Raw genomic sequence first — 115,343 nt, forward strand, 5'->3', positions numbered from 1 at the left:
ACGCTGTAATTCACGCGGCACGGCACAACGGGCGGAACGGGCTTGACGCCCGCTCCGCCCGTTGTTTTTGAGCCCGCTGCGTCGAGTTTGTCGCTGGCTTCGATGCCGCGTTCGTCGTGAATCGGTTCATGACGCGAGACCATCGCGCCAACGTATCGCTCACAGACCGCGGCGATCGCGATGCCGTCGTATCCAACGGATAACAAACACGGCTCGCGCGAACAAATTTTTGCATCCGTCATAGCGGAGCACACAACACCATGCCTAAGAAACGTACTAGTCCCAATCGTAACGTGCAGATCGCCGATCAGATCCAGCGCGACCTGGCCGAGCTGCTGCGTGAGGTCAAGGATCCGCGCATCGGCATCGTCACATTTCAGAGCGTCGAGCTGACGCCCGACTACGCTCACGCGAAGGTCTACTTCACGACGCTGACGGGCGACCCGCAGCAGACGCTCGAGGCGCTGACGCACGCGGCCGGCCATCTGCACAATCTGCTGTTCAAGCGCCTGCATATTCATACGGTGCCGACGCTGCATTTCCACTACGACAAGACGATCGAGCGCGCCGTCGAGATGTCGCGTCTGATCGACGAGGCAAATTCCACGCGCGCGAAAGACGACTGAGTGTCCACCATGCCGCGTCGTTCCATGTAGCGCGCGGCGCGGTTTTTCGCATTTCCCGAACGTTCTGCCTCACTCGACATGACCGTACCTCAACGCCCCCGCGTGCCACGTCGCGCGCTCGACGGCGTGCTGCTGCTCGACAAGCCACTCGGCCTGTCGAGCAACGACGCGCTGGTTCGCGCGAAACGTCTCTATCTGGCGAAAAAGGCGGGTCACACCGGCACGCTCGACCCGCTCGCAACCGGCCTGTTACCGCTGTGTTTCGGCGAGGCCACCAAATTTTCGCAGGACCTGCTCGAAGCCGACAAGACCTACGAGGCGACGATGCGCCTCGGCATCCGCACGACCACTGGCGATGCCGAGGGCGAGCCACTCGACATCCGCGCGGTCGATTGCGACGAAGCGGCGGTGCAGGCGGCCTTGCAGCGGTTCATCGGCGAGATCGTTCAGATTCCGCCGATGTACTCGGCGCTCAAGCGCGACGGCAAGCCACTGTACGAGTACGCGCGCGCCGGCCAGACGGTCGAACGGGAAGGGCGGCAGGTGACGATTCACGCGCTCGAGCTGATTGCGTGCGCGTTGCCGGATGTGACGTTTCAAGTGACGTGCAGCAAGGGCACCTATGTGCGTACACTTGCCGAGGATATCGGCGAGGCGCTCGGCTGCGGCGCGCATCTGATCGTACTGCGGCGCACGGGCGTCGGCGCGCTGACGCTCGAGCATTCGGTCACGCTCGACGCGTTGTCCGACGCGACCCAGCTCGAACGCGACGCATGGCTGCAACCGGTCGACGCGTTGCTGTCGACGTTCCCGCAGGTTTGTCTCAACGACGACGACACGCGCCGCTTCCTGCACGGCCAGCGGCTGAAGCTATCGTCGTTGGCGATCGCCGCCGAAGCGGTGACTGCGGCGCGCGTGAGGGTGTACTCGGCGCAGGGACGGCTTCTCGGTGTCGCGAAGCCGGGCGAAGGTGTGCTCGCACCAGAACGTCTGGTCGTAACGACTGAGAGCTAGGCTCGGCCGTTTTGCCAGTCCGGCGCGGACCATAAAAAAGCGGGATCTGCCATCGAGCGATCCCGCTTTTTTCATGCCGCGTCGTGCAGCGGTGCCGAACTAAAGCGACACCACAACCGACGTCCTCAATGCGCCGCAGCCGCTGCCGCTCCCGCGTCGCCGCCTGCCCGTTCCGGCCGCGTGATCCAGATCAGCGCGATCAGCGCGACAAAAATGCCGGCCGAAATGAAGAACAGGTCGTTCACGCCGAGCTGCGCGGACTGCTGCGTAACCATGGTATTGAAAAGGCCATAGGTCTGCTGCTGATCCAGGCCCGCTGCGCCCATCTGATGAATCGACTGACCAAACGCCGGGTTGTAAGCGTTCGCCTGCTCGGTCAGTTGCGCGTGATGCATGATCGTGCGGTGATCCCACGCGGTCTGGAAGATCGACGTACCGATACCGCCGCACATGATCCGCACGAAGTTCGACAGCCCCGAGGCCGCGGGAATCCGATGGCCCGGCAAGCCCGACAGCGTGATCGACACGAGCGGAATGAAGAAGCCGGCCATGCCGATGCCCTGAATCAGCGTGGGCAGCATCAGCGAGTATGTATCGACGCCCGTCGTATAACGCGAGCGCATCCAGAAACACAGCGCGAAAATCAGGAACGACAGCGTCGCGATATAACGTGGATCGGTGCGCGGCAGCACCTTACCGGTGAGCGGCGACAGCAGGATCGCGAACACACCGACGGGTGCCATCACGAGTCCGGCTTCGGTCGCCGTGTAGCCGATATCGGTCTGCAGCCACAGCGGCAGCAGCACGAGATTGCCGAAGTAAAGCCCATAGCCGATCGACAGCGCGATCGTGCCGCCGCTGAAATTTCGTCGGCTGAACAGCGACAGGTCGACCACCGGATGCTCGGCCGTCAGCTCCCACACGATGAAGAACGCGAGCGCGATGACTGCAACGAGCACAAGCACGACGATCGTCGTCGACGAGAACCAGTCGAGGTCTTTGCCCTTGTCGAGCATGACCTGAAGGGAGCCGACCCAGACGATCAGAAGTCCGAGGCCGACGCCGTCGATCGGCGCCTTCCTGATGACCGAATCGCGGTTACGAAAGATCGTCCACGTCGCGATGGCCGCGACCGCGCCGACCGGAATATTGACGTAGAAAATCCAGGGCCACGAAATATTGTCGGAAATCCAGCCGCCGAGAATCGGACCGGCAACCGGCGCGATCAGCGTGGTCATCGCCCACATCGATAGCGCCATCGGCGCCTTCGCGCGCGGATAGCTCGCGAGCAGCAGCGTCTGCGACAGCGGGATCATCGGGCCGGCCACCGCGCCTTGCAGCACACGCGACGCGAGCAGGAACGGCAGGTTGGGCGACAGCCCGCACAGCCACGACGACAGCACGAACAGCACGATCGACGCCATGAACAGCCGCACCTGGCCGACGCGGTCGGTGAGCCAGCCGGTCAGCGGCACTGAGATCGCATTGGCCACCGCGAACGACGTAATCACCCATGTGCCCTGGTCGGACGACACACCGAGGTCGCCGGAAATCGACGGGATCGACACGTTCGCGATCGACGTGTCGAGCACGTTCATGAACACCGCGAGCGACACCGCGATGGTGCCGATCACCAGTTGCGCGCCTTCGAGCGGCGGGTGCGCGACTTGCGCTTGAGCCTGAGCCATTAAAAGAGCCTTCTATGAATCGTCGGCCGGAGCCTTAGCTCTTATGGGTCGCCGGTTTCGCGGCCGCGCCGCTCGCCGCGGTCGATTTCTGCGAGCCGCCGTTCGCGTTCGGACCGGCGTTTTCCGAGATGATGCGCGCAATTTCCGCGTCGGCATCCGCGCCGTATTTGTCGAAGACGTTGGTCTGGTAAGCCGTGGTCGGCGCCTGGCCGAGCTGGCCGCCGGTGTCGTCCTTGATGTTGACGTCAGCCTGCATCGACAGACCGATACGCAGCGGGTGCTTCTCGAGCTCCTGCGGATCGAGCGAAATGCGCACCGGCAGACGCTGCACGACTTTGATCCAGTTGCCGGTCGCGTTCTGCGCGGGCAGCAGTGAGAACGCCGAACCCGTACCGGCCGAGAAGCCGATCACTTTGCCGTGATACGGTACCGACGAGCCGTACACGTCAGCCGACAGTTCAACCGGCTGGCCGATGCGCATGTGCTTCAGTTGCACTTCCTTGAAGTTCGCGTCAACCCACACGTCATGCAGCGGCACGATTGCCATCAGCGGCGTGCCCGGCGACACGCGCTGGCCAACCTGCACCGAGCGCTTCGCGACATAGCCGGTGACCGGCGCGGGCAGCGTGTTGCGAGCATGGTTCAGGTACGCGTCGCGCAGCTTTGCGGCGGCGGCCTGCACGTTCGGGTGATCGGCGATCGTGGTGTTCGCTGTCAGCGCGCGGTTTGCCGCGAGCTGCTGTTTGGCGGCGTCGAGCGCGGCTTGCGCGGACTTTACGGAATCGCGTGCGTGCGAAATTTCTTCCTGTGATACTGCGCCGGTCTGCGCGACCGTCAGACGACGCTTCAGGTCGTCATTGGCGCGCGAGAGATCGGCCTGGCGTGCCGCGACCTGCGCTTCGTACTGGCTGTCGTCGGCGAACAGGCCGCGCACCTGGCGCACCACCTGCGCGAGATTGGCCTCGGACTGTTCGAGCGCGACGCGTGCATCGGCCGGGTCGAGCACGACGAGCGGGTCGCCGGCCTTGACGACCTGGGTGTCGTCCGCGTTGACCGCGATCACCGTGCCCGTGACCTGCGGCGTGATCTGCACGACGTTGCCGCTCACGTAGGCGTCGTCGGTGTCTTCATGGAAGCGTGCGACGAGGAAGTAGTACAGGCCGTACGCGACCGCGGCTATCAGGATCACGATGACGAGCAGCGTCATCATGCGCTTGCGTTTGCCGTTGTTCGCCGCTTGCGGTGGAGTGGCGGGCTGCTGAGGGGTGCTCATTGATGTGCTCCGGGTTCTCTTAAACGTCGTCGTTTTTTCGGGTGTTCGTGTGGATGCGTGTGCGTCGGCGCGGGCAGGTTTTGCTCAGTTCGCTGCGGTGCTGGTAGCGTGGGTCGCGGCGTTGGCCGATGCGGGGGCATCGGTGGGCACCACGAGACCGGTCTGGGTCGCGTCGAAGCCACCGCCCAGCGCCTTGATCAGGCCGATCTGCAGACTGCGGCGTCGCATCTGCAGACCCGTAACCGTCTGCTCGGCGGCGAGCCGGTTTTCGTCGGCGGTGAGCACCTGCAGTTGCGGCGACAGGCCGGCCTTGTAGCGCACCACGGCGAGCTGGTAGGCCTTGCTCGACGCGTCGAGCGCGCGCTGGGCGTCGCCTTCCTGGCGGTCGATCGAACGGATCGACGAGACCTGCGTCGACACGTCCTGCAGCGCGTTGATCAGCGTCTGGTTGTAGTTGGCGACGTCGCCTTCGAAGTCGGCGTAGCGGCCTTTCAGTTGCGCGCGCAACGCGCCGGCGTCGAAGATCGGCAGATGGATCGCCGGGCCGAACTGGATCTGACGGCTCGACGCGGTCAGGAAATGACCCCAGCCGAACGCGTCGAAACCGAAGCCGGCCGCGAGGTTTACGTCGGGGTAGAACTCGGCCTTCGCTTCCTTCACGTCGTGCATCGCGGCTTCGACCTGCCAGCGCGCAGCGACGATATCCGCGCGGCGCGCGACGAGGTCGGCCGGGATATTGTCGGGCAGCGCGACCACGTCGCCGCCGGTGAGCACCGGCTTGTCGATCTGCAGGCCGCGGTCCGGGCCTTTGCCGAGCAGCGCGCCCAACTGGTAGCGCACGACGGTGATCTGGCCGTCGAGGTCGGTCAGGTTCGATTGGCTGGTCGCGACGTTGCCGGCGGCGGTCTGCTTCTCGACGTTGGTGTCGAGGCCGGCCGTCACGCGGTCATTGGTGATGCGGCCGACGTCCTGGCGGTTGGCGATTTCGCGCGCGGCGATGTCGCGGAACGCATACAGCTGCGCGAGCTGGTTATACGTGCTCGCGACCGACGCGGCGAGCGTCACGCGCGCCTGCTGCATGTCGGCTTCGGCGGCTTTCTGCTGCGATACGGCCTGGCCGAGGCGCTGACGGTTCTTGCCCCACAGGTCGAGATCCCACGACGCGCTCGCTAGCACGTTGTTTTCGCTAAACCAGCTGCCGCCGAACGGAGGCGGGTAGAGGCCGTTCGCCGAGAATAGCTCGCGGGTCCAGGAATAGCTCGCGTTGACCTTCGGGAACAGCGCCGAGCGGGAGCTTTCAATATATGACGAAGCCTTCGCGAGCCGCGCCTGCGCCTGAGCGATCGACGGGCTGCCCTCGAGCGCTTCAGCGATCAGCTTCGGCAGTTGCGGGTCGCCGAACTGGTTGGCCCAGTCGAGCGATGGCCACTGGCCGCCCTCGTTGGGCAGGCTCTGCGTCGACTCGTACTGCGTCGGCGACGCGATCTGTTTGTCGCTTTTGACGCCGAAGTAGTTCGCGCACCCCGTGAGGGCGAGCGCTGTCACCGCGGCGGTGACAGCGGCCCGGCTCGACAGCGCGGGCGCGGACAGGGAAAGGGATTTCATCGCTCGACTCTTTGAGTGGAATGTATTGGTGGACGCAGCAAGTAAGTTATTACGGCTTGCTATCCGGATGGCTTGCGGCATCGCGGGAAACTCCCGTCTGTTCGCCGGAATTGACGAGCACGCGGCGCAGCATGCTCTTCAGGAAGCCCACTTCCTCGGGGGTGAACCCGTTCAGCAGGCTATCGAGCACGCCATTGAAAATGCCCGGCATGCGGGCGGCAATCGCATGGCCTTCCGGCGTCAATGCGAGCCGTACGACGCGCCGGTCTTCGTTGCTGCGCACCCGCGTGAGCAGGCCGCGCTTTTCGAGTCGGTCGATCAGGCGCGTCACGGCGCTTGCGTCGATGCCGTATTCACGCGCCAATTCGGCCGCGAGCAGACATTTGCCGCTCGCCACCATGAACAGGATGCTGCCTTGCTGGCTGGTGATGCCGAGTTCGGCCATGCTGCGTTGCGTGATCAGGTTCGACAGCGTCGATTTCACCCGCGATATGAGATAGCCGACGCTTTCGCCGAGCTGGTACTCGCTGGGGTCCGGCGTGGGTTCGTTGGACGGCTCCGTCATGATTCTGGTGTGAATGCAATGGTTGACTAGGCATTAGTATAGTCGGCTGTTGATTGACGCGACAAGCGTAATTACAGCTTAGTCAAGGATTATTTCCCGCTCGAGCAGCAAACAGGACGGATTCGCGCGGAGCGCCGCGAAGCAGGCGTTCGCGTGCAACCCTCGGAGACGCGTGAAGTGGGCGGTCTATCGGGGAATACCAGAAAGGATCATCCGCGCATGCTATAATTTTCGGTTCCCAAAGTGCGCTTTGGGCTTGTTGTCGTGGTTTGGATCCTCAACCAGCAGCATAAGCAAGCGGCGCACTCAACCGTCTTCAGGTTTCCTATGACTCGCGCCCTACGCAACATCGCCATCATTGCTCACGTCGACCACGGCAAGACCACGCTCGTCGACCAACTCCTCCGTCAGACCGCCACGTTCCGCGAGAACCAGCAGATCGCCGAGCGCGTGATGGACTCGAACGACATCGAAAAAGAGCGCGGCATCACGATCCTGTCGAAGAACTGCGCGGTGGAGTACGAGGGCACGCACATCAACATCGTCGACACGCCGGGACACGCCGACTTCGGTGGTGAAGTGGAGCGCGTGCTGTCGATGGTCGACTCGGTGCTGCTGCTCGTCGATGCGGTGGAAGGCCCGATGCCGCAGACCCGCTTCGTCACGAAAAAAGCGCTCGCGCTGGGCCTGAAGCCGATCGTTGTGGTCAACAAGGTCGATCGTCCGGGCGCGCGGATCGACTGGGTGATTAACCAGACTTTCGACCTGTTCGACAAGCTCGGCGCAAGCGAAGAGCAGCTCGACTTCCCGATCGTCTACGCATCGGGCCTGAACGGCTACGCGGGTCTCACGCCGGAGGTGCGCGACGGCGACATGCGTCCGCTGTTCGAGGCGATCCTCCAGCACGTGCCGGTTCGCCCGGCCGATCCGGATGGTCCGCTGCAACTTCAGATCACCTCGCTCGACTACTCGTCGTACGTCGGCCGTATCGGCATTGGCCGTATCACGCGCGGCCGCATCAAGCCGGGCATGGCAGTCGCGGTGCGCCTGGGCCCGGAAGGCGATATCCTCAATCGCAAGATCAACCAGGTGCTGTCGTTCAAGGGCCTCGATCGCGTGCAGGTGGACTCGGCTGAAGCGGGGGACATCGTGCTGATCAACGGTATCGAGGAAGTCGGCATCGGCGTGACGATCTGCTCGCCGGACCAGCCGGAAGCGCTGCCGATGATTACAGTCGACGAACCTACGTTGACGATGAACTTCCTCGTCAACTCGTCGCCGCTCGCGGGCCGCGAAGGCAAGTTCGTCACAAGCCGTCAGATTCGCGACCGCCTGATGAAGGAACTGAATCACAACGTCGCGCTGCGCGTGCGCGATACCGGCGACGAAACCACGTTTGAAGTGGCAGGCCGCGGTGAGCTGCACTTGACCATTCTGGTCGAAAACATGCGTCGCGAAGGCTACGAGCTGGCGGTATCGCGTCCGCGCGTTGTGATCCAGGAAATCGACGGCGAGAAGCACGAGCCGTACGAAAACCTGACCGTCGACATGGAAGACACGCACCAGGGCGGCGTGATGGAAGAGCTCGGCCGCCGCAAGGGCGAAATGCTCGACATGGCGTCGGATGGCCGTGGCCGCACGCGTCTCGAGTACCGAATTTCGGCGCGTGGCCTGATCGGCTTCCAGTCGGAATTCCTCACGCTCACGCGCGGCACGGGTCTGATGAGCCACACGTTCGATTCATATCAGCCGGTCAAAGAAGGTGCGGTCGGCGAGCGTCGCAACGGCGTGCTGATCTCGCAGGACGACGGCGCGGCAGTCGCGTACGCACTGTGGAAGCTGCAGGATCGCGGCCGCATGTTCGTATCGCCGGGCGAGGCGCTGTATGAAGGCATGATCATCGGCATCCACAGCCGCGACAACGACCTCGTCGTGAACCCGATCAAGGGCAAGCAGCTCACGAACGTGCGCGCGTCGGGCACGGATGAAGCTGTGCGTCTGGTGCCGCCGGTTCAGCTGTCGCTCGAATACGCGGTCGAGTTCATCGACGACGACGAGCTGGTCGAAGTCACGCCGAAGTCGATCCGGCTGCGCAAGCGCTACCTGAAGGAACACGAGCGCCGCAGCGCGAGCCGCAACAAGGTTGCCGGCGAATAAGCGGAACTCAAACCCCGCTGGATAGCAGGAAACGGAAGCCACCTTCGGGTGGCTTCCTTGTTTTTGGCGTATCAAAACTTGTGAAGCTGCATCACGCCCAGCACTTTCCGAAGGCGGTCCGCGTAAGGGACGTATCGCACTCTTCAACTCCATTTCGCACAGAACACTGTTGCGCGCTGTGGAAAGGGGCCAGGCCACCCCCGAAACGCCCGCCGTCACGGGCTTTGCGCCTGTGCCGTTCGCTATCTGGGCTATTCGTTCTGTGCTATGCTCCCGGGTGCAAAGTTTTAGGTCCTTCCAAGCAAGACTTGATTCGCGCAATCCGCTAAACGGTCAGGCCGTGTCGCGGAAGGTTCGGTAACCCGCTATTTCTCGAGAAACTCGAAGAAAGGTGAGCGTAAAAATGATGAAGCAATTCCAGTCGAACTCTTATCTGTTCGGCGGCAATGCTCCGTACGTTGAAGAAATGTACGAAGCGTATCTCGATAATCCGGCGTCAGTGCCCGAGACCTGGCGCAGCTATTTCGATGCGTTGCAGAACGTGCCCGCATCGGACGGCAGCAACGCCAACGACGTGGCCCACGGCCCGATCGTCGAATCGTTTGCCCAGCGCGCCAAGGCCAATGCCTTCCTGCCGCGCGCAACGGCCGGAGGCGAAGATCTCGCAACTGCCCGCAAACAGGTTTACGTCCAGTCCCTCATCGGCGCATATCGCTTCCTCGGCTCGCAATGGGCCAATCTCGATCCTCTGAAGCGCCGCGAACGTCCTGCGATCCCCGAACTTGAACCCGCGTTCTACGACTTCACCGAAGCCGACATGGACCAGGAGTACAGCGCAACGAATCTGTACTTCGGGTTCGAGCGCGCGACGCTGCGCGAGATCGTCAAAGCCCTGCGCGACACGTACTGCGGCACGATCGGCGCCGAGTACATGTACATCAGCGATCCCGAGCAGAAGCGCTGGTGGAAGGAACGCCTCGAATCGATCCGGTCGACGCCGAACTTCAGCAACGACAAGAAGAAGCACATCCTGAATCGCCTGACGGCCGCCGAAGGCCTCGAGCGTTTCCTGCATACCAAGTACGTCGGCCAGAAGCGCTTCTCGCTCGAGGGCGGCGAGAGCTTCATCGCGGCGATGGACGAAGTCGTGCGTCACGGCGGTCTGCGCGGCGTACAGGAAATCGTCATCGCGATGGCGCACCGCGGCCGTCTGAACGTGCTGGTCAACACGCTCGGCAAGATGCCGGCTGACCTGTTCGCCGAATTCGAAGGCAAGCACGTCGACGATCTGCCGGCTGGCGACGTGAAGTACCACAAGGGCTTCTCGTCGGACATCGCGACGGAAGGCGGCCCGGTTCACCTGTCGCTCGCGTTCAACCCGTCGCACCTCGAAATCGTCAACCCGGTGGTCGAGGGCTCGGCGAAGGCGCGTATGGACCGCCGCGGCGACGAAGACGGCCTTCAGGTGCTGCCGGTGCAGATCCACGGCGACGCGGCTTTCGCGGGCCAGGGCGTCGTGATGGAAACGCTGAACCTCGCGCAAACGCGCGGTTACGGCACGCACGGCACGCTGCACATCGTCATCAACAACCAGATCGGCTTCACGACGTCGGACCCGCGCGACTCGCGCTCCACGTTGTACTGCTCGGACGTCGTCAAGATGATCGAAGCGCCGGTGCTGCACGTGAATGGTGACGATCCCGAAGCGGTCGTGATGGCCATCCAGATGGCGATCGACTTCCGCACGCAGTTCCACAAGGACGTCGTCGTCGACATCGTCTGCTTCCGCAAGCTGGGCCACAACGAGCAGGACACCCCGGCGGTCACGCAGCCGCTGATGTACAAGACGATCTCGAAGCACCCGGGCACGCGCGCGCTGTACGCCGAAAAGCTCGTGCAACAGGGCGTCATCACGGCCGAACAGGGCGAGGAATTCGTCAAGGCCTATCGCAAGGCGATGGACGAAGGCCACCATACGGTCGACCCGGTGCTGTCGAACTACAAGAGCAAGTACGCGGTGGACTGGGTGCCGTTCCTGAACCGCAAGTGGACCGATGCGGCCGACACGGCCGTGCCGCTCGCGGAACTGAAGCGCCTCGCCGAGCGCGTCACCACGATTCCGGAGAACTTCAAGGTTCACCCGCTCGTCGAGCGCGTGATCAACGACCGTCGCGCAATGGGCCGCGGCGAAGCGAAGCTGGACTGGGGCATGGGCGAGCACCTCGCGTTCGCATCGCTGGTCGCATCCGGTTATGCCGTGCGCCTGACCGGTCAGGATTCGGGCCGCGGCACGTTCACGCACCGTCACGCAGTGCTGCACGACCAGAACCGCGAGCGCTGGAACGACGGCACCTACGTGCCGCTGCAGAACATCGCCGAAGGTCAGGCGAAGTTCACGGTGATCGACTCGGTGCTGTCGGAAGAAGCGGTGCTCGGCTTCGAATACGGTTACTCGACCGCTGAACCGAACACGTTCGTCGCGTGGGAAGCGCAGTTCGGCGACTTCGTGAATGGCGCGCAAGTCGTGATCGACCAGTTCATCTCGTCGGGCGAAGTGAAGTGGGGCCGTGTGTCGGGCCTGACCATGCTGCTGCCGCACGGCTACGAAGGCCAGGGTCCGGAGCACTCGTCGGCGCGTATCGAGCGTTTCCTGCAACTGTGCGCAGACCACAACATGCAGGTCGTTCAGCCGACCACGCCGGCGCAGGTCTTCCACTTGCTGCGTCGCCAGATGATCCGCCTGTTCCGCAAGCCGCTGATCGTCGCGACGCCGAAGTCGTTGCTGCGTCACAAGGAAGCCGTGTCGGATCTGTCGGAACTCGCGAAGGGTTCGTTCCAGCCGGTCATCGGCGAAGTGGACGAAACCATCGACGTGAAGAAGGTCAAGCGCGTGGTGGCCTGCTCGGGCCGCGTGTACTACGACCTGGTCGCCCATCGCCGGGAAGCGAAGGCGAACGACGTCGCGATCATCCGTATCGAACAGCTCTATCCGTTCGCGCACAAGCAGTTCGAAGCGGAAATGAAGAAGTACGACAACGCAACCGAAGTGGTGTGGGTGCAGGACGAGCCGCAGAATCAGGGCCCCTGGTTCTACATCGAGCACCATCTGAAGGAAGGCATGAAGGAAGGGCAGAAGCTGGCGTACAGCGGCCGTCCGGCTTCGGCTTCGCCTGCAGTCGGCTACTACGCGAAGCACTACGAGCAGCAGAAGGCGCTGATCGAAGGCGCTTTTGGCCGCCTCAAGAGCGCGTCGATCGCTAAATAAAGAAACACACGAGCCGGGAGAGCGCAGCGCGCTCTCCCACGCCGCGCCGAACGTTTCCCATGTGGTTCAGGCGCGGCGCTCACGGTTCGCAGGCGGTGGTGAAGAAGCGCCGTCACCCGATACGTATTCAGGATACTCATAATGGCTATTGTTGAAGTCAAAGTTCCCCAGCTCTCCGAGTCGGTCTCGGAAGCGACCATGCTGCAGTGGAAGAAGAAGCCCGGCGAGGCTGTCGCTCAGGACGAAATCCTCATCGAAATCGAGACCGACAAGGTCGTGCTCGAAGTGCCGGCACCGGCTGCGGGCGTGCTGGCGCAAGTCATCTCGAACGACGGCGACACGGTCACGGCTGAGCAGGTGATCGCGAAGATCGACACCGAAGGCACCGCAAGCGCCGCCGCCGTCGAAGCCGAAGTCAAGCCGGCTCCGGTCGCCGCACCGGCTGCGGCTCCCGCGCCGGCTGCTCAGGCTGCTGCCGCAACGGGCTCGAGCGCCGCTGCTTCGCCGGCTGCCGGCAAGCTGATGGCCGAAAAGGGTCTGGCTGCTGGCGACGTCGCCGGCACGGGCCGCGACGGCCGTATCACGAAGGGCGACGTGCTCGTCGCCGGCGCTCCGGCTGCCAAGGCTGCACCGGCTCCGGCTGCCGCTCCGAAGGCTGCGAAGCCGTCGCTGCCGGACGTCAAGGCTCCGGCATCGGCCGACCAGTGGCTGAAAGACCGTCCGGAACAGCGCGTGCCGATGTCGCGTCTGCGCGCGCGTATCGCCGAGCGTCTGCTCGAGTCGCAGCAAACCAACGCCATCCTCACGACGTTCAACGAAGTGAACATGGCGCCGGTCATGGATCTGCGCAACAAGTACAAGGACAAGTTCGAGAAGGAACACGGCGTGAAGCTCGGCTTCATGTCGTTCTTCGTGAAGGCGGCTGTTCACGCGCTGAAGAAGTTCCCGCTCGTGAACGCGTCGATCGACGGTAACGACATCGTCTATCACGGCTACTTCGACATCGGTATCGCTGTCGGCTCGCCGCGCGGTCTGGTGGTGCCGATCTTGCGCAATGCAGATCAGCTGAGCCTCGCCGACATCGAGAAGAAGATCGCCGAATTCGGTCAGAAGGCGAAGGACGGCAAGCTGTCGATCGAAGAAATGACCGGCGGTACGTTCTCGATCTCGAACGGCGGTGTGTTCGGCTCGATGCTGTCGACCCCGATCATCAACCCGCCGCAGTCCGCGATTCTCGGCGTGCACGCCACGAAGGAACGCGCTGTGGTCGAAAACGGCCAGATCGTGATCCGCCCGATGAACTACCTCGCGCTGTCGTACGACCACCGTATCATCGACGGCCGCGAAGCAGTGCTGTCGCTGGTCGCAATGAAGGACGCGCTGGAAGATCCCGCTCGCCTGCTGCTCGACCTGTAAGCGCACGTTCCACCGACGCCCGCCTGCGCCTCGCGCGGGCCGGTGTCATCCGTAGCATGTCTTTAGCATTCCGCAGTACAGGAACGGCGCGCGCCACCTCGAGTGGCCCGGCGCCGTTCAGCCATCAAAGGGATTGTCATGTCCAAAGAATTTGACGTCGTCGTGATCGGCGCAGGCCCGGGCGGGTATATCGCCGCCATCCGCGCAGCGCAGCTCGGCAAGACCGTCGCATGTATCGAAAAGTGGAAGAACCCGGCCGGCACGCTGAAGCTCGGCGGCACCTGCCTGAACGTCGGCTGCATTCCGTCGAAGGCGCTGCTCGCGTCGTCGGAAGAGTTTGAAAACGCGTCGCATCACCTCGCCGACCACGGCATCTCGGTGGAAAACGTCTCGGTCGATATCTCAAAGATGATGGACCGCAAGGACGGCATCGTCGAGAAGATGACCAAGGGCATCGAATTCCTGTTCCGCAAGAACAAGATCACGTGGCTCAAGGGTCATGGCAAGTTTACCGGCAAGACGGACGCCGGCGTGCAGATCGAAGTGAGCGGCGAAGGCGAAACGGGAGTCGTCACGGCGAAGAACGTGATCATCGCGACGGGTTCGAAGGCGCGCCATCTGCCGGGCATTCCGGTCGACAACAAGCTGATCGCCGACAACGAAGGCGCACTGTCGTTCGACTCCGCACCGAAGAAGCTCACCGTCATCGGCGCAGGCGTGATCGGTCTGGAACTCGGCTCGGTATGGCGCCGCCTCGGCGCGGACGTGACCGTGCTCGAAGCGCTGCCGGAATTCCTCGGCGCGGCGGATCAGGCGCTGTCGAAGGAAGCGGCCAAGCAGTTCAAGAAGCAGGGTCTCGACATCCAGGTCGGCGTGAAGGTCGGCGAAGTGAAGACGAGCGCGAACGGCGTGACGATCGCCTACACGGACAAGGACGGCAACGCGCAGACGCTCGAAACGGACCGCCTGATCGTGTCGGTCGGCCGCGTGCCGAACACCGACAACCTCGGCCTCGAAGCGATCGGCCTGAAGGCCAACGAGCGCGGCTTCATCGACGTGGACGACCACTGCGCGACGGCTGTGCCGAACGTGTACGCGATCGGCGACGTGGTGCGCGGCCCGATGCTCGCGCACAAGGCTGAGGACGAAGGCGTGCTGGTCGCGGAAGTGATCGACGGCCAGAAGCCGCACATCGACTACAACTGCGTTCCGTGGGTGATCTACACCGAACCGGAAATCGCCTGGGTCGGCAAAACCGAGCAGCAGCTGAAGGCCGAAGGCCGCGAGATCAAGACGGGCCAATTCCCGTTCATGGCGAACGGCCGCGCGCTCGGTATCAACAAGGCGGACGGTTTCGTCAAGATGATCGCCGACGCGAAGACCGACGAACTGCTCGGCGTGCACATCATTTCGGCGAACGCATCGGACCTGATCGCGGAAGCCGTGGTGGCGATGGAGTTCAAGGCCGCGTCGGAGGACATCGGCCGAATTTGCCATCCGCACCCGTCGCTGTCGGAAGTCATGCGCGAAGCGGCTCTCGCCGTCGACAAGCGTGCGCTGAACATGTAAGCGCGCACGCCTGGCCGAAACGCAACCTTGGCATCACCGAAGGCGGGCGGGGTTCACTCCCTCCCGCCTTTCTTTTTGCAGCAACACGATGAACGTCACCGAATACTACGAAAAAGAACTGCAGACGCGCGGTTACCAATCCGATCCGGCGCAGCGCGCGGCGGTCGACCGCCTGCAGCGGTGCTATGAAGAGTGGGCCGCATACAAGTCGCGCCGCTCGAACGCGTTCAGGAAGCTGATCATTCACCCGGATCTGCCGCGCGGCGTGTACATGTGGGGCGGCGTGGGCCGCGGCAAGAGCTTCCTGATGGACAGCTTCTACATGATCGTGCCGTTGCATCGCAAAACGCGTCTGCATTTTCACGAGTTCATGCGCGAAGTGCATCGAGAACTCGAAGAACTCAAAGGCCGGGCCGATCCGCTCGACGAACTCGCGCGCCGCATTGCGAAGCGCTATCGGCTGATCTGCTTCGACGAATTCCACGTGTCGGATATTGCCGACGCGATGATTCTGTATCGACTGCTCGACAAGCTGTTCGAGAACGGCGTGCAGTTCGTGATGACGTCCAACTACGATCCCGACACGCTGTACCCGGACGGACTGCATCGCGACCGCATGCTGCCCGCGATCGAGCTGATCAAGCAGAAGCTCGATGTGATCAACGTCGACGCGGGGATCGACTACCGGCAGCGCACGCTCGCGCAGGTGGAGGTCTATCACACGCCGCTGGACGCCGCCGCCGGCAAGGCGCTGCGCGACGCCTTCGCTCGCCTCGCCGCGGTGCCCGACGAAAGCCCGCTGCTGCATATCGAGAAGCGCGAGCTGAAGGCGCTGCGCCGCGCGGACGGCGTCGTCTGGTTCGACTTCGCGACGCTGTGCGGCGGCCCGCGCTCGCAGAACGACTACCTCGAACTCGCGAGCCGCTTCCACGCGGTGATCCTGTCGGACGTGCCGCAAATGTCGGTGCGCATGGCGTCGGAAGCGCGTCGCTTCACCTGGCTGATCGACGTGTTCTACGACCACAAGGTCAAGCTGCTGATGTCGGCTGCGGTGCCGCCGGAGCAGTTGTACGTCGACGGTCCGATGGCCAACGAATTCACGCGTACGGTGTCGCGCATCGTCGAGATGCAGTCGAAGGAGTATCTCGACACGCCGCGCCGGATCGTCGATACGTCTCTGACCTGAGCCTCGGCGCACCACACATTTTCAGGATTCGGAGTGGTCTGATAGTTTGCACACGGATGACTAGCTATCTTTTGTCGTTGTTCTGACAAAGGAGGAAGCATGAACCCGTATCGCGAAATCACCGATGAAGAATGGCAGCGCGTTGCGCCACTGCTGCCCGAACTCCGGCCGCGTATCGAAATGCGTGGCCGTCCGCTTGCCGATACCCGCTCGGTGCTCAACGGCGTGCTGTGGGTCATGTATAGCGGGGCCACCTGGTCCGCAATCCCGCGCCGCTACCCGTCGTATCAGACCTGTCATCGCCGCTTCAAGTCGTGGTACGAATCGGGAGCGCTCAAGCCCGTCACGGAGCAACTGCTCGGCGCCGCGAGCGAAGATCTCTGCAGATTGATGGAAGCACGCATGCGCACGCACATCAGCGCACCGAAGAAACGCGCCGCGGCCCGGCGGCGCGCGCGCGCGGCGTTCCGTGTTCCTCCGGCCGTATACAACCCGGCACCGGCCACGCCGGTGCCGGCGCCGCCGTCCGCTTGCGCTGCATCGTTCAAGCAGGCCGCATGACCATCGCAAACAGCTTGCCACAATGAAAACGGCCGCGCGATTCGTGATCGCCGGCCGTTTTTTTACGTTCCACTCCTGGTGCCAGGCGCGCCATCTTCGCAGCGCGACGCGCTCATTCAGACGAGGTGCGAGGCGCCACGCACGCGCTGAACGTCGAACCTCACTGCTGTCGAATCCACGTCTGCGAGCGGCCGAGCAGCGCGACACCAATATAGCCACGCACCACGAGTTTGTTGCCGCCGTCTTCGAGATGCATCTTGCACTTGTAGAGCTTGCCGTTTTCAGGATCGAGGATCTGGCCGTGATCCCAGGCGTCGCCATCCTTCTTCATGCTGTTGATGATGGTCATGCCGAGAATCGGTTGATCCTTGCGCGCGTCGGTGCATTCGGTGCAGCGGCGATCTGGCTGCTCATTCGCGCCGATACCCCTGATAACCTTGCCGTTCAGTTCGCCATTGCCGTCCTGTGTGATCTGCACGAGCGCCTTCGGCTGGCCCGTGTGATCGTCGATGGTTTGCCACGTGCCGATCGGTGTACCGGTCTGCGCCATCGCGGTCACGGCACCGGCGAGCAGGGCGCCTGCTAGTGCGGCGTGACGAACGGTGCGCAGCGCGAGCGTGCGGGCACGTTGAGTGAATTGCGTCATTGTCTTCCTCCTTGACGTGAGACCGCGCGATCGTGGTCGCGCGGCGTTATGGGCATCGCGGTCGGATGTGCGACCGGACTTCGCGATGCAGGACGATGTCAGTGGCGTGCCATTTGCATCGTCAGCGCAGAATACGCGAAAGTGCACGCTCCGTTTGATAGTGGAGCTTCTAATCAGCGCGCAGCATTTCTGAAGCGTGTCAATTCAGCTGATAGGAGAACGTCGCGTTGATGCGCGGACTGCGCGACGCGAACGGTTCGGCGCCGGCAGGATACAGCGCTTTGTCTGGGATTAGCCGCAAGGTTCTATCGGAGAAAATGCGCAAGTACCAAATTTTCGATGAAGAGCCCGAAACCCGCGAAACTGAGTAATAATGCCCTGTTTCAACTAAAACAAAATCTGTTAACAGCAGGTACTACATGGACCGAAAGTCAAAGCTACGAGAGATTGCTCTGGCCGCATGCATCGTATTGGGGGCCCTTCAGGGCGCGAATGCACAGGCTCAGCAGAACAGTGGCGCAAGCAGCGCAGTCGTGGTCCCAGCCGGGCACGGCGACCGCGTTGCCCGACACGCAGCAGGCCGGCCAGGCGGAGACCACTGCACTGACGCCGGATGAAAACCGGCAATCCGCCACCGGCAACGTGGCGGAATTGCAGCAGATGATCCACGGCGCGGATCTCAGCGAATTGCGCACCACGTATAACGGCACCTACGGCGCGAGCCTGCTGTTCTACGGCAAGGAGATGACCTACTACGTCGCGCTGTTCCAACAGAAGAACTTCTGGCGCGTGATCAAGACGCAGGACGCCGCGCGCGCCGAGCTCATCTACAAGGATTTCGCGCGGCAGACGATGCAGCTGTCGGATGTCGAGATCCGTCGTACTCGACTCGAAGCGCAGAAGGCGTTCACGCAGCGCATGGTCGCGCTGTCGCAGGAACGCGCGAGCCGGCTGCAGGCCGACCTCGACGTCGCGCGTCAGCAGCAGAGCATCGTCGCGAGCCAGCAGGAGCAGAAGCGCGCCGAGGCGACCGAATTGGCGCAGCAGAAGGCGGCCGCGCAGGATCAGTTGCGCGTTGCGCAGCGTCAGGTGCGCGACTTGCAGCGTCAGCTCGACAGCGGCTTGCCGGTGCATTGAGCACGGCGGTGTGAGCCTTCGTGGAAGGGCGGGACGGCGCGCAAATCGATGCACCGTCCGGCTCGTGCGCGAGTAGGGTTGGCCGGTGCGTTGCGCGCGCCGTTAGCCGGCGCATCGCATTTCAGCGGCCGGGCTCTTCGGCATCTCCAGTCATCAGCGTTTCTTCGCTGGTCACGACGCGAGACGGCTCGACCTCAATGCCGTCTGTGCTTGTCCGCCTTCGTTTTGCGCATCCGCTCGCGAGACGGCTCCGTCACGTCGACGGCGATCGGATCGCTGGCGGGGAAGCTTTCCATCAGCGCTTCGTCGAGCCTGATGTCGGCGGACGTCGGCGGCGTCCGGCGCGTGCGCGCAGGCTGGGAAGCATGCTGGCTTTTGCTGGTCATGGCGCGCTCCATCGGTAGAATCAATCATTCAGCATAGCGCATCGCGGCCATTGGTGAGCGCCGGCCGAATCGCGCAGGCGCGTCGTTTGAAACCGGCCGGCATCGATTCGTTCTCCGAGTGTCGCGGCCACGCCTGCGCCGCGAATGACCGCTCCATCGATCCATCACACAGCCAACCACATGAACGGGGCAAAGCCGGCGGGTACGCGACGTGTGCTCGCAGCGCATGTCGTGGAAGCCGAACTGGAACACCTGGATTGGGCGACACGCCAACCGGCACTGCACGTGTTCGACACCGGCTACTGGCGGCGCCGCGTGCTGGCGGTCAAGGGGAGAGATTCGAGCTGACCGGGCGGCAGCTGATGCAACTGGAGAAAATTCTGCTGCGCCTCGGTCCGTCCACGGAGTAGCGAGGCGCGGCCGTTACCGCGGTTTCGTATTTATTCGTGATTGCCGCCGGGGCTGCCGCCGCCGTGGTTGCCGCCATGATTGCCGCCTTCGCCGCCGGTGCCGAACAGACGACGGCGCCGCGTGACGACCACCGGGCCTTCGGTGTTGCCGCTGCCGCGATCGCTCGGCGCACGTTCCGACGACGACCCGCCATACGATTCACGCGGCTCGCGATGTTCGCGCGAACCATGCGGACCGCGCGCGCCATGTTCGCCATGCGACGTTCGGCCCGTGCGCGGCGCCGGCCGCGTGCCGGTGTCGAGCTGGATCGTGGAAATCGCGCGCTTGTAGATGCCTTGCAGGCCAACCGGCGTGCGCAGCATCACCAGGTACTGATCGAACGACTCGATGCATCCGGTCAGGCGGATGCCGTTGACCAGATAGATCTCGACGCGCTTTCGTTCCTTGCGCGCAGCGTTCATGAAGTCGTTTTGCGGATGCGATTCTGCGGAAGCCATGGAGAATTCAGGTTAGATAGACGGTGGTTCGCAGCGATTTTACCCCTTCTGGTCTATGCGGGGCAGAACGCGTCGACGGGGCGAACTTTGTCCACTATAACGGCTTGTGAGGACATAAGCATCCGATAACGCGGCACTGTAACGTTGAGTTACGAATCTGCTGGTCAATGGCGGCTTATTCCGGCCTCTCCAGGCATTGCCGGCATGGTTGGCGGAAAAGGAAGAACATAGGGGCATGTTGCGCGACCACGGCGGCGGCGTCGAAGCGCCGCGCAGAAGCCCGGAGAAACAGCGCGGCAAAACAGCGCCACGACGGCGGTGGAATAAACCATGCGATCGCGGCGTTAAGTCCAGTATGGCAGCACCGCATTCGGCGGCCTGCCGCCCGCCGCGCCGGTCGGTCGATCGTGCGCCGGGCATCTGCCAGGAGGCTCCACCATGAAAGCATCCCGTATTCTGTCAGCGCTCTTCGTACTGCTCGCGCTCGCGTGCGGCTCCCTCGCACACGCCGGCGATACCGACAACGCCGCGTCGAGCTCGAGCGGCAACAGCAACAGCAGCGGCGGCGGCTACTAACGCCGCGACCGGGCCTGGCACGCCGGGTGACATTCGAAGCGGAAGTGATCGCGTGGTTGCCGCAGCTGCGCCGCTATGCGCGCGCACTGACCGGCGACCACGCCTGGGCCGACGATCTCGTGCAGGATACGGCGGAGCGTGCGCTTGCGCGCTGGTCGGCGTTCCGGCCGAACAGCAATCTGCGCGCGTGGTTGCTGACGATCCTGCGGCATCTGTACATCGACCAGTTGCGCGGGCGTCGCGAGATCGCCGTCGACGACGAAAGCGCGCCGTGGCGCAATCTGGAAGCGCCGCATGGCGAGGTCGACGGTCTGGTGCTGCGCGACGTGCAGCGCGCGCTGTACTGCCTGCCGCTCGAGCAGCGTGAGGTGCTGCTGCTGGTGTGCGTCGAAGAGCTGTCGTACCAGGAGGCGTCGAGCGCGCTGGGGGTGCCGATCGGTACGGTGATGTCGCGGCTGTCGCGGGCGCGCGAGCATATGCGCGCGTTGCTGTGCGAGCAGCCGCCGGGGCCGATGCACGGAGCGCAGCCCGGTGCGCCGCGAGCGGCACACAAAGTCGCCCCGCTGAAAGTGGTGAGAAACCGATAATGGACAACGACGACTTCGATTCAGGCTTGCCCGCCGAGCTCGATCTGCGCGCGCTGTCGGCCTATGTCGATGGCGAATTGCCGGATGATCGGCGCGCCGCGATCGAAACGCAGCTTCGCGAGCATCCTCAGGCCGCCGCGCGCGTCGCCGCGTGGCGCGCACAGAAGGCGGCACTGCGCGCGCTGTGCGGCGCGGCGGGCAGCGATGCGCGGCAAGCGCAAGCAGGGCAGCAGGCCGACGGCCAGCAACCGGCTGCCGAACCCGGCGAGCGTCCTGATGCCGGCCGCCAGCCCGCGCAGGAGCAGGAGCCGGCTTTTATCGTCGCGCGTCGTATGCGGCCGTGGTGGCAGCGCGCGGGTCTCGCCGCCTGCTGGCTCGCGGCCGGCGCCGGGCTCGCGCTGGCGCTCGGTCCGTTCGCGCCGCGGCTGATCGGCGGCGCGTGGGGCGGCTTCGGCGGCCAGCCGGCCGGTTTTGCGCAGCGCGCGGACGTCGCGTACGCGGTGTACACGCCCGAGCGGCGTCATCCGGTCGAAGTCGCCGCGAGCGAAGAGGCGCATCTGATCACGTGGCTGTCGAAGCGACTGAACCGTCCGCTGTCGGTGCCGTCGCTGCAGGAGTATGGTTATTCGCTGGTGGGCGGCCGGCTATTGCCCGGCGAGGCGGGTCCGGCCGCGCAGTTCATGTACGAGAACCAGGCCGGCGCGCGCCTGACGCTGTATGTGACCGGCACCGGGCGCGACGAAACCGTGTTCCGCCTGTTTCGCGACGGCAACCGCCGCACTTTCTACTGGATCAACGACGGTATGGGCTACGCGCTGTCCGGCGCGATCGCGGAAGGCAAGCTGCGCGAGATCGCGATCGACGTGTGCAATGCGCTCGGTGGCAAGCCTGAGAGCTGGCAGCAGTAGCGGGCGGTAGCATGTCGTAAAGGCCGTCAGCGGCGAATTGCTGCCCGCGCGACCGCGGCCGCCGGGTGCCCGACAAGGAGACGCCTTGCCCCAGACGCTGCCCCCCAACCTGTCCGCCGCGCAGTTCGACCGCGCGCTCGCCGGCTGGCGCGCGGTCGTCGGTGACGCGCACGTGCTGAGTTCCGACGCCGACCTCGCCGTCTATGTCGATCCGTTTGCGCCCGGCGAGCGACGCGCGTTTGCCGCCAGCGCCGCGCTGCTGCCCGCGTCGGTCGATGAAATTCGCGCGGCGCTGCGCATCGCCAATCAATACCGGATTCCGCTGTGGACCGTGTCGACCGGGCGCAACTTCGCGTACGGCGGCGCCGCGCCGCGTCTGACCGGCTCGGTCGTGCTCGACCTGCAGCGCATGAACCGCATCCTCGACGTCGACGAAACGCTCGCCTATGCGCTCGTCGAGCCCGGCGTCAGCTATTTCGAGCTGTACGCGCATCTGCGCGACAAGGGCTACAAGCTGTGGGTCGATCCGCCGGCCGCCGGCTGGGGCAGCGTGGTCGGCAACACGCTCGAGCGCGGCTTCGGCTATACCGACTACGGCGATCACGCGGCCGCACAATGCGGGATGGAGGTGGTGCTCGCCAACGGCGACGTGCTGCGCACCGGCATGGGCGGCATCGAGATCGGCACCGCCTGGCAGCTGTATCAGCCCGGCTACGGGCCGTCGTTCGATGCGATGTTCATGCAGTCGAACTACGGCATCGTCACGAAGCTCGGCGTGTGGTTGATGCCCGCGCCGCCCGCGTACCTGCTCGGCGAAATCCAGTTTCGTCGCGAGGCGGACCTGGAGGCGATTGTCGAGCTTCTGCGGCCGCTGCGGCTCGACGGCACAATCCGCAATCACGCGGTGATCGAGGGCGGTTTGCGGCGCGCTGCGAGCCTGTCGCCACGCCGACAATGGTACGACGGCGCGGGCGCGATGCCGCAGAGCGCGGTGCAGGCGATGCTCGACAAGCTCGGCGTTGGACGCTGGAATCTGCATTTCGCGCTGTACGGCACGCCCGAGTTGATCGACGCGCGCCATGCGCTGATCGAGCGCGCGTTCGCGCGGGTGCCACAGGCGCGGCTCACGGCGGCGCGTTATGCGGGCGACGCGCAGCCGACCGGTGGTGGCGACCGCAACATGGCCGGCATTCCCGCAATGACCGCGTTTCGCATGCTCGACTGGCGCGGCGGCGCGGGCGCGCACGTCGATTTCGCGCCGATCTGTCCGGCGACCGGGCGCGACGCAATGCGCCAGTACACGATGGTCAAGGCGCGCGCCGCGGAATACGGCTTCGATTACTACGGCGGCTTCACGGCGGGCGCGCGGCATCTGCACCACATTTTCGCGGCGATTTTCGATCGCGACGACGCGAACCAGGTGGAGCAGGCCGGCGCGCTGCTGCGCTCGCTGATGAGCGATGCGCGCGCGGCCGGCTACGGCGAATATCGCGCGCATCTCGCGTATATGGATTTTGCGGCCGCGCAATACAGCTTCAACGACGGCGCGTTGCTGCGTTTCGCGGAAACGCTGAAGGATGCGCTCGACCCGAACGGCATTCTCGCGCCGGGCAAGCAGGGCATCTGGCCGGCGGCGTGGCGCGACCGGCGCGGATACACATGAGCGGCGAGTGCCCACTCGCCCGGCAAACTGAACCGCAAACAGAACGGGACTTGCACGCCAATGGATCGACGCACTTTCATGCTCACCGGCGCATGGCTCGCGACGGCCGCGGGCGGCGCATGGCCGTGGCTCGCGCAAGCCGCCTCATGCGCTAACGACGCGCGCGCGTTCGCGATCGTCGACTCGACACTCGAATGCGGCGCGTCGTTCGCGCGCTATGCCGCGCATCTTCGGTTGCCAACCTTCGAAACCGGCGATGACGCCGGCGCGCTCTGGTTCACTACGCTCGCGCCGCTGCTCGACGACGGCCGGACCCCGCACGCGATTCCCGCGCTGATCGGCTTCACGCGCGCGTCCGATTACTTCATCCTGCAACGCCTCGCGCTTCGCATGGGACGCTTCGTCGAGCATAGTCACGAAGCGCGCGACGGGCTGCACGCGCAACCCGCGTACGTGGCCTTCGCGCTGACGCCACGCAGCGCGCGCGGCTAGAACTGATAGTCCTTGTTCTTCGGATCGAAGGTCGAATCGTCGAACGTCTTCGGCGTGATGTTCTCGAACACGATCTGCTCGAAGAGCCTGCCGTCGTTGTCGTAAGACTCGATGCTGCGAAAGAACGGATGCCGCAAATCGAGCCCGAGCGTTTCCTTCTTTGCGTAGAACTCCGGCTGGCCGACCGGTGTTTCGAATGTGAACGCGACGACGCGCACGCCGTCGATCGTCTTCACTTCGATCTGCGTCGAACGCGGCAAGCCTGCCTCGGTGTATTTCCTGCCTTCGCTCAGATATTGTTGGACGACGTACTCGGTGCCGAGATCGCGCACGCTGTGATTCGATTGCGAGCGTGCGAGCGCGCCGGTCAGCGACGTCCACAACGGCATCACGTTCATGATGCCGCCGAGGTGGCCGTACGTTTGGTCGCTGCGTTTCGATTCGTCGTAGATAATTTCCTGGCCCGCATGCGCGCCGTCGGGCAGCCACTTCGCGTAGATCCGCAGCGGGTCGTGCGCAACGCGCACCAGCATGTGATCGGGCTGCTCGGGCCACACGCCGCGAATGCGTTCGGAGCGCGACATCGTGAACTCGTACGACGGGTAGCCGTTCGGCCCTTCCTTGAAATAGCGCGGCAGCGCCAGCGGATCGAGCGACTGGAACAGCGCGACCAGTTGCGCGTCGCTGAGTTTTTCGAGCGTGCCGCTTTGCTGCGCGGCGCGCAGCCATTTGACCTGGTTGTCGAGCGTCAGCTTGCCGACCTGAGCGGCCGGCGTGGCCGGCGGCTTGACGGCGCTCGCGGTGTTGAGCGGGGGCGGGCGGTCGTCGTTCTGCGCGAAGGCTGTCTGCACCGAAAGCAGGGCGGCGCCGGCAACGAGCGCACTCAGCAACGAACTTCCCAACCCGCGGTGCTTCATGAATACCTCCAGAAAAATGCCACGGCCGATAAGGCAATAACGTACCAACGCAATCCTTATTCCCGTCAGGCAGACTTCTGCTTCGCCAGTTCCTCGTCGCGCAACGCGCGGCGCAGAATTTTGCCGACGTTGGTTTGCGGCAGCTCGTCGCGGAACTCGACGAGCTTCGGCACCTTGTAGCCGGTCAGATTCTTGCGGCAGTACGCGATCACCTGCTCGGCGGTGAGCGTCGGCGTGCGCCGCACGATAAACACCTTTACGCGCTCGCCCTGCGCGGGGTCGGGCACGCCGATCGCGGCAACTTCGCGCACGTCCGGATGCGCGGCGATCACGTCCTCGATTTCGTTCGGATACACGTTGAAGCCCGACACGATGATCAGGTCCTTCTTGCGATCGATCAGCCGGATAAAGCCGCGCGAATCCATCACGCCGATGTCGCCGGTCGCGAGCCAGCCGTCGTCGTCGATCACCTTCGCGGTTTCGTCGGGGCGGTTCCAGTAGCCCTTCATGACCTGCGGACCCTTCACGCATAGCTCGCCCGCCTCGCCGACGTTGGCCCAGCTGCCATCGTCCTTCCTGAAGCGCACCTGCGTGGACGGCGCGGGCAGGCCGATCGAGCCTTCGAAGTCGCGCTGCTTGCCCAGCTCGACCGGATTCATCGATACGATCGGCGAGCACTCGGTCAGCCCGTAGCCCTCGACGATCGGCTTGCCCGTCACCGCCTTGAAGCGCTCGGCGACGGCTTTCTGGGTCGCCATGCCGCCTGCCATCGCGAGCTTCAGGCCCGAGAAGTCGCGCCGGCGGAATTCCTCGTTGTCGAGGAACGCGTTATAGAGCGTGTTGACCGCGGTCATGCCAGTGAACTTTTCGTGGCGGATGATCATCATCACGCGCTTGATGTCGCGCGGATTCGCGATCAGGATGTTGCGCCCACCGAGCCCCATGAAGATCAGCGCGTTCACGGTCAGCGAGTAGATGTGATAAAGCGGCAGAGGTGTGAGCACCGTTTCCCCGTCGCCGGACAACTGCCCCGCGGCCCACGCCTTCGCCTGCAACAGATTGGCGATGATGTTGCGGTGCGTGAGCATCGCGCCTTTTGCGACGCCGGTCGTGCCACCGGTGTACTGCAGGAATGCGATGTCGTCGTGGGTCGCGCGCACCGGCGTGGGCGGCCGCGAATAACCGGCCGAAAGCGCTTTCAACAGCGGCACCGCCTGCGGCAGCTTGTAGGCGGGCACCATTTTCTTGACGTGACGCAGCACGAAATTGAGCAGGTGTCCCTTCACATTGAGGCCGTCGGCGAGCAGATCGCCGAGGCCGCTCACGATCACGTTGCGCACCTTGGTGCCGGGCAATGCATCTTCGAGCGTCTTCGCGAAGCTCTCGAACACGACGATCGTCTGCGCGCCGCTGTCCTTCAGCTGATGCGCGAGTTCGCGCACCGTGTACAGCGGATTCACGTTGACGACCACCGCGCCCGCCTTGATCGCGCCGAACAGCGCGACCGGATACTGGAACGTGTTCGGCAGCATGATCGCGACGCGCTCGCCCGGCTGCACGCCGATGCTTTGCAGATACGCCGCGAACGCGCTCGCCTTGCGGCCCAACTCGCCGTACGTCATGTTCGCGCCGACGCTGACGTAGGCGACGCGCTCGCGGAACTGCTCGATGCATTCGTCGAAGAACTGGCTGAGCGACTCGTATTGCGTGACGTCGATGTCGCGCGGCACGTGGTCAGGATAGGACGCGTACCAGATGCCGTCGGTGTTCGGCGCCGGATTGGGCACCGGGTTTTGAACAGGCGTACCGCCTGCGTCCGGCAGGTGCAGCGGGGCTTGGGTGGGCTCGGTCATCGGTTGCCTCCTGAAAATGTTGGTATGCGCTGCCGCGCTAGCGTTCCAGAATCGCGACGACCCCCTGGCCGCCCGCCGCGCAGATGGAGATCAGCCCGCGTGCGCTGCCGGCCGGTTTGTCGAGCTGTGCGAGCATCTTCGCGAGCGCGGCGACGATGCGTCCGCCCGTCGCCGCAAACGGATGGCCGGTTGCGAGCGAACCGCCGTTCACGTTGAGCTTCGCGCGATCGATCGCGCCGAGCGCGCCGGCGAGGCCAAGCTGCGTGCGGCAATATTCGTCATCCTGCCATGCCGCGAGCGTGCACAACACCTGCGCCGCGAACGCTTCGTGGATTTCATAGAAATCGAAGTCCTGCAGCGCGAGGCCCGCGCGCGCGAGCATGCGTGGTACCGCGTAGACGGGCGCCATCAACAGGCCTTCCTGCTGGTCGAAAAAGTCGACCGCCGCCGTTTCCGACCAGCTCAGATACGCGAGCACCGGCAAGCCGCGCTCGGCCGCCCACGCCTCGCTCGCGAGCAGCACCGCGGACGCGCCGTCGGTCAGCGGCGTCGAATTGCCGGCGGTCAGCGTGCCGGCGTCGCGGTCGAACACCGGCTTGAGAATGCCGAGCTGTTCGAGCGACAGGTCGGCGCGCAGGTTGTTGTCGCGCGCGAGGCCCTTGTACGGCGTCATCAGATCGTTGACGAAGCCGCGCGCGTACGCATCGGCGAGCTTGCGATGGCTGTCGTATGCGAGTACGTCCTGCGCCTCCCGGGAGATGTTCCAGCGCTTGGCCATCAACTCGCAATGCTCGCCCATCGACAGCCCCGTGCGCGGCTCGCCGTTGCGCGGCAGGAGGGGCTTGAAGAACATGCCGGGCCGCAGCCTGCTGAGCGCGGAGATACGCTGCCCCGTACTCTTGCCGCGATTCGCTTCGAGCAGGATCTTGCGCATCCGCTCGTTGACGCCGATCGGCGCGTCGGACGTGGTATCGACGCCACCCGCGATGCCCGCGTCGATCTGCCCGAGCGCGATCTTGTTGGCGACGAGGATCGCGGCCTCGAGGCCGGTGCCGCAGGCCTGCTGCACGTCATAGGCGGGGGTTTCCTTCGCGAGCGTGGCGGACAGCACGGACTCGCGCGTCAGGTTGAAGTCGCGCGAATGCTTGACGACCGCGCCCGCCGCGACTTCGCCTAGACGCACGCCGTGCAGGCCGTAGCGATCGATCAACCCTTGCAGCGTGAAGCTCAGCATGTCCTGATTCGATGCGCTCGCGTACGCGGTATTCGAGCGGGCAAACGGAATCCGGTTGCCCCCCACGATGGCGACGCGGCGCACGGCGGGTTGCGGGTGGGGCATGCTCGGCTCCTTTGGCTCGTTCCCGGATTATCGGGCGATGCGGACGATGCGAACGATGTGAACGGCGCGCTCGCGGCTCACAGCAGCCGCCACTGCATGCGTCCGCGTAAATGCGGCTTTTCTCCGGCGATATCGCGCACCTCGATATCCCGCTCGATCAGCGACGGCGATGCGCTCCACAGCGACGCTTCGCCCGGCAGCAGCATCGGCACCTTGAACTCGGCGCTGAGTGTCGCCTCGGCGAGCGGCTTCGGCGGCTGCAGCGACGACGCGGCACGCGCGAGCGTCCACATGCCATGCGCGATCGCGCGCGGAAAGCCGAACGCTTTCGCTGACAGCGCGCTGATGTGGATCGGGTTGTAGTCGCCGGACGCGCTCGCGTAGTCGCGGCCCAGTTGCGGCGCGAGCTGCCAGCGCGCGATCCGTTGCAGCGCATCGGAGCCGAGCGTCAACGCTTCGAGCGGATGGCCGAGCGCCGGCACCGCGCGCTTCAGATAGACGCTGTCGCCGTCCCACACCGGCTCGCCGCGTCGATAGATGCGCGTATGCACGACGAACGCCTGGCCCTTGTCGTGACGCAGCAGCGCGCCGAATTCGACCTCGATGCGCAGCAGGTCCTTGAATGCGAGCGGCCGGCGCAGCCGCACGTGATTGGCCAGATGCACGAGTCCGAGCGCGGGCCACGGAAACGCAGGGTCGGTCAGCATCAGCAGATGCAGCGGAAACGCGAGCAGGTGCGGGTAGGTGAGCGGTACGCCGTGCTCGGGAATGAAGCCGCACACGCGCGCATAGCGCCACACGGGGCCGGGCTCGAGCGCGACGGCGGGGCGCACGAGCCGCAATGGCGGCAGCCGCGTGTCGCGTCCGCGCTTGACGATGCCCGCCAGCGCGCGTCCATACAGCTTCGCCGGCGCGGGCAGGGTGTCGATGACGACGGTTTTCGGCCGCGCGCCGTCGCCGCCCGGCGCGGGCACAAGCTGACGGCTGCCGAACGGATCACGCGGTTCTTCCATGCCCATGCTCCCGTTCAGGCGCCAACCAGGCTTTGACCGCACACGCGCACGACCTGGCCCGTCACACCCGCCGAGCCCGGATGCGCGAGCCATCCGATGGTCTGCGCGACGTCGACGGGCTGGCCGCCCTGGCTCATCGAGTTCATGCGGCGGCCGGCCTCGCGGATCGCGAGCGGCATTTTCGCGGTCATCTGCGTTTCGATGAAGCCGGGCGCGACCGCGTTGATCGTAATGCCGCGCGCGCGCAGTTGCGGCGCCATGCTCTGTACGCGGCCGATCACCCCCGCCTTCGACGTCGCGTAGTTGGTCTGGCCGGGATTGCCCGCAATGCCGCTGATCGACGACACCGCGACGACACGCCCGCCGTCGCGCAGGATGCCGCCCGCGAGCAGCGCGTCGTCGATGCGCTCCTGCGCGCTCAGGTTGATGTCGATCACGCTTTGCCACGCGGCATCGGTCATCTTCGCGATGGTCTTGTCCCGGGTAATGCCGGCGTTGTGCACGACGATGTCGACGCCGAGCTCGTCGAGCGCGGCGGCGATCTGCGCGGACGCTTCGGGCGCGGCGATGTCGAACGCGAGCACGCTGCCGTTCAGCTGACGGATCGTCGCATCGAGCGCGTCGCGCGCCGACGGAACGTCGAGACCGATCACATGCGCGCCCTCGGCCGCGAGCACGCTCGCGATCGCGGCGCCGATGCCGCGCGCGGCGCCCGTGACGAGCGCGCGCCGGCCGGCGAGCGGCTGGCGCCAGTCGAACGCGGGCGCGTCGTGCGGGAGCGCGCGATGCGCCGCGATCCGCACCACCTGGCCCGACACGTACGCCGAGCGCGGCGACAGAAAGAAGCGCAGCGTCGCCTCGATGCCGCTTTCAGCGCCTTCCTCGACATACACGAGATTCGCAGTGATGCCGCGCCGCGCTTCCTTGCCGAGCGAGCGCACGAGCCCTTCGAGCGCGCGCTGAGCGGTCCACTGACGCGGGCTCGCGCAGGCCTCGGGCGGCCGGCCCAGCACGACGATGCGCCCACACTTGCCGAGCGAGCGCAGCGTGTCGTGGAAAAAGCCGTGCAGCGGTTCGAGCAGGCTGCTGTCGTCGATACCGCTCGCGTCGAACAGCAGCGCCGCGAGCTTGCCCGGCGAACCGGCTTCGGCCGGCTCGAAGCGGCCGGTCATCAGACCGTGGCGAGTGGCGAGCGGTATCCAGAGCCCGGCGCTTTCATGTGCGACGCTCGTCATGCCGACGCTCGCGATCAGACTCGCGAACGCGTCCAACAGGCGCGGCTCGCGGCCCGCGCCGATCGCGATCAGGCCGTCGAACTCGGGCCGGTCCGCGCGATAGCGCCGCAGCACCTCGGGCTTCGGCAGCCCGAGCGAGCCCGCGAGACGGCCGCCGAACGGCGAGTTGACGAACTTCAGGTAGGAGTCGTTCATGTTATCGGTTGCTCCGCTGGACGCGCCGCGGCCGGCCTGCGGGTTTTTTCAGGGGCGCCGGACGTGTGTCAGTGTGCCTTGAGTCGTGTGACTCGGGTACGGTTTGCGGCGCCGCGTCGACAGTTTTTTCGGCGCGAGCGCGCTCGTCACGCCGCGAACTCCAGCGCCTTGTCGAGCGCCTGCTTGCGCTGTTGCAGATGCGCGAGCAAGTCGAAGTCGGCGGCGAAATCGTCGACCTTGACGACCTGCGCGCCATAGCGCGCGTAGTCGTCGAGCACGCGCCGCTCGTCCGCGTCGATGAGCCCCTGGCGTTGCGCCGCATCCGTCCATGTGGCGAGCTGCGGCAGGCTTTGCGGCATCGGTTCGAGCAACCCCTGCTTGACCGCGTCGCGCAGCTTCTGCTCGATCCGCGTGAATGGCGGATTCAGCGCGAACACGAGCTCGCCAAAGCCGAGCGCATCGACATCGGGATGCGGCACGTACGACTCGGCCACGAGCCGCTCGCGCGCGGCGCCGGGCGTTTGCATCAGCTCGGCGATCTCGCTGCCGAGCCGATCCGACGGCTCGCGATGCGGTAGGCCGAACGGGAACGCGAGCACGCGCACGAGCGTCGCGGCAACACGGTTCGGGTAGTTCGCGAGCGCGCCGTCGAGCGCGTGTTGCGCCTTGTACAGCGCGTCCTCGACGCCCCAGCGCACGAGCGGCAGGTCGGCCTGCTGACGGCCTTCGTCCTCGAAACGCTTCAGCGTCGCCGAGATCAGGTAGAGCTGCGACAGCACATCGCCGAGGCGCCCCGAGATCCGCTCCCGGCGCTTTAGCTCGCCGCCGAGCACGAACATCGACACGTCGGCGAGCAGCGCGAACACGGTCGACAGACGCGTCGCCGCGCGATAGTACGTATGAAGCGGCGCATACGCGCTGCGCGGCTTCGCGATCAGCGCGCCGCCGCTCAGCCCGTACACGACGCAGCGCACCACGTTCGACATCGTGAAGTTCACATGACCGAAGAACGCCGCGTCGAATTCGCGCAAGCCTTTCACGCGATCGGGCTCGCGCGTCGCCGTCATTTCCTTCAGCAGGTACGGATGGCATCGAATCGCGCCCTGGCCGAAGATGATCAGACAGCGCGTCAGAATGTTCGCGCCTTCGACAGTGATCGAGATCGGCATCTGCTGATACGCGCGCGCCAGAAAATTCGACGGCCCCATGCAGATGCCCTTGCCGGCCGCGACGTCCATGCCGTCGTTGATGACCGTCCGCGCGCGCTCGGTGATGTGATATTTGGCGATCGCCGAAATGACGGACGGCTTTTCGCCGAGATCGACCGCCTGCGCGGACAGGCGGCGCGCGGCGTCCATCACGTACAGATTGCCGCCCATGCGGCCGAGCGCTTCCTGCACGCCCTCGAAGTTGCCGACGGCGGTGCGGAACTGGCGGCGAAGCGCGGCATACGCGCCGGTGCCGCGCACCGCGAGCTTCGCCATGCCGACGTTCGACGACGGCAACGAAATCGCGCGGCCCGCCGCCAGACACTCCATTAGCATGCGCCAGCCGTTGCCGACCTGGGCGCGTCCGCCGATCACCCAGTCGAGCGGAATGAACACGTCCTCGCCCGAGTTCGGGCCGTTCTGGAACACCGCGTTCAACGGCCAGTGACGGCGGCCGATGTTGACGCCGGGGTGGTCTGTCGGAATCAGTGCGCACGTGATGCCGGGTTCGTCGTTCGCGCCGAGCAGATGGTCGGGATCGAGCGCGCGGAACGCCAGGCCGAGCACCGTGGCGATCGGTCCGAGCGTGATGTAGCGCTTGTCCCACGTGACGCGAAAGCCGAGCGTCTCCCGGTCGTCGTGGATGCCCTTGCAGACGATGCCGAGATCGGGAATCGCGGCGGCATCGGACCCGGCATACGGGCTCGTCAGCGCGAAGCAGGGGATTTCCTCGCCGCGCGCGAGACGCGGCAGATAGTGGTTCTTCTGCGCGTCGGTGCCGTAGTGCATCAGCAGCTCGGCCGGTCCGAGCGAGTTTGGCACCATCACCGAGACGGCCGCGGCCGAGCAGCGCGTCGCGAGCTTCATGATGACCTGCGAATGCGCGTACGCGGAGAACTGTTTGCCGCCGTACTGCTTCGGAATGATCATGCCGAGAAAGCCGTGCTGCTTGATGAACTGCCACGTTGGTGGCGACAGGTCCTGCCAGACCATCGTGGTTTCCCAGTCGTTCGCGAGCTCGCACAGCTGCTCGCATTCGACGTCGAGGAACGCCTGCTCTTCGGCGCTGAGCATGGCCGGGCCATAGCCGAGCAGCGTGTCCCAATGCGGGCGGCCCGAGAACAGCTCGGCGTCCCACCAGACCGTGCCGGCCTCGATCGCGTCGCGCTCGGTCGGCGACATTTCCGGCAAGACCTTGCCGAACGTGTCGAGCACCGGTTTCGCGAGCCATGCGCGGCGCAGCGGCTTGATCGTCAGCACGAGGGCGGGGAGCACCAACACGATCGCGAGCAGTGTCGTCAGCAGCGGGCCAGCCGCGCCGCTGACGTGCGCGGCCGCGACCCACACGATCAGCGCCGCGAGCCACCACGACGCGCGGGCCCGACCGTAGACGAGCGCGAAGGCGGCGATGACGAGCGCCAGGATGAACCACGGCATGACGTTTCCTCCTCGGTCGTTGCTGTGCGAATGCGTCCACGGATGCGGACCGATCGCGGGCTGTCGATCTTCCGTTGGTCTCCTCTGCGGTGATGCAATCGCCAGGCCACCTGCGAGCCGCGTTCCCGCGTGCGGCGTTGGCAATGTCTTGCCGGTTCGACAGACGCCGTCAGGCGGCGCCGTGCAACGCTTGCTGACCGCTTGCCGACGCCGCTTCGAGATTGCCGCGATTGCTCTGGCCGTCGGAGGGGCTGCGATGCGTCGCGTCCAACGCCTCGCGCGAGGCAGTGAACGGGGCCGTCTCGCCGCTCGTGTCTTCCTGCGCACAAGCGATCGCCTCTTGCACGCTGCCGTCGGTCGCATCGCCAAGCACCGCGGCGAACGCGGCCAGTTGCGTGTCGTCGGGCAGCGGCGCCTTCAGCGCGGCGATCATCGGCGACGCGAGGCGCGCAATCAGTTGCAGATCGTTCGTCGACTTGCCTTGCGAGAACTCGGAAATCAGGCTGTCGCTATCGGTGCCGGCGAGCACGCCCGACAGCGCGCCGATCGCGAAATGGAGCCGCCAGCCGAGCTCCTCGCGCGGCAGATGCGGCAGCGCGCGCTGGAACGCGTCAAAGAAGCGCACGGCCACCGACTCGTAATGCGCGTTCAGAAACTCGCGAATGAACGACGACGGATCGGTGTAGGCGCGCCCGAGGAGGCGCAGAAACGCGTTGCCGCCGACGCGCGGATCGCGCGACAGACGCAGCGCAGGAATGAACATCGCGCCGAGCACGTGCTCGCAGGTGAGGCGCGCGCTGAGCATCGCGTCGAAGCGGTCGAGCAGCTTCAGGCGCTCCAGGTTGAGTCGATCGAGCCGGCGCGACAGCATCGAATGAATCAGCGCTTCCTTGCTGCCGAAGTGATAGTTGACCGCCGCGAGATTGACCTCGGCGCGCGAAGTGATCTGGCGCAGCGACATCGCCTGATAACCGCATTCGATGAACAGCGTCTCCGCGGTGTCGAGAATGCGCGACTTCGGATCGGCGGCATGCCGGCCTGCTGCGCGAACTGCCATGTTGCGTCTCCCAGTTGCCGGCGCTGCCGGCTCGCCAACAAGCGATTCAAATTAATTTTTGAAACAACCGTTTTTTTCAGGATAAGAAAGGATAGCCGGTGCGATCAAGAACCGGGCTCGACTAACTCCTCTAGAAGACCTGACGGGGTCGTGCCGCGCGGAAAATAAAAAAGGCCGTTCCGAATAAACCGGAACGGCCTCGTATTGCGTTGCGATGTAATCCGGCCGCGCGCTCGACCGGGTTCACCCGGCTTTGCCGCGTTGACGCCTATTCGCGTCGCGGCGGTTCGAACCCTTGAAGCTCCTAAACGCGTTGTCCTCCGGCCGCGCCGCCCGTCGAACCCGCGCCGACGATTTCACGCGCGGACTGCGTCATGTCGATGCCGCGACGCTCGCGGCTGAACGGAATCAGCCCGCAGATCACGATCACGACGATGCCGATCACGACCGCCATCACGAGCGCGTAGTCGTTGTTGTGCACTTCGGCGATTTTCGCTTGCAGCGGACCGTTGACCGACGCGATCAGATTGCCCAACTGATAGACGAGACCAGGGAACGTCGCGCGGATTTCATCGGGCGAGATTTCGTTCAGGTGCACCGGAATCACGCCCCAGGCGCCTTGCACCGAGATCTGCATCAGGAACGCGCCGAGCGCGAGCAGGATCGGCGTGGTGGAGAATGCCCACAGCGGCAGCACCGGCAGCGCGATCAGCGCGGAGATGAAAATCGCGCGCTTGCGGCCGATTTTCTCCGACGCCCAGCCGAAGAACAGACCCCCGCAGATCGCGCCGATGTTCAGTGTGATCGTGATCCACGACACCGTGTGCGCGTCGAACTTATGCTGTACGCGCAGGAAGGTCGGATACAGATCCTGCGAGCCGTGCGAGAAGAAGTTGAACGCGGTCATCAGGATGATCGCGTAGATCGACAGGCCGACGTTCTTCCTGAGCGTCGCGACGAGGCCGGGACGCACCTTCTTTTCGAGCGTCTGGAACGCGGGCGACTCCGGCACGTGCGCGCGAATGTACAGCACCAGTAGCGCGGGCAGCACGCCGACGAAGAACATGCCGCGCCAGCCGATGTATTGATAGAACACGCCGAACACGACCGACGCAAGCAGGTAGCCGCTCGGATAACCAGCCTGCAGCAGACCCGAGACGATGCCGCGCGACTTCGGCGGCACGGTTTCCATGGTCAGCGCGCCGCCGACCCCCCATTCGCCGCCCATCGCGATACCGAACAGCGCGCGCAGCACGAGCAGCGTCATCAGGTTCGGCGACAGACCGGACAGCAGTTCGAGCAGCGAGAAGCACGCGATGTTGACCATCAGCGTCGGTCGGCGGCCGTATTTATCGGCGAGCCAGCCGAAAATCAATGCGCCGAGTGGACGCATCATCAAGGTCAGCATGATCGCGACCGCGACCGACGGAATGTCCGTATTGAACTCCTGCGCGATATCTTTCAATACGAACACCATCAGAAAGAAATCGAATGCGTCGAGGGTCCAGCCAAGATAGGCGGCGATCGTGACGTTTCTCTGTTCCCGAGTCCAGCTCATTGATTGTTCTCCTGAGTCTCGACAAACCCGCGTTTGAGCGCGGGCGGCACCATTGCCCTCGCGCCTTATGGCAAGCGCTTCCCGGCGAGTGTACGCCGAGCGTTAAGCATCTGCATGGTTGAAGCCGGTTTTCTCCGTGTTAATCCCGACGGCAATATTCGTGCTGAATTCGCAATCCATGTTTAATGTCGGGAAAATGTAATTGTCGGCTCGATTAATGTGCGTTTTTTGTAATGTTTTATCGGAACTGCCCGGTTCGCGCGCCGCACCGAACGTTCATGTACAGTTACTTCGCCAACTTATCGACATATCGCCATGTCCGTGACGCCATCGCCTTCATTGCTCGCCGAGATGCTCGACACTGTCGCGCGTCGTTATCGCCTGCCGGCGCTGGCGGCGGTCTGCGCGCCGGCGCAGCAAGCGAGTCCCGCCACGGTGCTCGCGCTCGCCATCGAGCAGGCTCGCGAGACGAGCGCTCGCGGTGAAGCGCCGGATGCGGCGAATCAGCAGTTCTTCATCGAGGCGCTCGCGCGCATGATTCGCGAGGCGATGCGTGAGGAAGGCGGCGACCCGGTGTTTCAGGCGATGCTGCTACGGCATCGCAGCGCGGTGGTGCGCGAGTATGCGTCGCTGGCCGCGCACGCGAGCGTCGATCGCCGGCTGATCTACGCGGCCGTCAATGCGATCGCTCATCCGGCCAAACAGCAGCGCCGGCTGCCCGGCCCGCAACGCGACGCGTTGGCGCGGCTGCACGCGCTCGCGTTCGCCGAAGCGTGGCCCGAGCTGAGCGAGGCCGTGCAAGCTTGCATCGATACGCCGCAAATCGCGCACGATGCGGCGCTGCAACGCGGCCTCGCGCAATTGCTCGAGAGTGCCGCGTTGCAGCGCTTGCGGCGCCTTGACGGGCTCACGTCCGACGAGCGCGTGCGTCACTACCAGTCGCTATGGGATCGCCAGGGGCCACGACCGGGAAGCTCGACTGCCGTTGCGCGAGGCTTGAGTTCGAAGCAGCGCGGCGCCGCGGTCGAAGCGTCGGCCACCGATGCGCTCGACGCACTCGCGCGGCGCCTCAACGACGCGCCTGGAGTGGTCGCTACGTATCGTGTCGTGAACTCGATGCGCGTGCCGGCCACGATACCCGCGAGCCACGAGCGCGCGAAAACCGAATGGGATGTGGTGCTGCTGCGCCAGGCGCAGCCCCCGGCCGACGCGGCGGCGTGGGACCTGTGCCTGCTCGTCGAAGCCAAGGCATCGGTCGACGCGGCCACCACCGATCTGCCGCGGCTCGTGCGTGGATTGACGCTGCTGGCGCACGCGGACCCGCATACCGTCTACTCGTTCCGGACGCAGCAGGGGACGGTGCGGCTGGGCGGCGCGTCGCTCGCCGCGCTGACGAGCGACAGGGCCGGTCTTCGCAGGACCGTGCTCTATTGCTGCGACGCGCCCGTCGAAGCGGCGCCGCGCGTGCTGAGTCCGGCGAGCCGGATGCAGCTGCTGTCGGCCCACGCCACCCTCGATTTCGCGGACGCATTGGCGGACGGGCGCGACGCCGATTGCACGGTGCTGGAGCCGGTGTGGCGTCAGTTGCTCGAATCGCCCAGATGGCAGCCGGTGTTCGACCAGTACGCGACGCTGCGCGAGGTCCGCGAATTGATGGTACATCCGGACGACTTGCGGGCCGTGGTCGGCATCGCGGACGCAAGACGGTTGAGCGCGGCGAGCTAGGCCTGCTTCGGTATCGGGCAGCGCGGCAAGGCGGTCGCACCGATCACCGGCAATGAGGATCGCAAGCCAGCAGCGGAGCGCCAATCACCGCTATTCGTCAAAGCGCCGCTGCGGCGCCGACAGCGGTGTGGAGGCGTCGCCCAGCGTCCGGTCGATCAGATAGCGGCCCCGTTCAATGCCGGCGCGCAACGCTTCGGCCTCGGTGAGCCATTCCGGCGTCACGGGCTCCGCATTGGCCAGACCCGCGGGTAGCGCCATCGGCCGACCCTCGCAGGAAATCGACACGTCGGCGATCCAGGCGTCTCGGGCGTTCTGATGCGCGGTCACCGTGATCAGTGCGCCGCGGTGGGCGTCGTGCATCGTGTGGTGCGGGCCGGGGTTCTCACGCGTGGCCGGCATCGCGCGTCCGTCCGGGGTAGCCATATCGGAGCCGGTGTCGCCGATGCTATCGCCGTCGGTGCGGTCACTGCGATCGGTTGGGGGGAGCGGAGTCATGCTGTCCTCGCGGAGCAAATGGTCTGCTCCGATTCGAGCAAGCCCTGTGCCGCCATGGCGGACGCGTGCGGGCGTCCGTCCGGGAACGGGCACGCGGCGTGCGATCGGCTAGCGCGGGTCCGGCTCTTGCGGTGCGTTCAGCGCTGGCGTCGCTTCGCTCTATCGGTCGATGAACGAAGTCTCTGCAGATTCCGGCCGGCGCAAACGAATCGTGAGGAGAACAGGATGTCGATCCATGCGAAGGTCACGAGGTGGCGCAACGTCGGGCGATTCTGCGTCGAGCGTGTCACCGACTATAGCGAGCTGATCGCGTTGGAAGTCGAGGAGACGCGAAAGCGTCTGGTGCGCGAGCTGAGCGCACTCGTGGCGTTGGCAGTCGCGGGCCTGTTCACGCTGTCCTTCATTTGTATCGCGATCATCGCTACAGCGTGGCAGACGCCTTACTTTCTTGCGGTGGTGTGGGGTGTGGCCGGCGCGTGGCTGCTCGTCTGCATCGTTTCTTTCCTCGTCGTGCGGGCGCAGAAACCGGCGCAATCGCTTCACGTCCTCAAGGCCGAGATCGACAGCGATCTCGACGCTCTCAGGGAGTCGCTCAAATGAATCAGTCAGATCATACGCACGAACTGGCCCGGGTGACTATTCTGGAACGCATGGAGGCATCGCGAACCGCATTGGTCCTGGCGAACCAGACTGCCGCATTGCCGGCGGCGCGGGGGGCCTTGCGGTCATCGGCCAGCACCGTACTCGCGTCGCTCGTCGAGGCGCCGCATGTCGCGCTGCTCCTCGCGCTGGTGATCGGCGGCATCGTGCTCGGGCCGCGTCGTACCCTTTCGATCGCGGGCCGCTCCGGTCTTACGGCGTGGATCGCCCGTAATGTGCGGCGGGCGATCACGCAGTGATACGGCCGTCGTGTGCGCAACGGACACGGCGACAGCGAACTCAGTGATTAGTCCACCACTCGGTCGCTTTCTGCTTATCCCAGGCGGGAAGCACGTCACGTTCGACGGACGCATTGGTCAGGGCCGGAAACTGTTTTTTGAATGCCGTAACGTCGTTCTCGAACTGATCTGACACGTCGATGTCCCATGTCCCGCCGCTGAAACCGGTTGCCGCCTGGTCAATCAGCGGAATGATCGGTCCGGCACGCAACTCGCCATCTTTGCGTTCGACGACCGTGGCATCGATGTGCCCAAGGTACACGATGGAGTTCGGCTTGATGTCGACGACCTCGTGAAGCGGCGCGAAGAACATGCCGTGAAACGGGAATATGCCGCTTTGCCCAGTAATTCCGCGCATCACATATTTTCCCGGGGCGAGCGGAAGTCGAATGAAATAGTGATTACCGGCGTCGCCCGTCGTTGTTGCCTGGTCGTCAAACTTGAAGTTCAACCGATCTTCGCGGCTGTCTGCCGCTCCGCGTTCCATGTGCATCACGATGGGGCTCGGCTGATAACTGGTGTGATACGCATTCTTTAACGTCACCGTCATCAACGCATACGAGTCCTTCGTCGTATCAACCGAACTCGTTGTCGTCGTCGGCGACATCGTAGAAACGGTCGCACAGCCAGATATCAACATCGTGCCTGCGATGGCGAAAACAGCTAAGTACTTTCTCATTACCGATCCGATTGGAGTCGTTGTCAGGGCTTACGCCAAATCTGATTTTCCGGATGAGGGAGTCGTCGGCGTCGACAGGATGAGGGGCGTAATGCGTTACCCGACACTTTCCGGGTATACGACAGCAGAAGAGAAAAACTTGAGTGTTGCCGTTGACGCAGCTACCTGGAAGTATGGACGTCGATCGACTTGACAGCTGCACGACTTCTGTCTCGGCACACCAGTGCTGGTCTCGGCCGCCTGATACTGGATGTGCATGATAACGGCCGCTTTGCGCGAAACTCGATAGTCAGTTCACAAGGCCGACCTGAGCTGATCGCGTCAGGCAGAGGCCGGCCATCATCGGACGCTCGCGCGCGTGTTCAGGCAGACATTCGAACGTCGGCTCCTCCCCCAAAAAGCTGCCGTTGAGATGCCGCCGCGTGACGCGGCGGAGCCCTGCTCGTGCAGGCCGCGGGTTCTCAGCAGCGTCTACCGGGCCAGTTGCCAACGCAGGATCGGATGGGTCGCGCCGGCCGGCATGACCCACACGCCGGTCGGGCTGAAGTCCCACGATGCGTCGAAGCTGGCCGGGTTGCTCATCTGAGCGGTCGTGAGGCCGTTCGACGCGGGCAGTTGGTCGCCGGTCCCGGCGCTGGCGGTTTGGGTCGTCGTCTGTTTGTCCCAGTAGACGTTCATTGCGATCGTGCCGTTGGCGGCCGGCTGGTTATAGGCTGCGACGCCGCCGAAACTGCTGGGAGTGCCCGGCGGGATGCAGCAAAAGCCTCGAACCAGCCCCGTCGCGAACGACTGCTCGATCACGCCGGAGTTGCTATGCACGAGGCCGCCCGCGCTGAGGTCGCCAAGCACCTCGCCCGTTGCATAGGATTGCGACACCGTACCGCTGTTCACGCCGACGAGGCCGCCCGGCACGCCGAATATGCCGGTGCTGACAATGCCAGTTGCGAATGACTGAACGATCCGTCCGACGTTGATACCGACGAGCCCGCCTGCCTCGCCCGCGTCGCCTACGGTAGCGCTGCTCCACGAGCGCTCGATCAGACCGTCGTTTATGCCCACCAGGCCGCCGATTGGAACGTTGCCATAGTGGGGGGCGCCCCGATAGCCGGTCGTGTACGCGTAGGTGATCAGGCCCAGGTTGCGGCCCGCCAGGATCCCGTAGGTGATGGCAATGGGATTGTTGAAGTCAGCGCCCAGGAAGGCCGTGAGCCCGCTGTTCGTCATGCCGACGTTGCGTACCACGCCAGCGGTTCCGATCTCGCCGAACAGGCCGCTCGACCGGGCCCCCGACGGCAGGTGAAACTCATCCTGACTGAAGTGGGCGATGACGTGTCCCATGCCATCGAACTGTCCCGTGAACGGGGTCGCTGCGCTGCCCAGCGAGACGAACTCGACGCCGCCGGAGGGATTGGAAGCGACATTCGTCGCACTTGCGTCGATGTCCTTGCCGAGCGCGTAGTTGCCGGCGAGGTCGAGCGATATGTTCTGCAGATCGGTCAGCGAATTGACGAGCTTATAGCCGGTGATTTGCGTGACCAGCCCGCTGTAGACCGGGGCGGTCCATGAAGCGTTGCCGAGCAGCGTGCCGGGGCTGTTGCGGCCGTTCATGTCGTAGAGAAGGCTCACGATGCCAGTGCTCTTCGACCAGTCCACGGTGCCAAGGTTGGAGACGCTGCCACCGTTGTCAACGCCCGTAGTGTCGGCGCGCAAGGTCAGATTGCCCGCGCCGTCGTTCGCGATCGTCGTGCCGCTCGTGACGGAGACATTGCGATATGCCGCAAGCGTGAGCGAAGCCGGGCCCTGCCAGCGCAGGCTCGAAGCGATGCCCAGGTCGCCCGTTGCGCCGTTGCCACCCGTTGTCGTGACATCGACCGAGGTGCCCGCGCTCAGACTGCGCTGCAACGTCCGTGCCGTAGCATCATCGATCGTGAAAGCAGGCGTTGAAAGATTCCACTGGCCCGCGTGAACGGCTGCGTGCCTGCCGAACGCCAGCTGCGCCGCCTGCGTGTCGACCGTGCCGCCGCTGCCGTCCGCATTCGTTGCCGCGATCTTGCCTTGCTGCCTGACAAGGCCGCTCTCCGCGATGAGCCAGACGTGGCCATCGCGTGTTGTCGTGCCCGTCGCGCGGATGCGCGTGCCGCTGCCCGCGAGCGCATAGACGTTCCCATCGGCAGCCTGAAGACTGACCTGCGCGGCCTTGATGCGCCCCTCGTTGACGACGGTGCCGTGACTGCCCGCCTGCACGAACACCTGTCTGCTGCTGGCCGAGTCCTGCAACAGCACCGTCTCGCCAGCCGCCAGTTCCACCGTGCCGCTGGGCGCTTTTACCGTGCCGGCGTTGATGACTGCCTGACGCGCAATCAGGAACACATCTCCGCCGCTGGAACTGATCCGGCCGAGGTTGATCACGCTCGCGTCCGAGTTGCCCGACAGTGTTAGTGCATCGCCGCCGTTGATGAAGGCGTCGTTGCAGATATCCAGGGTGGACGCGACGAAACGTCCGCCCGTGCTGACCACGCCCGAGGGCCCCACGAGGATGCCTTGCGGATTGATCAGGTAGAGGCTGCCGGTGGCGGTGAGCTTGCCGAGAATCGATGACGGATCGCCGCCCGCTACACGGTTCAGCGTCGCGCCCGACCCGTTGTTGAAGGCGACGGTGTTGCCGTTGCCGATCGAGAAGCTGTGCCAGTCGATCACGCCGCGCGACGAGGACTGGTCGATCGTTAGCGAAGTGGTGCCGCTGCTGATCGCGCCCTGGCCCCGGACGAAGGTGCCGCCCTGCGGCAGAGGTCCGGCCGCGTGGGCCATCGGCACACACCACGCGGCGAGCGCGAGCGGCACCCATAGTGCAAGCGGCAGCGGGCGCAGAACACGGTTCCACGCGGCAGGCCGCGACCGAGGCGCGATGAGTGCCGCGCCGGCATACGCCAGCGTAAGGCACAGCCCATTGCGTGGGGTTGGGGGCGACTGGATCGCCAGTCTGGATGAATGACGCGACATGATCCCTCCCGAAACATGGTTCGTGGAAAGTCGTTGTCGCGGAACGCAGGTTGTTGCGACCAGGCAAGGCGCGAAGGCCGCCATACCGCACAACACAGCCTAATGGTAGCAGCGCGTTTCGAAAGACCAACCGGTATTTCCCCATGCCCCGGTGCTTGCTGGTACCTCTTCAAGCGGGGATGTGTGTCGGTCGCCGCGGCAGCAGGAATGGCCGTTCAACCCTCGAAAGCTGCCGTTAAGCTGGTGCGGGATCCAACGGCCGGATCGGGTCGTATTCGGGCATTCAGTTGCCCGGATTCTGCCACCTCCTTCGTTAACCGGTCTCGTAGAATGAGCGTTAGCGAGAAGTCGATAATCGCCTGTCCGCTCATCCTCTGACTTGCGTTGCTCGATCCATCTGAGGTCCGGCGGTATGAACCGGCATAAGCCGCGCCATTGCGACCCCGCGAGCCGGTAACAGGCAAATGGCGCAGAATAGAATCGCGCGCATCTTCGCGCACCGAGAGGACGTGGCGCCCGAGTTTGGACGTCAGAGCCTCAATCTTAGTGAGACAATCTTGCTGTAGTGAGACCATGAAGAAAGGAAAGACAAAACTCACCCGCCACGATGCTGAGCGCCTTTTCGAAGGCCTGCCCAACGGGAACGTGAAAGTAAGCCACCGGCCCGAGAACCCATTCGAAGCCGGGGCGTTCGACGTAGTCGAGCGCGTCGACAACGAAACCAAACTCTGGAAGGACAACCTCATTACTCTTCCGATGGCGATCGAGTTGCCTACTGGCTACGAGTCGGTGTCTCACGTACGCGAGGCGATGGCGAAAGCATGGCACGCGAAGTGGGTAAGGGAAGGAAAAAACGAGGTTGTCGCTGAGTTTCCTGAGGGTTGGACAGCCGTTCGGCCTGGAAGTGGACCCACGGAGTTGCGAGATTCCACCGGCGTAGTTCGCGCGGTATACGGGTGGGCGGAGGACGCGGAGCTCAGGATTCTGCCGCGGTATCTGATTGAATCACAGACGAACAGTTCAAGCGGACTGGCCAGCCTGGTTGTCCGTGATCGCTTGAACGGTCAGGTTCTTGAAAGATCGTCAATATGGTCTGCCCAAACCGGTACCAACCATCCAGACTGGGCCAGACTGTCGGCGTGGCTCAACGTACACTATCCACAATATCGCGATCCGCTTCGGTACTGGGAAGATTACGGGAAAAACGTCCAAAACTAAGCCATTTTCTGGCGCGCCGTCGTCGCGACAAACTACGCCTGCTGGACGAAAGAAGGCGGGAGTCACCGCTTGATTGAGCTTCCGGGCTCGGCCACCTAAGGTCGTTCGCCCGTGCGCTTAGATGGTCATTCAACCGGCTGCTCTACTCAAGAAGCGGCCCGAAAGCCAGATTCGTCCCAGAAGAAGATGCCGGCATTTTCCTCACGAGCCTGTCAGACAATGTGTCGCAGGACCGTCAGCAGCCATGCACGCAGATTGCGGTCGGGCCGAAGCCTTTCCAGCGCGCGAGCGCCCGCTCGGCCGTATCGTGAACCAGATGGTCAGCCCAGACTGAGTCGCCCGTCAGCGCACTCGCATAGCGCCGCGGCTGCGGGAGCCGCGATATCACTTCCCCTTCGGGGTTCACGCGGCGCCGACGGTCGCCCGAGCGCGCATCAATAGCCGCCGCCGCTGCTGGTGCCGCTGCTGCTGCCCGACGAGCTCGTGTCGCCCATGGACTGGCACGCGGCCAACGACAACGATGCGACTCCTAGCGCGATGATCACGCATACGGCCGATAGCAGTCTTGATACTTTCATTTAGAACTCTCCTGCACGGCAAACGCGACTGACTTGTCGCGCGGCCACGCGTTGAGCCGGCGAGTCGTGGATCGCTAGCGGCAAGTGCCGCGACGCCGGTGAACGTTTACAAAAAGGACAGACAACCTCCTGCAAAACGGGGACGCAACCGCTGTGCGCGGCTGACGATTCCCTTTCGCGGTTCCACGGCTTCGCGGCCTTGCACGCGACGCCTAATCTACAAACGCCCACGGCGCGCCATTATTCCACCGCATTTGGCCATTTGTGACACGTATCGCCTCGGGACGATGCACGCTCGACGCGGCACAGACTTTGCGCAAGCTCCGCGACTGTTTGCTGGAAGTTCGTGCGTTGCCGACGATACCGTTTGGCGAAAATGAACTGCGTCCTCCGCCACAAGCTGTCTCCCGCGCAGGGGCGTCCGCGTGACGACTGGTGCTGATCAGACGTTCGGCGAAGTGTCAAAAGGTCTCTTGTGACAAGCCGAGCTACACAAAGCGGTTCGCCGGCGCGTATGGCCCGAAGTATCGATCCATCACGCCGATGCACGGATTCAGGCTATGTCCGGCGCATGAATGGCAATGGAGGCGTGTTTCATGTCTCACCAGCCCGCCGCGCGCCCTCATCCAAACCGAACACAATATACCGGCGGCAAATGCGCTGAAATCAAATGCCAGCTTTCGCCGCCATCGTCGGACGTCCATAACGCGCCGGTGGTCGACCCCATCGCGAGGCGCGTGCCGGAGTCATCTACAGCGAGCCCGTGCCGATACACGAGGTCATACGCCGGTGCAGGCGGCAACCCGTTCGAGAAACGCTCGAACGTGCGGCCTCCGTCGCGTGTGCGCGTGACGACGAACTGGCCGTCTACCGGGATCCGGTACTGGTCTTTCACGGCGGGCACAAACCACGCGGTGTCCGGCTCGCGCGGGTGCACGGCAACCGCGAAGCCGAAGCTCGATGGCTGCGCTTCGATCCGCTGCCAGTGGACAGCGCCGTCGGTCGAGCGGAAGATCGCGCAGTGATGCTGTGTCCACAGCACATCCGGATTTGCCGCGCATTGCACGACGCGGTGCGGGTCTTGCACGTTGGCGTCGCCGCGCCGCTCTGGCGGCATGTAGTCGGCCTCCATGCCCTCGGCACTCGGGCGCCAGGTCGCACCGCCGTCGGCCGTTTGCCAGACGCCCCCGCACGACACGCCGATCGTCACGTGCCGGCTGTTGCGCGGATCGACCATCACGGAATGGATGCCCGGCGCGTCGTAGCCGCCTCCGAACCATTCGCGGCGCTCCGCGCGATCCCACAGCGCACGGTTGAGCACCCATGTGTCGCCGCCATCGTCGGAACGGAAGAGCCCACCGGGAATCGTGCCGGCCCACAGGACGCCCGGCTCGTCCGGGCCGCCGGTTTCGAGCGACCAGATTTGCTGAAGCGTCCAGGACGGCGGCGGCGGACTGGGCGCGGCCGCGTTCGCATTGTCCGCGCCGCCACCGGTACGCGTCTCGTCGGCAGGCTGCGGCGGGTAGACGGGGACCGCGCACTCTTCCCAATCCGCCATGCCCGCGCGCCGGCGATGCAGCTTCACGCCGAAGTGGCCGAGATTGAGCGCGGCGTACAGCGATCCGTCGCGCGGATCAGGCAGCACCATGCTCACCGGCTCACCGACGAAATACGGCTCACCGAGGGTCCAGCCCCCCTCGCCGTCGGCTTGCAGAACGAACAATCCCTTGCGGGTTGCAACAAGCAATCGATCGCTCATGTCGAGTGTCTCCTGTCGACCCAAGTTGGCGCTTTAGCGCTTACTCTGGTCCCATGCAAAGCTCGAGTACGAGTGGAACCTTCTTATCCGCCCGACAACGCCTGTATGACGTAAACCCGGCTTTCCTCGCCGAGCGCATCGGACAGATGTTGTCGGTCGCGCACCGGCCGGCCGTCGACAAACACGGCGAGATGCCTTCGCAGTGAGCCCTGATCGTCAAAGATGTAACCGCGCAGTCGAGGTTGCGCGGCGAAGACGGCCTCGAGTGCTTCGCCGAGCGTGCACGCGTCGATCTCGCGTTCGGGCGTTGCGATATGCCGTTGAATCGAAGCAGCGAAGAAGATGTGCGCCATGGCGGGGTAGCCGAGCGAATGGCCATGTTCGTCAATTCTGCAGTTTAGACGATCCGCCGTGTGCTTCGGGGCATCGCCAGACACCAGACGACAGGTTGCGCCTCCGAAGCGGCCGTCGTGGTGTCGCGAGTCTGAAAGGCGGTTCAGGGTCGCAAGTACGCGTTCGCCGAACGGAGCACGAGATTCAGGGCGGATGGTTGGCGAATGCCCGGTTAGCGGTCTTCAGCCCAGTCCCGCACACCCACACATCAATGACCGCAAAGGCCGGCAACTCGCCGGCGGAGACGCCGCGCGAATGGCCCTTCCAGTTTGCAACCTGCCATAGCCCTCGCATTGGGTCGAGACAGTCGTGGGGCGTCTTCTGACGAATGCTGCCGGGCCGATGATGACCTGCGTCGTCGGTTCAGCATCGGACCGTGTTCGCCCATCAGTCGACGTCAGTCTCCGCTCGCCCGAACGCTCCGATGTCGGCCGCGCATCCGAGACCAGACTCCCGGACGCGAGCCGACATCATCGACGCGTAAGCCCAACACGCGTTCGTGCGTTGTCATCGAATCTCCGGCACCCGCACGGACGCCGTCTTCATCAAGCTCATGTGCGCGTAATCGAAACCCCACCGTCGACCAACGAAGCCGTACCCGTCACGAAGGACGAATCGTCGGAAGCGAGGTAGAGCGCCGAGCGTGCGATTTCTTCCGGCTTGGCAACCCGCTTCAGCGCGTGCAGTCCTGTCACGAACGTCTGCGATTCGGCCGTATCGTTCATGCCGCGATACATCTCGGTATCCACTGCGCCCGGGAGGATCGCGTTGACGCGCACGCCTTGCGGGCCGTATTCAGCCGCGAGCGCTTGCGTCAGTCCGATCAGTCCTGCTTTGCTCGCGGCATAGGCGGCACTCCCAGGGAAGGCGAACGAGTAGCCGACAAACGTCGACGTGAAGATGATCGAGCCACCGCCTTGCTTGATCATTTCAGGAATCTGATACTTGGCGCCGAGAAACGCGCTCGTCAGGTTGGTGGCTAGCGTGGCTGTCCAGCCTGCTTCCGAGACGCCAGTGGACGGTCCCATTTCCCCGAGCGTCCCCGCATTGTTGTAGGCGATGTCCAGACGGCCGAAGCGGCTGACGGCGAGTGCGACCAGCGATTTCGCGAACTCTTCGGATTGCACGTCCCCTGCCAGCGACACAGCCGTACCGCCTTCGCGTGCAATCTCGGCCACGAGCGTCTCGAGTTCGGCTTCGCGACGTGCCGCCAACACAAGCTTTGCACCTTCTGCTGCGAACAATTTTGCGGCAGCACGACCGATACCTGCGCTGGCCCCAGTGACGATAGCGACTTTTCCTGTCAGACGTTGCATGTTCTTTCTCCGGTTTCATCGTCGGCCGGTGCCCAATGCGTCGGCTCGTTGAAACGTACTATACGGTTCCGTTCTAGTGGCAGAAAGACCAAAAATATGGCGGTATCATTCACGTTCTGTGAATGATCGGAGTGCAATATGGACCGGCTGCGTGCGTTTGAGGTCTTGGTGACGACTGCTCGCAGCTAAGATGGGTGAGACCTAACCCAAGCAAAAGTAGGAGGAGGTCCATGAGCAGACTTGCTAAATCCCCAATGGCCAACCGACGCGCGCAATCGTGGTGGGTGGTCTTGACGACGATGTTCTGCTGGTTGTGCGTGAGCGCGTTCGCGCAGGCGGACGACGGCGCCGCTCGCCTGCGCGAGAAATATCAAAATCTGACGCAGCAACTCGCGCACAACCAGTTTCAGCGACCGCTGTACCTCGAATCGCAGGAGTTGCCGTCGGCGCTCAAGGGGGACATTTACGGTGTGCTCAACTATCCTTTCGCCGTGGTTAGCGGCGCGCTCAACGACCCGGTTCATGGCCCGGCCAACTGGTGCGACGTGATGATCCTGCATCTGAACACGCAATACTGTCATGCGTCGACCGGCGACAGCGGTACGGTTCTCACCGTCAACATCGGCAAGAAAACCGAGGAATCACTTTCGTCGTCCTACCGCCTGCAATTCAACTATCGCGCGGTCGCGAGCACCCCGGATTATTTTCGCGTCGAGCTCACCGCCGCCACCGGTCCGCTGAGCACGAAAGACTACCGTATCGTGCTGGAAGCGATACCCGTGGGTGATAGCCGCACCTTTATTCATCTGACTTACGCCTACGGATACGGCGCGGCCGGACGGTTTGCGATGAAAACCTATCTGGCGACGATCGGCAGCAACAAGGTCGGCTTTTCCTCGACGCCCGATCCGTCGACGAACGAGACTCGATACATCGGCGGCGTGCGCGGTCTGGTCGAACGCAACACGATGCGCTATTACCTCGCCATCGATGCCTATCTCGGCGCGCTTTCCAACCCGCCCAACGCACGCCTCGACAAACGCCTCACCGACTGGTTCGATGCGACCGAGCAGTATCCGCGGCAGTTGCACGAGGTCAGCCGCGCCGACTACATGCAAATGAAGCACGACGAGTACCAACGTCAGCAGACCGCCCAGTAATCCGCGCAGCGGTCGGACCTCCCCGGTCCGACCGCCCGCGACGTGCACGCGATCTGATCAATGCAACGCAATATCGCATCGAAGATCTATTCCGCAGGATGTCGAGCGGGTGGTTCGTCGATCGTCGTTACCCGGTAAGACAATCGGTCAGGAACTTCGGATCCGCTGTTTGCGCCAGTTCTGGCCTCCATCTCGATCCCACTCAGGAGAACACGCCGTGAACAAACTCGACAATCCGGTTCTGCAAGTCCTGGCAGACTACCAGGCCGCGGTATGGGCAAAAGACGTGGACTCGTTCGTCGCGCTATACGACCGGGAGGCGGTGGTCTTCGACATGTGGGGCTCATGGTCGTACCACGGTATCGCGTCGTGGCGGGCCATGGTGGAGGGCTGGTTCGGTTCGCTGGGTGCAGAACGTGTGAACGTGAACTTCAGCGCGGCGCAAACGATCGTCGCCACGGACCTCGCCGTTGTTCACGCCTTCGCGACGTATAAAGCCGTCGACGCCGACGGCCTGGAACTGCGTTCGATGGACAATCGCCTGACCATGACACTGAGGCTGCAAGCCGATGGATGGAAGATTGTTCACCAGCACACCTCTGCTCCGATCGAGGTCGGCACGGCGCAGGTTATTTTCAGGCGCTAGCGGCACGGATCGCGCTGCTTTACTATCCAATCCATTTGCGACGTGCCTTGTGTTCACGAGCAGCCATGAAACGATTGCTTGCCGGCCGATGCCTTTGCGCTGCTGTCCATTACTCGGTAGAGGACGAATTCGTCTATGCGTTGAACTGCCACTGTTCAAACTGTCGGCGCGCAACCGGCTCGGCGTTCAAACCATTCGCGGGAATCGAGCGCGACAAGCTGCGCATCACTCGCGGCGAAGACAGCCTGTTGATTTTCGGCGACGAGCGAGCGTCGCACGATGTGCGCTGCAAAATTTGCGGAAGCCTTATGTTCTCGGTGGTCCGTCAGGGGCAGTACGTTCACGTCACACTGGGAACACTCACGGACTCACCCACCGTATCCGCTACCGCCCACATTTTCGTAGGTTCAAAGGCACCGTGGTATTGCATCACTGACCAACTGCCGCAACACGACGAATTCGGTTAAATCGGCGCGGCCCTGGCTGGCATCGGCGAAGTCGATGACGCCGTCGCGCGGCAGTCTTTCCTATCGCAGCATCGACTCGAACGAGCGCACCACATCGGCGTTGAATCGTCGATGGAACGCCGCCCGGTCGAAGCCGGGTGCGCTGCCGCAGATCTCTGGCCGCATCCGCGCAAGACGCGCATCGCAGGGTGGCAGGGAGTCGTAGTGGCCTGCGTTGACCACCACGCGATAGTCGGGAGCGCGGGGCAGTTGGTCCCGTATCGGCTCGTCGTACCAGGGATGCGGTTGATGCCGATCGTCGACGGCGCTCCACAGCTGAACCGGGGCGCGCACGCCGCTCAAGCCCGCGCGGCCGAAAGCAAATCCGAACGCGGGCGCCGCGATGACGACGGCCTTGATGCGCGCATCGTGGACCCAGACGCCGGCGCGAACATTCGCGCCGAAATGGACGTCGACGCCCGCATGCCGCAAAGCTTCGCACAGGTCATGCTCCGGGTGGACTTCGCAAAACGGCGCAATTTTCGAAAGATCCGGGATGCCGCCGGTGGCCACCAGCACGGTGAAGCCGCCGTTGGAAAAGCCAAACGCGCCGACGCGGTTCGCATCCAGCCGCTCGTGCCCACGCCAATCGTCGAGCATGTAATCCACCAGCCGATGAAGCTGGGCGGGACGGCGCCACAGTTGCAGCACGCGGCTCTGATCATCGAAAGTGTCGCCGGCGTGACTGACCGCCGCCGCGACGAAGCCCGCGCGGGCCAGCGCGAGAGCCGTGTCGTAATGGCTGCCGTACCAGCCTGCGCCACCGTGCGACAGCACCACCAGCGGCAGTTGACGGCCCGCGATAGGAGCGTCGGGCGCGACGGTCTGGGTGACATTGCCCAACGCGTGCGGCGTTGCCGGCGCATCGGTCGGATACCAGATTCCCGCAGTGAGCGGCGGCTCGGCGCCATCAGGTATTTCGACCTCCTCGAAGCCGACCTCGGCGGCGAGAACTGGCGCGGCAAGCATCAAGGCGAGAAGGGCTGCGACGATGGCCATCAATCTCACGGTGGTCTCCATGGTTGTCGTCGATCGGTTGAACTTCGGGCGGCTCGCGGCTATGAGACCATAGTCCAATTGAATATTTCAGGATCGGGTTCAATAGTAGTGAAACGCCGCGTTTTGTCGACAATGAAGCCGGCGCGATTCTCTGGCGTCAGGCCGCCTGATCCTGAATCGAAAAAGGAGTGACGCGTGTCTGATTCCTCTGCTGCAAAACCCACCCAGCCCGCCACGGATCGCACCGATCCGGGGACCCTGGCGGCGCAACAAGATCCGTCCACGCTGTTCGCGGGGCGTGGCTCGCTGGCCGCGCGCGTCGAGCAGGGCAAAGCGGCGCGCAGAAAGGCGCCGCGCGGGGAACTGGCGACCTGCAAGATCGAGGCTCGCGATCCCATCGCTTTGCTCGACGCGTCCAACGCGGGCCGGGTGCCGGAGCTGATCCCGATCCGCTACGGGCGCATGGTCGCGAGTCCGTTCGCGTTCTATCGGGGCGCCGCGCCGCTGATGGCACACGACCTGTCGAAGCTGCCGCATTCCAACGTGACCGTGCAGCTGGGCGGCGACGCGCATCTGGCCAATTTCGGACTATTCGCGAGTCCGGAGCGGCGCATTCTTTTCGGACCCAACGACTTCGACGAAACTCTGCCGGGCCCATTTGACTGGGACGTGCGCAGGCTCGCCGCCTCGTTCGTGATTGCCGCGCGCGAACGCGGCTTTGCGACTCGCGACCAGCGCGGCGTAGTGCGCCGGCTATGCGAGACCTTCCGGCAACGGCTCGCCGAATTGAGCAGCATGGACACGCTCGACGTCTGGTACTGTCAGTTCAAGGCGGCGAGCATGCTGGCGATTGCCGATTCGGTGGAGGAGAGAAAGAAAGAGCTGGCTGTCATCGAAAAAGCGCGGCAGCAGTCGTCGCGCTCCGTGATGACTCACACGACCGAGATTGTGAACGGCAAGCTTCGCATCAAGGACGTACCCCCGCTCGTGTACCACGTCCCGCTCGAGAACCCGCACGAACAGAAACAGTATCAGGCGATGGTACGGCGCTTCTTCGCCGACTACCGTTTGACGCTTGCCGATGACAGGCGCGCGCTGTTCGATCGCTATGAACTGGTGGATGTCGCCATTCGCGTCGTGGGTATCGGGTCGGTGGGAACGCGTTGTTACGAGGCGCTGTTCATGGCCGACGCAGAGTGTCCACTGTTCCTGCAACTGAAGGAGGCCCGGGCTTCCGTGCTGGAGGGCTACCTGCCGCCGAGCCGTTATCCGAATCACGGCCAGCGCGTGGTGAACGGGCAGCGTCTGCTGCAGTCGGCCAGCGACATTTTTCTCGGCTGGTCGAAGATGCGTCACACGGGCAATGACTTCTATGTGCGGCAATTGCGCGACATGAAGGGCGCGTTCGACTTCACCACGTTCGACGTCGAAGATCTCGGCGAATACGCGGTGTCGTGCGCTCACGCGCTGGCCCATTCGATGGCGAAAGCCGGCGATCCGGCGTTGCTCTGTGGATATGTCGGAAAGTCGGATACATTCGACGAAGCCGTCGTGCAATTCGCGCTCGCTTACGCGGAACAGAATGAAGCGGACTGGACGGTTTTGAAGGCGGCAATCAAGGCGGGGCGTATTCAGGTGATTCGTGAATGAGGTTCAAGTTCCCGCGTGGCGCGTTCACGCCGCGATCCGATGCTCGTAGAACGGCCGATCCCGATCATCGAGAATCGCGTACAGCGTTTGCAGATCGCGCGGATCGGGATTCAACCACGCGTCGATATGCTCAGGCTTGATCGGAATGATGCAGCGATCATGCCCGGCGGCGGCAACCTCGGGTGGCGGATCGTCGGTGATTGCGGCGAACGACAATAAATCCGGCTCACCTTGGCCGCTCCAGCGGGACCATAAGCATGCGACCAGCATGTCGTGTGGCGGATTGGGGCTGAACTCGAGCCGGACATTTTCATCTTTCTCGCCGGGTGCGAGCTCACGGCCTTCCATCCGCGCGCGCGACACGTTCTCATAGAAGGCGCTGGCCAGCACAAGTCCATGCGAATAGCCGAATAGCGCTTTCCAGAAACCTTCGAGACTGTCCCGACGAGCGTTGTACGTGCCGGGATAGCGAGCGTCGTACGATGCGGGCTTGCCAGCAACGCGGCACTGATAGCGCATCGGCTTGACGACGCGCTGGCCGTTTTCCATCACCATCACAGGCGCGTAGTAGCCTGGAAAGATGCGCGAGTCGTCTGCTTTGGGATCGATTCGCCGGAGTTCGTCGAGTCGCTCGAGCGTGCGCTCGATCTTGTCTTTTGCGATCCGTTTGCTCCCGGTCGCCGCCTTGGTGGGTTTGATTTGCAGCGAGCGCTCGGCATCGGCGAAGCGGGTGCGCTGTTTGAACAGTTCCTGTTCGAGCTTCACCGTCTGCCGCGATCTGAAGCGTTCGATCAGCGCCCAGATTTCCCGTTCCGCGTCGGACTGCGGTTCGGAGAAGGCGTCTTCCATCGCTTTGGGAATTTTGGCCTGACCGTCCTGCGCGCGTTCGAAGAAAAGACGCGCGAATTCCTCGATGCTCATCTGCGCGCCGAACATGCGGACATAGCGCCGGTAGTCCGCCAGAATCTGAGCCGAATAGCACATGGATGCCTCCGTTTGCTGTTCCGATGATACGCATTTGCGCGCTCGCGTCAGCAGAAGTTTCTGCTCGTCGTTTGCAACTCGCCCAGCAGATGAGACATGTCGACCAGCCGCTGCGCCACGAGGTGCCGTACTTCTCCCTGACACTGCCATGTGCCGTACACGGCGAGCAGTGCGGCGCCCAACGCTTCTTTGCGCTGTTTTTCGAGCAGACTCGGCCAGATGATCACATTGACGTTGCCCGTCTCGTCTTCGAGCGTGACGAACACGACGCCCTTGGCCGTGCCGGGACGCTGACGCACCGTCACCAGTCCGCAGCCGCGCGCGAGGCGGCCGTCGCGATAGGTCCGCAGCGTCGAGGCCGGCATCAGCCGGTTCGCGAGCAACTGCGGCCTGAGCAGTTCCAGCGGATGGCGGTTGAGCGTCAGGCCGAGCGAGCGATAGTCGGCGACGATGTCGTTCGCTTCGCTCGGTGCGCCCAGTTGGGGCGTTTCGTCCTGCGTCGCCGCGGCCGCGAGCATATCCTTGTCCGGCACCGCGACGACCGACTGCCACAGCGCTTCGCGGCGGTTTCCCGCGAGCGATGCCAACGCATTCGCGTCCGCGAGCGCATGCAGGTCTTTGCGATCGAGTTGCGCGCGGCGCGCGAGATCGTTGACGCTCGCGAACGGACGAACCGCGCGCGCGTTCTCGATTCGTTCCGCGGCGCCGTCCTTCATGCCGCGCAGCAGCGAAAGACCGAGACGCACGGCGGGGCGTGTCGCGCCCGCACGGTGTTCGAGCGATGAATCCCAACCGCTGATCGTCACATCGGCCGGCAACACCGTGACGCCATGCCGCTGCGCATCCTGAACCAGTTGCGACGGCGAATAGAAGCCCATCGGCTGGCTGTTCAGCATCGCGGCGAGAAAGGCCTCCGGTTCGTGACACTTGAGCCAGCTGCTCGCATAGACGAGCAACGCGAAACTGGCCGCGTGACTTTCGGGGAAACCGTATTCGCCGAAGCCCTTGATCTGCTCGAAGATCGCTTCCGCGAAGGCCTGGTCGTAACCGCGCTCCTGCATGCCGAGCACGATACGGTCGTAGTATTTTTCGAGTCCGCCTTTGCGTTTCCACGCGGCCATCGCGCGTCGCAGCTGGTCGGCTTCGCCGGCGGTGAAGCCGGCCGCGAGAATCGCCACCTGCATCACCTGCTCCTGGAAGATCGGCACGCCGAGTGTGCGGCCCAGCGCGGTCTTCAACGCGTCGCTCGGATAGGTCACGGGCTCGAAGCCCTGACGGCGCTGCAGATAGGGATGCACGGCGCCGCCCTGAATCGGACCGGGCCGCACGATCGCAACTTCGATCACGAGGTCGTAGAACTTGCGCGGCTGCATGCGCGGCAGCATGCTCATCTGCGCGCGTGATTCGATCTGGAACACGCCGACCGTATCGGCGGCCGAAATCATCGCGTAGGTCGCCTCATCTTCGGCGGGGATGTCCTGCATTTCGAAGCGTTCTCCACGCTGTTCCGAAACGAGGTCGAGCGTGCGCCGGATCGCGGACAGCATGCCGAGCGCGAGCACGTCGACCTTGAGCAAGCCCAATGATTCGAGATCGTCCTTGTCCCACTCGATCACCGAGCGGTCCGCCATCGCCGCGTTTTCCACCGGCACGAGCCGCGTGAGCTTGCCGCGGCTGATTACGAAGCCACCCGAATGCTGCGACAGGTGGCGCGGAAAATTCAGCAGTTGCGAGGCGAGCTTCGCCCATGCCTGAATCAAGGGCTGGTCCGGATCGAGGCCGGATTCCGCGAAGCGTGCGAGCAGATCGCGACTGGTATCGAACCAGTGATGCGACTTCGCGACCGCGTCGACGATCTGCGGATCGACGCCGAGCGCCTTGCCGGTTTCCCGCAGCGCGCCACGCGGACGATAGGTCGACACCGCCGCCGCGATCGCGGCCCGGTCGCGGCCGTACTTGCGATAGATGTACTGGATCACTTCTTCGCGCCGCTGATGCTCGAAGTCGACGTCGATATCGGGCGGCTCGCCGCGCTCCTTGCTGATGAAGCGCTCGAACAGCATGTTGCCGCGCGCGGGGTCCACTTCGGTCACGCCGAGGCAGTAGCAGACCGCCGAGTTCGCGGCCGACCCGCGTCCCTGACACAGAATGTGCTGACTGCGCGCGAAGCGGACGATGTCGTAGACCGTCAGGAAATACGGCTCGTACTGCAAGTCCGCGATCAGTTCGAGTTCGTGCTCGATCTGCTGCTGAACGTGATGCGGAATGCCCGCCGGAAAACGCCGCTGCGCGCCGATGTAGGTCTCCTGGCGAAGATACGAGGCCGGCGTATGGCCGGGCGGCACCAGCTCGTCGGGATACTCGTAGCGCAACTCGTCGAGCGAAAACGTGCAGCGGCTCATGATGTCGAGCGTCGCGGCCAGCGCGTCTTCCGGGTACAGGTTGGCGAGCCGCAACCTCGAGCGCAGATGCTGCTCGGCGTTCGGCGCGAGATCATAGCCGCACTGATGGACCGGTTTGCCGACACGGATCGCGGTCATCGTGTCCTGCAGCGGCTTGCGCGAGCGCACGTGCATCACGACTTCGCCGAGCGCGACGACGGGCACATCCCGGCTGCGCGCGACGAACTCGACCGCGCCGCGATGCAGGTCGTCCATCGCGCGTTGATGGAGCACGAGGCCGACCCATGCGCGGCCGGTGAACGTTTCGTCGAGCCATTCGACCTGCGCGTCGAGCGCGTCTTCGCTGGCCGGGAAATCCGGCACGAGAATCGCGAGGCAGTCGGGCATGCCGAGCAGGTGGCGATACGCCTTCTCCGGCCGCGACAGATCCTGCGGCGTGAGCCGGTATTCGCCCTTGGGCGCGCGCATGCGCGCCAGCGTGATCAGCTCGGACAGATTGCCGTAGCCGTTGCGGTTGCGGGCGAGCAGGATCAGGCCGAACGCCGGCGAACCATCGGCATTGACGAGCCGGAAATACGAGCCGACGATAAACGGCAGCTTCGCTTCTTTCGCCGCGACATGCGCGCGCACGACTCCCGCGAGCGAGCATTCATCGGTGATCGCGAGCGCGGAGTAGCCGAGTTGCGCGGCACGCTCGGCGAGTTCCTCGGCGTGCGACGCGCCCCGCAGAAACGTGAAGTTGGAAAAGCAGAACAGCTCGGCATACGCCGGCAGCATCGCGAAGGTGGTATCCATGGCCGCTCATCCGCGCCTGTCAGCCGAACAGGCCATGCAGATACCAGCGTTGCTCTTCTTCCGCGTCGCGGCTGCTCACCCGTTCGCGGTAGATCCAGTAGCAGCTCTGGTCGTCCGCCTGCGCGACGAAGTAATCGCGCGTGACGAGTTCGCTGTCGAACCAGCCGCTCTCGATGCGCTCGCCCGGCGACACCATGCGCAACGGCGAGCCATAGAACGGACGGTGCTGGCGCATCAGCAGACGCACCGGCGTGTCGAGCATCCACGTCGGGCGGGGCAGATTCTGCGGCAGCGGCGCGGGCTTGAGCGGCTGCGAGACCGGCAGCCAGCGGTTCGCAATCTCCGGCCGATGATCGGCGCTCGGCGCGGGTTTCAGCACGTTCTCGTCGCCGAGCCGCGCGACCAGTAGTTCGAGCAGGCGCTCGTGATCTTCCTTCGAGCCGCCCGGTTCGGGAAACAGCGTGTCGGACGTGGGCGCGGCCGACTCGACGTTCGATGCATCGAGCCGCAATGCAATCACGGGCGCGGCGAGCTCGATACGATGCAGCCGCTCCTTCAGCAGGCGCATCAGATGTTCTTCGCGCCAGCTCGGCTCGCCGAGTGCGATGTCGATCGTGGTCGGCTCGATCGCAGCGCGTCCGCGCTCGTGTTCGAGCGACAGGCGAATGCCGGTGAGCGCGAGCTGTTTCGCGCACAGCCATCCGCACAGTTGCACGACGAGCCGCTGTGCGCCGAACACCGCGCCATCCGCGTGTTCGAGCCGGTCGGGCATCTCGATGCGCGCCGAGAACGTGGGCGGCAGTTCGAGCCAGTCGAACAGTTCGGGCGCGGTCCCGAACGCGCGGTCGAGCGAGTCGAGCAGATGTTCTCCGCAGCGGCGCTGCAAGCCGGCGCGGGGCAGGCGGCGCAGATCGGCGATGCGTTCGCAACCGAGGCCCGTGAACCAGTCGGCGAACGGGCGCACTTCGGGCACGGCGAGCATCGGCAGGGCGGACAGACGCCGTTCGAGCGACGCGAGCTTCAGCACACGGCGGTTGCCATACTTCGCGAGCAGCCACGCGCCCTGGCCGGTCGGCGCGGCACTGATGCGCGCGGTGAAGCCGAGCGCGTCGAGGATGGCCTTCGCATCGCGACACAGCGCGAGCAGGCCGCCAAAGAGCCGCAGACTCGCGCCGATCTCGACGACGACCGTCGCCTCATCGAGCAGCGCGACTTCGGGCGAGAAGCGCATCAGCGCGATGCCCACCTCGCGATGGGCCGCCGCCTCGCGGCCGCCATCGCGCTCATACATGCCGGTTTGCGGCGACAGCGTCAGCACGCCGCCGCGCTTCATGCCGGGACGCACGCCTGCCGAGCGCGCGGCGGGGTCGGCCATCACCACTTTGTCTTTCTCCAGCACCGCGCAGCCATGCGCGGGCTCAGGTGACCACTTCGGTCTGAAGACCTCGAGCGGCAACTTTGGCAGATGAACGGCGAGAAAGACGCGCATGTCGGGAAAGCAGAACGGGGGTGGGTTGAAGGGGAATCGACAGGGGCTCTGCGCGAGCGGGCCCTCGTCGTTTCACGATGTCGATGGTGAGACCTTCGGCCGATGGCCTGAGCGCGAGCCGCAGCAGCGCGGGCGATGCATCTTGCGCGGTGGCGAGCGGCCGCACCATGATGAAAAGCGTCTCCGACGATTGCGCGGCCAGATGCAGACGGCGCAGCGACGACGCCTGCGCGTACTGCGCCCAGAAGATCAGCGCGCCGCAACTGCCGGCGCGCAGGATCTGCTCGGCCGACCACAGCGCGTCGGCGGTTTTCGGCGCATTGATTCGCAGCACCTGCTGCAGCGACAGGCCGATGTAGTTGAGCCCGAGGCCGTCCGGCGTATGCGGCGGTTGCACGAAGGCGAGCGGACGCTCGCCGACGGCGCTGAGCGCCGGCTGCAACAACCGCAGTTCGCCGACGCCGGCCTGCTGCACGAGCAGATCGACCAGCGCGCCCAGCGGCCAGCCGCCGCCGGGCAATTCCGCCGACAAGGCCGGATAGCCGGTATCGACGCTGCGGCCGCGGCCAGCGCCAAGCTGGGACGCCCGCCACAAGGACGGGTGAATGGCTTCCGGTGCTGGCAGGGCGGCTGTCATTTACGAAAATACCTGTATGGATATACAGTATCCTACATGTTTTTATGCGATAGCGAACAGGCACTTTTTTTGGAGGGCGGGCGCTGCGCGACCGCCATTACCGCGAGGGTTGTGCTGGTTCGTGCATTGGCAGCACGAAGTCGTGCCGTCCATAATTGCAGCGGCCCTCAACCTCGGAGAACCCCATGCTGCGCACGTACCTCGGCAGTTGCCATTGCCAACTCGTCAAGTTCGAAGCTCGCATCGACTTCGACAACGGCACGTCGAAATGCAATTGCAGCTACTGCAGCAGGCTGCGATTCTGGCACGTGCAGGTTCGCCGGGAAGACTTTCGTCTGCTCTGCGACGAAGCCGCGCTGAGCGAATATCAGGGTAACAATCGGGTCGCGCATCACCCGTTCTGCAAACGCTGCGGGGTCCACGTATTCGATCGCATCGATATGCCGAACGGCACCGGGTATTCGTATATCAACGTGAACATCATGTGCATCGATGAACTCGATCTCGACGCGGCACTGAATGCGCCAGTCACCTATCGCGATGGGCTACACGACGACTGGGGCAATCCGCCTACGCAAACGCGGCACCTTTGATTGCGCCGGTCACGACATTGATGGGGCAAAGCAGACGCCTACCAGACATAGCGCACGCCGAGATCGCCCTTGACCCCACTACGGCGGACATTGCTGTTTCCACTCACGGCGAACTGGTAGCCGAACTGTCCGTATAGGTTCAGCCGATCCTTGATCTTCGCGGTGACACCGCCGGCGAACTCCAGTCGCGTGGCCTGCACATTCAGCGGCACCGGATCATTGGCGAAGGTCGTGGTGGCCTGGGCATTGAAATCCCGCCACAGGTTGGCGCGCACATACGGCTGCCACACCGTCTCATGGCTGCCTTCGATGGTCCACTTGCCGCGCACGCCGAGCCGGCCACTCGCACCCGAAGTCGAGCCGAGGGCGACTTCACCCAGACCATCGTTCGCATCGTTGAACGACACATGCTGCCAGATGATCTGCGCCTGCGGCTCCAGTTCGAAACCCGGGCCGAGCGGCAGCGGGATCGGATAGCCCCCCTCCAGGGATGTCGCGAAGCCCGTACCCCGGACCGGCAGACTCGCAAATTGCGTGGTCGCGCCGCCGTCGTAGTACGTACCCTGCACGACCGCATCGAGATACCAGCCACTGGGGCCGTAGTGCGTCCAGTAGCCACCGCCGGTATACGCATTCAGATGCATCGAGCCGGTGTGCTCCAGCGCGTATCCGGTTGCCGCCGCGTTGGTGACCAGGCCATCGACATCTGCACTGCCGTAGGCGTATGCAAAGTAGACGCCTGCAGCGTCGCGATGACCGGGCAACAAGCTTCCGCGCCATACGTCGAGACCGGTCTGCAAACCTCCGACTCCGCCGCTCGCGCGCGGGTCAGCGAAGGCCCCGTAGCGGTTGTCGATCTGCCCGCCGAACACGCGTCCCCAGGCGGAGCGTGCCCAGCCCGAGCCACCGGCGCCACCATTCTCCGTCGTGAGCGAGTCGCCGATGCGCTCATGCAGCGTACCGAGCATCTCGACACCCATCTGCCGGGCGACCGGTTGAACTACGCCATAGGTGGCCAGTTCCGGCCCGATGATCGGATAGACGCCCGGCGGCAACAGTTCCGGCGGGGGCTCGGTGCCAGGTCCTATCTCTGGCTCCTCTTCCGGTTCCCCCGGAGGGGGCGGCACGATGAAGGTCGAGCGCAGGAACCAGTCCTCCGGATTGCTGCCGTTGAGGCCGCCGCGATACAACCGATAGTCGTCGGCGCCACCGCGCGCCTCGCCGGCGAGCGTAAAGGCGTCCGGCGCCGTGGTGCCACCGTTGGTCGCCTGCACGACGAGAATGCCATTTCCCGTCGTCAACCCACCGGAGCCGCCTGCATTCGTGATGTGCACCGATGAAGGGTCCGCGCTGCCGCCATTGATGATGAGCCTGTCCGACGGCGAGCCGTCCGCTCCGAGAAACGTGCGTAGCGCGAGCGTGCCGCCGTCGCCCACATAGTCGTTGACGGTCAGCGCACCGAATTGCCCCTGCGGCAGCCCGAAACCAGGCTCAACTGTTCCTGCATTGGTGACGGTGTTGAAGACCGTTCCAGTACTGCCCAGAGTTCCGTTTGCCTCCACGTCGACCGGCGACTGCAACGAGCCGGTCAGATTAAGGACGCCATTGCGGACGATGGTTGGACCGGTAAAGGTGTTATGGCCGGATAACGTCAGCACGCCGCTGCCGACCTTGGCCAGTGCTCCGCTTCCCGATAGCACGCCGGACCAGCTCGCGCCGATGCCGTTGGTATCGATGGCCGACGTCGTGCCGCCGACCAGCGTTGCGTTGACGCCTGCGCTCAGCGCCGAACCCACCACCTGTATCGTTCCGCCGCCGAGATTGAATGCATAGATGCCGCCCAGATTGTTGTAGTCGCCAAACAGCGAGCTGCCGCCGATCTGCAGCGTGCCGCCCGACAGGTTATACGTGCCGTTGCCGGCCGCCGCGAGATACAGTCTCGACGCGCCGCCGATCGCAAGGGTCCCGCCGGTCTGGTTGATCGTGCCAGTGCCTTCGCCGGCGGTCGACACGAGGTTCGAGCCGAGGAACAGCGCGCCGTTCGCCAGCTTGAAGGTGCCGCCGCTCAGGTTGAGCGTGCCGCTGCTCGGCGCGCTGCTTCCCGAGTTTCGGCAGTTGGTTTCGGCCGAGCGTCATGAAGTCGGTGGCACTGTTGCCGAACGTGGCGGTACCGCCTGACAGGTTGTAGGTGCCGGTCCCGCCCTGGTTGCCGAGGTTCAGCGACACCGGCGTACCCGGCGTGCCAAACACGACATTGCCAGCGGTTTGCGTAACCGTACCGGTGCCGCCAAAGTCGCCGACCTGAAGCGCGGAGTTGAATGTGAGCGTGCCGCCGCTTACGTTCAACGTGCCAGACGATGTCGAACCGGGAACAGTTGGGGCATTGCCCAGGCCCAGCGAAAGATAGTCGATCGCGGCATTGCTGCTCGTCACCGCAAGTCCACCGCCAATCACGAATGCGGAGCCGCCCCGGATCGTTGCGCCGTCGATCGTCAGTGTCCCGGCTCCCGTTTTGACGAACTGGCCTTGTTGCGAAGTTGGATCGCTCGCAGTGCCAGCGTTGTTGATCGTGCCGGAGAAGTTGGTGCTCGTGCCGTCAGTGCCAACAACCAGGACGCCGTTAGCGATGGTGTTGATCGTTTCACTGCCAGAGAGATTGGGCCGTTCGGTGACCGTCTGCTGCGCCAATGTCGGCACGGGTGACAGGCCCAGGAGCCAGATCGCATGGAGGATGCTGAAGCGGTTGAGCCGCTTATGCCGCGTCCTCAGCGGATTCGCCGGTTGCCGGTGCGCGCCGCCGGCAAGTGCGTTCAATGATACGCAGCGAATCGAACTTGCAGCCATGGCAGCCCCTCCGTTATACGCCGGTGGAAGCTTGCCAGATCACATGTTGCGAGCTTGACTTCGCAAGACCGATCCATCGACGGTGGATTGCGTAATGCACCTCCCCGAACAGTCGTGACCTTAATGGTTGTGCGCAGGCGATTCAGATATTGCCACGCTTTGCTAAGAGTAATCAGGGAGATCGAATTGTCAAGAATAAACTTCAGGAATTCGCTGACTATCAGTCATTTTCTAACCACCAATGAACGCCATTCAATGCACGTTCTTCAATAGGTTTTCATTCAATATTAGAGTCACGAAATATGCTTTATGAATCACGATTGGCAGCAGCAGGATGCGGAGGCCGATTCAACCGGTCGATTCAGGCTGCCTCTGTTGCTGCTTTCAATTCGCTCGCGCCGCGGGCTAACCGGCGTTCAATAATTCGCAGTGACGAAGTGGCGCCAGTGGTAAGGCAGCTTAGGCACGTCGAGTATGTTCAGCGATATTCGCAATCTGACAGAAGCAATCAGATTGAAGGATCGAAAGGTATTGCTGGATTTCGCGGTAGATCCTAAAGAGAACGTATCGCCAATGGTTCGATCTGCTCGCGGGCTGAACGATATGCTACTTGACGATCGGAACAATTCTGACTCTCGCGATTAGGCGCGGCCCGGAAGGGGCAACCGCAACAAGTGCACAACACAAGCCGATCCAAGATAAACAACTGATACCAGTCGGTCCGGAATAGCTATAACGGACCGCTGCTTAATGTTCGCCAATAAATGCTTCGTCGAAGCCGATCTCATCCACGTAAATAACCACTGCGCATCCTCTTCAATGGTATCGCCGAGCGAACGAGCGGGGAGGTGGAGCGGCATGCCGAATAGACCGAGTTTCGTGATACCTCGTGAGTGCGACAGTGGAAGGCACACGATATGGAGCACGGTCCTTGTCAATCGAAAAAGTCTCTAAAAATCAATCATGTGGGATGCGTTGACGTGTCGCGTGTGCTACACCGTGCGACACCATAGTCGCGAAGGAGGCTGTGTCGAGCCGCAGGCGAATGCCCAACCCGGACGCGTCTCTCGCAAGCCGCTAGTGGTTAACCATGGGGATAGGCGGTTCGGTCAACGGCTAACGAGAAGCTTTGCGAGAGCTGATAGGAGTGGGCCAAGGGACGTGAAAGCGAATCGCCGTTGCACGCCGCCACACCCGCGCAGTCGCCGCGCAGCCGACCGCAGGTCTTTCACACGCTGGCGAAAGCGACCTATCCTAAAAGAGTTCCGCTTAACAATTTCTCGTTTCCTTCCAGAGGAGGTGCGTCATGTCGATGTCTGCCACTCTCCAGGACTGCCTGCGCAGCAAAGGCTCCCAGTACGAAGTCGTGCGTCATCCGCTCAGCCATTCCAGCGTCGAAACTGCGGCAGCAGCCCATATTCCCGGCGATCGCCTCGCCAAGACCGTGCTTCTTGAAGACGAGCACGGCTATGTGGCGGCGGTGCTGCCTTCCACCTACGCAGTGCGCCTGTCGTCGCTCTGGGCACAGACCGGACGTCAACTTTGGCTGGCCAAAGAGGTCGATCTGCGAGAACTGTTCAAGGACTGCAACGTAGGCGCGTTGCCGCCGATCGGTACGGCCTATGGCATGCAAACCTATCTTGACGAGAGCCTCACCCGCCAGCCGGACGTCTATTTCGAGGCCGGCGATCATGAAGCGTTGATCCACATGGGTACGGATCAATTCCTCGATCTGATGGACCGAGCCGAGCGGGCACACTTCGCCCGGCGCATGCAGGGTGTGTCATCTTCTTGACCGGCGCCCGCCTGACGCGGCAACGCTTGCGCAGTGCGGCATAAAGGGCACTGCGTCGCTCAACCTTTGCGCGAGGCAGATCATGCAACGCAGCGATGCGGTCTTCAAGCCGGTGATGGCAGCCTTCGAGCGCGAATCACACCTGAAGCTCCACCATCATCCCATTCATATGAGTTTGGACGGCGACGCCTTGACCGTGGCAGGCGAGGTGCCGGATATCGCATCCAAGAAACGCCTTCTTCGGTTGACCCAGATACACAGTGAGGGGAGACGTGTGGTCGATCAGCTGCGTGTCACTGCCAAACCGGCGGTCGGTGATGGCGAGCTGCGCACGCGGATCTGCGAACGGCTCGCGCAGGCGGTGGAGTTCCGCCACTGCGTGATCTGCGCGCGCGTCAAGGGCCAGCTTGAAGTACTGCGCGGCACGATGGACCCGGCGGGCAACGATGGCAGCGGTGTCGTCGAAGTGACGGTCGCGGACGGCGTGGTGACCTTGACCGGGCAAGTGAGCAGCCTGTCTCACCGGCGCCTCGCGAGTGTGACTGCCTGGTGGGTCGGCGGCTGCCGCGACGTGGTGAACCTGCTGGAGCTGGTGCCCGCCGAAGCGGACGGCGACGATGAGATTTCCGATGCCTTGCACCTGGTGCTCGAAGCCGACCGGCGTGTGCGCGCTGAACAGATCACGATCAATGTGGAAAATCACCGGATCACGCTGGCAGGGTGGGTGGCGACCGAAGCCGAAAGACGGCTGGTGGAACAGGACGCCTGGTGCCTGGATGCGATCGATGGCGTCGTCAATCGCATCCACGTGCGGGCCTGACCCGACCGCCGATCCGCGTGCAGTACCTTTTTCCATTGGAAAAACCTCTGCTCTGCAGCCGGGCAGGCCGACTCGCGGCGAACGTGACGGGAAATGAGTGCGCGCAAGTTTCTGTCGGCCGTGGCGATGGCCGTATTGTCCGGAGGATACCTGGATGCGGTTGCGGCGAGTTCGTGCCCTCCGGCGTTCTCCGAGGTCGATGTCAAAGACGGCCTCAAAATACAGGCCGATTGTGGAATCCCCGTCCGGGCCCTCAATCGCATGGTTACCGAATTGAACCGTTCGGTGAAGGGCGCCGGACTCGCCGATGTGCAGATAGTCTCGCTCGCGAGAGCCGCCAACCTGATACTGGCTGCCGTACAGGCGCGTTCGGGCCGTATTGAGCACGGGACCGATAACGCGTTCGTCCACGTCGGACCGCTTATTGAACGTCTTGCCGGGCAAATCAGCGCGCGGCCCGACGCGGACCCGGTAGCCGAAGCCCGGCAATGGGGTGTGCGTTACGACGATCTGCTGCGCAGATCGTCGATCGCACGGAGTTCCGATCCTCTTGAACTGCAAATCGATGAAGCGCTCGAGCGCTTCGATCTGGACGGTGCATCGCAGCGGTTAACGAAGCTGCTTGGAGAAAGACAGGGAACCGCGCAGGTGCTCGCGGCGCGTAGTTATGAGGCTGGCGAAATCGAGCTGGTGCGCTTCACGCCGGGCAACGCACTGCCGTATCTGGAAAGGGCCTACTCGTTGCAACCGGAAAACACCGACACTGCGACTGCGTTTTCGGACACGTTGGCTGAGCAAGGCGAGTTTGAACGTGCAGAACCGATTTACCGCGCGCTGCTGTCGCGCTATCAGGCGCTTGCACAGGAGAAGCCCGCAGCCTACCAACCCCACATTGCGCGCACGCTCGAGAAGCTTGGCAACGTCTACGTTGGGCTGCAACGGCCAAAGGAAGCGGAGGCTACCTACCTGCGGGCGCTGGAGATCTATTGGCTACTCGCGAAGGAGAACCCGCAGGCCTACGGCTCCGCGGTGGCAGAATCTTTCGATAACCTCGGTGCCCTGTATCGCGATACACAGCGCCTGACGGAGGCAGCGGAGGCATATCGCGAAGCGCTGAGCATCGATCGTGCATTGGCCTCTCGCGACCCCGCGACCTACCGGCCTGAAATCGCGACAATGCTTAACGACCTCGGCATCCTGTACGACGCTACACAACGCCTGAGCGATGCGGAACAGGCTTATCGCGAGGCACTGGAGATCCAGCGGGCTCTCGCGCGCAGCAATCCCGCGGCCTATCGACCGGCGCTCGCGCGTACGCTCAACAACCTCGGGAACCTCTATAGTTCCATGCAGCGATTCCACGAAGCAAAGCATGCCTACAAGGCAGCGCTCGCGATCCGGCAGCAGCTTGCCCGCAAGAGTCCAGCACTCTATCTGCCTGACGTGGCACGCACGCTCAGCAATCTTGGCGCGCTCTATCGTGCCACGCAACGGCCGAAGGAGGCTCAGCAGGCTTATCAGGAAGCCTTGCAAATCTATCGTTCGCTCGTGCGGGACACCCCCGCTGTCTACGAGCAAGACGAAGCGCGGACGCTGAACAATCTAGGTGTCCTGTTCACTCATAGTGGGCGTCCGCGCGAGGCGGAAGACGCCTACCGGAGTGCGCTGGACCTTTACCGGACTCTGTCGCGAGATGACCCCGTGACCTACCGACGGGATGAAGCACGGACACTCGGCAACCTCAGTGCGCTCCTCAGCCAGACCCGGCGACCCCGCGAGGCCGAAGAGACCCGGCGTGAAGCAGCTCGTCTTCTCGACACGACAGAAGCGCCGTAAAACATAGATGCGATTGTGCAGATGCCTAAAGAATCAGGCTGCGCTGACAAAATTTTCACGTGCTGATGATCCGGGTACCGGGTGTTCGGAGCCAGCGGGAGTGGTATAAGGGCGGCGCAGCGCGAGCCGGTCAATCCACATGACGGGTTCCTGAAATGAGGCCATGAGGGCACGGCGTTCCTGCGCTGTCAGAGCGCGTGACGCGGGCTTCTCGACTCAGGAGTGTGATGGTAGAGCCCTTACGGGCTGCGGTCGGCTAGATTGCCGTTCCGTTACCTGGGCGTTGATGCGAACGTGCGGTGATGTGACGTTTCACGAGGCAATGCCTGGATAACAAAAAGGTAATCTGCGGGTCAGTGCTCCGACAGGTGAAATGACGAGAATGGGAAGCGTGGTTCAGGCCACTCACTTCTTGCCACTACCCGGAGAGACATCATGAAACTGCTTACCGCGATTGCCGTTGCTGCACTTAGCTTGCCGTTCGGCGCAAACGCTTTTGCTCAAACCACGTCGTCGGGATTGACACGCGCTGAGGTCATTGCGCAGTTGCAGCAGGCACAGGCCGAAGGGCTGGTGCCGACGTCCAAAAGCGACTATCCGCCGACGGCCGCAGAGATCGCGCGCAATCGGGAGATCTATGCGATCCAGCATGGCACACACGGTACTGCTGCAATTCACACGGCGGGCATGCCGGCGGCGCACCCGGTGTCGGAATAAAGTTGAGACTGAGGTCGCCGGGTGCGAGCCTTCTTGATGCGCGAAAACCTCATGTGACCTCTTACGGCTGCTTCGGCAATTGCCTCTGCGTCACTAAAGTCGTTCTTGTTCGATTTGCGAAATGGTGCGGCAAACTGCGCCGGGGCGAGCCGTACTTCGTGACCGAGCATTTGCGCTTTGGTCACCAGAAACTGCGTCCCGGCGCATGATTCCATCGCGATCAGTCAGTGCTCCTGCTGCACGACATAATCCAGAAGTGCCTCGCGGTAATCATCACGGCGGCAGTAGTAACGAGAGAAATGACGACAGCCCTGTAGAAGAAGCCTGGTCAATGACCGAGGTGCCTGTTGAAGAACTCGGTAATTTCACCAAACGCTTCTTTTGTCTCGGGTATGCGGTCATCCATTTGGTACTGCGCGTGCGACATGCCGTCAAAGACCTCGAGTTGTGCATCGATACCCGCCTCCCGAAGCTTCCGATGCACACGAATGGTGTTGCTGAGCAGCAGGTCCCGGGTTCCCGTGGTCAGGATAGCCGGCGGAAAACCGTGCATGTCTCCATAGACAGGTGAGAGCAGTGGGTCTTTGAGATCATGGCCGTGCGCATAGACTACGGCCGCGGCATCGCAGAATCCATCGCGTGACACCAGGACGTTGTCGACCTTTTCATTGGTGTAGAACGAATCGCCAGTCTTCGTGAGGTCCGACATTGGCGTACCTGGCGCGATCGCGCCGGGCATTTGCAGGCCTTCCTGTTTCGCGCGCAGCATCAGCTCCAGCACCAAAGCACCACCCGCCGAGGTCCCAAAAACGCCCACGTTCTTCGCATCGTTCGCCCGCAGTACCGCCTTGTAGACCGTCTCGACATCGTCAAGCGCAGCGGGGAAGTAACCCTCAGGCGGCATCCGATAGTCAACAGAAATCACCTTGTAATGCCCCAGGCCCGCCATGATGACGGCTTCGTTCGTGCCCGCCTCGCCCGGGTAAAGCTCATAGCAGCCGCCATGAATGTGAATTAGCACCTTGTCGTGGTGATCGGGCGGAATAACATCGGGCGTCACGACGTACACCCTCACACCGTTGATTGTATTGGGCTGCACCGTCACACCGAGGCGTTCGCGCATGGCCGGTTGGGTTTGCATGACCTTGGCAGCCTGCGCGTTGGCTGCCACTCTCCATTGCTCGCCCGTGGTCCACAACACATTCCATGCTGGGTTATAGGGCGCCGCGATGAGCTTTTGCAATTCGGGGCTAACATCTGCCGGCATTGGCAGGATCTTTGCGGGCACCCGCCGCTGGGCAAGCGCGTCGTCTCCGGCGAGGGCAACGCCCGAAACACCTACGAATGCAGCGCACGCGAGTACAAACAACTTGGTGAATTTCATGGATGACTTCCGTTTGCTTGCTTAAAGCGCGAGTTCATAAACGATCTCGAATGGTTTCAGGGCGCGAATCCGTCCGAACTCCTGATCGTCACCGACGCTCATGGTGTGATCTTTTTGTGCTCGATGCCGCGTGGAAATATCACACCATCAAGCCGCTTTCGTCAGCGTTGTGTTCGGCTCGGCGCGATCGGCACGGTCACCCCCAAAAAAAGCCCGCCAGAATGGGCGGGCCAACTGTTTCTCGGAGAACGCTTGTCGGTGACAGGGACTACCGGCAACGTTATCAAGCCTCTCGCGCTCGAATAACGCAGTTGATGTAGCTTGTCTCCCCTTCAATACTCGGCTCTCTCCCGGGAAGCGAATGTTCCGCTCCCACGAATCGAGCCCCAACGATACAAATATCAGTCATCGCCGGTTGAGAAACATGCCTGCCTGCCGCACGCGAATTGCCGCAAGCCCGGCGTTCCTCAACCGTTCGATCAGGACTTAGAAGCGGGTGCGCAGACCAGCGCCCACGACCACCTGGTTCTTCGTTGCCGCAATCCCGCCGACATAGGAGCTTGCGCCTTCAAATGCAGTCAAGCTCGAATTACCCGGTGCCGCCGAGTTCAGACCGCCGCTCAGGTGTGACCAGTTGGCGACTGCGTACACGTCCGTGCGGTTCGACAGGGCGTAATCCGACAACAGGCTGAGTTGGTTCCACTTCGGCGATGCCGCGTTCCCAGTGTTGTCGAACTTGCCATCGGTGAAAGTGTAAGCTGCGCCCAAGGTCAATGCCGGGGTCAGGCTGTAATGCGCGTTCACTTCATAGTTCGTGAAATGAACATAAGCGGCGTTTGCAACCGTCAACGTACCGCCGCCGGGGAAAGCGGTTGCGTTGTTCAGCTTGGTGTCCGTGATCACAAAACCAACTTTGGCCGGGCCGAACGTGTAGTTCAAGCCGCCGCCGAAGGTACGCTGACGCCCTGCGGTGAAGTTCTGGTCACCGGTGCCGCTGCCGTTGGCGCTGTTATCAACTGCGCCACTGTTGTTGAGGCTGCTGATGTTGTTGTTAATCTGCGTGTAACCCAACGTCGCAAGAATCGGCCCGTTGTTGTACATGGCACCAAAACTGTACGCACGGTTGTTCGCGAAGCCGCCGGCCTGGTTCGAGAGGCCATACAAGGCGCCGACGGTCAGGCCATAGTAATTCGGGCTCTGGTATTTCACCGCGTTGTTGACGCGGAACGTTCCGAGCATGTTGTCGTTGTCCATCACGTGCGCGAAGGTATTGCCACCTGCGCCGTTGAAGTTTTCCATCGATACATGGCTGACCCAGTCGTACATGAATTCGTTCTGACGACCCATGGTCAGGGTGCCGAACTGGTTGCTCGACAGGCCGACATAGGCGCTTCGGCCGAATTCGCGGCCACCCTGGCCAAGCTTGCCGTTGCTCAGCGTGAAGCCGTTTTCCAGCACGAACAGTGCCTTCAGGCCACCACCCAGATCTTCGGCGCCTCTCAGGCCCCAACGATTGCTTTGCATCATGGCGTCGGTCAACTTCACATTGCTGTGACCGCCGGTGTTGTTGCTATAACTAATGCCTTCATCCAGCAGGCCGTACAGGGTCACGCTGCTTTGCGCATGCGCTGCGGTCGTGCCGAGAGCTGCAAGCAGCGCGGCAGACAATACTTTGTACTTCATCAAGACTCTCCATAACTGAGTACTCCTCGCAAACAGGCAGCGTTTACGGGAGACGAAAGTCTAGCCTTGTATACATAGTGAATTTTTTGAAATATGGACAACGTGTGTTTTATACAAATATGTCAAGCATGTAATTTTCACGTCACGGAGCTAACACCAGGAGTGGTGTCTGTACGGCTTGATAAGTAGCGATCTTCACGCGGCGAATTTTGATGAGGGGGGTGATCGTCCTTAACCGGCTCGCCGTCCCTGAACGCAATGCCTTTCAGCAACCGCTTGAACTTTTTGGTGAGCGCGCACCGTGAATTGAAAGATCGCGCCGCGAGGCTCGTTTGCGTTCGCCCACAATCGTCCGCCGTGTGCCTCGACGATCGAACGGCAGATCGACAGCCCCATACCCAAACCGGTGGGCTTCGTTGTATAGAACGAGGCGAAAACATGCTCGGGAGTGCTGTCCGGGGCAAAGCCCGGCCCCGAATCGCGCACGGTCACAAGTACGCAGTCAGCGTCGGCGTTTCCCGTGCTGATCAGCACTTCCCGCGCCCCATCGCTGACGTCGCTCATGGCCTCGATTGCGTTGATGACCAGGTTCAGGAGGACCTGTTGCAATTCGACACGGTCTCCCTCAATGAAGGGCAGGCCGTCTGCAAGTTGCACCTGCACCGAGGCGCCGTGCTTCACGGTTTCGCCACGGGTGAGCTCGATCACCTCGCGGATCGCCTTGTTGATATCCACCGTTTCCTTGCGTGGTGGCGCCTTCCTGATGAGTTGACGGATCCGGCCGATCACGTCCCCCGCCCGATTACCGTCATTGACGATACGGCGGAGCGCCTGCCGCACCTCCTCGATGTCAGGCGGCTGGGCGTCCAGCCAGCGCAGCGCAGCTGCGGCGTTGGTGACCGTCGCGGCGATCGGCTGGTTGACCTCATGCGCAATTGAGGACGCGAGCTGGCCCATGGTGGCTACGCGGTTCGCATGCGCCAGTTCCATCTGCACTTCACGATAGCGCCGCTCGCTCTCGCGGACTTTTCCTTCCGCCTGCTTAAGCTCGGTCAGATCGAGCACGAAAGCGACACCCGCGCTCCCGCCTTCCTCGAAGACCGCTGCCCCGGTCAGCACAGTCACACGCCTGCCATCCTTACGGAAATACTCCTTCTCGAACGGTTTGTGGGTCCCCGTATTCTTGAGTTCGGACAGGGCATGTGCGGTGCGCTCGCGTGATTCCGGAGTTGTCAGCTCCGTCCACCGCACGCGACCCGCGACGAGATCTTCACGGTCGTATCCCACGATTCGTAGAAACGCGTCATTGGCCTCGAGAATTGCACCTTCATTGTTTCGGATCACGATCCCGATGATGTTGGCGTCGACCAAACGCCGGATCTGAGCCTCGCGCTCCGCGAGGCCGCGGTATAAGCGGGCATTCTCCAGCGCGATCGCCGCCTGCGAGGCGAGCAGCTTCAACACGGCGATGCGGGCCGGTGCGAAGACGTGGGTCATCAGATTGTTTTCGAGGTAAAGCGCGCCGGTTAGCCTGGCCTGATTCATCAGCGGCAGGCAGAGAATCGAACGGGCACGATGCTGATGGACGTAGGGGTCCGTCGCAAACGGGGGCTGGGCCGCGGCATCGTTGAGAATGACGCTCTCCCGGGTGCGTAGCACATGGTAGAGGACCGACTCCGGCAGCACCGCCGCAGTCACCGGCTTCTCGCGCAGCTGCACCTGGGTCGTGTCGCCGCCGGTCGTCGCTTCTGCTGCTATCCGTTGTTCGCCGCCGTCTGGAAGAATCAACAGACCCCGCTCGGCACCGGCCTGTTCAATCGCCGTGCGCATGAGCGTATCGATCAGCTTGTCGAGGACGATGTCACCCGAGACGGCCTGCGATACCTTGATCACAGTCGTCAGATCGAGATGTTCGACCGGCGCGCCGATTGTGCTCGTCAGACGGGGCGCGGGCTCTTCCACGCCAAGGTGCGGATACTGTTCCTCAAGTTGCCGCGCCTTCCCGTTGGCTCCCCAACGCAGGTAGCAGGAGTGAGCCTGCCGCAAATACAGGCGCCGAAACTGTTCGAAGCCGCGCGCGGCGTAAAAGCGCGCGGCCACTTCGTACGCGATCGCCTCGTTCTGGACGAAGCCATTGTCGCGCGCCGCACGGATCGCCTGTTCGTAGAGGCGCATCGCGTCGACATCGCGGCCTTCAAGGCGAGCGATCTCGGCACCTACCAGCGCCGCGCGGTCCTCGAAATTCTCCGGACAGTTGTCCGCCCAAGCCCGGAGCTGGTGATGGTGCGCAACGACAACGTCCAGCTGCTGCTGTCGCGCGCCGGCCGGTTCGCGCTCGCAACAGGCGGCATGGGCCAGCGCACAGTAAAAGCGATGATCCGCGGCTGTGAACAGCAATCGCAAGATGCCCGGATGCACCTGTTCCGCTCTGGATGCCGCCTGGATGGCAGCGGCAAAGTTGCCAGCATGGAAGTGGGCCTGCAGCTTTCGGGTATGGTAAAGGCAATCGATCCACGCGAACTGCGGGTCACTAGCCAGACGCGTTTCGATCTGGACTTCGTCGAACTGTTCGTCATTGAAAGAGCCGAATGTCGACGTCAAGCCGCGCAGCATCCGGACCAGCCCCAGGTACGATGCGATGAGCTCGACGTGGTGCCCCAATTGCATCTTTTGTGCAAATGCGAGACCGCCCTCGGCTTCGCGTTGGACCTCGATGAGAGGCGTGCCCGCTGCGAGAAGATTGTCGATCAGGTAGAGACCCCTGTACCACCCCATAAACAGCAGATCGCCGCTCCGGTTCGCGATCTCGAACCCACGGCGCAGCAGATCGCGTGCAGTCCCGACCTGCCTTGCGAATGGAATCAGGTGACTTCCCGCTGCCATATAGGTCCGGGCCTGAAAGCGCGTGAATCCGCGTCGCTCTGCCAGTTCGCAGCCGAGTTGCCCCAAGCGATAGGCCGACTCGTGGTCGCCGAAGTGCGCGCTGGCGACGCAGCCAAACCATGCGTAGGTCGCGCACGATGCGTCGCTGTTGCCCCGCTCCAGGCTGAGATTGACCGCCCAGCACATGGCGAGGGGATAGAGGTTCTTTTCCGTATGGAATGCAGGCGACACGAGCTTGGTCAGGACCTCCATCGTCGCCAGAGATGCTGGATCGGCCATCAACGGCAGTTCGATCAGATCCTCGATGCTGCGGCGCCCGAGCTGGGACCAGAATCGCTGGTATTCGCGTCGCACGTCCTCCTCTGTCGGCTGCGGCGACCAGTCGACCCCCAAATGCCGGAGATAGTCGAGGCCAACGGCAACGGCGCGGCCGCTCTGACCAAGCGCCGTGTAGAGGTCCAGAAGCAGGCAGGCGACCGACGCACGCTCGATGGTCGTTGCAGCCCGAGGCGAAAGCGCGTTCAACCGGTCTTCTGCGACTGTCCGGGCACCGCTGAGGAACTCGCATTCGGCCCGGTTCAGCTCCAGCGCAAGGTTCAACTCGTGCCGGCGCTCCCAGCTATCCGTCGCCAACAGCGCCGCACCGGCATTGAGATAGGTGAGCGCCGAGGCATAGGCGGTGGCCGCCTTGGCGCGCCTGCCCGCGGTCAGATTGAGCTCGGCGAGCTGGTCCCGCTCCTCTTGTTCGGTGATCAGCGCGGCGCCGCGGTTGAGCTGATTGACGATCTCGAAGATCGCCTCCTCCCGTTTCTCGGGGGGCGTCTGCGTCAACAGCAGCCTTCCGATCCGGAGATGGACTTCAGCCCGCAACGTTTGCGGGATCAGTGAATAGGCGGCCTCCTGCACCCGGTCGTGGATAAATCTGTAAGAGCCTTCCAGACGCTCGACCAGTTCCTGCTGCACCGCCGGCCATAGCGCCGCGTTGACCTGCATCTTCGAGGCGCCGAGAACGATTGAAAGCATCGCGCTCGCGGCCACGTTGCCAAGGCAGGCGAGCTGTTGCAACGCCTGCTGCGCTCCGACCGGCAGGCGGGTCAACCTGCCGGCCATGAGGTCCACCACATTCTCGGTATAACCCTTGGCGTGGATGCGATCGAAATCCCAGCACCAGCACGCCGCGTCATAGTCGAAGGTGAGTAGCGCCTCTTCGGCAAGCAAGTAAAGAAACTGAATCACGAAGAACGGATTGCCGGCGGTCTTCTCATGCACCAGCTGCGCGAGCGCCGCCGCATGCTTCGACTTGCAGTGAAGGGCATCCGCAATCAACTTCTCTATGTGCTGATGGGTGAGCGGTGCGAGCCTGATTTCCCCGATCGTGGCGCCTGTGTTCCTGATAGCCCGAAGTTTGACCATTAGCGGATGCGTGGCATCGATTTCGTTGTCCCGGTAAGCGCCGATCAGCATCAGGTATCGCAGTTCCGAGCGGGTCAGCAGATCCTCGAGCAGATCAAGCGTCGCCGCATCGAGCCACTGCAGATCATCGAGAAACAGCGCGAGTGGATGTTCCGGCCGGGCAAACACGCCGATGAAGCGCTGGAACACGAGCTGGAATCGGCTTTGCGCCTGCTGCGGGTCGAGCTCCGGGACCGCGATCGGCTCACCGATGATGAGCTTCAGTTCGGGGATGAGATCGGTCATGAGCCGTGCATTCGGGCCCAGCGCCTCCAGAAACGCGCCGCGCCAGCTCGCCAGTTCGGTGTCGCTTTTGCCGAGAAGCGGCCTCACCAGACTTTGAAAAGCCTGCACCAGCGTCGAATAAGGAATGTCGCGTTTGTACTGGTCGAACTTGCCGGAGGCGAAGAGCCCCCGCGGCGGCACCAGCACTTTGTGCAGTTCATTGACGACCGAGGATTTGCCGATGCCGGAATAGCCGGAGACCAGCACCAGTTCGGGCGCGCCGCGTTTGACGACCCGATCGAACGCGGCAACCATGGTGTCGATCTCGCGCTCCCGTCCGTACAGCTTCTCGGGAATCAGCAGCCGGTCGGGGGTGTCGTGTTCGCCCAGCGGGAAGTCGTCGAGCTGGCCATCGCGCTCCCAACTGGTGAGGCAGCGTCGCAGATCCCGCTCGACGCCGACCGCGGTCTGATAGCGCTCCTCGGCGGTCTTGGCGAGCAGCTTCATGACGATCCGGCAAAGCGCAGCGGGGACCGTCTCCAACCGCTCGCCAGGCGGCACCGGCTTTCTGGCGATATGGCAGTGCACCCATTCCATGGGGTCGGCGGCCGTAAACGGCAGCGCGCCGGTGAGCATCTGATAGAGCGTGACGCCGAGCGAATAGAGGTCGCTGCGCGAATCGATCGAGCGGTTCATCCGGCCGGTCTGCTCGGGCGCCATGTAGGCGAGGGTGCCGGCGATGGTCTCGGGCGGCTCGGGCGCCCGCCGTTCGCGCGGCAGCCGCGAGGCGATGCCGAATCCCGTGAGCCGCACCTGTCCGTCCGCGCCGTTCACCAGGATATGGGCGGGCTTGAGATCCTTGTGGACAAGGCCGCGCTGGTGCAGTTTGCCCAGCGCCGCGGCGATGCCGACGGTGAGGCGCAACGCGCTGCCCGCATCCATGGGCGCGCCGAGCAGCCGCCCGAGCGGCTCACCGCCAGGATCGTCGAGCACCAGTAGCGTGCGGCCCTCTTCGCGAACCAGTTCCAATGGCCGCACCGCCCACGCGCCATCGAGTTCGTCTTTCAGTGCGAATTCATGAGCGAGACGATCGAGGCTCGCCGGCGGCGCAGGTTCGGCGGCGGGCCGCACCATCAGCACATAGTCGCCGCCGACATCGCCCGGGCGCCGCCCCCGACAGAAGACACGCTCGCCATCGTCCCACAAGATCTGGAGTCGGTTACTCATCGGCGCCGGAACCATGTATAGGAGGGTTACTTATCTGCCGCACTCTGCCGCGAGGCCGCCTGTCCCGCTAACTTCGTTAAATTGCTGCATAGGGTAAGCACTCCGTTGCCGCCACGACGGCCAAGCCACGGAAGGGAAAAGGACGAATACCCCTGTTTCGGCGGCCTCACCCATACTTCAATATGTACATTATAGTCAAAATGACTTTATTGTCCAAATGTTCGGTGTCCCTTAGAATCGGGGAACGATCTGTTAAGTGGTTCGCGGAGACGATGAAGAGTTCAGGCGAAAAGACAGGAATGGCGCCGGCACAATTGGCCAGGCGAGCGGAGATTGGACGCGAGCGTCGTGCCCGTACGCGGGCTTTGCTAATCGAGGCCGGCATCAGGGTTCTCGCTGAAAAGGGCCCGGATAACGCGAGCATCGACGACTTCATGGCGAAGGCGGGGCTCGCGAAGGGCACCTTTTATAACCACTTTCAAACGCGCGAGGACATGTTGACGGCGGTCGCGACAGACCTGGCTGAGGAGCTCAATCTGCATATTGTCGAATTGACGGCCGCAATGCCCGATCCCGCGCAACGAATGGCATGCGCCGTTCGCTACTTCGTTCAGCGGGCAGCAGACGATGCAATCTGGGGATGGGTGATCCTGCGCATCGGCCTCGGAGCCGGTCCTCTCGGGGACAGCATGGCGCGGGAATTGACCCGCGACGTTCGGGAGGGCGTAAAGTCGAAGCGGTTCTTGATCGATGCCGAACGGGTAGGCGCCGACGTCATACTGGGCTCGGGCTTGATGGGCATCCGGTCAGTATTGCTGGGGAAGACGGGTCCTAAGCATGCGTCTGCGCTCGCGGCTTCCATTCTAAGAGCGCTGGGTGTGCCCGCAAGCGAGGCGGCGAAAATTGCGGCCATGAAGTTGCCCGCTCTCGATCCTTCAAAGTTACGTCGCCTTTCATAAAGGCAACCTGCGTATTGAGTTTCTGCCACCAGCGGCTTTTAGATGGTGGGGATGGCACCCGAGCCGGGGCGCTCGTGCTCATACATTCGTATGATTTTCGTCCACCGGTTTGTGCTCTACGCTTGGTCCACTAGCGCATAGGGGCGGAGCCTGCATGTCCGTGCTCCGTCCGTTGCGCCCCATTCCCCGAGGGTAGAGGTGAGCCAGTTACGTGTCCCCCGGATTGCTTCCATTGTCGACGACGACGAGGCCGTCCGCCTTGCCACCGCGAGCCTGATTCGTTCGTTAGGCTGGAACACGCGCGTCTTCGCGTCGGCTGAGGAGTTTTTGGCGTCCGCGAGCATCGCAGAAACGGCATGTCTGATTTCCGACGTGATCATGTCGGGCATGTCCGGCGTCGATCTGCACGATCGCCTGCTGGAACTCGGGTGCGCTCCGCCCACCATCCTGATGACAGCCTTTCCGACCGCTGTTCTGCAGGCGAAAATCCAGGCAAAAATCGAGGCGAACAGTGTGCTGGCGTTCCTTGAGAAGCCCGTCGATACCGCCGCCCTGGCACACTGCCTGACTCTCGCGTCCGGCGGCTCATAGCGTGTCAAGCGCTCGGGAGTGCACGAAGCAGCGAGTTGGATCCTTCAAATGAGAACGTACCGAGCAGAAGCGGGGCGGACCGCGCGCACACCGTCACGGAAGGATCAAGATCACTTCAGGTGATGCGGCTCGATCCCGAGGGCTTGCGCCTTTCGCACGAGATCTGCTACGGAACGCGCCGCCATTTTTTTCATTGCCTGTCCGCGATGGATCTTCACGGTGATTTCGCTAAGATTCATCTCCGAGGCGATCTGCTTGTTCATCAGGCCGGCCACCACGAATCCCATTACCTCTCGCTCCCGCGATGTCAACGAGCCGTAGCAGGCCCGAAGCGCCGCGATGGATTGTTCGGCAGCGCGGCGCGCCGCATCGCGCGTCAACGCATTCGAGACTGCGTCCAGCATGTCCTGATCGCGAAAGGGCTTCGAAAAAAAGTCGAGCGCTCCCGCTTTCATGGCCTTGACGGACATTGCCACGTCGCCATGGCCTGTCATGAACAGAATCGGCATTTGCAGGCCGCTCTTCGCCACTTCTTCCTGAAAGGTGAGGCCGCTTTCGCCGCGCAACCTGACGTCGAGAATCAGGCAACTGGGCGCGTCGTACTTCTCGAAGGCGAGAAACTCGTGCGACGATCCGAAAGTCTCGACGCGTAGCCCGACTGACCGAAGCAGGGCGCCCAGCGCGAGCCGAACGGCCTCGTCATCGTCGACCACATAAACCACAGATGGCTTGCTGCCGCCGGCGCTGCGGGTCGACGTCGAATGCGGCTCCAAAATCATCCCTTCCCCTTCCGAATCGACAAAGTGCGCGGTGACGTTGGACATCGCGTGCCTGGAAGCGCGCCGAGCGAAGACATGAACCACTTTCGGTAAATCGGCGCGTCCTGGAACGCACGGTACCGCACTCCGTCGTATTTGGCGAGCTATACGCAGGTATGAGTTCGCAACGTCTATGCGGCAGCGGCGCCAACCGTTCATAGGATGGGTTTGCCAGTCAGGCGCGCGTATCTTCATTGCACGACGCAGGCGTTCGTACGGCGCGGGTACGTCGCTCTCATTGACTGGCGGGCGAATCAGTTGAGCCAGGCATGCGTCCATTTTTCACCGGCATCGCCAACAGGAGAAGGCCTCGTGGATATGAAAGAGATAGCACGCGCTAGCGACGTCGTGGATCGCAACAGGTTCTTTGCAGAATATTTGCCGATTCAGACGGAAGCGGACGCGTCACATTTGCCGCCCGGCCGGACCGTAACAGCGCTGACTTTCGCGATCTGTGGATGGTCGTTGATTGAAGCGCCGTTCGAGTGCGGCGCATCGAGCGGCGATACCTGGCTGTTGGAGCTTGTCGTGGCGAAACTGATCATCATCGCCGTGGGCGTTGCGGCCATTGCGGACGTTCGTTTCGCCCGCGGAATTTTCGCCTTTATTTGCGGCACGAGCGTATTGGCCATCGCACCCGGACTCCCGTTCGAGTTCAAGCACTCCGTCGCGATTTCGCTGTTGTCTCTGATCGAATGCACCGGCAAGACTGCTTTCGTTATCGTGTTCTGCACTTGGGCCGATGCGCGAACGCAAGCTATCCGTGTCATGTCGTCCTCGATGCGCGGTATTGGCAGGCGCATGGAAACAACCTCGCGACTCGCAGGGCTAATGGGATGGAACCTCGACGAATGAAGGCACTCGAGGGTCCGATCTGCCGGGCATCGATGCCGGATACCGGTTGGGCAGGTGCATCGACGCCGGCTCGACCGCCGTTCAGGTTCAGGAAATCGAGACACCAAGCAAGTGGCCGGCACCGAACGTAAATCCTGCGGCCAGAAGACCGATGACCACCTGACGGAGACACGAAAAAAGGGCGCTACGTCCGTTAAAAAGTGACGTGAATACGCCGATGGAAGCCAAAGCCAAAGTGCTTAGCACGATGCACTGAACGATTGCGCTGAAGCCGTGAGTCCACAAGAACGGCATCGTTGGAAAGATCGCCCCCACCGAGAAAAGACCGAAGGACACCCCCGCTGCCGACCACGGATTTCCGCCTAGATCCGCCGGGTCCAGACCTAGCTCCTCACGTGTCAATGTATCAAGCGCATTATCTTTGTCACGCATCATTTGTGATGCGACACGCTTTGCCTCATCCGCATCGAGACCTTTAGCGCGGTAAATGAGCACGAGCTCGTGCTCTTCCGCCTCAGGGGTGGTCTCGAGTTCCTCGGCCTCCCTGGCAATCTGGTTGCTAGCCAGTTCACGCGCGTTGGTCACGGACAGCCATTCACCAAGCGCCATCGAGCACGCTCCGGCGATCAACCCGGCCAGCCCCGTAAAGAGGATCGTCCTATTGCCGGTTCCCGCACCAGCCATGCCCATAATGAGGCAGAAATTGGAAACCAGTCCGTCGTTCGCACCCAGTACGGCGGCGCGCAGATCGTTGCCTGACGATACGCCCTTGTGCCAGGGTTCTGCCGCTGCGATGCGTGCCCCTTGTGACATTTTCGGGTCGCCACCGCTGGCGAGCTGCTGAACGACGGCCGCGTGGCGATGTTCGTCGGCCGACATGCTGCCAGCGTCTGGCTGGCCCTGGTACTTGTCGCGATCCGCATACTCGGCAGCAGCTAATGTGGGCAGCACGAAACCTGCGCCAATCAGCCGTACGAGCGCTTTCATCAGGCGCGTTTTTACAGCAAGACCGGTCCCGTGATACCTGTCGCCATTGACCTTCAACTTGTCGGCCCAAACCTGTGCGTGCTCACGCTCCGATTTTGCCAGCTCGCCGTAGATCTCTTTTCGCGCATGGTTGTCCTCAACCTTCGCCAAGGCTTCGTACAACTCAGCGCTATGAAGTTCGTCGGATAGGTTCGCGCGATATCGTTTCAATTCGTGTATTGATGCCATGACATGTCCTTGAGCTCTGGCGGTCACTCGCGCGACGGCCGCCGGGGCGCGAGTTGAGGGGAATCGATGTAGACGGCGAGGATCATCGCGGATGCATTCAACGGCCTGCGGCGGCCTCGACCCGGTCGATAGATCGCATCGCTGCTTTGTATCGGCAAGCCACTCAGCGCGCAGACTCCCACCCGCCTCGCAACCATTTTTTGCCACGTCTGATATCCATAATTGCAGCTGGTCGGGTCGCGCCATGACAGGACCACCGATACGGCGCTCGGCCGATCGAGAATCTCGATCGTGGCATTGAGCCCGTAACCGATCTCCAGAGCAGGGGCGCGGGAGGGACGCGGACTGCACCGCGCGGGCTGCGCGGTCTCGTCACGATCGCCACTGCAAGCACCGAGCGAACAGGTAATGTGCAGCCAGCGCGACGCGTATTCGTTCGCCGGCGTGGCGACGTACCGCGAGCCAGACAAAGACGGATTACGGCCGCGTGCGAGTACTGACGGAGCAGCATCGGGGGGCGACGATACATACGTGTGTTTGCTCATTGCATTCTCCGTCGGACTGGAAAAAGCGGCAAAAAATCGGCGACACCAGTACCCGCTTCGCTGTCGCCGGGAAGATGCACGCTGTCTCGGAAGGGCTTCAGCGCCGGGTGGATGTGGACTGACCCGATTGACTGTTACTGAAACACCGCGCGGTCCATGGAATCAAGATAGGCGGACGACCTCAAAAAAAACGTTCTACGAACGGTTGGCACGGTCCTCCGCGAGCGGTAGGGATCTCATACATTTGTATAGAGGACGATCTGTATGGGATCGATAGTGCGCATCCGGTTAGTGGTGGTCGTAAAGATTGAACTTCCCCGACCTGGCCAGCTGCTTTATCTTGCCCATGAATGATGCTTTCGGCGTTTTCTTGCATTCTTCAACGACTAAGGCGACAGGACGTGCGGTGTCCACCACGAGCTCATCCGTTTCTTTCACACCGAGCCGGTCGACGCCGGCGGCCCAAAAAACCAATGCGGGCTTGAAATTGTCGTCCAGCGCCACGAAGTCTTCGCATTTCATTCGGCCTGGTTGCACTTTCGTGGGTGATTCCGCAAGCGCGATGGGTGACAGGCCTAAGCCCATCATGAACGCTCCAATCAGGATTATTTTCATAGTGTCTTTCTTCAGAGTCGAGTGATAAGGAAGGGAAAACGGGTGAGCAAGGAGAACGGCGTCTGTTGCAGACGTCGTGCAAATGCATCACCGCGAAATCAGATTAGACGTGCAAGACGAACAAGACAATTCCACGAACGGCAGAGATTGCCCCTTGCTTATGAACGACTGCCTTGTACCTGCGTATGACGGGTTGATGGTAACTACTTGCGGGAGGCCTGCTAAGGCAGAGCCTTCCCGTCACCACATCGATGATATACACACGGATAAGAGCACTATGCTCACGAAGGACTGTCGCAACCGTTCGTACAATGGTCTTCGTGGTTCTAACGGCCTATTCTGATTTCGTCGACCTGGTGTTATCACAATGATCCCCGCCGGTTCCATGCGCCTCAAGTGGGCAAATGGAACCACCTTTCGAGCCGGCTCCGGCCGGCTCTCTTTTTCCCCGCGAAGTCGGTGAGTGGCGGCAAGGATCTGCCGACGGCGCATCGACAAGGGCGCGCTCGCAGTGTTTTCGCGTCGTGGTTGCGGACGTCTCGGTGCCGAGCGTGATAGCGACCGCCCGAGGTCTACCTCGTCCGTTGCCGTCCAATGTGGCTGGCGGCGCACAATGATGGATTGGCGCGATGGCTATACGCTCCTTTACCCTTTTCGACTAACGTGAAAGCTAAATTTCTCAGGCATTGGTTGCAGGATCCTATGTCTGTCGGCGCTATTGCACCGTCTTCCCGATATCTCGCCGCTGCCATGGCTGAAGGGGCGGAGGCTTTTGACGCAATTGTCGAAGTGGGCGGGGGAACAGGCGCCATTACCCAGGCACTCGCGAATCGTAATCCAGAGGCGCGTCTGGTTGTATTCGAACTGTCGGAGCAACTCGCTGACGGCCTGCATGCGCGGTTTCCTCATGCTCAGGTGGTCGCCGGCGCATTCCACGAAAATGTCTCCGTGCTGCACGACCTTCCTCCGAAGACGGTAGTCGTGTCGGGCTTGCCCTTCAGGTCATTGCCGGCCAGGATTGTGCGCCCAACGGTGGACGCGCTGGCTGATGTTTTGCGTGCGGACCAGGCGCGCCGCCTCGTCCAGTTCTCATACCGGCTGCGCGCTCCATTTGCGGCGCCTGCGGATTTTGTCTGGCGCAGGGTTTGCACTGTCTGGCGAAACGCCCCGCCCGCCAACGTGTGGGAACTCCATGGCAAACCGGTTTCAGCCTGATTCGATACTGAGGGGCAACAGTTCAAGTTTCGGCGAACGCCTCGGCGCGCATCGTGGTCGCGGCGGAACTCTCTGCAACGCGACGTCCGTCTATTAGTGCATCGCGGCTGCGACAAGAAGACGGAATGGGAGCGCGGTCAGCATGGCAGCGGCAAACCCTACGCACCACAGAATGACAAACCACATCATTCGGGTTCCGTATAGACGGCTCCAATGTTCAGTTTTTTCTGGCATCACATTCTCCGTTTATAAGATCATTAGTCATGCGTGCCGCGGTGAACTTTGCCGCGGAATACCCAGTAGCCAGCGGTCGTGTAAGCCAGAATGATGGGAATGATGATCACCGCACCGATCAGCGTAAAGGTCAGGCTTGAATGAGGTGCCGCGCCTTCCCAGAGCGTCATCGAGTTCGGGATGGCGAACGGCCAGATGCTCACAAGCAAGCCGATGTAACCGAGAAGAACCAGAAGCAGTGCGAGTATGAATGGAGCGCTGTCTCGGCGCTGCACGACTGCCTTGAACATCAACACGGCGACGATCGCGACCAGAACCGGTACCGGATGAAGACGGATCCGGAAGCTCGAATCAAACCATCGCGATGCAACCTGCGAATCCGCAAGCGGCGTCCATACAGTTACAGCGACGATGAAGACGAGGAGTACGAGAGTCAGTGGCCATACAAGTCTGTGCATACGGCGTTGAAGATCACCTTCGGTTTTGAGTACGAGAAAGGTGGCGCCAAGCAGTGCATAGGTCGCCATCAGGCCCATACCGGTAAAGAAGCTGAATGGTGTCACCCAGAAGAACGGGTCGCCGGAGAATACGCCATTCGATACGGGAATTCCGTGCAGATAGGACCCTAAGATCGTGCCTTGGAAGAACGTCGCACCGGCCGAGCCGCCTATGAACGCGAGGTTCCACAAATTCCTCGTCCGATTTGCCTTTTCCCGGATTTCGAATGACACGCCACGAAAGATCAGGCAAACGAGCATAAAAACGATCGGCAGATACAGAGCCGAGAGAGCAACCGAGTAGACGGTTGGGAATGCTGCAAACAAGGCCGCACCGCCGAGGACGAGCCAGGTTTCATTGCCATCCCACACAGGCGCGATCGAGTGCATCATCAGATCGCGCTCGGCGTCGAGGGGGAAAAATGGAAAGATGAGGCCTATCCCTAGATCGAAGCCATCAAGGGCCACATAGATGAACAGACCAAGGGCAATGATCGCCGCCCAAATCACCGTGACGTCCATTTGATGCTCCTATATGTTCGGAACGGCGGACAGTTAGTCTGCCGCTGCTGCGAGGGGGCGACGACCGCTCAGTTCTTCATCGAGGCCACGGTGTGGCGTATGCGACCTGGAGTCGGGGAACGGCGGCCCGAGTCGGATGAGCTTCAGGATGTAATAGATTCCGGTCCCGAACACGAGGCTGTACACCGTGACGAAGATCAGTAGTGAGACTCCTGCTTCCTGGGGGGTAATGGGAGAGACTGCCTGCGACGTGCGGAAATATCCATAGACCACCCACGGTTGACGACCGACCTCTGTCGTAATCCAGCCGGCTATCAGGGCGATGAAGCCAGACGGTCCCATAATGACCATCAGCCTTTGGAACCATCGATTTTCATAAAGGCGCCCACCGCGTCGCAAGAGCACGCCTAGAAGCGCTGTCAGTATCATCAGCATGCCGAGCCCGGCCATGATGCGGAAGCTCCAGAAGATGATCGAGGAGTTCGGCCGGTCTTCCTTTGGGAAATCCTTCATTCCACGGATCACGCCGTTCCAGCTATGCGTGAGAATAAGACTCCCCAGATGCGGAATCTTGACGGCGTACCGGGTTTCTTCGGCGTTCATGTCGGGAAAGCCAACGAGGTTCAACGCGGTACCGCCTTGCTCCGTTTCCCACAAACCTTCAATCGCAGCGATCTTGACAGGCTGGTACTTGCGAGTGTTCAAACCGTGTTGGTCGCCCACAAGGGCTTGTATAGGGGTGAAGATCATAAGCAACCATAGCGCCATGGAGAACGAAGATTTGATGGCGGGGTCGCGCCTTCCTCGTAGCAGATGAAATGCGCCGGTTGCTGCAACGAGAAATGCAGCGGCAATGAATGCCGCTATACCCATGTGCGCCAGTCGATAGGGAAAGGATGGATTGAAGATGATCTGAAACCAGTCTTGAGGGACAACGTGGCCATTCTCAACGGTAATCCCTTGCGGGGTCTGCATCCAGCTGTTTGAAGCCAGAATCCAGAAGGTAGAGGTCAGTGTGCCGACTGCCAGCATCAGTGTCGCGAAGAAATGGGGACCCTTTCCGACTTTCTCCCATCCGAACAATGCGATGCCCAGGAATCCTGCCTCAAGGAAAAAGGCAGTCATGACTTCATAGGTCAACAAGGGTCCGGTAACAGGGCCTGCGAACTTGGAAAAGCCCGCCCAGTTGGTTCCAAATTCGTACGCCATCACGACGCCGGAGACAACGCCCATGCCAAATCCAACTGCGAAAATCCTCGACCAGTACTGGCATAGATCTTTGTAATGCTGCTTACCGGTTCTCAGCCAGGCGAACTCGAGCACAGCGAGGAAGCCTGCAAGGCCGATGCTGAGCGCTGGAAAGATGATGTGAAAGGAGACAGTGAAAGCGAATTGCAGTCTGGAAAGGTCCAACGCACTCGGGTTCATACACATCGCCTCGCAAGGAACGCGCCGTCGTCGCTGTGACGGGGCTGGTGACTGGAGAATGGACTAGGTCTCAGCAGGCAGTCCGATGATTTGCCGCCATGTGGTCTTCGCCAAGGCGCCCATCAGCATTGTGCGAGAGGCATACGCTGCTGGAACCTCAGTGGGCAGCCTTTCTTTTCCTGACGATGACAAAAGCCAGGATCAGGAGCACGATGACCACCCCTGCCGCGATGCCGATGCGGGAGAGCGCAAGAAGCGGAGACGTGGGCCCGCCGCGGCGCACCTCGGCAACGTCTTGTGCGGTGATAGGGATGTCGGCGCGCCCATAGTGAACAAGGACATAGTTACCCGCAAGGGCGATCTCCTCATCGCTTAGAGCGGTGGAATCAGTTGGCTTGCCTCCGAATCCAGGCATGTATGCCTGCCCTTTGGACGTGGTGCGATCTACGCCGTAAAGTATCGTGGCGATCAGGTTGTTGGCATTCACCGATCCTGTTGCGGAGTTGTGAAACAGACTGGGATAGTAGCCATCTTTGCTGCCTTGACCTTGGGCCGAATGACACGAAGCGCAATTGCCTTGAAATAATTCCGCGCCCGTAGGATGGGCATCGTTGTCGGACCGGATCCCGTCCGTACCGCGCAAGGTGGCGAGCTCAGACGACATCTTTCCCGCAGTAAAGCGGGGCGCGCTGTCTCGTGAATCATGAATCGGAGGGATACCCTTCACATAAGTCGCAATGGCGTCCACATCCGCCGCCGACAGGTACTGGGAGCTGTGCTCGACCGCTTCACCCATGTCTCCCGCAGCCTGCGCCTTACCGCGCAGCCGCCCGGTGCGCAGGTACTCCACCAGTTCTTCCCTGGTCCAACTGCCAATACCGCTTGCCGTGTCCGACGTGATGTTAGGCGCGTACCAGGTTCCGACTTGTCCACCGGAGAGCTCCAGTCCGGCTTCTTCCTGCATCATGAAACCGCGCGGAGTGTGGCACACGCTGCAGTGCGCGGCGCCCTGTACCAGATATCTGCCTCGGTTCCATTCTGCGGATTGGTGGGGATCTGTCTGATAGGTATTCTTGTTCAGGAACAGCAGGTTCCACACTTTCAACGACGCGCGTATGTTCATTGGGAACGGCAGCTTTGTGTCCGGCGCCCGTACGTCCACGGCCGTCACGCCGAACCTGAAATACGTGTAGAGCGCGTGTACGTCGTCATCGGTGAGGATCGAATACGACGTATAGGGCATCGCGGGGTAGAGGTTTGCGCCGTCTGCACGGATCCCGTGCCGGATAGCTTCGGAGAACTGCTCTTCGGTATAGCGGCCAATGCCGAATTCGTTTGACGGCGTGATGTTGGTCGAGTAGATCGTGCCGAGCGGCGAAACAAGAGGAAGCCCGCCTGCAAAAGGCTTGCCCTGCGCGGTGGTATGGCACGCCGCGCAGTCTGAAGCTTTGGCGACATACTCACCGCGTTTGATCACCGCAGCGGTCTCGGTGGGGCCATCAGCGGCGTAGGAAGAAGCAGCCGCCATGCAGCCGGCAAACAGGACCAGCACGCGGCATAAACGATGACTGAAATTGCGCATGATTAGCCGTGCTTGAGTTGATCAACAATACTGTCGGCCGCCTTCAGTGCCAAGGCCGCCATGGTGATGGTGCTATTTCCGCTGCCTCCAGTGGTCATCGCCGCGCCGCCCGGCAAGAACAGGTTATGGTGGTCATGAGAACGACAGTCGATATCCACCACCGACGTAGCGGGATCGGCGCCCATGATGCAGCCGCCCATGATGTGATCGCTGTTGAGAAACTCAGTGGAGAGCTGGAAGTCAGTGGCGCCAAGTTCGGCGGCCAGGCGTCTGAGCAGCGGCACGGTATATTCGTTCGCGCTGCGACGCACATAGTCCCCGACGTCGTTGTAGATGTTTGGCTTATTGATGCCAAGCCAGTCTCTCTTGCTCGACAAGGTCACGCGATTTTGTGCCTGTGGGAGCGGCTCATGTTCGATGGTCAACCTTGCGGTGCAGGCAGAGAGCCGTCGAATTTCGGCATCGAGGGCCTTGCCGACCAGCCCTTTCTTCAATGCAGCGGCGCCGCCAATGCCGCTGCGGGCGAAATTCTCCATGCGTATCATCGCGCCGCTGTAGCGGCTGCGGAAGTCGCCTTGCGATGTGTTCATGATGCTGCTGTTCTGGACCGGTCCAACCCCTGTCCACAGTGGCTCCGCAAGCGTCACTTCCGCGATCAGCTTGGGCTGATCCATCATGTTGCGACCTACCTGATCGGAGCTGTTGGCAACTCCGTTGGGGTTATGCTCGTCCTTCGAAAGCAGTAGAAGTTTCGGCGTCTCTATGCTGTTGCATGCGATCACAAAGACTCTGGCAGTGACTCTGTGGGAAGCCTTGTCCGGATCAAAATAGTGGACCGCCTGAACCGAATGCTTCGCGTCGGTCTCAATTCGGTAGACCACTGCATTGACCAGAATCCTGCCGCCTTTCGCCTCTATTTTCGGCAAGGCCGATGCCGCATCGTACTTGGCCGCAATGGGGCAAACAGGAAAGCAATTATTGTTGCCGCAACACGGTGGCCGTCCGTCGTATGAAACGCCGCTGTTGCGCGCTTGAGGCGCGGGGAGGTTCTTCAGTCCGAGTCTGGCAGCGGCTTCGGTAAAACGCTGCTCTCCAGGTCCAAAGGGTAGCGGACCCATTGGATAAGGCTTGGAGCGTATCGGTGGCCATTGCAGCGCGGGCTCAGCCGGACCGCAGACGCCCATCGCGTATTCCGCGCGCGTGTAGTAGGGTTCGAGTACGTGGTAGTCGAAAGCCCAGTCACGTCCAACCCCATAGAGGGTTTTCAGGCGGAAATCGTCCGGTACCATACGCCAGCAAATACCCGCCCAGTGCCAGGTGGCCCCTCCTGCATAGCGGACGTAGCCCTGGCGGAAGGCCCGGGCATCCGGACCTTCCAGTTGGAGATATTCGGCTGCCTCTGCGTCGGTGCTCGATTCCAGATGGGGGGCCCACGGTTTCGGTGGATAGGGGGCGTCGAAGTGAAGCCGAAGACTGGGAGGCAGATTGCGGTAGTTTTCCACGATTCGCCAACGGTCAACCCGCGGGCCTGCTTCGAGCATTAGCACGGACAGACCTGCGTCCAACATGTGTTCCGCGACCAGGCAACCCACCACACCCGTTCCCACCACAACGACGTCCGCGCTGTATTCATTTGCCATCTGGAACTCCTCTGGTTTTCGAATAACGCGCATTTAGAATTTCGGCACGTCGCTCAATGGGGGCGCAATTGCGTTCCAACCGTTCGGCCCCGATTTCGCGTAGGTCGGAATAGTCATGACGTCGACCGTCGGCTGGTACATCAGCGCGAATTCGTACGCAAAGACTTCCGCGCCTGGAGCGTCGGTGAGTACACCCATGTACCACGCGCTGATGATCGAAAGAGCGGTCTCCTTCAAAGGGCCTTGCGGGATATCGGGGAAAAAGTCTTCGACGACGCGCGCATTTTTCTTTCTTGCAATGGCTAGCAATTCGATGATCTGATCGGGAAGCGACGGAGTCGCCGCACTCATGGCGCTAACGAGTCTTTTGCCGATGGCTCGATCCAGTTGGTGCGGAATCAGGAGCGACGAGATATCCATGAATCGCGTCAAGGGGTCATCCGGCAAAGCGGCATCCGGCAAAGTAGCCGATAGCGTCGGGAAGGCTGCAAACCCACCCAAAAGAAGCGCACCTCCCACGACTATCCTGCGCCGACCGAGACTGAATTCCAGGGGGGCGTCGTCACGATACTGATCAGGCATATGCTTCCACCATTAATAGCTGATACGGCTTGTCGGTTCTTAACGAGAAACCAGCCTGAAGGTTATGCCTGCAAGATAAGCACGGCCATTCTACGAACGGGCTGGACTTCTCCTGCTTGGGAATAGGTGTCCTATACCCGCGTATGATCGGCCGAAGGCGGTGAGCTTGCTCCACAACAGTAGCGTGGCTCGCGCCCGGAGCGCATCGCGCTTCAGCGCGGTGCGATATAGACGCTGCCATTGGCCGAGTCGTGGCGGTTTGCCATCTCTTGCGACGCGTTCACTCCAACCTGTACGGGCCACGAGATACGCGCGTAGTCACCGACCACATACACCATGTTGTAAGGGCCGTCGCCGGGAGAAACGAGGAAGGTTGGGCGCACCACGGCAAAGTAGTCGGAGACCGGCGCCGGAAGCCGGTTCGGGTCGTTTAGCAGGAGCAGGGGGGCGTGAAAGCCGAGATGCGACAGAATCGCAGATCCGACGGCGCCCTGCCAGTCAATCTCATTCACCAGCGTGAAGCCATGGCCGGCGCCGTTCACGTTCCACCCGACCATCCCCATCGGGTCCCACATGCGCGCGAACGCGACGCTCTCAGCGATCGGGTTGTCGGCGGGCGGTGCATTGAACGCGACCGCATCGTCGTTCGTGATCCGCGCCACCGTGCCGTACCGGTTCAGTTGCCGCACGAGCGCCTCCGGCACCTGTTGCGGCCCGCCCATCACGTAAATAATGGCCTTGCCCATGCGCCGCTTCAGTGCATCAACCGTTGGCCCCGGCAAATGATCCGCGTTAGGATCGATCCACACCGCCGCACCGGGCATGTGTGAGATCCAGTGCGTGATGGGCAGCATCAGGCCCGGTGATTCCGTCGAGCCGACGAACACGTCCATGACCCCGGCGCCACCCCCGGCTGCAGAGGTCATCATCGTCGGCACCCCGGTGTCCGGGTTCTCGATGTGGCCGTAGATCTCGTCGATCCGGTCGGCGAGCGCGAAGTCGTCCGCTGCCGTGATCGCTTCCGCTTTCAGTCCGAGCGTGGTGAGCTGCTGCATCACCGCGGGATTGGCCGCGGCGCCGACCGCGAAGACCTGCACACCATCGTGCCGCGCAATCCCGACGGGATGCAGGCGGCGCAGTTCCTCCATCGTTTCCGGCGGAATCCCGTTGGGACCGACAAACAGAACCGGTGCATTGTCGGGGAAATGGATCAGTTCGGTCGCGCTGATCCCGGCAAGCTCGTCGTCGGCGGTCAGCAGGGTGACGGCCCAGGGGCGGTCTGACGCCTTGTTGGCCTCGCCCGGCGCTGCCGGTGCCAGGGAAGCCGTGTACACATGGCGCGTTACTGCAATGGCCTCCTCGACCGGCGTGCGGCCGAACAGGCGTGTTGTGTACTCGGTATCTGCAATTAATGCACTGGGTTGGCCTGGCGGAGGGGGCGGGTTGTCTACAGGCGCAGCTTGCGCTGTTCCGGATGCCAGGAGACCAAGCACGAGAGCAAACAGCGGAACACGGCGGTGCTGCGGGCGCGAAGGAAGAGTCATGTTCGAGACACTCCGATGAAGAAGGTGATAACTGGTGCGGTGTTGGACGATTGATCCGCGTAAGTTAGGATTCCATAGGCACGCGGATGGAACACGACTCATGCTAACCGGCGCGTCCCGCGTTCAGCCATTGCACTTACGGAGTACTGCGACGTCGCAAGGGATCGTGGCCAATGACACTTTCGTCTTAGGGTTCGCGATGGATGAATGTCCCCTATAGAGAGCGAATAGCGGCGGTCGTAGTCGCGCCGTGCTCGCCGAGTACGATCCATTCGTGCCAGTTGATGAGGTGCAGGCTAGCGCCACGAGATTCGTTCGAATGACACGAAAGGCGGACGCCGCAAAGAAGACCATTCTACGAACGGTTGCCGCAGTCCTCCGAGACCGCCGCGTTCTCATACGTGTGTATATCCCGAAGAGTCCAGCAACCGGCTGTTCGTGCTTTGCGGCATGTTCCGAGAGCTGTTTCCGTCACGCCGCCATACGCAGGTATAAGACAACCATTCCCCTATAGGCGCGGTCTATGTCGTTCGTAGGATGGAGTTGTTTGTCTCGCCGATCTAACCTGATGTTCAGCCGGGGCATTTGCGCGATGCATGTCGTCAAACGCAAACGCACCCTTCTGTCATCAACGGAGCGCTCATGTCGGAACCTTATAAAGTTGCTGTACTGATTGGCAGTCTTCGCCAGAAGTCCCTCAATCGCATGCTGGCCAACTCACTCGCGCAGATTGCACCGCCAAGGTTGTCGCTGCACATCGTGGAGATAGGCGCGCTGTCTTTATACAACCAGGACCTCGAGGACGACACGCCGGCAGCCTGGAAAGCTGTCAGAAACGACGTGTCAGCGATGGATGCGGTTCTGTTCGTTACCCCGGAATACAACCGCTCCATTCCAGCCGTGCTCAAGAATGCTGTCGATGTTCTCTCCCGGCCTCACGGAGCAAGCGCATTGTTAGGGAAACCCGCGGCCGTTGTCACCTCGTCGCAGGGAGCAATGGGCGGGTGCGGTGCGAACCATCACCTTCGGCAGTCGTTGGTTTGTATTGGCGTGAACGTGATGTCCACGCCTGAAGCATACGTAGGCGGCATGGCTAGTCTGTTTGACGAGCAAGGCGTCTTGACCAATTCCGGAACCAGTCGGTTTCTGGAGGAATTCATGGCCGCATTCTCGCAATGGATCGAGCGGTTTGCGAAGGGCTAGTCTTTACAGGAAGCACGCGCGAACGTGAATACGCGGTCTGGCGGTGGCGTCAGTCGCAATCGGTCGCCTCTACTATGCCGGGGTTTAGCGCCGCGATGCGTTGCGGTCGTGCTCACGCTTTGCATCGGCGGCTGTATGAGCGGTCCGATCTGTTCAGGTCAATACCGCGCAACTGGCCGGCGAGCGCAGCCGTTTTCGAGCGGTGATGGATCGTTCGCCCTACGAGCGCTGCATGGGTCAGACGCGTTGCACGCCGAAGTCCTTGAGCGCATTGCTTAGCATGTCGACGGCCTGCTCGGTAACGGCGTTATATAGCGACGCGCGCAGCCCCCCAATTGACCGATGTCCCTCCAGCCCGATGATGCCTCGTTCCCAGGCCCCAAGGATAAACGCATCGTCGAGTCGGGGGTCTCCGAAGGTAAAGGCTACGTTCATTTGTGAGCGCCAGCGGTGGTCCGCGTGAATGGATATGGTGTCTTCCATAGCGTCCAGTGTCTCGTACAACCGTCGCGCCTTTCTGTCATTGACGCTTTGCATCGCCTGCAAGCCACCGACATCGAAGCGCAGCCAGCGCGTAATCAACGTCAGCACATAGATTGCGAACACCGGCGGGGTATTGTAATTCGAGCCATGCGTTATATGCGTGCGGAAATCGAGAATGGCGGGCAGTCCGTCCGGAATCCGTTCCAGAAGCGCACGCTGGATCACCGCAACCGTTACCCCAGCGGGACCGAGGTTCTTCTGCGCGTGGGCATACATCATCGAGAACACGTCGGGCCGGAAGGGCTTTGACAAAAAGTCAGAGGACATGTCCGCGATGAGTGGTACTGGTATCGGTTCGTCGCAAACCGGAAACTGCAAGCCCTCCACAGTCTCGTTCGACACATAGTGCAGTTAGGCGGCCGACCTGGATATATTCAATGCATGAAGTTCAGGCAGTTGCCGATAGCCGGAAGCCTTGCCATCCCAAGCAACTTTTCTCGCCGTCACCTTGGCCGCCTCGGACGTCGCCCGGCCGCTCCAGTAGCCCGATGTCACATATTCTGGCGGTGAGAGGTCATGGACAGCAATGTTCATTGGAATCATTGCGAACTGCAGACTGCTACCCCCCTGCAGAAACGTAACGGCGTAGTCGTCGGAAATACCGAGCAGGTGGCGCAGATTCAGTTGGGCTTCGTTCAGTATTGAGCGGAACCAGTCCGAGCGATGGCTCATGCCGAGCACCGAGATGCCCGTTTCCGGCAGGGCCAGCACGGCCTGGCGAGTCTGCTCCAGTACAGTTTCCGGAAGCGCTCCGGGACCACCAGAGAAATTCAATGCATTGGATTTCATTGTTCTTCGAAAGCCGTCAGGTTGGATCAGCACGACTTTGGGGACGTGCGGCGCAGCATCTGATCAAATGCGTCGAATATCCGCCGCATTTGCGGCAGCTTGTAACGAAAGGTGTTCGGATCGTCCATGTCGTGCACGACCATTGCAGTGGCGATTTCAAAGATGAGCAGCCGGTCATCCCCCGTTTCGGCACAATCAAATCCAACGTAGTCGAGGCCGGTTAATTCCGCGATCATCCGGAGCGCCTCTTTGTGACGTACTGCAAAACCGGAGTCGAAACTCGCCATCAGGTGCGCTTCTTCGTCCCGACGCTCGGGGTGCGCGAGCATTTCTGCATACGGATAGTGAACCATCCATTCTTTCGAAATGCCCATATGGCACACGAATGGCTTCCCCTCGATCATCACGATCCGGTATTTGCGAAACAGGCCGTCGGTACTGGAGTAATCGATAAAAGGCGCCACATAGAATTCCGTGGCCGCGGAATCATTCACGGATAGGGCGAGCTCCCGGCTGTCAGTCACCTTTGCCAGTCCCTGTCCCGCGTGCGATCCTGTCGGCCGGATGATGAACGGGTAATGTCCGTTCAGCAGATCAGACAGCTCGAATGCACCCGACGCCGCTTCGAGGACCCGCTCGCGTGGCAGGCGTACCGTGTGAGCCATGCAGATGCCGGGCACCGTTCCCAGCAACGTATAGGCTGCATCGCGCGTCGTGTGCGCGATACGTTCCGGCTGGTTCAGCACCTGGCAACGTGTGCCGCTGATTAGCGACGCAATTTGTGCAAGAACGCCGGCGTTTTCATCGGATGCGCACGCGGCCACGAAGATAACGTCATGTTCGGGCAGACTGATGTCCGGCTGTGGATGGGCGTCGACATACACGACGTCTATCTGCAGGTCGGCGTTCTCAAGCAGGCATTCGAAAGGCGTGTTCGCCATCAGATCGCCAGGAGCCTTGAGCATTAGCACCTTGACTGAACGCCCAGGTGTTTGGGCGTCCTTCAATCGATAGTGCCTGCGCATCTGGATCGCCTGCGCCTGGACGGCGATCGCGGCTTCCTTCTCATACTTCAATTGCAGTACGAGCGACAGATCGAGAAGCGCGTACGGGTCGTCATGGTGTGTGACGTGCTCAAGCAGGCTTTGCCCGAACGGTGTCAGATCGTTTCCAGCCGTTGCCGCCCTGAGCAATACGGCCAGTCCCAACGGCTGATGCGTTGATGGATGCGTGGCATCACTGGTTAGTTCCGTCTGAACAGTATTCATGGATGGAACACTTCGATGGAATGATGCCCGCGCTCATCGGCCGCGTTTGCCGGCATTGTTTTTTCGTGACGCTCGGTCGCACCGTTGCCCATGCATGCCCGCGCGGATACGAAGGGTCATTGGGGACTAGGGCATGTCTATCGTCTGATTGATGCTTGCATGAGATCTTGCCGTGACGACCCTGTCGAAAAGGTGGCGGGGAAATTACCGTTTTGTCATTTTGACTGCTCGCCGCGATACGCATTTTTTAGCGCCTCTGTGTCCTTCGCTGGCATCGTTCACGACCTCCAGCAACATTACCGGATCGTAATCACCCGCCCGGGTGCTTGACGGTATCATTTGATGGTCAACGCAAGCGGAGCAACCGATGCGAATCCTGGTGGTCGAGGACGAGCCAAAAACAGCGGCCTATCTGAAGAAAGGTCTGGAGGAATCCGGCTACGCGGTCGACGTCGCGAACGATGGCCCGCAAGGGCTGATCCTCGCGCAGGAAGAAGAATACGACGTGATCGTGCTCGACGTGATGCTGCCCGGCATGGACGGCTGGACCGTCGTCAAGACGTTGCGCAGCACGCGCGCCACGCCGGTGCTGTTTCTCACCGCGCGCGACGACATCGACGACCGCGTGCGCGGCCTGGAGCTCGGCGCGGACGATTACCTCGTCAAACCTTTTGCGTTCGTCGAACTGCTGGCGCGCGTGCGTACGCTGGCGCGCCGTGGGCCGCCGCGCGAAAGCGAACTGGTCAAGGTGGGCGACCTGGAGATGGATGTGTACCGCCGCCGCGTCAAGCGGGGCGGCACGCGCATCGATCTCACGCCACGTGAATTCTCGTTGCTGCAACTGCTCGCGCGGCGTCAGGGTGAAGTGCTGAGCCGCACGCAGATCGCGTCGTATGTGTGGGACATGAATTTCGATAGCGACACCAATGTGGTCGAGGTGGCGATTCGCCGGCTGCGCACCAAGATCGACGACAACTTTCCCATCAAGCTGATTCACACGGTGCGCGGCGTCGGCTATGTGCTCGAACTGAAGGACACGGCCTGATGCGCGTCCGCTCGCTTGCCGCGACGCTCGCGCTTGCCTTCGGCGCCACGACGCTGGCGGTTTTCGTGCTGGTCGGCAGCTTTCTGTATCTCGCGCTCGAAAAGCAGATCAAGGCGCAGGACAATCTCGACATCGTGCTTGCCGCGCGCCACGCACGGCGGCTTGCCGAGGAGTTGGAGACGCCGAAGGGCATTCGCGAGCATAGCGACCGTTTGATCAGCATCGTGCTCGGCAACCAGGCCATGTCGATGGAAGTGTTCGATCCCGATGGCAACCGGGCAGTCGAACACAACATCGGCGGGACTTTTGCCGTGCCCAATGTGGCGAGCGGCGCGGCGACGCTCGCCGCGTTGCCGGCGCTCGCGCGCGTTGCGGCTTCGGCGCGTATCACCGAGGCTGATATCGGCGAGTGGACCGGCCGCAACGGCGCGCCGATTCGCGGCATTCTCACCGACGCGCGGCTGCGTGACGGCGAAACGGCGAGCGTGCTGGTGGCGCGCAACATGAGCGACCGCTGGCTGCTGCTGGACGGTTACCGCGACAGGCTTCACCTGGCGGGCGTAGCCGGCGTGATGCTGGCGATGCTGCTCGGTTATCTGCTAATCCGCGCCGCGCTGCGGCCGTTGCGCGACATCGCGGCTAGCGCGAGCCTGGTCACGGTGAATCGCCTCAATACGCGGATCGCGGTGGCGCGTGTGCCGAGCGAACTCGAGACGCTGGTGGCGTCGCTGAACGCCATGCTCGAGCGCGTCGACCACGGGTTTCAGCGTTTGTCGCGTTTCACCGCCGACCTCGCGCACGACATGCGCACGCCGCTCAGCAACATGCGCGGCGCCGCCGAAGTGGCGCTCGCCCGGCCGCGTTCCGTCGATGAATACCAGTCGCTGCTCGCCTCGAATCTGGAAGAGTGCGACCGGCTGTCGAGAATGATCGAGAACGTGCTGTTTCTGGCGCGCGCTGAACATCCGCAGTTCGTCAAGCACATGCGTGAGTTCGATGCGGCGCGAGAGTTGCGCCATATCGCCGAGTACTTCGAAGGGATTGCCGAAGAGGCGCTAGTGCGTGTGCGGGTCAGCGGCACGGCCAGCTTGACGGCGGATCTCGAACTGTTTCGCCGCGCGGTGAGCAATCTGCTGGCCAATGCCATTCGTTATACGCCGCAAGGCGGCGAGATCGTGCTGGACGCGAGCGCATCGGCCGACGCGGTGCGGGTGACCGTGTCGAATGAAGGGCAGCCTATTGCCGCCGAACATCTCGATCGGATCTTCGACCGCTTCTATCGCGTCGATCCGTCACGCAGCTCGCTGCCGTCATCGGGCTTGTCGCGAGGCTCGACGGGATCGACGGGGCTCGGGCTTGCCATCGTGCGCACGATCATGGAGTTGCACGGCGGCTCGGTGCATGCGCACAGCGATGCACGGAGTACGCGCTTTGTGCTGGTATTTCGGCGGGGCGGGTGAAGGGTATCCAGGGGGCTTACACAGACCCGGCCGCACGCTTGCCCTCACCCCACGTCCCACCCAACGCCTTCAACAGCAACACACTCGACTCCAACCGCCGTGCGGCGATCTGATCGGCAACACGCTGATTCGTCAACGCAATCGTCTGCGCCGTGACCACGTCGAGATAGCTGACCGCGCCCGCGTTGAAACGGTTCGTCGTGAGCCGCAACGACAGTTCAGCGGCCGTGGTGGCGCGCTGCTGGCTGGCGGCTTCGTCGGCGAGGGAATGCAATGCGGACAGATTGTCCTCGACCTGCTGGAACGCCACCAGCACCGACTGACGATAGTCCGCGACCGCGCCGTCGTATTGCGCCGTCGCGCCGTGCAGGGTGGCGCGGCGCTTGCCGCCGTCGAACAGCGTGCCGGCCAGTTGCGGGCCGAGCGACCAGAACAGACTCGGCGCACTCAGCCAGGGTGCGAAAAAGGTGCTTTCCAGTCCCGCGCTCGCCGACAGCACCAGATCCGGGAAGAACGCCGCCTGCGCGGCGCCAATCTGCGCATTGGCCGACGCCACGCGCCGTTCGGCGGCGGCGATGTCGGGGCGACGCTCCAGCAATTGAGACGGCAAGCCGACCGGAATCGCGGGCGGTGTGACAGCCGAGCCGTTCGGCGGCAGCGCGAAGCTCGAAGCCGGCTCGCCGGTCAGCGTGGCAATCGCATGCTGCAGTTGTGCGCGGGTCACGTCGATGTCGGTGTCCTGCGTGCGCGTCGCTTCGAGTTGCGTCGTGGCCTGGGCGACCGCGGACGCATCGATCGCACCGTTTTGCAGTTGCTGCTGCAGCAGTTTCAACGCGGCCGCGTAGGCGCTCACGCTGTCGTCGAGCAGCTTCTTTTGCGTGTCGAGCGAGCGCAGGGAGAAATAGTCGGCGGCGAGATCCGCGCTCATCGACAGGCGCACGCCTTCGAGGTCGGCTGCGCTCGCCTGGGCGTCGGCCTGCGCGCCGTTCACGCTATCGCGCACGCGTCCGAACAGATCCGGCTCCCAGCTCGCCGACACGCCCGCCGAATAGTCCGGCACGGTCTTGCCCGCGAGCGATTTGCCTTCGACATTCTGCGAGGTCCGCGAGCGATCCTGCGCGACCCCAGCGGTAATCGTCGGGAAAAAACCGGCGCGCTGATAGTCCACCATCGACCGCGCTTGCTGGAGCTGCGCGACCGCCTTGCGCACGGTCTGGTTCGACACGTCGATACGCGCTTCGAGTTGATCCAGCACCGGATCGTTGAAGATCGTCCACCATGGGCCGCGCGGCGTGGCGTCAGCCGGTGCGGCCTGCGCCCAGCCGGGTGCGGCGCCCGCATATTGCGCGGGAATCTCGGCGCTCGGGCGCTGATAGGAGGGCAAGGTCGAGCACGCGCTGAGCAGCGCGCCGATCATCCCGGCCACCAACGTGCGGCGCTGCACCGGCCGTGAAAGAGACAGGGAAACCATCAGTGAATCCTTTCTGTGACGATGCACTTAGCCAGGCATGGCCGGCGCAATCTGCACGATCTGGCCGGTGTTCAGCGAATCGCCGGGGTTGTCGATCACGCGGTCGGTGGCGGCGAGGCCTGCGGTGATTTCCACGTGCGTGCCGAAATCGCGGCCGATATGCACGGTCTTGAGCAGCGCACGGCCGTTGCTATCGACCACGGCGACCGTCACGCCGTCCGGCCGGAACAGCAAGGCGCTGACCGGCAGGTCGAGCGCCGGCATGGTCGATCGCAATTGCAGATGCACCTGCGTGTAAGCGCCGGGCATCAGCGCGCCATCCTTGTTGTCGACGTCGATCTCGACGCGCAGCGTGCGGCTCGACGGATCGATCGAATCGGTGCTGCGCGCCACCTTCGCGGCGATGCGGCGGCCCGGATACTGCTGGGCGGTGAGATACACGCCGGTCGCCGGCGTGACATACGGCGCGTCGTTCTGCGGCACATCGACGAAGACCCGCAGCACGCCGGTCTGCTGGATGTGGAACAGCTCGCCCGACATGCCCGCGGTGCCCGGCGTGCCGCCCGCCGTAACCAGCGCGCCGACGTCGACGTTGCGCGCCGTGATCACGCCGTCGAACGGCGCGGTGATCTTCTCGTATGAGACAAGCTCGGCCAGATGCGCGACGTTGGCCTGCGTCGACGCGAGCATCGCGCGGCGCGCTTCCATGTCGCTGACCTTGGTGTCGGCGTCCTGCTGCGCGACCGATTGTGTCTTCAGCATGGCCTGCCAGCGCTGCGCGGTAGTCTTCGCGAAGTCGAAGTTGGCCTGCGCGGTGGCTTCGTCGGCACGGGCCTGGCGCAATTGCGCATCCAGTTCGGGGGCTTCGATGGTCGCGAGCGTCTGACCGCTTTTCACCTGTGCACCGATGTCGGTGTTCCAGTGCGCGAGGTAGCCGCTCGTGCGCGCGTAGATCGATGCTTCCGCGAACGGCGTAACCGCGCCGGGCAGCAGCAGTTCGTGGACGGCCGGCGCGGCGCGCGGTGTGACGACCGAGACATTGAGCATGCTTTGCGCCTGCGTCTGTTGCGTGAGCGAGGCGCGTGCATCGAGACGCGGCACGATGCCGACGATCAGCAACGCCGCGGCAAGTCCGGTCAACGCAAGCGGCCAGAGGCGGCGGCGCGCGTTCATGCTGGCGGCCGCTGCCGGCGTGGCGCCGGCATGCCGGGTTTCCTTGGCGCTATGCAAACGCGCGGTGTCGGCGGTCTCCGCCGTCTCGGCGGACGCTTCGGAGCGCGCGCCAAGGTCGGGCGGAAGGGATGAATCGTTCATGGGCGAGGTCTCGTCGGAATCAATGAGTGCGGGCGGGAACGCCGGATTCTTGCCTGTCGATGCGCGCCGCGCGGCGTTTGTCGAGCCATGCATGCACCATCCCGTAGACGACCGGGACGAACAGCAAGGTCGACACCGTGCCGAGCGCGAGGCCGCCGATCACGGCGCGTCCGAGCGGCGCGTTCTGTTCGCCACCATCGCCGAGGCCGAGCGCCATCGGCAGCATCCCGATCAGCATGGCGAGCGCGGTCATCAGCACTGGACGGAAGCGGCTGAAACCGGCTTCGAGCGCGGCCCGCAGCGGCGGCTTGCCGCCGTGGTGAAATTCGCGCGCGGTGTTGATCACGAGAATGCTGTTGGCCGTGGCGATGCCGATGCACAGAATCGTCCCGGTGAGTGCCGGCACGCTCAGGCGAGTGCCGGTGCTGAACAGCATCCATGCGATGCCCGCGAGCGAGCCCGGCAAGCCGCTGATGATGATGAACGGGTCGAGCCACGACTGGAAATTGACGACCATCAGCAGGTAGACCAGGGCGATCGCAAACACGAGGCCACTCGCAAGACCGCTGAACGAGTCGTGCATCGCCTGCACCTGGCCGCGCATGACGATCGACGCGCCAGGCGGCAATTGCGGTCGGATCTGATCGACGAGCCGGGTGACGTCCGCTGCCACGCCGCCGAGGTCGCGTCCTTGCGTCGACGCGAAAATGTCGAGCACCGGCTGCACGTTGTAGTGCGAGACGACGGCTTGCTGGGTGACGCGTGTCAGTGTGCTCAATGCGCCGAGCAGGTTTTGCGGCGCCGGACCGCCCGTGTTTGCGGCCGTGGTCATCACGCCGGACCCGGTGCCTCCGGTTTGCGCGACCGGAATGTTGGCGAGCGCCTGCAACGAGTTGATGTCGTACTGCGGCATCATCGCCATCAGCGGATAGCTCACGCCGTTGTGCGGATCGAGCCAGAAATTCGGCGTGGTCTGCGAACTGCCGGACAGCGCGATCAGCAGGTTCTGCGACACGTCGCGTTGCAGCAGGCCGGCCTGAATCGCGCGGGTACGATCGACGTTGACGTTGATCGCGGGGGCATCGCCGGGCTGCTGGATACGCGCATCGACGAGACCGCGCACGCCGCGCAGTTGCGCGAGCAGGCGGTTCGCCACGACGCGGTTGGCGTCGAGCCGGTTGCCGACGATCTGGATATCGATCGGCGCGGGCAGCCCGAAGTTGAGTATCTGGCTGACGATGTCGGCGGGCAGAAAGGCGAACGTGACACCAGGGAAGTCCTTGGCGAGCGTCGTGCGCAGTCTTGCCACATATTGAGCGGTCGGTTTGTGCTTCGCCGCGAGTGTGATCATCACGTCGGCGTCTTCCGGGCCGATCGGGTCCGATGAGTCGTAGGTCAGATTGATCCCGCTCACCGGCACGCCGATATTGTCGAGCATCGCCGAGAGTTCCTGCTTCGGAATCATGCTGCGCACACGCGCTTCGACTTCATCGGTGAGGCGCGCGGTGTCTTCGATCCGCGTGCCGGTCGGCGCACGCAGATGCAGGCGGATCTCGCCAGTATCGACGGCGGGGAAAAAATCGCGGCCCGCAAACGGCACCAGCGTGAGCGAGCCGATGCATAACAGCAGGAAGATCGCGATGAACCGCCGCGGACTCGCTATCGCCGCGCCGAGCACGCCGCGATAGCGTTCGCGCAGCCGCTCGAAGCGATGTTCGAAGGCGGCCTGAAAGCGGATCAGGCGCGCAATCGGTCCATTGCCCGCCACCAGCGCGTTGCTGCGTGCGCGCATCAGGTACATCGCGAGCGTCGGCACCAGGGTGCGCGAGAAAAAGTACGACGCGATCATGGCGAACACCACCGCCTCGGCGAGCGGCACGAACAGATAGCGCGCCACGCCTGAGAGCAGAAACATCGGCACGAACACGATGCAGATCGACAGCGTCGATACGAACGTCGGCACCGCGATTTCGCCGGAACCGTTCAGGATCGCGTCGTGCAGCGGCTCGCCGTTCTCCAGATGATGCGTGATGTTTTCGATGGCGACCGTGGCGTCGTCGACGAGAATCCCAACGGCGAGCGCGAGGCCGCCAAGCGTCATGATGTTGATGGTCTGGCCAAGCGCGGACAGCGCGATCAGCGAGGTCAGCACCGCGAGCGGAATCGACACCGCGATGATCAGCGTGGCGCGCCAACTGCCGAGAAAAAGCAGGATCATCAACGCGGTGAGGGCGGCGGCGATCAGCGCTTCGCGCGCCACGCCCACGACGGCCGACTTCACGAACACCGATTGATCCGACAGTGCGGTGACGTGCAGCGCGCTCGGCAAGCCGGCCACGATATGCGGCAGCATCGCCTTGACCTGCTGGATGATGGTGAGCGTCGACGCGCTGCCGGACTTTTCGATGGTCAGAAGCGCGGCGCGTTTGCCGTCGCTGCGCACGATGTTGGTTTGCGGCGCGTAGCCATCGCGCACCTGGGCGACGTCGCGCACATACACCACGCCGCCCGCCACCGTCTTGATGGGCAGATCGTTGAGCGCGGCTACGGTGTCCGTGCTGCCGTTCATCTGCACGTTGTATTCCTTCGTGCCGATCTTCGCGGTGCCGCCCGGCAGGATCAGGTTCTGCGCGTTGACGGCATTGACCACGTCGATCGGCGCGAGGCCTTTGGCTTGCAATGCGCGCGGGTCGATATCGACCATGATCTGCCGGACCTTGCCGCCGAACGGCAGCGGCACCGACGCGCCTTGTACCGTCGCCAGTTGCGTGCGGATCTGGCTGTTGCCGAGGTCGTAGAGCTGCTGTTCGGAGAGCGTGTCGCTGGAGAGGCCGAGTTGCAGGATCGGCACCGTCGACGCGTTATAGGTAATGATGTTGGGCGGCAGCGTGCCGGGCGGCAGCACGCGCAGGATCGATGCGGAGTTCGACGCTGCCTCGGCGATCGCGCGATTGATGTCCGCGCCCGGATGGAAAAAGATCTTCACCACCGAGACGCCGTTCAGCGATTGCGACTCGATATGCTCGATGTCGTCGACGTCCGAGCTCAGCGCGCGCTCGTAATTCGACGTGATGCGATTGGCCATGTCCTGGGCGGAAAAGCCGTTGTACGTCCAGACGATGCTGACCACCGGGATATCGATGTTCGGGAAGATATCGGTCGGCGTGCGCAGTATCGCAAGCGGGCCGACGATAAGGATCAGCACCGCAAGGACCACGAAGGTATAAGGGCGGCGCAGCGCGAGCCGGACAATCCACATGACGGGTTCCTGAAATGAGGCCATGAAGGCACGGCGTTCCCGCGCTGTCAGAGCGCGTGACGCGGGCTTCTCGACTCAGGAGTCTGATGGTGGAGCCCTTACGGGGCGCGGTCGGCTGGATTACCGTTCCGTTATGTGGGCGTCGATTCGAGCTTGCGGTGACGTGAGGACTCACGCGCGATCTATCGATCGTGGCCGGCCTCGCGTCTCTCGAGACGGTTCAGGAAGACACCGGCGACTCGACCACCCATGGCAAGCGCGCTGCCAACGCGTTCGGCTATTCCAGGCGGGTTTCCGAGCCGGACCCCGCGTCCCGGTTCGAAGGCGCGCGATCGGTACGCTTTTCGCCGAGATCGAATTGCCGTCGCGCCGATTCCATTTCCGTCATATGCGCTTCCACCCAGTCCCAGATCCCACAGATCTTGTCGAGCAGACTGCGTCCTAGCGGCGTCAACTGATAGTCGACACGAGGCGGTATCACGGGATGCACATAGCGCGTGACGAGACCGTCGCGCTCGAGTTGCCGCAAGGTCTTCGTGAGCATCTTCTGACTGACGCCCCCCCACCTCGTCGCGTAGCCGCGAGAAACGCATCTCGCCATGGGTGCCCAGCGCGTCGATCACGAGGATCGTCCACTTGTCGGCGATCTGCTCGATGACGTTGCGCGCGAGGTCATCGGTTTTCTTCTGTGGGTTCTCGGCGGCGTGAGGGCCGTCGTAGCAATTTGTTTCCATGGGGAAAGTATGGAACCTTCAGGTGCCTTCTTGTGATCGCCGGATGCGGCTGAAATAATCGACTCGCCTGCCCGTCCTTTGGGCACGTCGCATTTTCTCGGACCGCATTCGACATGGATGCGGCGCTTTAACCAGAGAGCATCGCATGACTATTGAAACAATTGAAGTTGAGGGTTTATCGACGCCTGTATCGCGTATCGGCCTGGGCACGTGGGCGATCGGCGGATGGATGTGGGGCGGCACGGATGAGAAGGACTCGATTGCGGTGATCCGCCGGGCGCTCGACAGCGGCGTGAACCTTATCGACACGGCGCCGGCGTACGGCTTCGGCGCGTCGGAGGAAATCGTCGGCAAAGCGCTGGCCGATGGATATCGCCATAAGGCAGTCATCGCGACTAAAGTCGCTCTCGAATGGCAGGACGGCAAGGTATTTCGCAATGCTTCGCCGGAGCGTATTCGTCATGAAGTAGAGGATACACTTCGGCGCTTGCGGACAGATTACATCGATCTGTACCAGGTTCACTGGCCCGATCCGCTCGTGCCAATCGAAGAGACGGCCGCGGTGCTGGACGACCTGCGCAAGGAAGGCAAGGTTCGCGCGCTCGGCGTCAGCAATTTCTCTGCGGCGCAAATGGACGCGTTCCGTCGCGTGGCGCCGCTGTCCACCACCCAGCCGCCTTATAACCTGTTTGAACGCGACATCGACCGCGACGTGCTGCCTTATGTGAAACAGCATGGGCTGGTTGCACTCGCCTATGGCGCACTGTGCCGCGGATTGCTGGCGGGGCGCATCGGCGCCGACACGCGTTTCGAGGGCGACGATCTGCGTCAACATGACCCGAAGTTCCGTGCGCCGCGTCGTCAGCAGTATGTCGACGCTGTGAAAGCACTGAACGTCTTCGCGCGCGATAACTTCGACAAGTCGGTGCTTGCGCTTGCCGTGCGCTGGGTGCTGGACCGCGGCCCGACGATCGCGCTGTGGGGTGCGCGCCGTCCGTCGCAACTGGACGGACTCGAAGCCGCGTTCGGCTGGCGACTCGACGACAAGGCCTTCGCGCAAATCGACGCGATCGTCTCGCAATTCGTCAAGGACCCGGTAGGCCCGGAGTTTATGGCGCCGCTGCAACGTGTTCTGGTGTCGTGAAAGGAGTGTATTGAACATGCGAACCAATCGACGAAATTTCATTGTGCATACCGTTGGCGCCGCGGCGCTGGCAATGACCGGCGGCACGGCGTGGGCCGCGCCCACGCAGCTTCAGGAAAGCGATCCGGCCGCGCAGGCGCTCGGCTACCGGACCGACGCATCGCGCGTCGATCACGCGAAATATCCGCGCTTCAGCGCCACCCAGCGCTGCTCGAATTGCCAGTTCTATCAGGGCAAGCCAGCCGACACGAGCGCGCTTTGCGCGCTGTTCGGTGCGAAGCAGGTGAGCGGCGCGGGATGGTGCAACGCCTATCAGGCGAGAGCCTGACCGGTTTGTGCGGATAAAGCGATACGGCGCATGACGACTTCGGGCCGTTCGCGTCGACTACGAGGAATCAGATGATGGAACTCATTGTGAACGGCGTGCATCACAACGTCGATGCGGATGCGAATATGCCGCTGCTGTGGGCAGTCCGTGATCTGCTCGGGCTGCACGGTACCAAGTTCGGTTGCGGGGTCGGTGCGTGCGGCGCATGCACGGTCCATCTGGACGGTGTCGCTGTGCGTTCGTGTGTGACCGCACTGGCGGATGTTCAGGGCAAGCCCGTAACGACCATCGAGGGACTCGGCAAAGGCGGCGATCACCCGGTGCAGCGCGCGTGGAAAGCCGCCAATGTGCCGCAGTGCGGTTACTGCCAGCCTGGACAGATCATGCAGGCCGCGTCGTTGCTCAAGCAGACGCCGAAGCCGAGTGACGAGCAGATCGTCGAAGCGATGTCCGGCAATGTTTGCCGCTGTGGCACCTATCAACGCATCAAGGCCGCCATCAAGGCGGCAGCGTCGGAGGCGTGATGGGCGAAATCGTCAATCTGAGTCGGCGCGGGGTGTTGAAAGGGACCTTGGCGGGTGGGGTTGTGCTGGGCTTGCAGATCGGCGGCGCGGGCACCGCGCTCGCGGCGAGCGTGCTGTCATCCGCGAATGGCGCTAAAGCGGCTTTCGCACCGAACGTGTACGTCTCGGTCGCGCCGTCCGGCGAGATCATTCTGGTCGTGCATCGTTCGGAGATGGGGACCGGTATCCGCACCAGCCTCGCGATGATTCTTGCCGACGAACTCGATGCCGACTGGAACGCCGTCAAGGTCGTGCAGGCACAAGGCGATGCGAAGTATGGCGACCAGAATACCGATGGCTCGCGCAGCATCCGCCAGTTCTTCCAGCCATTGCGCGAAGCAGGTGGCACGGCCCGGCAGATGCTCGTGGCGGCGGCCGCAGTGCAATGGCGCGTGGCGCCGGCGACCTGCCACACCGAGCCGGGTCATGTCGTGCATGCGGCGAGCGGGCGGCGCGTGGCCTACGGCGCGCTCGCAACGGCGGCGGCGCGTCAGCCGGTGCCGGGCCGTGACACGCTGCATCTGAAAGACGAGGGTACCTGGCGCTATATCGGCAAGTCGCTGCCGATCGTCGATCTCGACGACATCGTCCACGGCCGGGCGACATACGGTATCGATGTCGTATTGCCCCGAATGACGTACGCGTCGATCGAACGTTCGGCGGTCTATGGCGCGACGCTCAAGAGCGTCGATTCGACGGAAACGATGAAAGTGCCCGGCGTGCTGCATGTGGTGCGCATTCCCGCTGCGCCGTTGCCCGCCGGATTCCAGCCGCTGGGCGGCATCGCGGTGGTGGCAACCAGCACTTGGGCCGCGATGCAAGGGCGGCGGAAATTGAGGCTCGACTGGGACCTTGGGCCGAATGCCTCGTATGACAGTCAGGCTTATCGCAAGGCGCTCGAGGACACCGCGCGGCAGCCGGGCAAAATCGTTCGCAACAACGGCGACACAGCGGCTGCGCTAAAGAGCGCCGCCCACCATGTCTCGGCGGACTACTACGTGCCGCACCTGGCACATGCGGCGATGGAGCCGCTCGCCGCGACCGCGTCCTATGCGAACGGTGCGGTTGAAGTCTGGACCGCGACGCAGAATCCGCAGCAGGCTCGCACGACCGTGGCACAGGTGCTCGGCGTGCAGGAGCCGGCCGTGACGATCAATGTCACGTTATTGGGCGGCGGCTTCGGCCGCAAGTCCAAGCCTGACTACGTGGCCGAGGCGGCATTCCTGTCACGCGAGGTCGGCGCGCCCGTGAAGCTCACGTGGACTCGCGAAGACGATGTGCACAACGACTATTTCCATGCGGTGTGCGCCCAGCACATGGAAGGCGGGCTCGATGCGCAAGGCAAGTCGGTCGCGTGGTTGCACCGCACGGTGTTTCCGTCCATCAGTTCGACATTCAAGGCCGATGTCCGCTATGGGGCGGCGGGGGAATTGGGGCAGGGCGTGACCGATATGCCCTACGACATCGCCAACGTGCGGTGTGAGAACGGCGCCGCCTCCGCACACACGCGCATCGGCTGGTATCGATCGGTGTACAACATTCCCCACGGCTTCGCGTTAGGGTCGTTCGTCGATGAGCTTGCGGCGGCCGCGCGGCAGGATCCGGTGCAGCACCTGCTCACGCTGCTCGGCACGCCGCGGCATGTCGATCTGCATGCACTGGGGGTCGATTACCCGAACTACGGCGCGTCGATCGACGAGTACCCGATCGACACCGCCCGCTATGCGGCCGTGGTTCGCGCGGTCGCTGTCCGCTCCGGGTGGTCGACCGCATTGCCGGCGCGGCATGGGCGCGGGATTGCGGTACATCGCAGCTTCCTGAGTTATGTGGCCGCGGTAGCGCATGTGCAGGTGGCCGACGACGGTTCGGTGCGTGTGACACGCGTCGATCTGGCCGTCGACTGCGGGCGCATCGTCAATCCCGATCGGGTTGTTGCGCAGTTCGAGGGCGCGGTGGTGATGGCGCTCGGCAACACGTTATACAGTGAACTCACTTTCCGGAACGGTGCGTCGGAGCAATCGAACTTCACGGACTACCAGGTCGCCCGTATCGATTCCGTTCCCGAGACACACGTGTATATCGTGCCGAGCGATGCGCCGCCTGGCGGTGTTGGCGAGCCGGGCGTGCCGCCGACTTCAGCGGCCATCTGCAACGCGATCTTCAATGCGACCGGTCACCGGATTCGTGCGTTACCGGTGGATACGTCGCTGCTGAAACGGACGTAGCGGAAAAATGCAACGGGGTTCGAGCGGCTGCCTACCGTGAGAATGAAATCAGCGTTAAACGATAGAGCTGTCGCGTCAACGGAACGCTGTGCGCGGGCGGCGGTGTTCAGTGCGCTTCGGTGCGCGCCAGTTCTTTCGAAATCGTTTTGCGAACCCGCCGTTGGGTCATCTGCCGCCTGGCAATGACGCAACGGCCGCCGGCTTGCCGTAAAGCCACCCTTGCGCAAGTTCGATGCCGCAGTTCTGCAATGCGTCGTGCTGGGCTGCCGTTTCGACACCTTCAGCAAGCACCTTGCAGCCGAGCTTACAGAGCTGTTCAGCCGACGCGCGAATAGCGGCTGCGAAGGGCGCACCCTTATCGGCATTGCGGATCACGGTAATGCACAGTTTGACGATTTCTGGCTTCAACAGACGGACGGTATCGAGGTCTGCGAACCCGCAGCCCGTGTCGTCCAGGGCCAAGCCAATGCCGATGGTACGCAGGCGTTCGACCGCCTCTCGCAAACCCTCGGCTTCGTTGAGCGGTAAGTGCTCGGTGAGTTCGAACATGACTTCCTGCCGGCCTGCCAACGGCAGTTTTTCCGCGGCAAGGGTCAAGGCATCCGGGCCCAGATTGATGGTCAAAAACTTCCCGGGCGGCAGCTTGCCTTTGGTGCGCTCGAGAGCCACTTCGGCACACAATAATTCCATCTCTACGGCACAGCCGGCCGCATGAGCCGCGTCGAACAGCACGTCCGGGCGTTCAAATGGCGTCCGTTGCGGACCTCTGGAAAGGGCTTCAAAACCCGTCACTGCACCGTCTTTAATGCGCACTATCGGCTGCAACACGGTCTGTATGGAGCGTTCGCGCAGAATTGCTCTCACTCTGGTCGATGAGTTGTCCCGGTCTTTATGTTGTTGTTTCGGTTGGGACCTCGATTGATCTTTCGTCCATTGAAACCAACCCGTTTTGGCATCTCCTGCGACTGCTTCGGAAGGCAAAACGAACACCGACAGATCGCAGTTGATCCGGGCGCCTGTCCCGCCGCCAAAAATAGCAAGTAGCCGCTCGCGAATCAGATGACGCCCTGCCTTTTCTATGGCCTGCGCCGCTTCGCTGGCATCACGCGGCAAGCCTCCCGACAGCACGCGGAAACACGCAGAGCAATTTCCGTCGACATCAGAACGATATCGGTCAATTACCTGATGCTGAGCCAGCAGCCGATTTAGCAAAGCCGTTGCTTCCTCGCCGAACTGAGTGAGAGCCTGTTGAGTCGATTCCTCGCCGAATATGTGGGTCAGACGCGTGATATCTGCAATCCTGATGCTGACTACGGCCGTGATTTCCGTCATTGAAGACAACCCCCGTTGCATTCCTTCTTGCATGCGGTCTTCGAAAAAAGGTTCTGCCAAACTCGCTCGTGACCTTTTGAGATTTGGGTCGCAAGCGCAAACGAAACAACAGAGCTGCACATAGACCTCTGAGCGACGTGTCAACATACCGGCTCCTGCATGTCGCAAATCGGTCCGCAAGATGACATTCGTGTCATCCAGACCCGCAGCACGATTTTCCGCACTTACCAGCGGCTGCGAATTCAATTGGTGAGATCTGCCAAAAATCGGAAGACGTGCTAACGTCTGCGTCTTCAACAAAGGAAAGATCATGAACGTTACGCAAACCGCCGCAAGCGTGGCCATGCAAGTGATGCAGCAGTCCTCGCAGGGCGTTGCCGCGCATACGCCGCAAAGCGGCGCCCTGGCTCTCGTCGAAGCGGAAGCTGCGAGCGCGCCGCCTGTCAGTGCAAACGGCATGGTTGGAAGCATCATCAATACTTTCGCGTGAACGCAGAGCTGCGTAGCGCCTTACTGCGTAGCGCCGACCTGGCGCAGCGCATCGGCTGCGGCGGTATTGTGTTGCGAGATGGCCATTTGCAGCGCGGTGCCGCCGCGTGCGTCGACATGATTGACGTTCGCTCCGTGCGCCACCAGCACCGAGAGCATATCGAGCCGGCCGAACAGCGCAGCAAACGATAGCGCCGTTTCCCCTGCGTTGTTGGTTTGATCGATAGGGCAGCGCGTCTCGAGCAATATTTGCGCAATGTTCGTTTCGCCCTTGAACAGTGCACCCATCAACGCGGTATTGCCGTGCTTGTCGGCGGCGCATGCGTTGGCGTGTGCGGCAAGAAGCGCCCTTAGCGTGTCCGGGTGATTATCGTAGGCGCTAAGAATGAGCGCGGTATATCCCTGAGGCGTTGCGGTTTCGATTGGATAGTGCGCGTCGATCAGCAATTGAACGATATCGGTTCGCCCTTCGCGCGCCGCCGCGAACCAGTCATCGGTGTATGCTCGCGTGTCAACCGTGCCGGAATACGTTGCTGGCCGATAAACGTGCTCCGCACAACTCGCGCTCAGAAGTGCGGCTATCGCTGCCACGGCTGCGTTTCGAACTACACGCCGCGCAGTAGAGAAACCTCGCATGACGTTCTCCGTCGGAAATCGTATTCAGGCAGACGGGGCCTGCTTGCGCAGGCTCCGTCTGCGTTGCCTACTGGCTTCAGTTATCGCCGAGGTGCGACGCCATATCCTGCACACGTGAGAGATCCGCGTGCGTGGCGCGTGCGAGGCGAGTACCGTAATCGGAATCAGCCTTGTAAAAGTACGACAGCATCGTGTACTTATTCGTGTCGTTTGTTACACGGCCCAGATCGCCCGACAATGCCGTGACCAGATCCGCCTTGTTGGCTTCAGACAGCGTCCGGTAGAACTCGCCAGCCTGACGGAAGTCGAGCGTCTTGTGGATCGCCATTTGCTGCGTCGTTCCGCTGAGCGGCGTCTGCACGGACTTGTACCTGGCCTGCTGCGAGATCTCCGCGATGCTGGAGGGCTCGTAGTTCACCTCAGCCTTGCGATCGCCGGAATTCATCGAGCCATCCTGATTATTGTTGTACACAGGCACAACAGGACGGTTGATCGGCAAATCGTTGTAGTTCGGTCCCAGGCGATACATCTGCGTGTCGGCGTATGCGAACAGACGACCCTGCAGCATCCGGTCCTCGGAGGGCTCGATGCCCGGCACGAGGCGGGACGGCGCGAATGCCGACTCTTCAGTGGACTGGAAGTAGTTATCCGGAACCCGGTTGAGCGTCATCGTCCCGACCTTCTGCTCAGGGATCGACGAAGGCCACACCTTCGTGTCGTCAAGCGGATCGAAGTCGAACTTGTTCAGATCCTTCGGCGAAAGGATCTGGATGTACAGATCCCATTGCGGATATGAATGGGCCTTGACCGAGTTGTACAGGTCGTCGGTCATCAGATTCCAGTCGGCGCCGATCGAATGAGGAATATCCTGCGGGCGGATGCCCTCGATGCCCTGACGGCTCTTCCAGTGAAACTTCACGTAGTGAACTTCGCCTTTGGCATTGACGAACTTGAACGCATGGACGCCGAAGCCATCCATGTGACGGTATGAGTCAGGCATTCCCTCGTCGGTGTAGAGGTGCGTCAGCATGCTGGTCGCTTCCGGCGTATGAGCGAAGAAATCGAAGGCCAGATTCGGATCCTGCACGCCCGTCACGGCGGACGGCTTGTTTGCGTGCACGAAGTCCGGGAACTTGATAGCGTCCCGGATGAAGAAGATCGGCCAGTTGATGCCGACGACGTCCCAGTTGCCTTGCTGCGTATAGAACTTCACGGCAAAGCCGCGCGGGTCGCGCGCCTGCTCAGGCGATCCGCGATAGCCCATCACGGTCGAGAAGCGCACGAAGACCGGGGTCTTCGTGCCAGGCGTGAACACTTTGGCGGTGGTCAATGCGCTGATATCGGCGCTCGGCGCGAACTCGCCAAAAATACCCGTGCCGCGCGCATGAACGACGCGCTCCGGGATGCGCTCCCGGTCGAAGCGCTGCAGCTTCTCGATCAGATGCGAGTCCTGCAGCAGTACCGGACCTTCAGGACCGGCGGTCTGTGAGTTCTGGTTGTCGCCGACCGGCGAGCCACTATCGCGCGTCATATCTTCAGCGTACACGGGTTGCGCAGTGACGATTGCGGAGGCGATGGAAAGAATGCTTGCTGCGATTTGTGTCGTGCGTAATTTCACGTTGTGATCCCAGTTCAGGACAGGAGGAAACCAGGCACATCCTATGATTGGGCTTTTCAGAGCGCCAATCTATTTTCTCTATGCTTGCAATAGGAGGTCGGTTCCTTTCAAGGCTAAAAGAGGATGATAAAAATGAAAGGAGCCAAGATTAAATTATGTGGTATGGCTGAATTGGCTTAACAAGGAGTACTGCAAAAAGGCATGACAAAGAGCGGGTTGCAGGATCTCCAGGAGGGGAGCCTGAGCAAGTTATCGACACTGTTCTTCTTCGAAAATAGTCCGTAAATAGCGGGCTAGAGTTCGGCGATAGATTGCGAAAGGCGGGACTGGGTCGTCACGTTCGCCCGCAAAGAATGTGTCGTGAACGTCCAAAAATTGGAAATCTGTCTTGCTAGAATTGACAGTAGAGCCAATTGTCCTAATGCGCTTGATCGGTAGAAATTCGCTTGTGATTTTGTGAATTTTTATTGCTGTGGAAGAATCCGCTGACTGAATTGACATGAATAAAGATTCAATGTCAAATAGCCGGATCGGTAATGCGTCGGTCAGTATTCAGTCACGAGTCGTGGTTGAATCCTTACCTGTGGCTTCCTCCGTGGAAGCCTTCGCTGCGGAAACCCGCGTCTTCTCCAATGCAGCCGCGCGCGTCTCACCGGTCGGCGATCCCTTTGCCTCCGGAAAGCGCCGGGCTGGCATCGTCTGGGCTCGCCGCGGATGGTGTGCGGCCAAGGAACCCAAGCACCATGATCGCGGAGGCGAGCGTGATTGCCGCCAGCATATGGAGCAGTACCCGGAACGCGCCGTCGTACGCATGCACGAGTACAGGCGCCCCGAGTGTGGGCAGAAGCACCGTGGCATGTGCCAGATCGCCGGTGGCCACGCGCTGGGCGGCTTCTGTGACGGCATGAGCCGACGCGCCGGGAGATCGCGCGAGTGCGTCGGCTAGTCGCAAGCGTGTGAGCACTGCCAATATCGCGCTAGCCACCGCGAGGGTCATGCCTTCGCCCGCCACGCGCGTCGTGCTGAAGATACCCGTCGCCATGCCGGCACGTTCCTTTGGAACAACGCTGACGGACAAGCCGTCCATCAGTCCCCACGGCAGCCCCGCACCGACACCGATCACGAACAGCGGAATCCCAAGGACAGTGGCTGACGCATCAAGTCCGATACCACTGAACCAGAGCATGCCGATGGCCGCAATGACGAGGCCGATCGCCGAGATGACACCGGCCGACATCCAACGCGTGAGATGCGCAGCGGTGAGCGGCACGATCAGCATCGGCGCCGAAAGCGAAACCATCATCAAGCCCGCGCCGATCGCGGTATGTCCTTCGATGCCGATGAATCGCGTCGGCAAGACAAGCAGCAACGTGACATAGCAGAATGCGGTCGCAAGCGGGAGTACCTGCACACCGACGAAGCGCGGATAGCGAAACAACGACAGATCGAGCATGGGCCGGGTAACACGACCTTCGATCCAGACGAAGGCGATCGCCATGACCGCGGCACCCAAGAACAGTGAAACGATGAGGGGACTGCTCCAGCCGCTCTCCGGCCCTTGCAGCAGGCCGAAGGTGAACAGGGTCAGTGCCGCGGTAAAGCTGATGGCGCCAGGCCAATCGAGACCATTGGCGTGCGGATCATAGGATTCCCTCAGTTTTGGAACGCCGAGCGCAAAGCCCGTCAAGCCGATTGCCGCATCCGCCAGGAAGAACGAGCGCCAGCCGAATGTTTGCGTAAGAAACCCGGCGAGAAGCGGACCCAGCGCCAGGCCCACGCCGAAAGTCGTGCCGAGCATGCTGAACGCGCGAGCGCGGCCATGCCCGTCGAACTCCTGGGCAAGCGCTGCCGATGATCCGGCCAGCACCAACGCGGCCGCAATGCCCTGCAGCGCGCGCAGAAAGTCGACCCACACGAGGCTCGGCGCGGCCGAGATCCCGAGTGATGTCGCTGCAAAGAGCGCTACCCCGACGGCGAATACACGTTTTCGTCCGAGCAGATCCGCGAGCGCTCCGGCGACCATCAGACTGCTGCCGAAGCTCAGCATGAACGCGTTCAGGATCCAGTTGATTGCCACTGGACTGCCTCCCAACGCGGTGCCGATAGTCGGCGCCGACACCGCCGCACCGCCGAAATTCAGCGGCAGCACTAGTACCGCGATACAAACGCCCGCAAGGATCAGCGCCTGTTGCGAGGCGCTGCGAGCGACTGA

The 115,343-nt window shown here is 62.6% G+C and carries 90 protein-coding genes and 5 pseudogenes (2 of these 95 cut by a window edge); 42 read left to right on the forward strand and 53 right to left on the reverse strand.

Features of this window, described 5'->3' with window-relative positions:
- The 3 genes from infB to truB all read left to right on the forward strand — a co-directional run.
- Nucleotides 1–9, forward strand: the final stretch of a protein-coding gene (gene infB / locus OKW43_RS20415; protein WP_429449425.1) for a translation initiation factor IF-2. 2,907 nt of this gene lie to the left of the window's left edge; the window shows 9 of its 2,916 coding nt (coding positions 2,908–2,916); its start codon lies beyond the left edge, outside the window; the stop codon is at nt 7–9.
- Between the two features lie 251 nt (nt 10–260).
- Nucleotides 261–626, forward strand: coding sequence for a 30S ribosome-binding factor RbfA (gene rbfA, locus OKW43_RS20420; RefSeq protein ID WP_187632810.1), 366 nt, complete (start codon nt 261–263; stop codon nt 624–626).
- A 78-nt stretch (nt 627–704) separates the two neighbouring features.
- Complete coding sequence (truB, locus tag OKW43_RS20425; RefSeq protein ID WP_187632809.1) at nt 705–1,640, forward strand: tRNA pseudouridine(55) synthase TruB; 936 nt, start codon at nt 705–707, stop codon at nt 1,638–1,640.
- A 125-nt stretch (nt 1,641–1,765) separates the two neighbouring features.
- On the opposite strand, the gene OKW43_RS20430 is transcribed toward truB, so the two are convergent.
- The 4 genes from OKW43_RS20430 to OKW43_RS20445 form a co-directional block, all read right to left on the reverse strand.
- Nucleotides 1,766–3,328, reverse strand: a complete 1,563-nt coding sequence (locus OKW43_RS20430) for a DHA2 family efflux MFS transporter permease subunit (RefSeq protein WP_187632808.1) — start codon at nt 3,326–3,328, stop codon at nt 1,766–1,768.
- 34 nt (nt 3,329–3,362) lie between these two features.
- Nucleotides 3,363–4,601, reverse strand: a complete 1,239-nt coding sequence (locus OKW43_RS20435) for an EmrA/EmrK family multidrug efflux transporter periplasmic adaptor subunit (protein ID WP_187632807.1) — start codon at nt 4,599–4,601, stop codon at nt 3,363–3,365.
- An 84-nt stretch (nt 4,602–4,685) separates the two neighbouring features.
- On the reverse strand, nt 4,686–6,206 hold the full coding sequence (locus OKW43_RS20440) for an efflux transporter outer membrane subunit (protein ID WP_187632806.1): 1,521 nt from the start codon (nt 6,204–6,206) through the stop codon (nt 4,686–4,688).
- Nucleotides 6,207–6,255: 49 nt separating this feature from the next.
- Nucleotides 6,256–6,771, reverse strand: a complete 516-nt coding sequence (locus OKW43_RS20445) for a MarR family winged helix-turn-helix transcriptional regulator (RefSeq protein ID WP_187632805.1) — start codon at nt 6,769–6,771, stop codon at nt 6,256–6,258.
- A gap of 327 nt (nt 6,772–7,098) precedes the next feature.
- Between OKW43_RS20445 and typA the strand changes: the two genes are divergently transcribed.
- The 6 genes from typA (at nt 7,099) to OKW43_RS20475 (ending at nt 16,925) form a co-directional block, all read left to right on the forward strand.
- Nucleotides 7,099–8,928, forward strand: coding sequence for a translational GTPase TypA (gene typA, locus OKW43_RS20450; protein WP_429449429.1), 1,830 nt, complete (start codon nt 7,099–7,101; stop codon nt 8,926–8,928).
- A gap of 403 nt (nt 8,929–9,331) precedes the next feature.
- Nucleotides 9,332–12,193, forward strand: coding sequence for a 2-oxoglutarate dehydrogenase E1 component (locus tag OKW43_RS20455; protein ID WP_429449431.1), 2,862 nt, complete (start codon nt 9,332–9,334; stop codon nt 12,191–12,193).
- A gap of 141 nt (nt 12,194–12,334) precedes the next feature.
- A complete protein-coding gene (gene odhB / locus OKW43_RS20460; RefSeq protein WP_429449433.1) occupies nt 12,335–13,609 on the forward strand; it encodes a 2-oxoglutarate dehydrogenase complex dihydrolipoyllysine-residue succinyltransferase in 1,275 nt (424 codons plus the stop codon).
- A 138-nt stretch (nt 13,610–13,747) separates the two neighbouring features.
- Entirely contained in the window at nt 13,748–15,178 is a 1,431-nt protein-coding gene (gene lpdA, locus OKW43_RS20465) for a dihydrolipoyl dehydrogenase (RefSeq protein ID WP_187632801.1), read from the forward strand.
- 88 nt (nt 15,179–15,266) lie between these two features.
- Entirely contained in the window at nt 15,267–16,364 is a 1,098-nt protein-coding gene (gene zapE, locus OKW43_RS20470; RefSeq protein WP_187632800.1) for a cell division protein ZapE, read from the forward strand.
- A 99-nt stretch (nt 16,365–16,463) separates the two neighbouring features.
- Nucleotides 16,464–16,925 (forward strand): transposase, encoded by a 462-nt coding sequence (locus tag OKW43_RS20475; RefSeq protein ID WP_187632799.1) that lies wholly within the window; start codon nt 16,464–16,466, stop codon nt 16,923–16,925.
- A gap of 160 nt (nt 16,926–17,085) precedes the next feature.
- Here OKW43_RS20475 and OKW43_RS20480 read toward each other — a convergent pair whose 3' ends face one another.
- Nucleotides 17,086–17,571, reverse strand: a complete 486-nt coding sequence (locus OKW43_RS20480; protein WP_429449436.1) for a DUF2147 domain-containing protein — start codon at nt 17,569–17,571, stop codon at nt 17,086–17,088.
- Nucleotides 17,572–17,855: 284 nt separating this feature from the next.
- Here OKW43_RS20480 and OKW43_RS20485 point away from each other — a divergent pair.
- Nucleotides 17,856–17,942, forward strand: a pseudogene (locus OKW43_RS20485) (helix-turn-helix domain-containing protein); the annotation flags it as partial.
- A gap of 48 nt (nt 17,943–17,990) precedes the next feature.
- Nucleotides 17,991–18,708, forward strand: a pseudogene (locus OKW43_RS20490) (DUF2968 domain-containing protein).
- 194 nt (nt 18,709–18,902) lie between these two features.
- On the opposite strand, the gene OKW43_RS20495 reads toward OKW43_RS20490, so the two are convergent.
- A complete protein-coding gene (locus tag OKW43_RS20495; RefSeq protein WP_187632796.1) occupies nt 18,903–19,094 on the reverse strand; it encodes a hypothetical protein in 192 nt (63 codons plus the stop codon).
- Between the two features lie 180 nt (nt 19,095–19,274).
- On the opposite strand from OKW43_RS20495, the pseudogene OKW43_RS20500 reads away from it, so the two are divergent.
- Nucleotides 19,275–19,504: pseudogene (locus OKW43_RS20500) on the forward strand (hypothetical protein).
- A 30-nt stretch (nt 19,505–19,534) separates the two neighbouring features.
- Here the strand turns inward: OKW43_RS20500 and hfq are convergent.
- Nucleotides 19,535–20,002, reverse strand: a complete 468-nt coding sequence (hfq, locus tag OKW43_RS20505; RefSeq protein WP_187632794.1) for an RNA chaperone Hfq — start codon at nt 20,000–20,002, stop codon at nt 19,535–19,537.
- A 438-nt stretch (nt 20,003–20,440) separates the two neighbouring features.
- Between hfq and OKW43_RS20510 the strand changes: the two genes are divergently transcribed.
- The 5 genes from OKW43_RS20510 (at nt 20,441) to OKW43_RS20530 (ending at nt 24,228) form a co-directional block, all read left to right on the forward strand.
- Entirely contained in the window at nt 20,441–20,578 is a 138-nt protein-coding gene (locus tag OKW43_RS20510) for a hypothetical protein (protein ID WP_429449440.1), read from the forward strand.
- A gap of 26 nt (nt 20,579–20,604) precedes the next feature.
- A complete protein-coding gene (locus tag OKW43_RS20515; RefSeq protein WP_187632792.1) occupies nt 20,605–21,165 on the forward strand; it encodes an RNA polymerase sigma factor in 561 nt (186 codons plus the stop codon).
- Nucleotides 21,165–22,073 carry an anti-sigma factor family protein gene (locus OKW43_RS20520; protein ID WP_429449442.1) on the forward strand — a complete coding sequence of 303 codons (909 nt, stop codon included), beginning with the start codon at nt 21,165–21,167 and terminating at the stop codon, nt 22,071–22,073. Before OKW43_RS20515 ends, OKW43_RS20520 begins: the two co-directional genes overlap by 1 nt.
- 85 nt (nt 22,074–22,158) lie before the next feature.
- A complete protein-coding gene (locus tag OKW43_RS20525) occupies nt 22,159–23,736 on the forward strand; it encodes an FAD-binding oxidoreductase (protein ID WP_429449444.1) in 1,578 nt (525 codons plus the stop codon).
- Nucleotides 23,737–23,796: 60 nt separating this feature from the next.
- A complete protein-coding gene (locus OKW43_RS20530; protein ID WP_187632789.1) occupies nt 23,797–24,228 on the forward strand; it encodes a hypothetical protein in 432 nt (143 codons plus the stop codon).
- On the opposite strand, the gene OKW43_RS20535 is transcribed toward OKW43_RS20530, so the two are convergent.
- The 8 genes from OKW43_RS20535 to OKW43_RS20570 form a co-directional block, all read right to left on the reverse strand.
- Nucleotides 24,225–25,145, reverse strand: a complete 921-nt coding sequence (locus OKW43_RS20535) for a DUF1571 domain-containing protein (RefSeq protein ID WP_429449446.1) — start codon at nt 25,143–25,145, stop codon at nt 24,225–24,227. The genes OKW43_RS20530 and OKW43_RS20535 overlap by 4 nt on opposite strands.
- Nucleotides 25,146–25,210: 65 nt before the next feature.
- Nucleotides 25,211–26,998, reverse strand: a complete 1,788-nt coding sequence (locus OKW43_RS20540) for an AMP-binding protein (protein ID WP_429449448.1) — start codon at nt 26,996–26,998, stop codon at nt 25,211–25,213.
- 37 nt (nt 26,999–27,035) lie between these two features.
- Nucleotides 27,036–28,337 (reverse strand): acetyl-CoA C-acetyltransferase, encoded by a 1,302-nt coding sequence (locus tag OKW43_RS20545; protein ID WP_429449450.1) that lies wholly within the window; start codon nt 28,335–28,337, stop codon nt 27,036–27,038.
- 77 nt (nt 28,338–28,414) lie between these two features.
- Nucleotides 28,415–29,350 (reverse strand): MaoC/PaaZ C-terminal domain-containing protein, encoded by a 936-nt coding sequence (locus tag OKW43_RS20550; RefSeq protein WP_187632786.1) that lies wholly within the window; start codon nt 29,348–29,350, stop codon nt 28,415–28,417.
- A 14-nt stretch (nt 29,351–29,364) separates the two neighbouring features.
- Nucleotides 29,365–30,780, reverse strand: coding sequence for a 3-oxoacyl-ACP reductase (locus OKW43_RS20555; protein ID WP_429449453.1), 1,416 nt, complete (start codon nt 30,778–30,780; stop codon nt 29,365–29,367).
- A gap of 146 nt (nt 30,781–30,926) precedes the next feature.
- Nucleotides 30,927–33,425, reverse strand: a complete 2,499-nt coding sequence (locus OKW43_RS20560) for an acyl-CoA dehydrogenase (RefSeq protein ID WP_429449455.1) — start codon at nt 33,423–33,425, stop codon at nt 30,927–30,929.
- Between the two features lie 169 nt (nt 33,426–33,594).
- Nucleotides 33,595–34,482: a TetR/AcrR family transcriptional regulator gene (locus OKW43_RS20565; protein ID WP_429449458.1), complete on the reverse strand. Its 888-nt coding sequence runs from the start codon at nt 34,480–34,482 to the stop codon at nt 33,595–33,597.
- Nucleotides 34,483–34,786: 304 nt separating this feature from the next.
- On the reverse strand, nt 34,787–36,040 hold the full coding sequence (locus OKW43_RS20570; RefSeq protein WP_187632782.1) for an MFS transporter: 1,254 nt from the start codon (nt 36,038–36,040) through the stop codon (nt 34,787–34,789).
- Nucleotides 36,041–36,355: 315 nt separating this feature from the next.
- Between OKW43_RS20570 and OKW43_RS20575 the strand changes: the two genes are divergently transcribed.
- Nucleotides 36,356–37,765 (forward strand): 3-deoxy-D-arabino-heptulosonate 7-phosphate synthase, encoded by a 1,410-nt coding sequence (locus OKW43_RS20575; protein WP_429449460.1) that lies wholly within the window; start codon nt 36,356–36,358, stop codon nt 37,763–37,765.
- Nucleotides 37,766–37,855: 90 nt separating this feature from the next.
- Here the strand turns inward: OKW43_RS20575 and OKW43_RS20580 are convergent, their stop codons facing one another.
- Nucleotides 37,856–38,260, reverse strand: a complete 405-nt coding sequence (locus tag OKW43_RS20580; protein WP_429449462.1) for a DUF6566 family protein — start codon at nt 38,258–38,260, stop codon at nt 37,856–37,858.
- Nucleotides 38,261–38,485: 225 nt separating this feature from the next.
- Here OKW43_RS20580 and OKW43_RS20585 point away from each other — a divergent pair, with 225 nt between their 5' ends.
- Nucleotides 38,486–38,860 carry a phage holin family protein gene (locus OKW43_RS20585; protein WP_187632779.1) on the forward strand — a complete coding sequence of 125 codons (375 nt, stop codon included), beginning with the start codon at nt 38,486–38,488 and terminating at the stop codon, nt 38,858–38,860.
- Nucleotides 38,857–39,159: a hypothetical protein gene (locus OKW43_RS20590; protein WP_429449464.1), complete on the forward strand. Its 303-nt coding sequence runs from the start codon at nt 38,857–38,859 to the stop codon at nt 39,157–39,159. The genes OKW43_RS20585 and OKW43_RS20590 overlap by 4 nt, the downstream gene beginning before the upstream one ends.
- 40 nt (nt 39,160–39,199) lie before the next feature.
- Here OKW43_RS20590 and OKW43_RS20595 read toward each other — a convergent pair whose 3' ends face one another.
- Nucleotides 39,200–39,877: a hypothetical protein gene (locus OKW43_RS20595; protein WP_429449466.1), complete on the reverse strand. Its 678-nt coding sequence runs from the start codon at nt 39,875–39,877 to the stop codon at nt 39,200–39,202.
- Nucleotides 39,878–40,348: 471 nt separating this feature from the next.
- Nucleotides 40,349–42,685 (reverse strand): filamentous hemagglutinin N-terminal domain-containing protein, encoded by a 2,337-nt coding sequence (locus tag OKW43_RS20600; protein ID WP_429451740.1) that lies wholly within the window; start codon nt 42,683–42,685, stop codon nt 40,349–40,351.
- A 765-nt stretch (nt 42,686–43,450) separates the two neighbouring features.
- On the opposite strand from OKW43_RS20600, the gene OKW43_RS20605 reads away from it, so the two are divergent.
- Entirely contained in the window at nt 43,451–44,095 is a 645-nt protein-coding gene (locus OKW43_RS20605; RefSeq protein ID WP_187632778.1) for a hypothetical protein, read from the forward strand.
- Between the two features lie 218 nt (nt 44,096–44,313).
- Here the strand turns inward: OKW43_RS20605 and OKW43_RS20610 are convergent.
- From OKW43_RS20610 to OKW43_RS20630, 5 genes and pseudogenes are all read right to left on the reverse strand, one after another.
- A pseudogene (locus OKW43_RS20610) lies at nt 44,314–44,501 on the reverse strand (sigma factor); the annotation flags it as partial.
- A 28-nt stretch (nt 44,502–44,529) separates the two neighbouring features.
- Nucleotides 44,530–44,673 carry a hypothetical protein gene (locus OKW43_RS20615; protein WP_187632777.1) on the reverse strand — a complete coding sequence of 48 codons (144 nt, stop codon included), beginning with the start codon at nt 44,671–44,673 and terminating at the stop codon, nt 44,530–44,532.
- Between the two features lie 622 nt (nt 44,674–45,295).
- Nucleotides 45,296–46,432: a WD40/YVTN/BNR-like repeat-containing protein gene (locus OKW43_RS20620; RefSeq protein WP_429449469.1), complete on the reverse strand. Its 1,137-nt coding sequence runs from the start codon at nt 46,430–46,432 to the stop codon at nt 45,296–45,298.
- A gap of 83 nt (nt 46,433–46,515) precedes the next feature.
- Nucleotides 46,516–46,785: a MoaD/ThiS family protein gene (locus tag OKW43_RS20625; RefSeq protein WP_187632775.1), complete on the reverse strand. Its 270-nt coding sequence runs from the start codon at nt 46,783–46,785 to the stop codon at nt 46,516–46,518.
- A 591-nt stretch (nt 46,786–47,376) separates the two neighbouring features.
- The gene (locus OKW43_RS20630) at nt 47,377–48,141 is read right to left on the reverse strand and encodes an SDR family oxidoreductase (protein ID WP_187632774.1); all 765 of its coding nucleotides are present in this window, start codon (nt 48,139–48,141) and stop codon (nt 47,377–47,379) included.
- Nucleotides 48,142–48,371: 230 nt separating this feature from the next.
- Between OKW43_RS20630 and OKW43_RS20635 the strand changes: the two genes are divergently transcribed.
- From OKW43_RS20635 to OKW43_RS20645, 3 genes are all read left to right on the forward strand, one after another.
- Nucleotides 48,372–49,301, forward strand: a complete 930-nt coding sequence (locus OKW43_RS20635; protein ID WP_429449471.1) for a hypothetical protein — start codon at nt 48,372–48,374, stop codon at nt 49,299–49,301.
- A gap of 217 nt (nt 49,302–49,518) precedes the next feature.
- Nucleotides 49,519–49,947, forward strand: coding sequence for a YybH family protein (locus OKW43_RS20640; protein WP_429449473.1), 429 nt, complete (start codon nt 49,519–49,521; stop codon nt 49,945–49,947).
- A gap of 65 nt (nt 49,948–50,012) precedes the next feature.
- On the forward strand, nt 50,013–50,414 hold the full coding sequence (locus OKW43_RS20645; protein WP_429449475.1) for a GFA family protein: 402 nt from the start codon (nt 50,013–50,015) through the stop codon (nt 50,412–50,414).
- Between the two features lie 60 nt (nt 50,415–50,474).
- Here OKW43_RS20645 and OKW43_RS20650 read toward each other — a convergent pair whose 3' ends face one another.
- Complete coding sequence (locus OKW43_RS20650) at nt 50,475–51,452, reverse strand: alpha/beta hydrolase family protein (protein WP_429449477.1); 978 nt, start codon at nt 51,450–51,452, stop codon at nt 50,475–50,477.
- 195 nt (nt 51,453–51,647) lie between these two features.
- Between OKW43_RS20650 and OKW43_RS20655 the strand changes: the two genes are divergently transcribed.
- Nucleotides 51,648–53,102 (forward strand): DUF2252 domain-containing protein, encoded by a 1,455-nt coding sequence (locus OKW43_RS20655; RefSeq protein ID WP_429449479.1) that lies wholly within the window; start codon nt 51,648–51,650, stop codon nt 53,100–53,102.
- Nucleotides 53,103–53,126: 24 nt separating this feature from the next.
- Here OKW43_RS20655 and OKW43_RS20660 read toward each other — a convergent pair whose 3' ends face one another.
- The 4 genes from OKW43_RS20660 to imuA are packed head-to-tail and all read right to left on the reverse strand — an operon-like array spanning nt 53,127 to nt 59,409.
- Nucleotides 53,127–54,086, reverse strand: coding sequence for an SOS response-associated peptidase family protein (locus OKW43_RS20660; RefSeq protein ID WP_187632768.1), 960 nt, complete (start codon nt 54,084–54,086; stop codon nt 53,127–53,129).
- Between the two features lie 47 nt (nt 54,087–54,133).
- Nucleotides 54,134–57,283 carry an error-prone DNA polymerase gene (locus OKW43_RS20665; protein ID WP_187632767.1) on the reverse strand — a complete coding sequence of 1,050 codons (3,150 nt, stop codon included), beginning with the start codon at nt 57,281–57,283 and terminating at the stop codon, nt 54,134–54,136.
- Between the two features lie 19 nt (nt 57,284–57,302).
- Complete coding sequence (locus tag OKW43_RS20670; protein WP_187632766.1) at nt 57,303–58,772, reverse strand: Y-family DNA polymerase; 1,470 nt, start codon at nt 58,770–58,772, stop codon at nt 57,303–57,305.
- The gene (gene imuA / locus OKW43_RS20675; RefSeq protein ID WP_429449482.1) at nt 58,702–59,409 is read right to left on the reverse strand and encodes a translesion DNA synthesis-associated protein ImuA; all 708 of its coding nucleotides are present in this window, start codon (nt 59,407–59,409) and stop codon (nt 58,702–58,704) included. Before imuA ends, OKW43_RS20670 begins: the two co-directional genes overlap by 71 nt.
- A 185-nt stretch (nt 59,410–59,594) precedes the next feature.
- On the opposite strand from imuA, the gene OKW43_RS20680 reads away from it, so the two are divergent.
- Nucleotides 59,595–60,002 carry a GFA family protein gene (locus OKW43_RS20680; protein WP_429449484.1) on the forward strand — a complete coding sequence of 136 codons (408 nt, stop codon included), beginning with the start codon at nt 59,595–59,597 and terminating at the stop codon, nt 60,000–60,002.
- A 38-nt stretch (nt 60,003–60,040) separates the two neighbouring features.
- Here OKW43_RS20680 and OKW43_RS20685 read toward each other — a convergent pair whose 3' ends face one another.
- Entirely contained in the window at nt 60,041–62,014 is a 1,974-nt protein-coding gene (locus OKW43_RS20685; protein WP_429449487.1) for an autotransporter outer membrane beta-barrel domain-containing protein, read from the reverse strand.
- Nucleotides 61,905–62,846 (reverse strand): hypothetical protein, encoded by a 942-nt coding sequence (locus OKW43_RS20690; RefSeq protein WP_429449489.1) that lies wholly within the window; start codon nt 62,844–62,846, stop codon nt 61,905–61,907. Before OKW43_RS20690 ends, OKW43_RS20685 begins: the two co-directional genes overlap by 110 nt.
- 1,306 nt (nt 62,847–64,152) lie before the next feature.
- On the opposite strand from OKW43_RS20690, the gene OKW43_RS20695 reads away from it, so the two are divergent.
- From OKW43_RS20695 to OKW43_RS20710, 4 genes are all read left to right on the forward strand, one after another.
- Nucleotides 64,153–64,641, forward strand: coding sequence for an aminoacyl-tRNA deacylase (locus OKW43_RS20695; RefSeq protein ID WP_187632763.1), 489 nt, complete (start codon nt 64,153–64,155; stop codon nt 64,639–64,641).
- A gap of 82 nt (nt 64,642–64,723) precedes the next feature.
- Complete coding sequence (locus OKW43_RS20700) at nt 64,724–65,461, forward strand: BON domain-containing protein (RefSeq protein WP_429449491.1); 738 nt, start codon at nt 64,724–64,726, stop codon at nt 65,459–65,461.
- A gap of 93 nt (nt 65,462–65,554) precedes the next feature.
- A complete protein-coding gene (locus tag OKW43_RS20705) occupies nt 65,555–67,297 on the forward strand; it encodes a tetratricopeptide repeat protein (RefSeq protein ID WP_429449493.1) in 1,743 nt (580 codons plus the stop codon).
- 435 nt (nt 67,298–67,732) lie between these two features.
- Nucleotides 67,733–68,014, forward strand: a complete 282-nt coding sequence (locus OKW43_RS20710; RefSeq protein WP_187632760.1) for a DUF4148 domain-containing protein — start codon at nt 67,733–67,735, stop codon at nt 68,012–68,014.
- 328 nt (nt 68,015–68,342) lie between these two features.
- On the opposite strand, the gene OKW43_RS20715 is transcribed toward OKW43_RS20710, so the two are convergent.
- The 3 genes from OKW43_RS20715 to OKW43_RS20725 all read right to left on the reverse strand — a co-directional run bounded on the left by OKW43_RS20715 (nt 68,343) and on the right by OKW43_RS20725 (nt 76,868).
- Nucleotides 68,343–69,398, reverse strand: a complete 1,056-nt coding sequence (locus tag OKW43_RS20715) for an alpha/beta hydrolase (protein WP_187632759.1) — start codon at nt 69,396–69,398, stop codon at nt 68,343–68,345.
- 486 nt (nt 69,399–69,884) lie between these two features.
- A complete protein-coding gene (locus tag OKW43_RS20720; protein WP_187632758.1) occupies nt 69,885–71,081 on the reverse strand; it encodes a porin in 1,197 nt (398 codons plus the stop codon).
- A gap of 231 nt (nt 71,082–71,312) precedes the next feature.
- Nucleotides 71,313–76,868 carry a trifunctional serine/threonine-protein kinase/ATP-binding protein/sensor histidine kinase gene (locus OKW43_RS20725; protein WP_429449496.1) on the reverse strand — a complete coding sequence of 1,852 codons (5,556 nt, stop codon included), beginning with the start codon at nt 76,866–76,868 and terminating at the stop codon, nt 71,313–71,315.
- A gap of 272 nt (nt 76,869–77,140) precedes the next feature.
- On the opposite strand from OKW43_RS20725, the gene OKW43_RS20730 reads away from it, so the two are divergent.
- Both OKW43_RS20730 and OKW43_RS20735 read left to right on the forward strand, forming a co-directional pair.
- Nucleotides 77,141–77,827: a TetR/AcrR family transcriptional regulator gene (locus tag OKW43_RS20730; protein ID WP_187632756.1), complete on the forward strand. Its 687-nt coding sequence runs from the start codon at nt 77,141–77,143 to the stop codon at nt 77,825–77,827.
- Nucleotides 77,828–78,025: 198 nt separating this feature from the next.
- Nucleotides 78,026–78,418, forward strand: a complete 393-nt coding sequence (locus tag OKW43_RS20735; protein WP_187632755.1) for a response regulator transcription factor — start codon at nt 78,026–78,028, stop codon at nt 78,416–78,418.
- A gap of 110 nt (nt 78,419–78,528) precedes the next feature.
- Here OKW43_RS20735 and OKW43_RS20740 read toward each other — a convergent pair whose 3' ends face one another.
- Nucleotides 78,529–79,197 carry a response regulator transcription factor gene (locus OKW43_RS20740; protein ID WP_187632941.1) on the reverse strand — a complete coding sequence of 223 codons (669 nt, stop codon included), beginning with the start codon at nt 79,195–79,197 and terminating at the stop codon, nt 78,529–78,531.
- A gap of 351 nt (nt 79,198–79,548) precedes the next feature.
- Between OKW43_RS20740 and OKW43_RS20745 the strand changes: the two genes are divergently transcribed.
- Nucleotides 79,549–80,091: a hypothetical protein gene (locus OKW43_RS20745; RefSeq protein WP_187632754.1), complete on the forward strand. Its 543-nt coding sequence runs from the start codon at nt 79,549–79,551 to the stop codon at nt 80,089–80,091.
- Nucleotides 80,092–80,178: 87 nt separating this feature from the next.
- On the opposite strand, the gene OKW43_RS20750 is transcribed toward OKW43_RS20745, so the two are convergent.
- The 3 genes from OKW43_RS20750 to OKW43_RS20760 form a co-directional block, all read right to left on the reverse strand.
- Complete coding sequence (locus OKW43_RS20750) at nt 80,179–81,306, reverse strand: VIT1/CCC1 transporter family protein (RefSeq protein WP_187632753.1); 1,128 nt, start codon at nt 81,304–81,306, stop codon at nt 80,179–80,181.
- Nucleotides 81,307–81,329: 23 nt separating this feature from the next.
- Nucleotides 81,330–81,851 (reverse strand): DUF3331 domain-containing protein, encoded by a 522-nt coding sequence (locus tag OKW43_RS20755; protein WP_187632752.1) that lies wholly within the window; start codon nt 81,849–81,851, stop codon nt 81,330–81,332.
- A 288-nt stretch (nt 81,852–82,139) separates the two neighbouring features.
- A complete protein-coding gene (locus OKW43_RS20760) occupies nt 82,140–82,466 on the reverse strand; it encodes an HdeA/HdeB family chaperone (RefSeq protein ID WP_187632751.1) in 327 nt (108 codons plus the stop codon).
- A 663-nt stretch (nt 82,467–83,129) separates the two neighbouring features.
- On the opposite strand from OKW43_RS20760, the gene OKW43_RS20765 reads away from it, so the two are divergent.
- Nucleotides 83,130–83,681, forward strand: a complete 552-nt coding sequence (locus OKW43_RS20765; protein WP_429449500.1) for a class I SAM-dependent methyltransferase — start codon at nt 83,130–83,132, stop codon at nt 83,679–83,681.
- A gap of 257 nt (nt 83,682–83,938) precedes the next feature.
- On the opposite strand, the gene cydB is transcribed toward OKW43_RS20765, so the two are convergent.
- The 6 genes from cydB to OKW43_RS20795 all read right to left on the reverse strand — a co-directional run bounded on the left by cydB (nt 83,939) and on the right by OKW43_RS20795 (nt 91,710).
- Nucleotides 83,939–84,934 carry a cytochrome d ubiquinol oxidase subunit II gene (gene cydB / locus OKW43_RS20770; RefSeq protein WP_187632750.1) on the reverse strand — a complete coding sequence of 332 codons (996 nt, stop codon included), beginning with the start codon at nt 84,932–84,934 and terminating at the stop codon, nt 83,939–83,941.
- A 33-nt stretch (nt 84,935–84,967) separates the two neighbouring features.
- Nucleotides 84,968–86,368 (reverse strand): cytochrome ubiquinol oxidase subunit I, encoded by a 1,401-nt coding sequence (locus OKW43_RS20775; protein ID WP_376776306.1) that lies wholly within the window; start codon nt 86,366–86,368, stop codon nt 84,968–84,970.
- A gap of 151 nt (nt 86,369–86,519) precedes the next feature.
- Nucleotides 86,520–87,944 (reverse strand): c-type cytochrome, encoded by a 1,425-nt coding sequence (locus tag OKW43_RS20780; RefSeq protein ID WP_187632748.1) that lies wholly within the window; start codon nt 87,942–87,944, stop codon nt 86,520–86,522.
- 2 nt (nt 87,945–87,946) lie between these two features.
- Nucleotides 87,947–89,584 carry a GMC family oxidoreductase gene (locus OKW43_RS20785; protein WP_429449504.1) on the reverse strand — a complete coding sequence of 546 codons (1,638 nt, stop codon included), beginning with the start codon at nt 89,582–89,584 and terminating at the stop codon, nt 87,947–87,949.
- Nucleotides 89,585–89,617: 33 nt separating this feature from the next.
- The gene (locus OKW43_RS20790) at nt 89,618–90,166 is read right to left on the reverse strand and encodes a sorbitol dehydrogenase family protein (RefSeq protein ID WP_429449506.1); all 549 of its coding nucleotides are present in this window, start codon (nt 90,164–90,166) and stop codon (nt 89,618–89,620) included.
- 212 nt (nt 90,167–90,378) lie between these two features.
- On the reverse strand, nt 90,379–91,710 hold the full coding sequence (locus OKW43_RS20795; protein ID WP_429449509.1) for a hypothetical protein: 1,332 nt from the start codon (nt 91,708–91,710) through the stop codon (nt 90,379–90,381).
- 642 nt (nt 91,711–92,352) lie between these two features.
- Here OKW43_RS20795 and OKW43_RS20800 point away from each other — a divergent pair.
- Nucleotides 92,353–92,913, forward strand: a complete 561-nt coding sequence (locus OKW43_RS20800) for an NADPH-dependent FMN reductase (protein WP_187632744.1) — start codon at nt 92,353–92,355, stop codon at nt 92,911–92,913.
- A gap of 237 nt (nt 92,914–93,150) precedes the next feature.
- On the opposite strand, the pseudogene serC reads toward OKW43_RS20800, so the two are convergent.
- Both serC and OKW43_RS20810 read right to left on the reverse strand, forming a co-directional pair.
- Nucleotides 93,151–94,245: pseudogene (gene serC / locus OKW43_RS20805) on the reverse strand (3-phosphoserine/phosphohydroxythreonine transaminase).
- A gap of 26 nt (nt 94,246–94,271) precedes the next feature.
- On the reverse strand, nt 94,272–95,513 hold the full coding sequence (locus tag OKW43_RS20810; RefSeq protein ID WP_187632743.1) for an ATP-grasp domain-containing protein: 1,242 nt from the start codon (nt 95,511–95,513) through the stop codon (nt 94,272–94,274).
- A gap of 367 nt (nt 95,514–95,880) precedes the next feature.
- Here OKW43_RS20810 and OKW43_RS20815 point away from each other — a divergent pair, with 367 nt between their 5' ends.
- On the forward strand, nt 95,881–96,558 hold the full coding sequence (locus OKW43_RS20815) for a heavy metal response regulator transcription factor (protein ID WP_429449512.1): 678 nt from the start codon (nt 95,881–95,883) through the stop codon (nt 96,556–96,558).
- Entirely contained in the window at nt 96,558–98,018 is a 1,461-nt protein-coding gene (locus OKW43_RS20820; protein ID WP_429449514.1) for a heavy metal sensor histidine kinase, read from the forward strand. Before OKW43_RS20815 ends, OKW43_RS20820 begins: the two co-directional genes overlap by 1 nt.
- A 16-nt stretch (nt 98,019–98,034) precedes the next feature.
- On the opposite strand, the gene OKW43_RS20825 is transcribed toward OKW43_RS20820, so the two are convergent.
- The 4 genes from OKW43_RS20825 to OKW43_RS20840 all read right to left on the reverse strand — a co-directional run bounded on the left by OKW43_RS20825 (nt 98,035) and on the right by OKW43_RS20840 (nt 104,606).
- Nucleotides 98,035–99,489, reverse strand: a complete 1,455-nt coding sequence (locus tag OKW43_RS20825; protein ID WP_429449516.1) for an efflux transporter outer membrane subunit — start codon at nt 99,487–99,489, stop codon at nt 98,035–98,037.
- 27 nt (nt 99,490–99,516) lie between these two features.
- Nucleotides 99,517–100,803 (reverse strand): efflux RND transporter periplasmic adaptor subunit, encoded by a 1,287-nt coding sequence (locus OKW43_RS20830; RefSeq protein ID WP_429449518.1) that lies wholly within the window; start codon nt 100,801–100,803, stop codon nt 99,517–99,519.
- 19 nt (nt 100,804–100,822) lie between these two features.
- Nucleotides 100,823–104,062 (reverse strand): efflux RND transporter permease subunit, encoded by a 3,240-nt coding sequence (locus OKW43_RS20835; protein WP_429449520.1) that lies wholly within the window; start codon nt 104,060–104,062, stop codon nt 100,823–100,825.
- A 277-nt stretch (nt 104,063–104,339) separates the two neighbouring features.
- Nucleotides 104,340–104,606 carry a winged helix-turn-helix transcriptional regulator gene (locus OKW43_RS20840; RefSeq protein ID WP_429449522.1) on the reverse strand — a complete coding sequence of 89 codons (267 nt, stop codon included), beginning with the start codon at nt 104,604–104,606 and terminating at the stop codon, nt 104,340–104,342.
- A 335-nt stretch (nt 104,607–104,941) separates the two neighbouring features.
- Between OKW43_RS20840 and OKW43_RS20845 the strand changes: the two genes are divergently transcribed.
- The 4 genes from OKW43_RS20845 (at nt 104,942) to OKW43_RS20860 (ending at nt 109,056) form a co-directional block, all read left to right on the forward strand.
- On the forward strand, nt 104,942–105,940 hold the full coding sequence (locus OKW43_RS20845) for an aldo/keto reductase (RefSeq protein WP_429449524.1): 999 nt from the start codon (nt 104,942–104,944) through the stop codon (nt 105,938–105,940).
- 16 nt (nt 105,941–105,956) lie between these two features.
- Nucleotides 105,957–106,268: a high-potential iron-sulfur protein gene (locus tag OKW43_RS20850; protein ID WP_187632736.1), complete on the forward strand. Its 312-nt coding sequence runs from the start codon at nt 105,957–105,959 to the stop codon at nt 106,266–106,268.
- 71 nt (nt 106,269–106,339) lie between these two features.
- On the forward strand, nt 106,340–106,792 hold the full coding sequence (locus tag OKW43_RS20855; protein ID WP_026226223.1) for a (2Fe-2S)-binding protein: 453 nt from the start codon (nt 106,340–106,342) through the stop codon (nt 106,790–106,792).
- Nucleotides 106,792–109,056 (forward strand): xanthine dehydrogenase family protein molybdopterin-binding subunit, encoded by a 2,265-nt coding sequence (locus OKW43_RS20860; RefSeq protein WP_187632735.1) that lies wholly within the window; start codon nt 106,792–106,794, stop codon nt 109,054–109,056. The genes OKW43_RS20855 and OKW43_RS20860 overlap by 1 nt, the downstream gene beginning before the upstream one ends.
- 165 nt (nt 109,057–109,221) lie before the next feature.
- On the opposite strand, the gene OKW43_RS20865 is transcribed toward OKW43_RS20860, so the two are convergent.
- Nucleotides 109,222–110,448: an EAL domain-containing protein gene (locus OKW43_RS20865; RefSeq protein WP_429449527.1), complete on the reverse strand. Its 1,227-nt coding sequence runs from the start codon at nt 110,446–110,448 to the stop codon at nt 109,222–109,224.
- A gap of 250 nt (nt 110,449–110,698) precedes the next feature.
- Here OKW43_RS20865 and OKW43_RS20870 point away from each other — a divergent pair, with 250 nt between their 5' ends.
- Entirely contained in the window at nt 110,699–110,878 is a 180-nt protein-coding gene (locus OKW43_RS20870; protein WP_027196133.1) for a hypothetical protein, read from the forward strand.
- A 20-nt stretch (nt 110,879–110,898) separates the two neighbouring features.
- On the opposite strand, the gene OKW43_RS20875 is transcribed toward OKW43_RS20870, so the two are convergent.
- The 3 genes from OKW43_RS20875 to OKW43_RS20885 form a co-directional block, all read right to left on the reverse strand.
- A complete protein-coding gene (locus tag OKW43_RS20875) occupies nt 110,899–111,513 on the reverse strand; it encodes an ankyrin repeat domain-containing protein (protein ID WP_222945462.1) in 615 nt (204 codons plus the stop codon).
- 76 nt (nt 111,514–111,589) lie between these two features.
- On the reverse strand, nt 111,590–113,044 hold the full coding sequence (locus tag OKW43_RS20880; RefSeq protein WP_187632732.1) for a catalase: 1,455 nt from the start codon (nt 113,042–113,044) through the stop codon (nt 111,590–111,592).
- A gap of 736 nt (nt 113,045–113,780) precedes the next feature.
- Nucleotides 113,781–115,343, reverse strand: the 3' portion of a protein-coding gene (locus tag OKW43_RS20885; RefSeq protein ID WP_429449530.1) for an MFS transporter. It continues 75 nt past the right edge of the window; only the last 1,563 of its 1,638 coding nucleotides appear in the window; the start codon falls outside the window, past its right edge; its stop codon occupies nt 113,781–113,783.

Origin of the sequence: Paraburkholderia sp. WC7.3g (assembly GCF_050436345.1) — a bacterium.
Lineage (GTDB): Bacteria > Pseudomonadota > Gammaproteobacteria > Burkholderiales > Burkholderiaceae > Paraburkholderia > Paraburkholderia podalyriae.

What these genes read in the sequence shown, in the direction of transcription:
- rbfA (WP_187632810.1), top strand. Translation starts at nt 261, where the DNA reads ATGCCTAAGAAACGTACTAGTCCCAATCGTAACGTGCAGATCGCCGAT.
- truB (WP_187632809.1), top strand. Translation starts at nt 705, where the DNA reads ATGACCGTACCTCAACGCCCCCGCGTGCCACGTCGCGCGCTCGACGGC.
- OKW43_RS20430 (WP_187632808.1), bottom strand. Translation starts at nt 3,328, where the DNA reads ATGGCTCAGGCTCAAGCGCAAGTCGCGCACCCGCCGCTCGAAGGCGCG.
- OKW43_RS20435 (WP_187632807.1), bottom strand. Translation starts at nt 4,601, where the DNA reads ATGAGCACCCCTCAGCAGCCCGCCACTCCACCGCAAGCGGCGAACAAC.
- OKW43_RS20440 (WP_187632806.1), bottom strand. Translation starts at nt 6,206, where the DNA reads ATGAAATCCCTTTCCCTGTCCGCGCCCGCGCTGTCGAGCCGGGCCGCT.
- OKW43_RS20445 (WP_187632805.1), bottom strand. Translation starts at nt 6,771, where the DNA reads ATGACGGAGCCGTCCAACGAACCCACGCCGGACCCCAGCGAGTACCAG.
- typA (WP_429449429.1), top strand. Translation starts at nt 7,099, where the DNA reads ATGACTCGCGCCCTACGCAACATCGCCATCATTGCTCACGTCGACCAC.
- OKW43_RS20455 (WP_429449431.1), top strand. Translation starts at nt 9,332, where the DNA reads ATGATGAAGCAATTCCAGTCGAACTCTTATCTGTTCGGCGGCAATGCT.
- odhB (WP_429449433.1), top strand. Translation starts at nt 12,335, where the DNA reads ATGGCTATTGTTGAAGTCAAAGTTCCCCAGCTCTCCGAGTCGGTCTCG.
- lpdA (WP_187632801.1), top strand. Translation starts at nt 13,748, where the DNA reads ATGTCCAAAGAATTTGACGTCGTCGTGATCGGCGCAGGCCCGGGCGGG.
- zapE (WP_187632800.1), top strand. Translation starts at nt 15,267, where the DNA reads ATGAACGTCACCGAATACTACGAAAAAGAACTGCAGACGCGCGGTTAC.
- OKW43_RS20475 (WP_187632799.1), top strand. Translation starts at nt 16,464, where the DNA reads ATGAACCCGTATCGCGAAATCACCGATGAAGAATGGCAGCGCGTTGCG.
- OKW43_RS20480 (WP_429449436.1), bottom strand. Translation starts at nt 17,571, where the DNA reads ATGACGCAATTCACTCAACGTGCCCGCACGCTCGCGCTGCGCACCGTT.
- OKW43_RS20495 (WP_187632796.1), bottom strand. Translation starts at nt 19,094, where the DNA reads ATGACCAGCAAAAGCCAGCATGCTTCCCAGCCTGCGCGCACGCGCCGG.
- hfq (WP_187632794.1), bottom strand. Translation starts at nt 20,002, where the DNA reads ATGGCTTCCGCAGAATCGCATCCGCAAAACGACTTCATGAACGCTGCG.
- OKW43_RS20510 (WP_429449440.1), top strand. Translation starts at nt 20,441, where the DNA reads ATGAAAGCATCCCGTATTCTGTCAGCGCTCTTCGTACTGCTCGCGCTC.
- OKW43_RS20520 (WP_429449442.1), top strand. Translation starts at nt 21,165, where the DNA reads ATGGACAACGACGACTTCGATTCAGGCTTGCCCGCCGAGCTCGATCTG.
- OKW43_RS20530 (WP_187632789.1), top strand. Translation starts at nt 23,797, where the DNA reads ATGGATCGACGCACTTTCATGCTCACCGGCGCATGGCTCGCGACGGCC.
- OKW43_RS20535 (WP_429449446.1), bottom strand. Translation starts at nt 25,145, where the DNA reads ATGAAGCACCGCGGGTTGGGAAGTTCGTTGCTGAGTGCGCTCGTTGCC.
- OKW43_RS20540 (WP_429449448.1), bottom strand. Translation starts at nt 26,998, where the DNA reads ATGACCGAGCCCACCCAAGCCCCGCTGCACCTGCCGGACGCAGGCGGT.
- OKW43_RS20545 (WP_429449450.1), bottom strand. Translation starts at nt 28,337, where the DNA reads ATGCCCCACCCGCAACCCGCCGTGCGCCGCGTCGCCATCGTGGGGGGC.
- OKW43_RS20550 (WP_187632786.1), bottom strand. Translation starts at nt 29,350, where the DNA reads ATGGAAGAACCGCGTGATCCGTTCGGCAGCCGTCAGCTTGTGCCCGCG.
- OKW43_RS20555 (WP_429449453.1), bottom strand. Translation starts at nt 30,780, where the DNA reads ATGAACGACTCCTACCTGAAGTTCGTCAACTCGCCGTTCGGCGGCCGT.
- OKW43_RS20560 (WP_429449455.1), bottom strand. Translation starts at nt 33,425, where the DNA reads ATGCCGTGGTTCATCCTGGCGCTCGTCATCGCCGCCTTCGCGCTCGTC.
- OKW43_RS20565 (WP_429449458.1), bottom strand. Translation starts at nt 34,482, where the DNA reads ATGGCAGTTCGCGCAGCAGGCCGGCATGCCGCCGATCCGAAGTCGCGC.
- OKW43_RS20570 (WP_187632782.1), bottom strand. Translation starts at nt 36,040, where the DNA reads ATGAGCTGGACTCGGGAACAGAGAAACGTCACGATCGCCGCCTATCTT.
- OKW43_RS20575 (WP_429449460.1), top strand. Translation starts at nt 36,356, where the DNA reads ATGTCCGTGACGCCATCGCCTTCATTGCTCGCCGAGATGCTCGACACT.
- OKW43_RS20580 (WP_429449462.1), bottom strand. Translation starts at nt 38,260, where the DNA reads ATGACTCCGCTCCCCCCAACCGATCGCAGTGACCGCACCGACGGCGAT.
- OKW43_RS20585 (WP_187632779.1), top strand. Translation starts at nt 38,486, where the DNA reads ATGTCGATCCATGCGAAGGTCACGAGGTGGCGCAACGTCGGGCGATTC.
- OKW43_RS20590 (WP_429449464.1), top strand. Translation starts at nt 38,857, where the DNA reads ATGAATCAGTCAGATCATACGCACGAACTGGCCCGGGTGACTATTCTG.
- OKW43_RS20595 (WP_429449466.1), bottom strand. Translation starts at nt 39,877, where the DNA reads ATGAGAAAGTACTTAGCTGTTTTCGCCATCGCAGGCACGATGTTGATA.
- OKW43_RS20600 (WP_429451740.1), bottom strand. Translation starts at nt 42,685, where the DNA reads ATGGCCCACGCGGCCGGACCTCTGCCGCAGGGCGGCACCTTCGTCCGG.
- OKW43_RS20605 (WP_187632778.1), top strand. Translation starts at nt 43,451, where the DNA reads ATGAAGAAAGGAAAGACAAAACTCACCCGCCACGATGCTGAGCGCCTT.
- OKW43_RS20615 (WP_187632777.1), bottom strand. Translation starts at nt 44,673, where the DNA reads ATGAAAGTATCAAGACTGCTATCGGCCGTATGCGTGATCATCGCGCTA.
- OKW43_RS20620 (WP_429449469.1), bottom strand. Translation starts at nt 46,432, where the DNA reads ATGAGCGATCGATTGCTTGTTGCAACCCGCAAGGGATTGTTCGTTCTG.
- OKW43_RS20625 (WP_187632775.1), bottom strand. Translation starts at nt 46,785, where the DNA reads ATGGCGCACATCTTCTTCGCTGCTTCGATTCAACGGCATATCGCAACG.
- OKW43_RS20630 (WP_187632774.1), bottom strand. Translation starts at nt 48,141, where the DNA reads ATGCAACGTCTGACAGGAAAAGTCGCTATCGTCACTGGGGCCAGCGCA.
- OKW43_RS20635 (WP_429449471.1), top strand. Translation starts at nt 48,372, where the DNA reads ATGAGCAGACTTGCTAAATCCCCAATGGCCAACCGACGCGCGCAATCG.
- OKW43_RS20645 (WP_429449475.1), top strand. Translation starts at nt 50,013, where the DNA reads ATGAAACGATTGCTTGCCGGCCGATGCCTTTGCGCTGCTGTCCATTAC.
- OKW43_RS20650 (WP_429449477.1), bottom strand. Translation starts at nt 51,452, where the DNA reads ATGGCCATCGTCGCAGCCCTTCTCGCCTTGATGCTTGCCGCGCCAGTT.
- OKW43_RS20660 (WP_187632768.1), bottom strand. Translation starts at nt 54,086, where the DNA reads ATGTGCTATTCGGCTCAGATTCTGGCGGACTACCGGCGCTATGTCCGC.
- OKW43_RS20665 (WP_187632767.1), bottom strand. Translation starts at nt 57,283, where the DNA reads ATGGATACCACCTTCGCGATGCTGCCGGCGTATGCCGAGCTGTTCTGC.
- OKW43_RS20670 (WP_187632766.1), bottom strand. Translation starts at nt 58,772, where the DNA reads ATGCGCGTCTTTCTCGCCGTTCATCTGCCAAAGTTGCCGCTCGAGGTC.
- imuA (WP_429449482.1), bottom strand. Translation starts at nt 59,409, where the DNA reads ATGACAGCCGCCCTGCCAGCACCGGAAGCCATTCACCCGTCCTTGTGG.
- OKW43_RS20680 (WP_429449484.1), top strand. Translation starts at nt 59,595, where the DNA reads ATGCTGCGCACGTACCTCGGCAGTTGCCATTGCCAACTCGTCAAGTTC.
- OKW43_RS20690 (WP_429449489.1), bottom strand. Translation starts at nt 62,846, where the DNA reads ATGGCTGCAAGTTCGATTCGCTGCGTATCATTGAACGCACTTGCCGGC.
- OKW43_RS20695 (WP_187632763.1), top strand. Translation starts at nt 64,153, where the DNA reads ATGTCGATGTCTGCCACTCTCCAGGACTGCCTGCGCAGCAAAGGCTCC.
- OKW43_RS20700 (WP_429449491.1), top strand. Translation starts at nt 64,724, where the DNA reads ATGCAACGCAGCGATGCGGTCTTCAAGCCGGTGATGGCAGCCTTCGAG.
- OKW43_RS20705 (WP_429449493.1), top strand. Translation starts at nt 65,555, where the DNA reads ATGAGTGCGCGCAAGTTTCTGTCGGCCGTGGCGATGGCCGTATTGTCC.
- OKW43_RS20710 (WP_187632760.1), top strand. Translation starts at nt 67,733, where the DNA reads ATGAAACTGCTTACCGCGATTGCCGTTGCTGCACTTAGCTTGCCGTTC.
- OKW43_RS20715 (WP_187632759.1), bottom strand. Translation starts at nt 69,398, where the DNA reads ATGAAATTCACCAAGTTGTTTGTACTCGCGTGCGCTGCATTCGTAGGT.
- OKW43_RS20720 (WP_187632758.1), bottom strand. Translation starts at nt 71,081, where the DNA reads ATGAAGTACAAAGTATTGTCTGCCGCGCTGCTTGCAGCTCTCGGCACG.
- OKW43_RS20725 (WP_429449496.1), bottom strand. Translation starts at nt 76,868, where the DNA reads ATGAGTAACCGACTCCAGATCTTGTGGGACGATGGCGAGCGTGTCTTC.
- OKW43_RS20730 (WP_187632756.1), top strand. Translation starts at nt 77,141, where the DNA reads ATGAAGAGTTCAGGCGAAAAGACAGGAATGGCGCCGGCACAATTGGCC.
- OKW43_RS20740 (WP_187632941.1), bottom strand. Translation starts at nt 79,197, where the DNA reads ATGATTTTGGAGCCGCATTCGACGTCGACCCGCAGCGCCGGCGGCAGC.
- OKW43_RS20750 (WP_187632753.1), bottom strand. Translation starts at nt 81,306, where the DNA reads ATGGCATCAATACACGAATTGAAACGATATCGCGCGAACCTATCCGAC.
- OKW43_RS20755 (WP_187632752.1), bottom strand. Translation starts at nt 81,851, where the DNA reads ATGAGCAAACACACGTATGTATCGTCGCCCCCCGATGCTGCTCCGTCA.
- OKW43_RS20760 (WP_187632751.1), bottom strand. Translation starts at nt 82,466, where the DNA reads ATGAAAATAATCCTGATTGGAGCGTTCATGATGGGCTTAGGCCTGTCA.
- cydB (WP_187632750.1), bottom strand. Translation starts at nt 84,934, where the DNA reads ATGGACGTCACGGTGATTTGGGCGGCGATCATTGCCCTTGGTCTGTTC.
- OKW43_RS20775 (WP_376776306.1), bottom strand. Translation starts at nt 86,368, where the DNA reads ATGTGTATGAACCCGAGTGCGTTGGACCTTTCCAGACTGCAATTCGCT.
- OKW43_RS20780 (WP_187632748.1), bottom strand. Translation starts at nt 87,944, where the DNA reads ATGCGCAATTTCAGTCATCGTTTATGCCGCGTGCTGGTCCTGTTTGCC.
- OKW43_RS20785 (WP_429449504.1), bottom strand. Translation starts at nt 89,584, where the DNA reads ATGGCAAATGAATACAGCGCGGACGTCGTTGTGGTGGGAACGGGTGTG.
- OKW43_RS20790 (WP_429449506.1), bottom strand. Translation starts at nt 90,166, where the DNA reads ATGCCTGATCAGTATCGTGACGACGCCCCCCTGGAATTCAGTCTCGGT.
- OKW43_RS20795 (WP_429449509.1), bottom strand. Translation starts at nt 91,710, where the DNA reads ATGACTCTTCCTTCGCGCCCGCAGCACCGCCGTGTTCCGCTGTTTGCT.
- OKW43_RS20800 (WP_187632744.1), top strand. Translation starts at nt 92,353, where the DNA reads ATGTCGGAACCTTATAAAGTTGCTGTACTGATTGGCAGTCTTCGCCAG.
- OKW43_RS20810 (WP_187632743.1), bottom strand. Translation starts at nt 95,513, where the DNA reads ATGAATACTGTTCAGACGGAACTAACCAGTGATGCCACGCATCCATCA.
- OKW43_RS20815 (WP_429449512.1), top strand. Translation starts at nt 95,881, where the DNA reads ATGCGAATCCTGGTGGTCGAGGACGAGCCAAAAACAGCGGCCTATCTG.
- OKW43_RS20820 (WP_429449514.1), top strand. Translation starts at nt 96,558, where the DNA reads ATGCGCGTCCGCTCGCTTGCCGCGACGCTCGCGCTTGCCTTCGGCGCC.
- OKW43_RS20825 (WP_429449516.1), bottom strand. Translation starts at nt 99,489, where the DNA reads ATGGTTTCCCTGTCTCTTTCACGGCCGGTGCAGCGCCGCACGTTGGTG.
- OKW43_RS20830 (WP_429449518.1), bottom strand. Translation starts at nt 100,803, where the DNA reads ATGAACGATTCATCCCTTCCGCCCGACCTTGGCGCGCGCTCCGAAGCG.
- OKW43_RS20835 (WP_429449520.1), bottom strand. Translation starts at nt 104,062, where the DNA reads ATGTGGATTGTCCGGCTCGCGCTGCGCCGCCCTTATACCTTCGTGGTC.
- OKW43_RS20840 (WP_429449522.1), bottom strand. Translation starts at nt 104,606, where the DNA reads ATGCTCACGAAGACCTTGCGGCAACTCGAGCGCGACGGTCTCGTCACG.
- OKW43_RS20845 (WP_429449524.1), top strand. Translation starts at nt 104,942, where the DNA reads ATGACTATTGAAACAATTGAAGTTGAGGGTTTATCGACGCCTGTATCG.
- OKW43_RS20850 (WP_187632736.1), top strand. Translation starts at nt 105,957, where the DNA reads ATGCGAACCAATCGACGAAATTTCATTGTGCATACCGTTGGCGCCGCG.
- OKW43_RS20855 (WP_026226223.1), top strand. Translation starts at nt 106,340, where the DNA reads ATGATGGAACTCATTGTGAACGGCGTGCATCACAACGTCGATGCGGAT.
- OKW43_RS20860 (WP_187632735.1), top strand. Translation starts at nt 106,792, where the DNA reads ATGGGCGAAATCGTCAATCTGAGTCGGCGCGGGGTGTTGAAAGGGACC.
- OKW43_RS20870 (WP_027196133.1), top strand. Translation starts at nt 110,699, where the DNA reads ATGAACGTTACGCAAACCGCCGCAAGCGTGGCCATGCAAGTGATGCAG.
- OKW43_RS20875 (WP_222945462.1), bottom strand. Translation starts at nt 111,513, where the DNA reads ATGCGAGGTTTCTCTACTGCGCGGCGTGTAGTTCGAAACGCAGCCGTG.
- OKW43_RS20880 (WP_187632732.1), bottom strand. Translation starts at nt 113,044, where the DNA reads ATGACGCGCGATAGTGGCTCGCCGGTCGGCGACAACCAGAACTCACAG.